At 63.9% G+C, this 111151-nt stretch carries 114 protein-coding genes and 1 tRNA gene (2 of these 115 only partly in view); 62 read left to right on the top strand and 53 right to left on the bottom strand.

All coding sequences use genetic code 11. From position 1 onward, the window contains the following. The 4 genes from ABFC66_RS16430 to ABFC66_RS16415 all read left to right on the top strand — a co-directional run. On the top strand, window positions 1-86 hold the final stretch of the coding sequence (locus tag ABFC66_RS16430) for a DsbA family protein (RefSeq protein WP_346742052.1). Its footprint begins 568 nt before the window's first position; the window shows 86 of its 654 coding nt (coding positions 569-654); its start codon lies beyond the left edge, outside the window; the stop codon is at window positions 84-86. A 70-nt stretch (window positions 87-156) separates the two neighbouring features. Continuing rightward, window positions 157-1902, top strand: a complete 1746-nt coding sequence (locus ABFC66_RS16425; protein ID WP_346742051.1) for a glycerol-3-phosphate dehydrogenase/oxidase — start codon at window positions 157-159, stop codon at window positions 1900-1902. Then, on the top strand, window positions 1902-2861 hold the full coding sequence (locus tag ABFC66_RS16420; protein ID WP_346742050.1) for a diacylglycerol kinase family protein: 960 nt from the start codon (window positions 1902-1904) through the stop codon (window positions 2859-2861). Before ABFC66_RS16425 ends, ABFC66_RS16420 begins: the two co-directional genes overlap by 1 nt. A gap of 21 nt (window positions 2862-2882) precedes the next feature. Continuing rightward, on the top strand, window positions 2883-4556 hold the full coding sequence (locus ABFC66_RS16415; protein ID WP_346742049.1) for an FAD-binding oxidoreductase: 1674 nt from the start codon (window positions 2883-2885) through the stop codon (window positions 4554-4556). A gap of 6 nt (window positions 4557-4562) precedes the next feature. Here the strand turns inward: ABFC66_RS16415 and ABFC66_RS16410 are convergent, their stop codons facing one another. The 4 genes from ABFC66_RS16410 to ABFC66_RS16395 all read right to left on the bottom strand — a co-directional run bounded on the left by ABFC66_RS16410 (window position 4563) and on the right by ABFC66_RS16395 (window position 9351). Beyond that, entirely contained in the window at window positions 4563-6269 is a 1707-nt protein-coding gene (locus ABFC66_RS16410) for a SulP family inorganic anion transporter (protein ID WP_346742048.1), read from the bottom strand. 42 nt (window positions 6270-6311) lie between these two features. Next, on the bottom strand, window positions 6312-7904 hold the full coding sequence (locus tag ABFC66_RS16405) for an AMP-binding protein (RefSeq protein WP_346742047.1): 1593 nt from the start codon (window positions 7902-7904) through the stop codon (window positions 6312-6314). Between the two features lie 174 nt (window positions 7905-8078). Then, window positions 8079-9017 carry an alpha/beta hydrolase gene (locus ABFC66_RS16400; RefSeq protein WP_346742046.1) on the bottom strand — a complete coding sequence of 313 codons (939 nt, stop codon included), beginning with the start codon at window positions 9015-9017 and terminating at the stop codon, window positions 8079-8081. 127 nt (window positions 9018-9144) lie between these two features. Next, a complete protein-coding gene (locus ABFC66_RS16395) occupies window positions 9145-9351 on the bottom strand; it encodes a hypothetical protein (RefSeq protein WP_346742045.1) in 207 nt (68 codons plus the stop codon). Window positions 9352-9626: 275 nt separating this feature from the next. Between ABFC66_RS16395 and ABFC66_RS16390 the strand changes: the two genes are divergently transcribed. Further along, entirely contained in the window at window positions 9627-11825 is a 2199-nt protein-coding gene (locus ABFC66_RS16390) for a methyl-accepting chemotaxis protein (protein ID WP_346742044.1), read from the top strand. A 65-nt stretch (window positions 11826-11890) separates the two neighbouring features. Here ABFC66_RS16390 and ABFC66_RS16385 read toward each other — a convergent pair whose 3' ends face one another. The 3 genes from ABFC66_RS16385 to ABFC66_RS16375 all read right to left on the bottom strand — a co-directional run bounded on the left by ABFC66_RS16385 (window position 11891) and on the right by ABFC66_RS16375 (window position 15982). Continuing rightward, window positions 11891-12439 carry a DUF924 family protein gene (locus ABFC66_RS16385; protein ID WP_346742043.1) on the bottom strand — a complete coding sequence of 183 codons (549 nt, stop codon included), beginning with the start codon at window positions 12437-12439 and terminating at the stop codon, window positions 11891-11893. A gap of 69 nt (window positions 12440-12508) precedes the next feature. Next, window positions 12509-14377 carry an AMP-binding protein gene (locus tag ABFC66_RS16380; RefSeq protein ID WP_346742042.1) on the bottom strand — a complete coding sequence of 623 codons (1869 nt, stop codon included), beginning with the start codon at window positions 14375-14377 and terminating at the stop codon, window positions 12509-12511. 36 nt (window positions 14378-14413) lie between these two features. After that, entirely contained in the window at window positions 14414-15982 is a 1569-nt protein-coding gene (locus ABFC66_RS16375) for a fatty acid--CoA ligase (RefSeq protein ID WP_346742041.1), read from the bottom strand. Window positions 15983-16177: 195 nt separating this feature from the next. On the opposite strand from ABFC66_RS16375, the gene ABFC66_RS16370 reads away from it, so the two are divergent. From ABFC66_RS16370 to ABFC66_RS16345, 6 genes are all read left to right on the top strand, one after another. After that, window positions 16178-16729, top strand: coding sequence for a carboxymuconolactone decarboxylase family protein (locus tag ABFC66_RS16370; RefSeq protein ID WP_346742040.1), 552 nt, complete (start codon window positions 16178-16180; stop codon window positions 16727-16729). 4 nt (window positions 16730-16733) lie between these two features. Further along, window positions 16734-17297 (top strand): carboxymuconolactone decarboxylase family protein, encoded by a 564-nt coding sequence (locus tag ABFC66_RS16365; protein ID WP_346742039.1) that lies wholly within the window; start codon window positions 16734-16736, stop codon window positions 17295-17297. Window positions 17298-17344: 47 nt separating this feature from the next. After that, the gene (locus tag ABFC66_RS16360) at window positions 17345-18319 is read left to right on the top strand and encodes an MBL fold metallo-hydrolase (RefSeq protein ID WP_346742038.1); all 975 of its coding nucleotides are present in this window, start codon (window positions 17345-17347) and stop codon (window positions 18317-18319) included. Window positions 18320-18421: 102 nt separating this feature from the next. Beyond that, complete coding sequence (locus ABFC66_RS16355; protein WP_346742037.1) at window positions 18422-19204, top strand: glutathione S-transferase family protein; 783 nt, start codon at window positions 18422-18424, stop codon at window positions 19202-19204. Between the two features lie 7 nt (window positions 19205-19211). Next, window positions 19212-20144 carry a glutathione S-transferase family protein gene (locus tag ABFC66_RS16350; protein WP_346742036.1) on the top strand — a complete coding sequence of 311 codons (933 nt, stop codon included), beginning with the start codon at window positions 19212-19214 and terminating at the stop codon, window positions 20142-20144. Between the two features lie 118 nt (window positions 20145-20262). Then, window positions 20263-20685 (top strand): hypothetical protein, encoded by a 423-nt coding sequence (locus ABFC66_RS16345; RefSeq protein WP_346742035.1) that lies wholly within the window; start codon window positions 20263-20265, stop codon window positions 20683-20685. An 83-nt stretch (window positions 20686-20768) separates the two neighbouring features. Here ABFC66_RS16345 and ABFC66_RS16340 read toward each other — a convergent pair whose 3' ends face one another. After that, window positions 20769-21572 carry an SDR family oxidoreductase gene (locus ABFC66_RS16340; protein WP_346742034.1) on the bottom strand — a complete coding sequence of 268 codons (804 nt, stop codon included), beginning with the start codon at window positions 21570-21572 and terminating at the stop codon, window positions 20769-20771. A 225-nt stretch (window positions 21573-21797) separates the two neighbouring features. Here ABFC66_RS16340 and ABFC66_RS16335 point away from each other — a divergent pair, with 225 nt between their 5' ends. Together ABFC66_RS16335 and ABFC66_RS16330 are read left to right on the top strand one after the other, a co-directional pair. Then, window positions 21798-22421 carry a TetR/AcrR family transcriptional regulator gene (locus ABFC66_RS16335; protein WP_346742069.1) on the top strand — a complete coding sequence of 208 codons (624 nt, stop codon included), beginning with the start codon at window positions 21798-21800 and terminating at the stop codon, window positions 22419-22421. 89 nt (window positions 22422-22510) lie between these two features. Next, window positions 22511-23728, top strand: coding sequence for an LLM class flavin-dependent oxidoreductase (locus ABFC66_RS16330; RefSeq protein WP_346742033.1), 1218 nt, complete (start codon window positions 22511-22513; stop codon window positions 23726-23728). A gap of 68 nt (window positions 23729-23796) precedes the next feature. Here the strand turns inward: ABFC66_RS16330 and ABFC66_RS16325 are convergent, their stop codons facing one another. After that, window positions 23797-25596 (bottom strand): long-chain-acyl-CoA synthetase, encoded by a 1800-nt coding sequence (locus tag ABFC66_RS16325; protein ID WP_346742032.1) that lies wholly within the window; start codon window positions 25594-25596, stop codon window positions 23797-23799. Between the two features lie 165 nt (window positions 25597-25761). On the opposite strand from ABFC66_RS16325, the gene ABFC66_RS16320 reads away from it, so the two are divergent. Then, window positions 25762-26046 carry a sulfurtransferase TusA family protein gene (locus tag ABFC66_RS16320; protein WP_346742031.1) on the top strand — a complete coding sequence of 95 codons (285 nt, stop codon included), beginning with the start codon at window positions 25762-25764 and terminating at the stop codon, window positions 26044-26046. Here ABFC66_RS16320 and ABFC66_RS16315 read toward each other — a convergent pair. The 3 genes from ABFC66_RS16315 to ABFC66_RS16305 form a co-directional block, all read right to left on the bottom strand. Then, on the bottom strand, window positions 26043-26612 hold the full coding sequence (locus ABFC66_RS16315; RefSeq protein WP_346742030.1) for a GNAT family protein: 570 nt from the start codon (window positions 26610-26612) through the stop codon (window positions 26043-26045). The genes ABFC66_RS16320 and ABFC66_RS16315 overlap by 4 nt on opposite strands. Beyond that, a complete protein-coding gene (locus ABFC66_RS16310) occupies window positions 26609-26962 on the bottom strand; it encodes a Spx/MgsR family RNA polymerase-binding regulatory protein (RefSeq protein ID WP_346742029.1) in 354 nt (117 codons plus the stop codon). The genes ABFC66_RS16315 and ABFC66_RS16310 overlap by 4 nt, the downstream gene beginning before the upstream one ends. Window positions 26963-27056: 94 nt before the next feature. Further along, the gene (locus ABFC66_RS16305) at window positions 27057-27842 is read right to left on the bottom strand and encodes a Coq4 family protein (protein WP_346742028.1); all 786 of its coding nucleotides are present in this window, start codon (window positions 27840-27842) and stop codon (window positions 27057-27059) included. 109 nt (window positions 27843-27951) lie between these two features. Between ABFC66_RS16305 and ABFC66_RS16300 the strand changes: the two genes are divergently transcribed. Both ABFC66_RS16300 and ABFC66_RS16295 read left to right on the top strand, forming a co-directional pair. Next, the gene (locus tag ABFC66_RS16300; protein WP_346742027.1) at window positions 27952-28647 is read left to right on the top strand and encodes a TetR/AcrR family transcriptional regulator; all 696 of its coding nucleotides are present in this window, start codon (window positions 27952-27954) and stop codon (window positions 28645-28647) included. Between the two features lie 7 nt (window positions 28648-28654). Further along, a complete protein-coding gene (locus ABFC66_RS16295; protein WP_346742026.1) occupies window positions 28655-29155 on the top strand; it encodes an N-acetyltransferase family protein in 501 nt (166 codons plus the stop codon). 6 nt (window positions 29156-29161) lie between these two features. Here ABFC66_RS16295 and ABFC66_RS16290 read toward each other — a convergent pair whose 3' ends face one another. The 8 genes from ABFC66_RS16290 to ABFC66_RS16255 all read right to left on the bottom strand — a co-directional run bounded on the left by ABFC66_RS16290 (window position 29162) and on the right by ABFC66_RS16255 (window position 36497). After that, complete coding sequence (locus ABFC66_RS16290; protein WP_346742025.1) at window positions 29162-29941, bottom strand: heme ABC transporter ATP-binding protein; 780 nt, start codon at window positions 29939-29941, stop codon at window positions 29162-29164. Continuing rightward, window positions 29938-30993, bottom strand: coding sequence for an iron ABC transporter permease (locus ABFC66_RS16285; RefSeq protein ID WP_346742024.1), 1056 nt, complete (start codon window positions 30991-30993; stop codon window positions 29938-29940). The genes ABFC66_RS16290 and ABFC66_RS16285 overlap by 4 nt, the downstream gene beginning before the upstream one ends. Next, window positions 30990-31886 carry an ABC transporter substrate-binding protein gene (locus tag ABFC66_RS16280; RefSeq protein ID WP_346742023.1) on the bottom strand — a complete coding sequence of 299 codons (897 nt, stop codon included), beginning with the start codon at window positions 31884-31886 and terminating at the stop codon, window positions 30990-30992. Before ABFC66_RS16280 ends, ABFC66_RS16285 begins: the two co-directional genes overlap by 4 nt. After that, entirely contained in the window at window positions 31886-32938 is a 1053-nt protein-coding gene (locus ABFC66_RS16275) for a ChuX/HutX family heme-like substrate-binding protein (RefSeq protein WP_346742022.1), read from the bottom strand. Before ABFC66_RS16275 ends, ABFC66_RS16280 begins: the two co-directional genes overlap by 1 nt. A gap of 22 nt (window positions 32939-32960) precedes the next feature. Then, window positions 32961-33734, bottom strand: a complete 774-nt coding sequence (locus ABFC66_RS16270) for a TonB family protein (protein WP_346742021.1) — start codon at window positions 33732-33734, stop codon at window positions 32961-32963. Window positions 33735-33744: 10 nt separating this feature from the next. Then, window positions 33745-35970, bottom strand: coding sequence for a TonB-dependent hemoglobin/transferrin/lactoferrin family receptor (locus ABFC66_RS16265; protein WP_346742020.1), 2226 nt, complete (start codon window positions 35968-35970; stop codon window positions 33745-33747). A 95-nt stretch (window positions 35971-36065) separates the two neighbouring features. Then, on the bottom strand, window positions 36066-36239 hold the full coding sequence (locus ABFC66_RS16260; protein ID WP_346742019.1) for a hemin uptake protein HemP: 174 nt from the start codon (window positions 36237-36239) through the stop codon (window positions 36066-36068). Between the two features lie 172 nt (window positions 36240-36411). Next, window positions 36412-36497, bottom strand: a tRNA-Leu gene (locus ABFC66_RS16255). A 147-nt stretch (window positions 36498-36644) separates the two neighbouring features. Here ABFC66_RS16255 and ABFC66_RS16250 point away from each other — a divergent pair. Next, complete coding sequence (locus ABFC66_RS16250; RefSeq protein WP_346742018.1) at window positions 36645-37226, top strand: YqaA family protein; 582 nt, start codon at window positions 36645-36647, stop codon at window positions 37224-37226. Window positions 37227-37230: 4 nt separating this feature from the next. On the opposite strand, the gene ABFC66_RS16245 is transcribed toward ABFC66_RS16250, so the two are convergent. Further along, window positions 37231-37941 (bottom strand): phosphatase PAP2 family protein, encoded by a 711-nt coding sequence (locus ABFC66_RS16245; protein WP_346742017.1) that lies wholly within the window; start codon window positions 37939-37941, stop codon window positions 37231-37233. Window positions 37942-38122: 181 nt separating this feature from the next. Between ABFC66_RS16245 and ybaL the strand changes: the two genes are divergently transcribed. The 3 genes from ybaL to ABFC66_RS16230 all read left to right on the top strand — a co-directional run bounded on the left by ybaL (window position 38123) and on the right by ABFC66_RS16230 (window position 41029). Then, window positions 38123-39841 (top strand): YbaL family putative K(+) efflux transporter, encoded by a 1719-nt coding sequence (gene ybaL, locus ABFC66_RS16240; RefSeq protein WP_346742016.1) that lies wholly within the window; start codon window positions 38123-38125, stop codon window positions 39839-39841. Between the two features lie 73 nt (window positions 39842-39914). Further along, the gene (locus ABFC66_RS16235) at window positions 39915-40436 is read left to right on the top strand and encodes a disulfide bond formation protein B (RefSeq protein ID WP_346742015.1); all 522 of its coding nucleotides are present in this window, start codon (window positions 39915-39917) and stop codon (window positions 40434-40436) included. Next, the gene (locus ABFC66_RS16230; RefSeq protein WP_346742014.1) at window positions 40433-41029 is read left to right on the top strand and encodes a demethoxyubiquinone hydroxylase family protein; all 597 of its coding nucleotides are present in this window, start codon (window positions 40433-40435) and stop codon (window positions 41027-41029) included. Before ABFC66_RS16235 ends, ABFC66_RS16230 begins: the two co-directional genes overlap by 4 nt. A gap of 5 nt (window positions 41030-41034) precedes the next feature. On the opposite strand, the gene ABFC66_RS16225 is transcribed toward ABFC66_RS16230, so the two are convergent. The 3 genes from ABFC66_RS16225 to ABFC66_RS16215 form a co-directional block, all read right to left on the bottom strand. After that, window positions 41035-41700, bottom strand: coding sequence for an O-methyltransferase (locus ABFC66_RS16225; protein ID WP_346742013.1), 666 nt, complete (start codon window positions 41698-41700; stop codon window positions 41035-41037). Next, on the bottom strand, window positions 41697-42278 hold the full coding sequence (locus tag ABFC66_RS16220) for an HNH endonuclease (protein ID WP_346742068.1): 582 nt from the start codon (window positions 42276-42278) through the stop codon (window positions 41697-41699). Before ABFC66_RS16220 ends, ABFC66_RS16225 begins: the two co-directional genes overlap by 4 nt. A gap of 94 nt (window positions 42279-42372) precedes the next feature. Next, the gene (locus ABFC66_RS16215; RefSeq protein ID WP_346742012.1) at window positions 42373-43029 is read right to left on the bottom strand and encodes a phospholipase; all 657 of its coding nucleotides are present in this window, start codon (window positions 43027-43029) and stop codon (window positions 42373-42375) included. Between the two features lie 72 nt (window positions 43030-43101). On the opposite strand from ABFC66_RS16215, the gene gluQRS reads away from it, so the two are divergent. Next, window positions 43102-44010 (top strand): tRNA glutamyl-Q(34) synthetase GluQRS, encoded by a 909-nt coding sequence (gene gluQRS / locus ABFC66_RS16210; protein ID WP_346742011.1) that lies wholly within the window; start codon window positions 43102-43104, stop codon window positions 44008-44010. An 86-nt stretch (window positions 44011-44096) separates the two neighbouring features. Continuing rightward, window positions 44097-45122 carry an acyltransferase family protein gene (locus tag ABFC66_RS16205; protein WP_346742010.1) on the top strand — a complete coding sequence of 342 codons (1026 nt, stop codon included), beginning with the start codon at window positions 44097-44099 and terminating at the stop codon, window positions 45120-45122. A gap of 3 nt (window positions 45123-45125) precedes the next feature. Here ABFC66_RS16205 and ABFC66_RS16200 read toward each other — a convergent pair whose 3' ends face one another. From ABFC66_RS16200 to ABFC66_RS16185, 4 genes are all read right to left on the bottom strand, one after another. Continuing rightward, a complete protein-coding gene (locus tag ABFC66_RS16200; protein WP_346742009.1) occupies window positions 45126-46070 on the bottom strand; it encodes an AEC family transporter in 945 nt (314 codons plus the stop codon). Between the two features lie 33 nt (window positions 46071-46103). After that, window positions 46104-48098: a protein meaA gene (locus ABFC66_RS16195; protein WP_346742008.1), complete on the bottom strand. Its 1995-nt coding sequence runs from the start codon at window positions 48096-48098 to the stop codon at window positions 46104-46106. A gap of 115 nt (window positions 48099-48213) precedes the next feature. Then, entirely contained in the window at window positions 48214-48723 is a 510-nt protein-coding gene (locus tag ABFC66_RS16190) for an RcnB family protein (RefSeq protein WP_346742007.1), read from the bottom strand. A 128-nt stretch (window positions 48724-48851) separates the two neighbouring features. Further along, window positions 48852-49931 (bottom strand): ferritin-like domain-containing protein, encoded by a 1080-nt coding sequence (locus ABFC66_RS16185; protein ID WP_346742006.1) that lies wholly within the window; start codon window positions 49929-49931, stop codon window positions 48852-48854. 296 nt (window positions 49932-50227) lie between these two features. On the opposite strand from ABFC66_RS16185, the gene ccrA reads away from it, so the two are divergent. Continuing rightward, complete coding sequence (gene ccrA / locus ABFC66_RS16180) at window positions 50228-51526, top strand: crotonyl-CoA carboxylase/reductase (protein ID WP_346742005.1); 1299 nt, start codon at window positions 50228-50230, stop codon at window positions 51524-51526. Here ccrA and ABFC66_RS16175 read toward each other — a convergent pair. Both ABFC66_RS16175 and ABFC66_RS16170 read right to left on the bottom strand, forming a co-directional pair. Beyond that, complete coding sequence (locus ABFC66_RS16175; protein WP_346742004.1) at window positions 51523-52311, bottom strand: sulfite exporter TauE/SafE family protein; 789 nt, start codon at window positions 52309-52311, stop codon at window positions 51523-51525. The genes ccrA and ABFC66_RS16175 overlap by 4 nt on opposite strands. 11 nt (window positions 52312-52322) lie before the next feature. Further along, complete coding sequence (locus tag ABFC66_RS16170) at window positions 52323-52784, bottom strand: rhodanese-like domain-containing protein (RefSeq protein WP_346742003.1); 462 nt, start codon at window positions 52782-52784, stop codon at window positions 52323-52325. Window positions 52785-52871: 87 nt separating this feature from the next. Here ABFC66_RS16170 and ABFC66_RS16165 point away from each other — a divergent pair, with 87 nt between their 5' ends. After that, entirely contained in the window at window positions 52872-53756 is an 885-nt protein-coding gene (locus tag ABFC66_RS16165) for an MBL fold metallo-hydrolase (RefSeq protein ID WP_346742002.1), read from the top strand. 21 nt (window positions 53757-53777) lie between these two features. On the opposite strand, the gene ABFC66_RS16160 is transcribed toward ABFC66_RS16165, so the two are convergent. Then, on the bottom strand, window positions 53778-54581 hold the full coding sequence (locus tag ABFC66_RS16160) for a hypothetical protein (RefSeq protein ID WP_346742001.1): 804 nt from the start codon (window positions 54579-54581) through the stop codon (window positions 53778-53780). A gap of 228 nt (window positions 54582-54809) precedes the next feature. Between ABFC66_RS16160 and ABFC66_RS16155 the strand changes: the two genes are divergently transcribed. The 10 genes from ABFC66_RS16155 (at window position 54810) to ABFC66_RS16110 (ending at window position 63309) form a co-directional block, all read left to right on the top strand. Next, window positions 54810-56495, top strand: coding sequence for an acyl-CoA dehydrogenase family protein (locus ABFC66_RS16155; RefSeq protein WP_346742000.1), 1686 nt, complete (start codon window positions 54810-54812; stop codon window positions 56493-56495). Between the two features lie 24 nt (window positions 56496-56519). Then, window positions 56520-56711 (top strand): twin transmembrane helix small protein, encoded by a 192-nt coding sequence (locus ABFC66_RS16150; protein ID WP_346741999.1) that lies wholly within the window; start codon window positions 56520-56522, stop codon window positions 56709-56711. Between the two features lie 157 nt (window positions 56712-56868). Beyond that, a complete protein-coding gene (locus ABFC66_RS16145; protein ID WP_346741998.1) occupies window positions 56869-57432 on the top strand; it encodes an acyloxyacyl hydrolase in 564 nt (187 codons plus the stop codon). Between the two features lie 135 nt (window positions 57433-57567). Continuing rightward, on the top strand, window positions 57568-58458 hold the full coding sequence (locus tag ABFC66_RS16140) for a haloalkane dehalogenase (RefSeq protein ID WP_346741997.1): 891 nt from the start codon (window positions 57568-57570) through the stop codon (window positions 58456-58458). A gap of 72 nt (window positions 58459-58530) precedes the next feature. Then, on the top strand, window positions 58531-59079 hold the full coding sequence (locus ABFC66_RS16135) for a cytochrome b (protein ID WP_346741996.1): 549 nt from the start codon (window positions 58531-58533) through the stop codon (window positions 59077-59079). A 7-nt stretch (window positions 59080-59086) separates the two neighbouring features. After that, the gene (locus tag ABFC66_RS16130; RefSeq protein WP_346741995.1) at window positions 59087-59680 is read left to right on the top strand and encodes a cob(I)yrinic acid a,c-diamide adenosyltransferase; all 594 of its coding nucleotides are present in this window, start codon (window positions 59087-59089) and stop codon (window positions 59678-59680) included. 306 nt (window positions 59681-59986) lie between these two features. After that, the gene (locus ABFC66_RS16125; RefSeq protein ID WP_346741994.1) at window positions 59987-60736 is read left to right on the top strand and encodes an electron transfer flavoprotein subunit beta/FixA family protein; all 750 of its coding nucleotides are present in this window, start codon (window positions 59987-59989) and stop codon (window positions 60734-60736) included. After that, complete coding sequence (locus ABFC66_RS16120; protein WP_346741993.1) at window positions 60733-61674, top strand: FAD-binding protein; 942 nt, start codon at window positions 60733-60735, stop codon at window positions 61672-61674. The genes ABFC66_RS16125 and ABFC66_RS16120 overlap by 4 nt, the downstream gene beginning before the upstream one ends. A gap of 129 nt (window positions 61675-61803) precedes the next feature. After that, window positions 61804-62688 carry a 3-hydroxybutyryl-CoA dehydrogenase gene (locus ABFC66_RS16115; protein WP_346741992.1) on the top strand — a complete coding sequence of 295 codons (885 nt, stop codon included), beginning with the start codon at window positions 61804-61806 and terminating at the stop codon, window positions 62686-62688. Between the two features lie 105 nt (window positions 62689-62793). After that, window positions 62794-63309, top strand: coding sequence for a PAS domain-containing protein (locus tag ABFC66_RS16110; RefSeq protein WP_346741991.1), 516 nt, complete (start codon window positions 62794-62796; stop codon window positions 63307-63309). Window positions 63310-63327: 18 nt separating this feature from the next. On the opposite strand, the gene ABFC66_RS16105 is transcribed toward ABFC66_RS16110, so the two are convergent. Then, window positions 63328-63960 (bottom strand): TlpA disulfide reductase family protein, encoded by a 633-nt coding sequence (locus ABFC66_RS16105; RefSeq protein ID WP_346741990.1) that lies wholly within the window; start codon window positions 63958-63960, stop codon window positions 63328-63330. A gap of 63 nt (window positions 63961-64023) precedes the next feature. Between ABFC66_RS16105 and argH the strand changes: the two genes are divergently transcribed. The 4 genes from argH to ABFC66_RS16085 are packed head-to-tail and all read left to right on the top strand — an operon-like array spanning window position 64024 to window position 69593. Beyond that, complete coding sequence (argH, locus tag ABFC66_RS16100) at window positions 64024-65415, top strand: argininosuccinate lyase (protein WP_346741989.1); 1392 nt, start codon at window positions 64024-64026, stop codon at window positions 65413-65415. 1 nt (window position 65416) lies between these two features. Next, complete coding sequence (locus ABFC66_RS16095; RefSeq protein ID WP_346741988.1) at window positions 65417-65659, top strand: lipoprotein; 243 nt, start codon at window positions 65417-65419, stop codon at window positions 65657-65659. A gap of 40 nt (window positions 65660-65699) precedes the next feature. Then, complete coding sequence (lysA, locus tag ABFC66_RS16090; protein ID WP_346741987.1) at window positions 65700-66977, top strand: diaminopimelate decarboxylase; 1278 nt, start codon at window positions 65700-65702, stop codon at window positions 66975-66977. Window positions 66978-67037: 60 nt separating this feature from the next. Further along, on the top strand, window positions 67038-69593 hold the full coding sequence (locus tag ABFC66_RS16085; protein WP_346741986.1) for a TIGR02302 family protein: 2556 nt from the start codon (window positions 67038-67040) through the stop codon (window positions 69591-69593). A 9-nt stretch (window positions 69594-69602) separates the two neighbouring features. Here the strand turns inward: ABFC66_RS16085 and ABFC66_RS16080 are convergent, their stop codons facing one another. The 3 genes from ABFC66_RS16080 to ABFC66_RS16070 form a co-directional block, all read right to left on the bottom strand. Further along, window positions 69603-69980, bottom strand: a complete 378-nt coding sequence (locus tag ABFC66_RS16080; protein ID WP_346741985.1) for a response regulator — start codon at window positions 69978-69980, stop codon at window positions 69603-69605. Window positions 69981-69986: 6 nt separating this feature from the next. Continuing rightward, on the bottom strand, window positions 69987-70532 hold the full coding sequence (gene hpt / locus ABFC66_RS16075) for a hypoxanthine phosphoribosyltransferase (RefSeq protein ID WP_346741984.1): 546 nt from the start codon (window positions 70530-70532) through the stop codon (window positions 69987-69989). A gap of 109 nt (window positions 70533-70641) precedes the next feature. Beyond that, on the bottom strand, window positions 70642-71505 hold the full coding sequence (locus ABFC66_RS16070; RefSeq protein WP_346741983.1) for a DUF3426 domain-containing protein: 864 nt from the start codon (window positions 71503-71505) through the stop codon (window positions 70642-70644). A 203-nt stretch (window positions 71506-71708) separates the two neighbouring features. Here ABFC66_RS16070 and ftsE point away from each other — a divergent pair, with 203 nt between their 5' ends. After that, the gene (gene ftsE, locus ABFC66_RS16065; RefSeq protein ID WP_346741982.1) at window positions 71709-72368 is read left to right on the top strand and encodes a cell division ATP-binding protein FtsE; all 660 of its coding nucleotides are present in this window, start codon (window positions 71709-71711) and stop codon (window positions 72366-72368) included. Further along, entirely contained in the window at window positions 72361-73332 is a 972-nt protein-coding gene (locus tag ABFC66_RS16060; protein WP_346741981.1) for an FtsX-like permease family protein, read from the top strand. The genes ftsE and ABFC66_RS16060 overlap by 8 nt, the downstream gene beginning before the upstream one ends. A gap of 24 nt (window positions 73333-73356) precedes the next feature. Here the strand turns inward: ABFC66_RS16060 and modA are convergent, their stop codons facing one another. Then, on the bottom strand, window positions 73357-74151 hold the full coding sequence (gene modA, locus ABFC66_RS16055; protein WP_346741980.1) for a molybdate ABC transporter substrate-binding protein: 795 nt from the start codon (window positions 74149-74151) through the stop codon (window positions 73357-73359). 250 nt (window positions 74152-74401) lie between these two features. Between modA and ABFC66_RS16050 the strand changes: the two genes are divergently transcribed. The 6 genes from ABFC66_RS16050 (at window position 74402) to ABFC66_RS16025 (ending at window position 80474) form a co-directional block, all read left to right on the top strand. Beyond that, on the top strand, window positions 74402-75034 hold the full coding sequence (locus ABFC66_RS16050; protein WP_346741979.1) for a YdcF family protein: 633 nt from the start codon (window positions 74402-74404) through the stop codon (window positions 75032-75034). A 19-nt stretch (window positions 75035-75053) separates the two neighbouring features. After that, the gene (locus ABFC66_RS16045; protein ID WP_346741978.1) at window positions 75054-75779 is read left to right on the top strand and encodes a lysophospholipid acyltransferase family protein; all 726 of its coding nucleotides are present in this window, start codon (window positions 75054-75056) and stop codon (window positions 75777-75779) included. A gap of 169 nt (window positions 75780-75948) precedes the next feature. Further along, a complete protein-coding gene (locus ABFC66_RS16040) occupies window positions 75949-78258 on the top strand; it encodes an adenosylcobalamin-dependent ribonucleoside-diphosphate reductase (RefSeq protein WP_346741977.1) in 2310 nt (769 codons plus the stop codon). A gap of 130 nt (window positions 78259-78388) precedes the next feature. After that, window positions 78389-78850, top strand: coding sequence for a CreA family protein (locus ABFC66_RS16035; RefSeq protein ID WP_346741976.1), 462 nt, complete (start codon window positions 78389-78391; stop codon window positions 78848-78850). Window positions 78851-78855: 5 nt separating this feature from the next. Further along, a complete protein-coding gene (locus ABFC66_RS16030; protein WP_346741975.1) occupies window positions 78856-79272 on the top strand; it encodes a VOC family protein in 417 nt (138 codons plus the stop codon). Beyond that, the gene (locus ABFC66_RS16025; protein ID WP_346741974.1) at window positions 79269-80474 is read left to right on the top strand and encodes a crosslink repair DNA glycosylase YcaQ family protein; all 1206 of its coding nucleotides are present in this window, start codon (window positions 79269-79271) and stop codon (window positions 80472-80474) included. The genes ABFC66_RS16030 and ABFC66_RS16025 overlap by 4 nt, the downstream gene beginning before the upstream one ends. Here the strand turns inward: ABFC66_RS16025 and ABFC66_RS16020 are convergent. Further along, complete coding sequence (locus tag ABFC66_RS16020) at window positions 80425-80964, bottom strand: gamma-glutamylcyclotransferase (RefSeq protein ID WP_346741973.1); 540 nt, start codon at window positions 80962-80964, stop codon at window positions 80425-80427. The genes ABFC66_RS16025 and ABFC66_RS16020 overlap by 50 nt on opposite strands. Window positions 80965-81003: 39 nt before the next feature. Here ABFC66_RS16020 and ABFC66_RS16015 point away from each other — a divergent pair, with 39 nt between their 5' ends. Next, on the top strand, window positions 81004-82110 hold the full coding sequence (locus ABFC66_RS16015; RefSeq protein ID WP_346741972.1) for a DUF2125 domain-containing protein: 1107 nt from the start codon (window positions 81004-81006) through the stop codon (window positions 82108-82110). A 6-nt stretch (window positions 82111-82116) separates the two neighbouring features. Here the strand turns inward: ABFC66_RS16015 and ABFC66_RS16010 are convergent, their stop codons facing one another. The 3 genes from ABFC66_RS16010 to ABFC66_RS16000 are packed head-to-tail and all read right to left on the bottom strand — an operon-like array spanning window position 82117 to window position 85053. Further along, entirely contained in the window at window positions 82117-83058 is a 942-nt protein-coding gene (locus ABFC66_RS16010; protein ID WP_346741971.1) for a prephenate/arogenate dehydrogenase family protein, read from the bottom strand. Next, entirely contained in the window at window positions 83055-84155 is a 1101-nt protein-coding gene (gene hisC, locus ABFC66_RS16005) for a histidinol-phosphate transaminase (protein WP_346741970.1), read from the bottom strand. The genes ABFC66_RS16010 and hisC overlap by 4 nt, the downstream gene beginning before the upstream one ends. A gap of 1 nt (window position 84156) precedes the next feature. After that, on the bottom strand, window positions 84157-85053 hold the full coding sequence (locus ABFC66_RS16000) for a chorismate mutase (RefSeq protein ID WP_346741969.1): 897 nt from the start codon (window positions 85051-85053) through the stop codon (window positions 84157-84159). Between the two features lie 268 nt (window positions 85054-85321). On the opposite strand from ABFC66_RS16000, the gene ABFC66_RS15995 reads away from it, so the two are divergent. After that, complete coding sequence (locus ABFC66_RS15995; protein ID WP_346741968.1) at window positions 85322-86503, top strand: homoserine O-acetyltransferase; 1182 nt, start codon at window positions 85322-85324, stop codon at window positions 86501-86503. Next, window positions 86500-87138: a methionine biosynthesis protein MetW gene (gene metW / locus ABFC66_RS15990; RefSeq protein ID WP_346741967.1), complete on the top strand. Its 639-nt coding sequence runs from the start codon at window positions 86500-86502 to the stop codon at window positions 87136-87138. The genes ABFC66_RS15995 and metW overlap by 4 nt, the downstream gene beginning before the upstream one ends. Here the strand turns inward: metW and ABFC66_RS15985 are convergent, their stop codons facing one another. Beyond that, on the bottom strand, window positions 87139-87891 hold the full coding sequence (locus ABFC66_RS15985; protein WP_346741966.1) for a methyltransferase domain-containing protein: 753 nt from the start codon (window positions 87889-87891) through the stop codon (window positions 87139-87141). Window positions 87892-88005: 114 nt separating this feature from the next. On the opposite strand from ABFC66_RS15985, the gene gloB reads away from it, so the two are divergent. The 4 genes from gloB to ABFC66_RS15965 all read left to right on the top strand — a co-directional run bounded on the left by gloB (window position 88006) and on the right by ABFC66_RS15965 (window position 90760). Then, on the top strand, window positions 88006-88776 hold the full coding sequence (gloB, locus tag ABFC66_RS15980; protein WP_346741965.1) for a hydroxyacylglutathione hydrolase: 771 nt from the start codon (window positions 88006-88008) through the stop codon (window positions 88774-88776). Window positions 88777-88778: 2 nt separating this feature from the next. Further along, window positions 88779-89210, top strand: a complete 432-nt coding sequence (locus ABFC66_RS15975) for a cupin domain-containing protein (RefSeq protein WP_346741964.1) — start codon at window positions 88779-88781, stop codon at window positions 89208-89210. A gap of 70 nt (window positions 89211-89280) precedes the next feature. After that, window positions 89281-90129 carry a polysaccharide deacetylase family protein gene (locus ABFC66_RS15970; protein ID WP_346741963.1) on the top strand — a complete coding sequence of 283 codons (849 nt, stop codon included), beginning with the start codon at window positions 89281-89283 and terminating at the stop codon, window positions 90127-90129. 10 nt (window positions 90130-90139) lie between these two features. After that, a complete protein-coding gene (locus tag ABFC66_RS15965; protein ID WP_346741962.1) occupies window positions 90140-90760 on the top strand; it encodes a DUF882 domain-containing protein in 621 nt (206 codons plus the stop codon). Between the two features lie 73 nt (window positions 90761-90833). On the opposite strand, the gene phbB is transcribed toward ABFC66_RS15965, so the two are convergent. Together phbB and ABFC66_RS15955 are read right to left on the bottom strand one after the other, a co-directional pair. Beyond that, complete coding sequence (gene phbB / locus ABFC66_RS15960) at window positions 90834-91559, bottom strand: acetoacetyl-CoA reductase (protein WP_346741961.1); 726 nt, start codon at window positions 91557-91559, stop codon at window positions 90834-90836. Window positions 91560-91671: 112 nt separating this feature from the next. Beyond that, window positions 91672-92862 (bottom strand): acetyl-CoA C-acetyltransferase, encoded by a 1191-nt coding sequence (locus ABFC66_RS15955; protein ID WP_346741960.1) that lies wholly within the window; start codon window positions 92860-92862, stop codon window positions 91672-91674. A gap of 266 nt (window positions 92863-93128) precedes the next feature. On the opposite strand from ABFC66_RS15955, the gene phaR reads away from it, so the two are divergent. Then, on the top strand, window positions 93129-93749 hold the full coding sequence (phaR, locus tag ABFC66_RS15950) for a polyhydroxyalkanoate synthesis repressor PhaR (protein WP_346741959.1): 621 nt from the start codon (window positions 93129-93131) through the stop codon (window positions 93747-93749). A 23-nt stretch (window positions 93750-93772) separates the two neighbouring features. Here the strand turns inward: phaR and ABFC66_RS15945 are convergent, their stop codons facing one another. Beyond that, window positions 93773-95485, bottom strand: coding sequence for an EAL domain-containing protein (locus tag ABFC66_RS15945; RefSeq protein WP_346741958.1), 1713 nt, complete (start codon window positions 95483-95485; stop codon window positions 93773-93775). 224 nt (window positions 95486-95709) lie between these two features. On the opposite strand from ABFC66_RS15945, the gene ABFC66_RS15940 reads away from it, so the two are divergent. Continuing rightward, window positions 95710-96033 carry a hypothetical protein gene (locus ABFC66_RS15940; RefSeq protein WP_346741957.1) on the top strand — a complete coding sequence of 108 codons (324 nt, stop codon included), beginning with the start codon at window positions 95710-95712 and terminating at the stop codon, window positions 96031-96033. An 8-nt stretch (window positions 96034-96041) separates the two neighbouring features. On the opposite strand, the gene ABFC66_RS15935 is transcribed toward ABFC66_RS15940, so the two are convergent. The 3 genes from ABFC66_RS15935 to ABFC66_RS15925 form a co-directional block, all read right to left on the bottom strand. Continuing rightward, complete coding sequence (locus ABFC66_RS15935; protein ID WP_346741956.1) at window positions 96042-96398, bottom strand: hypothetical protein; 357 nt, start codon at window positions 96396-96398, stop codon at window positions 96042-96044. A 6-nt stretch (window positions 96399-96404) separates the two neighbouring features. Further along, complete coding sequence (locus ABFC66_RS15930) at window positions 96405-97226, bottom strand: enoyl-CoA hydratase-related protein (RefSeq protein WP_346741955.1); 822 nt, start codon at window positions 97224-97226, stop codon at window positions 96405-96407. 98 nt (window positions 97227-97324) lie between these two features. Next, entirely contained in the window at window positions 97325-98128 is an 804-nt protein-coding gene (locus ABFC66_RS15925) for an SDR family oxidoreductase (RefSeq protein WP_346741954.1), read from the bottom strand. A 200-nt stretch (window positions 98129-98328) separates the two neighbouring features. Between ABFC66_RS15925 and ABFC66_RS15920 the strand changes: the two genes are divergently transcribed. The 5 genes from ABFC66_RS15920 (at window position 98329) to ABFC66_RS15900 (ending at window position 103774) form a co-directional block, all read left to right on the top strand. Beyond that, on the top strand, window positions 98329-99363 hold the full coding sequence (locus ABFC66_RS15920) for an alpha/beta fold hydrolase (RefSeq protein WP_346741953.1): 1035 nt from the start codon (window positions 98329-98331) through the stop codon (window positions 99361-99363). Window positions 99364-99406: 43 nt separating this feature from the next. Further along, entirely contained in the window at window positions 99407-100909 is a 1503-nt protein-coding gene (locus ABFC66_RS15915; protein WP_346741952.1) for a PQQ-dependent sugar dehydrogenase, read from the top strand. Window positions 100910-100971: 62 nt separating this feature from the next. Beyond that, window positions 100972-102339 carry an aminodeoxychorismate synthase component I gene (gene pabB / locus ABFC66_RS15910; protein ID WP_346741951.1) on the top strand — a complete coding sequence of 456 codons (1368 nt, stop codon included), beginning with the start codon at window positions 100972-100974 and terminating at the stop codon, window positions 102337-102339. Then, entirely contained in the window at window positions 102336-102920 is a 585-nt protein-coding gene (locus ABFC66_RS15905) for an aminodeoxychorismate/anthranilate synthase component II (RefSeq protein ID WP_346741950.1), read from the top strand. The genes pabB and ABFC66_RS15905 overlap by 4 nt, the downstream gene beginning before the upstream one ends. Next, entirely contained in the window at window positions 102917-103774 is an 858-nt protein-coding gene (locus tag ABFC66_RS15900; protein WP_346741949.1) for an aminotransferase class IV, read from the top strand. The genes ABFC66_RS15905 and ABFC66_RS15900 overlap by 4 nt, the downstream gene beginning before the upstream one ends. Here the strand turns inward: ABFC66_RS15900 and ABFC66_RS15895 are convergent, their stop codons facing one another. Beyond that, window positions 103775-104167 carry a hypothetical protein gene (locus ABFC66_RS15895; RefSeq protein ID WP_346741948.1) on the bottom strand — a complete coding sequence of 131 codons (393 nt, stop codon included), beginning with the start codon at window positions 104165-104167 and terminating at the stop codon, window positions 103775-103777. It lies immediately after the preceding gene. 162 nt (window positions 104168-104329) lie between these two features. On the opposite strand from ABFC66_RS15895, the gene ABFC66_RS15890 reads away from it, so the two are divergent. Next, window positions 104330-105424: a M14 family metallopeptidase gene (locus ABFC66_RS15890; RefSeq protein WP_346741947.1), complete on the top strand. Its 1095-nt coding sequence runs from the start codon at window positions 104330-104332 to the stop codon at window positions 105422-105424. Window positions 105425-105511: 87 nt separating this feature from the next. On the opposite strand, the gene rpmF is transcribed toward ABFC66_RS15890, so the two are convergent. The 3 genes from rpmF to ald all read right to left on the bottom strand — a co-directional run bounded on the left by rpmF (window position 105512) and on the right by ald (window position 107541). Then, window positions 105512-105697 (bottom strand): 50S ribosomal protein L32, encoded by a 186-nt coding sequence (gene rpmF, locus ABFC66_RS15885; RefSeq protein WP_152214493.1) that lies wholly within the window; start codon window positions 105695-105697, stop codon window positions 105512-105514. A 200-nt stretch (window positions 105698-105897) separates the two neighbouring features. Next, window positions 105898-106335 (bottom strand): SPOR domain-containing protein, encoded by a 438-nt coding sequence (locus tag ABFC66_RS15880; RefSeq protein WP_346741946.1) that lies wholly within the window; start codon window positions 106333-106335, stop codon window positions 105898-105900. A gap of 87 nt (window positions 106336-106422) precedes the next feature. Then, window positions 106423-107541, bottom strand: a complete 1119-nt coding sequence (ald, locus tag ABFC66_RS15875; protein ID WP_346741945.1) for an alanine dehydrogenase — start codon at window positions 107539-107541, stop codon at window positions 106423-106425. A gap of 222 nt (window positions 107542-107763) precedes the next feature. Between ald and ABFC66_RS15870 the strand changes: the two genes are divergently transcribed. Next, the gene (locus tag ABFC66_RS15870; RefSeq protein ID WP_346741944.1) at window positions 107764-108384 is read left to right on the top strand and encodes a CoA pyrophosphatase; all 621 of its coding nucleotides are present in this window, start codon (window positions 107764-107766) and stop codon (window positions 108382-108384) included. A gap of 6 nt (window positions 108385-108390) precedes the next feature. Here ABFC66_RS15870 and ABFC66_RS15865 read toward each other — a convergent pair whose 3' ends face one another. After that, a complete protein-coding gene (locus ABFC66_RS15865) occupies window positions 108391-108585 on the bottom strand; it encodes a DUF2061 domain-containing protein (protein ID WP_346741943.1) in 195 nt (64 codons plus the stop codon). 96 nt (window positions 108586-108681) lie between these two features. Continuing rightward, window positions 108682-111151, bottom strand: the 3' portion of a protein-coding gene (locus ABFC66_RS15860) for a cation-translocating P-type ATPase (protein ID WP_346741942.1). Its footprint extends 35 nt past the window's final position; the window shows 2470 of its 2505 coding nt (coding positions 36-2505); the start codon falls outside the window, past its right edge — the gene reads right to left on this strand; it ends in the stop codon at window positions 108682-108684.

The raw sequence follows: 111151 nt of genomic DNA, 5'->3' as shown, positions 1-111151 counted from the left end.
AGGGAGAGCCATTTTTCGGCCAGGACCGGGTGGACCACCTCGTCTGGCGGATGGAAAAGCACGGGCTGACGCGGCGCGGGGCCTAAACGCAGCCCCGCACTGGACCGCCCCGCGCTCTCCCGGTAGCTTCGCCGCACACCTGACGGGATGGAGCCCATGCAGCGCGACCTCGAAAAAATGAGCGCAACCGCCTATGACCTCATCGTCGTGGGCGGCGGCATTACCGGCGCCTCGACGGCCTGGGATGCGGCTCTGCGCGGCCTGAAGGTCGCGCTCCTCGAAAAGGACGACTTCGCCCATGCGACGACCTCGGGCTCGTCGAAGCTGGTGCATGGGGGCTTGCGCTATCTCGTCAATGGCGAGCTGAAGCTCGTGCGCGAGTCGCTCCGTGAGCGCCGCATCTGGGAGAACACCGCGCCGCATATGGTGCATCCCCTTCCCTTCATCCTGCCGACCTATGGGCACGGCATGAAGAGTGGCCCAGTTCTTTCCATCGGCCTCGCCTTCTACGATCTTCTTTCCTACGACCGCAATTTCGTCTCGGACGACGACAAGAAGATTCCGGGCTTCCGCTCAATCTCACGCGAGGAAGCGCTGAAGCTCATGCCCAGCCTGAAGCGCGAGGGGCTGACCGGCGCAAAGATCTATTACGACTGCCAGATGTTCGCGCCCGAGCGCCTCTGCATCGAATGCATCGAGGGCGCGGTCGAATATGGCGCCGACGCCGCAAACTACGCAGAAGTGACCGGCTTCGCGGTCGACAGCACGACGACGAGCGGCAGGCGCATTACGGGTGTGCAGGTGAAGGACCGCCACACCGGCAAGACGCATGAGATACGGGGCAAGGTCGTCGTCAACGCCGCCGGTCCCTGGGCGGACCTGCTGATGGGAATTGCCGAGGGCGGAAAGCCCGCGCGGCGGCTCATCCGCTCCAAGGGCATCCACATCATCACGCGCGAAATCTCCGGCAAGAACGCGCTGGCGATCCAGTCGGATATTGGCGGACATTTCTTCGTCATTCCCTGGCGCGGCCACACCATCATCGGCACGACCGACACCGTGTTCGACGACGATCCGGACAGGGTCGGCGTGACCGAGCAGGATCTGAAGGATTTCATCAGCGTCGTGAATGACGGTCTGCCCGGCCTGAACCTCACGCGCGAGGACATTGTCCACTTCTATGTCGGCATCCGCCCGCTGGTCGACACCGCGCCCGCGCAAGGCGAGGAAGGCTCGAAGGATTCCTACAATGCGAGCCGCGCGGCGGAAGTCTATGACCACGAGCCCATCGACGGCATCGCCGGTCTCATCTCGGCCATGGGCGGCAAGTGGACGACGTCGCGCCACCTCGCCGAACAGATCACCGACATGGTGCTGAAGAAGCTCGGCCGCCATGCGAAATGCGAGACGCATTGCACGCCGGTCTATGGCGGCGAGATCGGCAGGCTCAAGAGCTTCATCGCACGGGCGCAGAAGCGCCATGCGCATCTCGCGCCGGACGTCGTCGAGAACCTCGTCCTCTATTACGGCAGCCGCGTCGATGAAGTGCTGGCAACCGCAGACGAGCGACCCGGAGAGCGCGACGCGCTGCTGCGCCGCCTCGCGCCGAACTGGCCGGTGCTCACCGTGCAGGTGATCCATGCCATCCGCCACGAAATGGCCCGGCATCTTTCGGATGTTCTCTTCCGCCGCACAGGCCTCGGCACGCTTGGCTCGCCTGGTTTCCCGGCCATTCGCGCCGTCGTGGACGTGATGGCGGGTGAACTCGGCTGGGACGAAACGGCAATCGCCAACGAGATCGCGGAGGCGAACCGCTATTTCGAGACGCAGAGCGCCGGCCAACGCGAAAGTGACATGAGAGGCGCGTCGCTCGCGGAAGCGACCAGAGGAGCGCGGCCCTGATGGCAGATTTCACGCCGCATGTCGCCGCCATCGTGAACCCCCGCTCGGGCGGCGGGCGCACGGGACGCGGCTGGCGCGTGATCTCGGAAACACTCGAACGCGAACTCGGCCCCATCCGCGCCCATTTCACGACATCGCCCTCGACGCCGCGCTATCTGCCCGCGATGGAGCTTACGCGCAACGCGCTGAAGCAGGGCGCGCAGCTCGTCATCGCGGTCGGCGGCGACGGAACCATCAACGAGGTGGTAAACGGCTTCTTCGAAAATGGCGCGCCGATCAATCCTCACGCGCATCTTGCCGTGCTGAACACCGGCACGGGCGGCGACTTCCGCAAGACTTTCGACCTGCCGGAAGATCTCGAACCTTGCATCGCGCGCATTGCCGAGGGCACGACGCGAACGATCGACATCGGGCGCGTAACCTTCGTCGCAGACGACGGCAAGGAAGCGATGCGCTATTTCGACAATATCGCCAGCTTTGGCCTTTCAGGCGCCGTGGACCGCGCCGTCAACCGCGCGAATATCTCAAAGATGTTCGGCGGCAGCTTCGCCTTTCTCTGGGCGACGCTCACCACCGCACTCCTCTACAAATCCCAACCCGTTCGCCTCACCGCCGATAGCGGCTTCGACGAAATACTCAATATAGGCACTGCGGCGGTCGCCAATGGCCGCTTCTTCGGCGGCGGCATGATGATCGCACCCAAGGCCGAACCGGACAGCGGCTGCTTCGACATCGTGATCATGCGCGACACGAAATTGCGCGATCTCGTCTCCGGCTCGCGGGCGCTTTACGACGGCACGCATCTCGACGATCCGAAGATCATCCATTTCCGCGCGAAGACGCTCACTGCGACGCCGCTGGACGACAAGCCGGTGCTGCTCGACATCGACGGCGAGGCGCCGGGACGGCTGCCCGCGCGTTTCGACATTCTGCCATCCGTGTTGACGCTTCGCTGCTGACGAATTGAGTAGAGGGGACCCATGACGATCGACCGCACGACGCTTCGCTGGAACGGCTGGGGCCCTGTAACCCAGGAAAACGCACTGCCCGACGGCGCGCCGCAATGGGACTGGATACGCACGACGCTCGGCATGCCGCATCTGCCGAACACGCCGGCGAAAGCGCTCTCCGACATCAACATGCCCGTGTGCCGGGTCGGCGATCTCGTGCTCGCAAAGCTCCGCGCCATTGTCGGCGAGGGGCAAGTGAAGATCGACGATTACGAGCGCGCCTTCCATGCGCGCGGCAAGTCCTATCACGACCTTCTCTATCTCCGCGCCGGCAAGCTCGACATGGTGCCCGACGCCGTCATCTATCCGCGCAATCCGGATGAAGCGCTCGCGGTGGTGAAACTCGCGGCGGAAGAGGACATCACGCTCATTCCCTATGGCGGCGGATCATCGGTCGTCGGCGGCGTCAACGCGATGGCGAAATCGCTCGGCAGTCCCGTGCTCACGCTCGACACGACGCTGATGACGCGCGTGATCCAGATCGACAAGATCGCCATGACGGCGACCATCGAGGCGGGCCTTTACGGCCCCGCGCTCGAAGAGCAGTTGCAGAAACACGGCGTAACGCTCGCGCATTATCCGCAGAGCTTCCAGTTCTCGACGGTGGGCGGCTGGATCGCGGCGCGCGGCGCGGGCCAGCAGTCGAACCGCTATGGCAAGGCGGAGAAATGGCTCGTCTCGGCGAAGCTCGCGACGCCGAAGGGCTTCTGGACGACGGAGGCGACGCCCGCTTCCGCGGCAGGCCCGAATCTCAATCAGCTCGTCGCCGGCTCGGAAGGCACGATCGGCGTCATTTGCGAAGCGACGGTGAAGATCCATGAGATACCGGCGCGAAAGGATTATCGCGGCTATCTCTTCAGGAGCTTCGCGAACGGCGTCGAGGCGGCGCGGCGCATCAATCATGCGGATATTCCGGTCGCCATGGTGCGCCTCTCCGACGCGCCGGAGACGCATTTCTTTCAGGCCTTTTCCTCGACCCATTCGGAAACGGGACTGAAGGCGCGGCTGCAGCGCGCCTATCTGCGCCACAAGGGCTTCGACGCCGAACCCTGCCTCATGCTTATCGGACATGAAGGCGATGCCGAAACCGTGATCTGGGCGCAGGAGCGGACGGAAGCGATCTGCACAAAGCTCGGCGCCTTGAAGCTCGGCACAGGGCCGGGACAGAAGTGGTATCACGGCCGCTTCAACTCACCCTATGCCCGCGACCCGATGCTCGATCACGGCATCGGCATCGACACGCTGGAGACGGCGACGCGCTGGTCCAATGTCGGCAAGCTTCACAAAGCCGTCGTCGAGGCGATCGACGGGGCGATGAAGGCGAACATGCCGGAAGTGACGGGGCGCGGCATCGTCATGGCGCATCTGAGCCATTCCTATCCCGACGGCGCGAGCCTCTATTTCACGTTCGTCTTTCCGCGCCAGATCGACCGCGAGGTCGAGCAATGGCAGGCGATCAAGCGCGCGGCCTCGGACGCGATCATCGAGAACCGCGGCACGATCAGCCATCATCATGGCGTTGGCACGGATCACGCGCCCTGGCTCGCCGAGGAGAAGGGCCCCATCGGCTACAATCTGCTGAAGTCGCTGAAGCGCGAACTGGACCCCACCGGCGTACTCAATCCGGGGAAGCTGCTCGGCTGAACGAGATCACGCAGGAGTGCTGACGATTTCCCGCGCCCGGGCAAGGCCCACTTCGATATTCGGCACGAGAATGACGCGATTTTCGTCCAGGATGCCCATCTCGCCCAGCACCTGACGCGGCTGCGCCTGGATGCCGGTGATGATGAGCTTCGTTCCGTGCCGCGCACAGCGGTCGACAAGCGTCTGAATGGCGCTGGCGCCCGATCCATCGACCATAGGCACCGCGCGCATGCGCAGGATAAGCACACGCGGCGGCTTGCCGATGCGGTCGAGGGTTTCGCCGAGACGCATGGCGACACCAAAGAAGAACGGCCCGCGAATGACGCTGGCGACGACGCCGGGCGGCAGTTCGGCCTGCGTGACGGGGCGCATCTCATGCGGCGTGTCGTCGGCCACATCCTCGTCGAGGAGCTTCACATTGGCCTGAACCTGCACCGCCTCCGACATGCGATGCATGAAGAGAACGGCGGCGAGCACCACGCCGACTTCAATGGCCACCGTGAGATCGACCATCACGGTGAGCGCGAAGGTGATGAGCAGCACCGCGCGGTCGCCCACGGGCGCCTTCATCAGATGCGTGAACTTGTCGATCTCGCTCATGTTCCAGGCGACGACGACCAGCACCGCGGCGAGAGCGGCGAGCGGGATGTAATGCGTAAGCGGCCAGGCGACGAGCATGAAGATCAGCAGGAACCCCGCATGCAGCATGCCGGCGATCGGCCCCTTTGCGCCGGAGCGGATATTCGTCGCGGTGCGCGCGATGGCGCCCGTCGCGGGCAATCCGCCGATCGCCGCCGAAGCGCAATTCGCAATGCCCTGCGCCACCAGCTCACAATTGGAACGATGACGACGCCCCGTCATGCTGTCGGCGACCAGCGCCGAGAGCAGCGACTCGACGCCTGCCAGGAAGGCGATGGTGAAGGCGCTGGGGAAGAGTTCGCGCAGCCGCTCGAAGCTCACCTCCGGCAGCGTCGGCATTTCGAATTGCGGATTGAGCCCCGCGAAGCGCGACCCGATCGTGTCGGTCGGCAAGTGAAAGAAATATACGGCAGCGCCGGCGAGAACGACGGCGATGAGGAATTGCGGCCAGTTCGGACGATAGCGGCGCAGCAGCAGAATGACGGCGAGCGCGCCCGCCGCAACCGCGAGCGTCGCAACGCTCGTCTCGGGCAGCGCCTTGCCGAGCACAATCAGCTTCGGAATGAAATCGGCGGGCACCTTCTCGACGGCGAGGCCGAAGAAGTCCTTGATCTGGCTCGACGCGATGATGACCGCGATGCCCGCGGTGAAGCCGGTAACGACGGGTTGCGGAATATATTTGATATAGGTTCCGAGACGGAAAAGCCCGGCGGCGATCAGCATCAGGCCCGCCATCATGGTGGCGACGATGAGCCCGTCATAGCCATGCTGCGCGATGACGTTGAAGACGACGACCACGAAGGCGCCGGTCGGTCCGCCGATCTGGAAACGCGAACCGCCAAGCGCCGAAATGAGGAAACCGGCGACCACCGCCGTGATGATGCCCTTGTCCGGCGTCGTGCCGCTGGCGATCGCCAGCGCCATGGCCAGCGGCAGGGCGACGATGGCGACCGTCAGTCCTGCGATGAAGTCGTTTCGGAAATCCGCCGTGCCGTACCCCTCGCGGAGAACGGTAACGAGCTTCGGAATGAACAAGGCCCAGCGGGATTCCGCTGGTTGGGTCGTGAACGGCATGGCTTGACCTTCCCGGAACAGGGAAAAAGGCGCCTCGCGCGTTCAGTCGGCTTCGAGCTGGCGACGCAACTCGGCCTTGGCAATTTTTTCTAAAGTCGAGCGCGGCAAGGCATCGACAATGCGAATTTCGCGCGGCACCTTGAAATCCGCAAGCGATTTTCTGCAATGCGCCATGACCTTCTCCTTGAGGTCTTTTGCCGCACCGGCTTCCCCGCCGGGGACAAGAAGAAAGGCGACGGGCACCTCATCGAGCATCGGGTCCTTCCGTCCGACGACGGCACACTCCTGAACGCCGCCAACGGCCATGATGACCGTCTCAATCTCCGAGGCGGCGACATTCTCGCCGCCGACCTTCAGCATGTCCTTGTCGCGGTCGGCAAAGCGGATGAAGCCGTCCTGCATCAGCGTCACGCGGTCGCCGGTGATGAAGAAGCCCTGTTCGTCGAAGCTTTCGGCCGTCGCCTTGGGATTGTTCAGATATTCCTTGAAGAGCGAGAGGCCGGGAATGCCGCGAATGAGCAGCGCGCCCGTCTCGCCTACCTCGACGGGCGAGCCGTCGTCATGCGTGATCGCGATTTCATAGGCGGGCGAAGGCTTGCCGATGGACATGGGCGGCGCCGGCACGAAGGGATCGCTGACGATGCCATGCGTGATCGTCTCGGTCATGCCCCACCAGCCGATGGTCCTGACGCGGAAATGCGCATCGGTCGGCAGCGAGGCGACGCCATTGCCCCAGAGCCGATAATGATGCGCCGCCGGCACTTCATGGGCCGCGAGCGCACGCAGACAGAAAGGCACCATGGAAGTCCATGTGCAGCGATGCTTCAGCGAAACCTCCCAGAAGCGCGACGCGGAGAAGCGCGGCTGCACCACGACCGTGCCGCCGACCCAGAGCGTGGCCAGCACCGAGTAGGACTGCGCATTGGTGTGGAAGAGCGGCAGATAGACGAGATGCACATCGTCGGGCGTCAGCGTCTCGTTCATGGCGCAGAGCTTTGCGCCCCAGAGCGCGTTCGCATGCGTCCAGACGACGCCCTTGGGCCGCGAGGTCGTTCCCGACGTGTACTGAATGCCGACATTCGCCGCGGGATCGGCGGGGCGCAGCGGCACATCGGCGGGATTGCCATAGAGCGCGGCGAAGCTCTCGGACTTCTGCGGGCGATGTCCCGGAGCGGCAGGCGCGCCGTTGTCCGTCTCAGTGACGGCGAGCCATTTGATCGCCTTGCAGCTCTCGGCAACCAGGCCTGCGAATTTCGGCTGCGTGATCGCGCCGACGACGCCGGCATGTTCCGAGAAATAGGTGAGCTCGTCTGCGACGGAGCGTGCATTGGTGGTCACGGCAACGGCCCCCAGATGCGCGCAGGCATACCAGGCGATGATCGTTTCCGGGCAATTGTCGAGATGAACGAGAACCCTGTCGCCGAACTGGACGCCTCTGGCCTTCAGCCCTGCGGCGACGGCCTTCGTCTCTTCCGCGAATTCCGCATAGGTCCATGTCCGCGACGGCCCCTCGAAGGGCTCCCAGATGAGGAAAGGGTGCGCCGGCCGCGCGGCGGCATGAAGCGCAAGCAGATGAGGCACGTCGAAGCCCGAAAAGGGGTGCACGGCGGGCGTTCTCAGCAAGGGCGCGGTCATTCGTTCCTCCGGGTGTTTCTTCTTTTCTACGCCACGCTCAAATGACCATCCATCCAGTTCTGAACGGCCCAGATGGCAGCGGTGGCCGGATAGGCGGCGGCGGGCAAATGGCGAAGCAACCCGGTTCCGAAAGGAGTGGATTGCTTCGCCCTCAGGTCACAATGACGGAATCCGTCAGGCGAGCGCGATCTTGAGCGCCCGCGCCGCGGCCCGCACCGCTTCGCGGCCCGTATCGAGCACGCCCTGCAGGTTGAAGAAGCCGTGGATCATGCCTTCGTAATTGACATGTTCGACGGGCACGCCAGCCGCCTTCAGCGCCTCCGCATAGGCGCGGCCTTCGTCGCGCAGCACGTCATAGCCGCCGGTGACCACATAGGCTGGCGGCAACCCCTCATGGGAGGCCGCCTTGAGCGGCGCGACGCGCGGATCGTTGCGGTCGCCTTCGCCGAGATAATGATTGAAGAACCAGATCATGCCGTCACGTTCGAGGAAATGCCCCTCCGCGAACTCGCGATAGGAAATCGTGTCCGTATTCGTATCGGTGACGGGATAGATGAGCATCTGGAAGGAGATGCGCGGCCCCATGGCATCGCGTGCCATAAGGCTCACGACGGCGGCAAGATTGCCGCCCGCGCTGTCGCCCGCAACCGCGATGCGGTTCGCATCGACGCCGATCTCGGTGGCATGGGCCTCGACCCATTGCACGGCGGCATAGGCGTCTTCCGCGGCAGCCGGGAACTTGTGCTCCGGCGCAAGGCGGTAATCGACGGCGACGACCTTGCAACCGCTCTCATTGGCGAGGGTGCGGCAGAGCGCGTCGTGCGTTTCGAGATCGCCGATCACCCAGCCGCCGCCATGAAAATAGACGAGAACCGGGAGCGCCTCGCTACCGGCGGCAACCGGCGTGTACAGGCGAAGAGGAATCTCGCCGACCGGGCCGGGAATGGTGCGGTCCTCGACCTTGCCGATGGGCTGCCCCTGAAGATCGAGCTGCGACGCCATCGCGCGATACATTTCGCGCCCGCCCGCCGGCGGAAGATCGATGATGCGCGGCGCATCCGTATTGGCGGCCATGCCATCGAGAAGCGCTTTGACTTGCGGATCGAGTGCCATTTCATCCTCCCATTTTCATTTTATCGTTGAGAGAGTTTTACCGGTCCACGCGCCCGAGCGCAAAGCCGCAAAAGAAAAGACCCCACACCTCGCGGGGCATGGGGCCTTTTCCGGTGTTCACCAGACGTCAGTGAAGAATGTTGCCCTCGCGCGAGCGGCGGCCCTCAGCCATGTCGATGACGAAGCTCTTGAGCGCGCGCCAGGCATCGGCGCGCAGCAGCTCGCCGACCTGCTCCAGTTCCTCGACCGCCGTATCGGCATATTCGAGCGCCTTCAATCCATGTGTGTCGAACATGTAGGCGGCAAGCAGGCTGAGTTCGTGGTCGGTCATCATGGAAGAAATCTCTCTGGATTGGCTCGTAAACTGTATCCAGAGCATTGCAACCGCCGGGCCAGAGCCCGGCCCATGAAGAATCAACAGCTTAGTGGCTTCCCATGTGCCACATGGGCAAAGCCTGCCCGGCGGAATCCTGCCGCGGGACGGCGGATTTTTCCGCCCTGCCCGGATTAAGACCCCCTTTACGGACCCATGGCAAAATCCTGATTCACAGAGGTACCTCTTGGGGGAGAGGCACTGCATCCACCAGTCGTCACGAGGTGCAGAAAAAAATGTTGTCTACTACAAGTCAGCCCAAGGTCCCGCGCCTGTCGCGGATTCCCGCCCTGCGCATCGCGGCCAAATTGCAGCTCATCATCGCTTCGGCGGCGCTTCTGCTCGCGATCGGAATCGGTGTCTCGAGCTACATCGAGGCGGCGAAGAATACGAACGCCGAAATCACAGACCGCTTCGACGCTCTTCTTCATGGCCGCAAGGCCGCGCTCGAGGATTATCTGGCCTCGGTCGACCAGGATATTCGCTACATGGCGCAGAGCCCCTTCGTTCAGGACGCCATGTACGATTTCGCATCCTCCTGGCGTTCGGCGAAAAATCAGAGCGATCCGGTCGCGCGTTTCCGCGCCCTCTACAACAAGGGCAGCGAAGACGTAATGACGGATGGTTCGGAATATGCGGGCCTTCACGACGGCTATCACAACGGGTTCCGCAAGTTCATGCAGGAACGCGGGTATGAGGAAGTCTATCTCATCGATCCTGACGGCAACGTCGTCTACACGGTGAGCAAGGGCGCCGACTTTGCCTCGAACGTCTATCCGCCCTCGACTTCCTCCCACGACCGCACCGATCTCTCCAATGCCTTCGAGGTCGCGAGCGGCGAAACCGATCCGAACAAGGTCGTCTTCTTCGACTACGCGCCTTATGCGCCGATCGCCAACAAGCCCGCGAGCTTCATCGCCGCTCCCGTTTTCGATCGCGCCGGCGCACGCCTCGGCGTCATTGCCTTCCGCCTGCCGGTCAGCCGCTTCAACAGCATCATGAGCGTCACCGAAGGTCTCGGAAAGACGGGCGAGTTGATGCTCGTCGGCGAGGATTTCCTGATGCGCAACAATTCGCGCCTGGTCAAGGAGCCGACGATCCTGAGCCGCGAGATCGACGCGGCCGCGCTGAAGCAGGTCTTCGGCGCGAGCCCCGACGCGCCCAGCAATGACAAGAACACGTTCAGCATCGACAAGGGCCCGATGGGTTACGAGGTCGAGACCTTTGCGACGCCTATCAAGTTCAACGATGTACGCTGGGCGCTTGTCGCCCAGGTTGCGACGAGCGAAGCCAACGCGCCCCTCGTCTCCATGCGCAACACCATGCTCGGCGTTGCCCTTCTGCTCCTCGTCTGCGTCTCGGCGGGCGGCGTCTTCTTCGCACGCCAGATTTCGAAACCCATCACGGCGCTCACCGGAGCAATGCGCAAGCTCGCCGATGGCGACACGTCGATCGAACTTCCGGGCGCCGAACGCCGCGACGAAATCGGCGAAATGAAGGCGGCCGTTGAGGTCTTCCGCGCCAACGCCATCGAACGCCAGCAACTCGAAAAGCGCGAGACGATCGAGCGCGCCGAAAAGGAGAGGCGTACCGCGGCAATCGAAGTCATGATCGCCGACTTCGACGCTTCGATGAAGGAGATGCTTGCCGCCGTGAGCGCCGCCGCGGCCGAGATGGAGAAGACCTCCATCGACATGACCCAGACCGCGGAAGTCACGAACGAGCGGGCTTCCATCGTCGCCAGCGCATCCGAACAGACGACGGCGAACATCGAGACGGTCGCGAGCGCGACCGAGGAGATGGCAAGCTCGATCGAGGAGATCCGTCGGCAGACGGCGAAGTCGAATGAAATCGGCGCCCAGGCCAACGAAACCGCTGCCGAAACCAACAGCAAGGTCGAAGCTCTCACGGTCGCCGCACGCCAGATCGGCGAGATTGTGACGCTGATCCATCAGATCGCCGGCCAGACGAACCTTCTCGCGCTCAACGCCACGATCGAGGCGGCGCGCGCGGGCGAGGCGGGACGCGGTTTTGCGGTGGTGGCGACCGAAGTGAAGGCTCTGGCGGCGCAGACCGCGAAGGCGACCGACGAGATCGCCGCCCAGATCGCCGCGATCCAGGGTTCGACCGGCGAAACCGCCACGGCCATCCAGGAGATCAGCCGGATCATCGGCGAGATCAACGAGATCGGCCGCTCGATTTCGGAATCGGTCGAGCAGCAGAACGACACCACGCGCGAAATCTCGCGCAACGTCTCGGAAGTCGCCGGCGGTAGCCGGGAGGTCGCGAACAACATCCTCGACGTCACGGGAGCCGCGAACGAGTCGGCGAGCGCCGCCGCACATGTACGCGAAGCGGCGATGGCTCTATCGACGCAGGCCGCCAAGCTCAATGCCGAGGTCGACCGCTTCCTGAGCGAGGTTCGCGCCGCCTGATCGGACGGCAATTCAGCAATGCGCCGTGGCGATGCACCTTGCCACGGCGTTTGCGTTTCCGGGCGTCAGCCCGCGAAGCCGCCTTCCGCCAGAAAGCTCTCCTCTGCGGGAGTGGATACGCGGCCAAGCACCGCATTGCGATGCGGAAAGCGGCCGTACCGCTTTATGATATCGGCGTGAATTTCGGCAAAGCGCAAGGCTTCCGCATCGTCGAGGCGGGTGGAGTAATAGCGCAGGCTTTCCTCCTGAATCGCCATATCCTCGGCATGCATGAAGGGCAGATAGAACCACTGCCGCGCCGTCATCGGTACTTCGACATCCATGCGGCGAGAAATGGCGTCACGCGCAAGCGCCAGCGCCTTACTGTCATTGACGAAGGCGCGGTGATCGTCGCGATGGAGATTGCGCGAGAACTGATCGAGCACGATGAGGAGCGCAAGCGCGCCCTGCGCATCCTTCATCCAGTCGTCGAGCCCGCCTTCGGCTGCGGCGGCATGGGTCTCAGCAAAGCGCTTGCGGATTTCAGCGTCAAAAGACGCATCCTTCGCGAACCATTTCAACGGGCCCGCCGCAAACCAGAAATCAAGTATGTCGCGAGGACGCGCGATAGCCATGGGTTCCTGTCTTCTCTCCAGTCGTAGTGGCCGGGTCAAGCCCGGCCACTGTGAAGAAATGGAAAGACGTCAAACGACGATCACATCCTCCGGCGCCTCGTCGAGGTATAGCCTTTCGACGAGATGGGCGCGACGATCGAGCGTCGCGCGCTGGTTGACGTAGCCCTTGTCGGTGATCTCGTGGCCATCGATGGAAGGCGGTTCGATCATCAGGTGAATGCGCGAGATGCGCGTCGACGAACCGCCGCCCGCCTTGTTGTGGCGCTGAAGCGCCTCGCGGATATGCGCGACGACCTTCGGATGCGAAACGACTTCCTGCGGCGTGGCGCTGTCATGAAGTCCCGCCACGGCCTTCGCCGCTGCGATGTTCGGCCAGGCGAGAAGCGAGATGTAGGGCTTGTCGAGACCACAGACGACCGCGTCCTGAACGAGCGGCGAGCAGGCCGCCACGACATCGGCGCGCAGCGTGCCGGTCGACACCCAGGTGCCTGACGACAGCTTGAAGTCTTCCGTCACGCGGCCATCGAAAACGATGCCCTCTTCCGGGCGCTCCGCGTCGAGGAAACGCGCAGCGTCGCCCAGCGCGTAGTAGCCCTCCTCGTCAAAGGCCTCCGCCGTCTTTTTCGGATCGTTGAGGTAACCCGGCGTTATCGTCGGGCCCTTCACGCGCACTTCGAGCTTGGTGCCGTTCGGCACGAGCTTCAGCGTGATGCCCGGCAGCGGCAGACCGATGAGTCCGACGCGCTCGGTCACCCAATGGACGACCGTGATGCCCTGCGTCTCCGTGGCGCCATACATCGTTGTGAAGGGAATGCGATGACCCGTCTCCGCAATGGCGAGCGCCTGCATGCGGTCATAAAGATCGCTCGACAGGGTCGCGCCGCCATAGCTCATGAATTCGAGATTGCGGAAGAAGTTTTCGCGCAGCGTCGCATCCTTCTCCATCGCATCGGCGAGCATGGCGAAGGCGACGGGCGCCGAGCCGAAGACGCGCGGAGAGACGTCGCGCAGATTGCGGATCGTCTGTTCGAAAAGACCGGGGACCGGCTTGCCCGCATCGAGATGCACCGTGCCGCCCGCAGCAAGATTGCCGTTGAAGCTGATATTGCCCGCCGAGATGTGGTTCCACGGCATCCATTCGAGGCTCTGGGGAATCTCGTCGGGATTTGGCTCCTCGGTGCGCAACGCTTCCTGCGCGGCGATCAGCGCCATGATCATGCGATGGGTCTGGATCGCGCCTTTCGGCATGCCGGTCGAACCGGAGGTGAAGAGATATTTCGCCACCGTGTCATGGTCGATCCTGTCCATTGAGGCCTTGACGGCGGCAGCATCAACAGGCGTCGCGATCATCGCGTCGTAATGAAAACTCGCGGCGCCTTCCTCGACACCGTCGCAACTCACGACATCGACGCTCGAAAGATCGAGCGCCCTGAGTGCGCGCTCGAACATCGCGCCCTGCTGCGCGAAGATCATGCGCGGTCGCGTCAACTCGAACACATGGCGCAGCTTCGAGAAATCGGTGCTCATCAGCGAATAGGGAACGCTAACGGGCGCGACCGGCACGCGCGCCTTCATCGCGCCCAGCGCCATCACGGCATGCGGAATCGAATTGCCCGAAAGGATGAGCAGCGATGTCGACGGCCCCATGCCGCGCGCCAGAAGTGCTGTCGCAACGGCGTCCGCGGCGCGGTTCGCCTCGCCATAGGTGATGTAGGTCCAGGCGCCGGACGCATCGCGCTCGCCGATGAAGTTCCGGTCGGGATGCAGAGCCGCCTTCTCTTCGAGCAGGTGCACGGTCGAGCGCTTCATCTCGCCCAAGGGATATTCCGACGACACGTAGATCGTGCCATCGGGCTTCTTCTCGACCCTGATCTTTGGCGGCTTCTGCTTCAGCGGTTTGAAGGGCGGAAGCTCCGTCTTTTCAGCGGCAACGCTCATCGTTCTCTCTCCAGATTCAAACTTCGTATTCCGGCGTCAGTTGACCATCCGCTCGCGGCCTTCCCAGTAGGGAGCCCTGAGTTCGCGGCGCAGAATCTTGCCGGAAGGATTGCGCGGAAGGGCCTGCACGATGTCGATGGATTTCGGCACCTTGTAGCCGGCGATGCGCGTCTTGGCGAAAGCGATGATGTCGGCCACATCGGCACTCGCGCCGGGCTTCAGCACGACGCATGCCTTCACCGCCTCGCCCCAGCGCTCGTCCGGCACACCGATCACGGCGACATCGGCAATGGCGGGATGACCGAACAACGCATTCTCGACTTCAGCCGGATAGACATTCTCGCCGCCCGACACGATCATGTCCTTCACGCGATCGTGAATGTAGAGATAGCCGTCCGCATCGAAATACCCGGCATCGCCCGAATGGAACCAGCCGCCGCGCACAGCGTCCTCGGTCGCTTCGGGCCTGTTCCAGTAGCCCTTCATCACCATGCCGCCACGGATGACGATTTCGCCGACACCGCCTTGCGGCACCTCGGCGCCCTTTTCATCGACGACGCGGATTTCCATGTTGGGATAGGGAATGCCACATGAGCGCAGCTTGCCCTCTGCCGGGTCGTGCGCCGCCGGCGGCAGATAGGTCGCGCCGCCCGTCGTTTCGGTGAGACCGTAAAGCTGGACGAAGCCGGCATTGAATGTGGATTGCGCCTGCCGCAGCACATCTTCCGCGATGGGCGAGGCGCCATAGAGAATCTGGCGCAGCGAGGAAACATCGGTCGTCTTGATGCTCGGCTGCTGGAGCAGGAACAGAATGACCGCCGGCACCATGAAGGCGACGTTGATCCTCTCGCTCTCGATGAGCTTGAGGATCAGCTGCGGATCGACATCCTTCAGGATGATGTTCTTCGTACCATGCACATGGCCGATGAGCCCGATATTGACGCCCGCCACATGGAAAAGCGGCATGCAGACGAGGCAAACCTCGCGGCGCTTCCAGTCCGCCCAGCCCGACGCCTCGCCCGCCTCGAAAGTGGCGAGATAATTCCGGTTGGTGAGCTGCACGCCCTTGGGATGGCCGGTCGTGCCGCTCGTATAGAGCTGGATCACATCGTCATCGAGGTGAGCGGGCAGCATCGGGTCGCTGGCCGGAAATCCGTCGCGCCATTCGTCGAAGGAGATCCAGTCCGTGCGTCCGCCGTCGAACGCAATGACGCGCTTCACGCTCGGGCACTCGCTCAGCACCTGCTGGATGACGTCGTAGAATTCGGCACCGACAAAGACGATCTCCGTCCGTGCGTCGTTCAGCACATAGGCGACTTCCGGCGGCGCGAGGCGCCAGTTGACGCCGACGACAACGGCCTTCGCCTTCACCGCGCCATAGAGCATCTCATAATAGCGGTCGGAATTCTTGCCGATGAAGCCGACGCGGGCGCCGGGCTTGCAGCCCTCCGCAATGAGACCCTGCGCCACGCGGCTCGCCCGCAGATCAAGCTCGGCATAGGTGGTCACGCGGCCATCGAAGACCTGCGCGACATCGTTCGGCGCGGCCTTGGCCTGCGCGCGCGTAATGTCGGCAACCGAATGGATATGCTCGCGATCGAACATTGGCGCTCCTCCCAAAGCGGAAATGTCTGCCCGGTCTTTTCCGGCCGGTCTTTTCGTTGGACCAGAGTGTAGCGACGAATATGGTCAGGGCAAGCAGAGGACCGAGGCCCGCATAGCTTCCCGCTGGACGCTGCGTCACTTCACGCCCAAACTATCCCTAACAAAAACAAGGTCATTCGATCAGGGAGGTCAGACTTGGCTCGCATTCCGTATTTCGACCCGGCTCAGGCCGAGGGCCGCGCCAGGGACGCCTATGCGAAGCTGCCCGCGCTCAACATCTTCAGGATGATGGGCCATGCCGGCGACATGCTCGACGGCTTCGTGAAGCTCGGCAACCAGATCCTCATCTATGGCAAGCTCGACCCGATCCTGCGGGAGATCGCCATCGTCCGCGTGGGCGTGCTGTCGAAGGCGAAATACGAGGTCTATCAGCACGAGGAAATCTCGCGCCGCCTCGGCATGTCCGAAGAGAAGATCAGGGCTATCCATGAAGGACCGGACGCGAAGGTCTGGAACGAGATGGAACGTCTCGTCATGCGCTTCACCGACGATGTGGTGCTGAATGTCCGCGCCTCGGACGCAACCTTCAAGCCGCTGGAGGAGCGGCTCTCCTATCAGGAGCTTCAGGAACTCGTCATCGCCATCGGCTTCTACATGATGGCCTCTCGCTTCCTCGAGAATTTCGACGTCGACATTGAGGAGACGCCGCCCGCGAAGGGCGTCGAACTGCCCGGAATGAAGAGCTGAACACATGGCGCGACTGCCCTATCCCGATCCGAAAGACCTGCCGGAAGAAGCCCGCAAGCTTCTCGAGACCCTGCCGCCGCTCAACATCTTCCGCATGATCGCGGGAAGCGGCGCCTCCTTCGTGCCCTTCATGGCACTTATCAACGCATATCTGAACGAGGGCACGCTCGACGACGAACTGCGCGAACTCGTCATCCTGCGGGTCGGTCATCTTTGCGGCTCAGCTTACGAGCTGCATCACCATGTCCGCGTCTCGCGCAATGTCGGCATGTCCGAAGCGCGTATCGCGGCAACGGCGGGCGTACTTCCGAGCCCGCATTTCAGCGAGGCGGAAAATGCGGCGCTGGCCTTCGCCGACGATCTCGTCGCTCATGTGAAGGGCGACAAGGCGCTTTTCGATGCGGCGCGCAAGCATCTCGGCGATACAGGCATTCAGGAACTTGCCATCATCGTCGGCGTCTATCTGCTCGTCTGCCGCTATCTCGAAACATTCGAGATCGAACTCGAGGAAAAGGAAATCCAGGGCGACTCGCTCGAGGAGATCAAACGGAGTCTGGAGTCACAATAGCCGTCATGGCCCGGCTCGTCCGGGCCATGACGAAGGGAGGGAGAGGAATGAGTCTCGGCAATCCGCGCTTCCAGTACACGAAGGGCCTGCACGATCTCGGGAATGGCGGCTATGCCTGGCTTCAGCCGGATGGCGGCTGGGGCTGGTCGAACGCAGGCCTGATCGTCGATGGAGGCGAGTCTCTCATCGTCGACACTCTGTTCGACGTGCCGCTGACGCGCGAAATGCTCTCCGCCATGCGAAAGGCGGAGCCGAAGGCGGCGGCGCAGATCAAGACCGTCGTGAATACACATCACAATGGCGACCACTGCAACGGCAATGAATGCTGTCAGGGCGCGGAGATCATCGCGCACAAGCTCGCAAAAGAGGCGATGACGCATGAGCCCCCGCAACTGCTTGCGGGATTCCTCGATTTCGCGCCGCAGCTCGGCGATCTCGGCCTCTTCATCAAGAAGGCCTTTGGTCCGTTCGATTTCAAGGGCGTGACGCAGACGCTCCCGACGACGACCTTCGAGACCGAGATCACGCGGCATGTCGGCGGCAAGCTCGTCAGGATCATGCATGTCGGCCCCGCGCACACGCCGGGCGACGCGCTTGTTCACGTGCCCGCCGACAAGGTTGTCTTTACGGGCGACATCCTTTTCATCGAGGGCCATCCGATCATGTGGGAAGGTCCGGTGGAAAACTGGATTTCAGCCTGCGACCGCATCCTCGCCATGGATGTGGAAACGGTCGTGCCCGGCCACGGCCCCATCACGGACAAGCGCGGCGTGAAGGCCGTCCGCGACTATCTCGTCTATGTAAGGAACGAGGCGCGGCGGCGTTATGATGCCGGGCTCTCGGCTTTCGATGCGGCGCAGGATATCGACATGTCGGACTATGACAGCTGGGGCGACGGCGAGCGCATCGTCGTCAACGTCGCGACGCTCTACAAGGAGTTTTCCGGCGACAATACGCCCAATGACGCGGCGTCTCTCTTTGGCCAGATGGCGGCGATAGCAAAAGCGAAAGGTCGCCTCTGAACACGCTCACGAAGGCGTGAACCGCAAATCCCCGGAACGCGTAGACAGGCGCCGCGCAAGAACGGATGATCGCGGCCATTCGACATTCCGGGGGAGACGATCATGATCACGCTCTATGAGCATCCGCTTTCGCCCTATGCGCAGAAGGTGAAGATCGCGCTCAGGGAAAAGGGGCTCGGCTTCGAGTTGAAGGTGCCGGGCGGCATCGGTGCGGGCGGCGCGGCGGGCGAATTCGTCGAGGCCAATCCGCGCGCCGAAGTGCCGCTGCTGATCGATGGAAACGCGCACATCTTCGACTCGACCATCATCCTCGAATATATCGAGGACAAATGGCCGACGCCGCCGATGCTTCCGCAGACGCCGCTGGAACGCGCCCGCGTCCGCATGATCGAGGACGTCTGCGACACGCATTATGAGGCGATCAACTGGGGCCTCGGCGAAATCTCGTGGTTCCGTCGCGCGGAAGGCGCACTTGCCGAGACGCTGCGCGAGCGCGCGGCAGAGCAGACCGAAAAGCTGCAAGCCTGGCTCGAACGGCAGCTAGGCAAGAGCGACTGGTTCAACGGCTCGTCATTCGGCTGGGGCGATCTCTCGGTCGTGCCATATGTCAACGCGTCCATCGGCTTCGGCAATGGACCCGACGAAGGCTCGGCGCTGGGACGCTGGCTCGCGCGAACGCGGGCGCGCGAAAGCGTCGCGCTGACGGTGAAGGAGGCGGCAGCTTCCATCGCGGGCATGGAAGTCATCGCAGGCGTTCTCGATCAAGGCCTTTTCAAGCGCGAATATCGCGATCACCGCCTCGAATGGATGGTGAAGTCCGGCGGCATCGACGTCGTGCTGAAGGGCATCGAGAAGCAGAACATCCGCTTTACGGAATTCGAATAGGAACGCCATGACCGCCACAGCCAACTCGATCATCCTGCATCAATACGACATCTCGCCTTTCTCCGAGAAGGTGCGCATTGTGCTTGGGCTCAAGGGCCTCGAATGGTTCGCCTGCGACGAGCCGGTCATCATGCCGAAGCCTGAACTCGTGGCGCTGACGGGCGGCTATCGCAAGATCCCGGTGATGCAGATCGGCGCCGACATTTATTGCGACACGCAGATCATCATCCGCGAGCTCGAAAAGCGTTTTCCAACGCCCTCGCTTTTTGTCGGCGGCGACAGGGGCATCGGATGGGGCATCGGCATGTGGACCGACCGCGTTTTCTTTCAGGCGGCGGTGGCCATCATTTTCGGTGGCGGCGCGGCGCTCGCCGACGAGGCTTTCATCAAGGACCGCGAGAAACTGACGGGCCGCCCCTTCGACATCGAGGCAATGAAAGCGGCCGCTCCCATGATGGCGGAACAATTCCGCGCCCAGCTCGGCTGGCTCGAAGACCAGTTGGCCGATGGCCGCGCTTTCCTCATGGGCGACAAGCCCGGCATCGCCGAGGCCAATGCCTATTACAATCTCGCCTTCATCCGCTGGACGAGCCCCGCAGGCGCGAAACTCATCGAGGCGTTCCCGAAGCTCCTTGCCTGGGAAGCGCGCGTGAGGGCGATAGGCCACGGCACGCGGCACGAGATTTCACGCGAGGACGCGCTCGACATAGCGCAAGCCGCAAGCTCGACCGAGCAGGTATCGCGCGACGCGGGCGAGCCCAACGGCTTGGCGCCCGGCGATCGCGTGACGGTGATGGCCGACGATTACGGCCGCGACCCGGTTGTCGGCGAGGTCGTTTCCTCCTCCGCGCAGCACATTGCGATCAGGCGCAAGGACCCGCGCGTCGGCGAGGTGGTGGTGCATTTCCCGCGGACGGGCTTCCTCGTCATCAAGGGATAGGACGGAAATTTGCCCGTAATCCGCGGCCCGCGCCGATCAAATTTAATCTGGCGATGCCGACAGGAAGGCCTCTGACGGACGTATAATGCATGACCGTCTTTCATGCAGAGGAAGCGTCATGACAACCGTCGCCCGTAAGGCAAAGCTGGCACTGCTTGCCGCATCCGCGCTGGCAGCTGCAACTCTGGGCGCAGCGCCTGCTTCGGCGCATGGCCATGTGAGTGTCGGCATTGGCATCGGCTTTCCGATCGCCATTGGGCCGGCCTGGGGTTATTACCCGGGCTATTATCCCGGCTATTACGATCCCTATTATTACGCGCCGCCGCCCGTCGCCTATTACCCGCCGCCGGTGGCCTATGTGCCGCGCCCGGCCTATTACCGCGAGCCGGTTCAGGCGGAGCCGACATCGCCCGTCTATCGCGACTCTTATGGCCAATATTGCCGGGAATACCGGACGACCGTTCGCGTTGGCGGCCATTACGAAAACTCGTATGGCACCGCCTGCCAGCAACCAGACGGAAGCTGGCGCGTCGCGAACTGAACGCGCACGCCCCTTGTGAGGCAACAAAGGCGGAGACTGCGTAACAGTCTCCGCCTTCTTCATTTCTCAAGACGCGTTTTGGATCAGCGCGCGGTGATGCCGCCATCGATGACGAGTTCCGAACCCGTCATGTAACGCGACTCGTCGGAGGCGAGGAACACGATGCCCGCCGCGATGTCCGACGGCAGGCCCGCATATGCGAGCGGCGCCATCTGGGCGATTGCATTGGCGTCGACCGCATTCGCGCCTTCGGGGAGGATATCCGTCCCCAGCGCGCTGGTGCCGCCCTGCGGAATCTTCTGCCAGATCGCCGTGTCGATGATGCCGGGGTGAACCGAGTTCACGCGCACATTCATCTTGGCCTGCGCGCATTCGAGCGCGACGGCCTTGGTGAAGAGGCGCACCGCGCCCTTGGTCGCGCAATAGCCCGCAAGGCCCGGCGCGCCCTGAAGGCCAGCCACAGAAGAAATGTTGATGACCGAGCCGCCACCCGACGCCGCGATCAGCGGAATGCCGTGCTTTACGCCGAAAAAGACGCCATCGACGTTGATCGCCATCTGACGGCGCCAATCTTCATAGGCCATGGTGAAAATGTCGGCGCCGATGCCGATACCGGCATTGTTGACGAGGATATGGAGCGCGCCCTGCTCCTTCTTGACCGCCTCGACCACTTCGGCCCAGCGCGCCTCGCTCGTCACGTCCTGATGATGCGTGGCGATCTTGCCGCCCGCCGCCTTGACCTGATCCGCCGTCTCGGCGAGGCCCTTGTCGTCGATATCGGTCGCGACCACGAAGGCGCCTTCCGCCGCCAGCGCCAGGACGGCGCCCCGGCCAATGCCGCTGCCCGCACCCGTCACCAATGCCACTTTTCCGCTGACCCGTCCCATACCGCTCTCCCTTTTCATATGCCGGGGCTTATGCCCCTTTGCCTTTGTCTTAGGGTATAGCCCCTAGACCGGGCAACGCGATTTTACGCAGCGGCGTTCTTGCTGCAGTGCACCGATGGCTCGCGGATCAAACGGCCTTGGCAAAGAATGTACTTCGGTCTAGTTTCTCACGGCGCGGGAGAGAACCCATGAAGCGGGCCGTGCGCATGGCGGAGGGAGAGCCCCATTAGCAATCTTGAGGCACTGGAAGAGGCGCCCGCCGGCGGAACGCGGCGTGCCCGCAAAAAGGAGCGCACGCGGAGGGAAATCTACCGCACGGCGATGCAGCTCTTTAGCGAACGCGACTACGACAGCGTAACCATCGAGGATATTTGCAGCGGCGCGGGCGTCGCCAAGGCGACCTTCTTCCTCCATTTCGAGAACAAGGCCGCGCTCCTCCAGGAATTCAACGACGAAGTCACACAGTCGCTTGCCGATCAGCTGGCGGGACATGACGGCACGGCGGAGGAACAGCTCCGGTTCTTCCTCGACGCCTTTCTCGAAGCCTATGAACGCAATGCGCCGGTGATGCGGAAAATGCTGCGCGAATTCATCGATCAGCCGACCGCGCTCGCACGCGCCGCGACCGTGAACGACAGCGTCATCGACATCGTGACGGACATCGTGCGCCGCGGCCAGAACAGGTCTGAACTTCGCGAGGAGATGCCGCCGGAACTGGCCGCTGTCGCCATCGTCTCCACATGGAGCACCATCGCCGCCTTTTCAGCCGAACACCCGGAAACGGATGCCGGCCTCGCCAGCCGCCAGATCATCGACATCATGCTGAATGGCCTGAAGAAGAAGGCCTGAAAAGACCCGCAGTGGACAAAGCCGGAAAGCCGCGCTTTGATCCACGGCACAAGAAATCAAGAACCGGAAACGCTATCAGGGAGAGATACATGCTTGGACAGAAACTGCGCTTCGGCGCCTTCATCGCGCCGTTCCACCCGCTCGATGAAAACCCCACGCTCGCGCTGGAACGCGACATCGAACTCATCCAGTGGATGGACCAGCTCGGCTATGACGAAGCCTGGATCGGCGAGCACCACTCGGCGGGCTATGAGCTGATCGCCAGCCCCGAACTCTTCATCGCGACCGTTGCCGAGCGCACGCGCAACATCAAGCTCGGCACGGGCGTCTCGTCGCTGCCCTATCACCACCCGCTGATGCTCGCCGACCGCATCAACCAGCTCGACCACATCACGCGCGGCCGCGTCATGCTCGGCGTGGGCCCCGGCTCGCTGCCCTCCGACGCGATCATGATGGGCATCAACCCGCTGAAGCAGCGCGACATGATGGACGAAGCGCTCGACGCGATCGTTCCGCTGCTGCGCGGCGAAACCGTCAACATGAAGACGGACTGGTTCGAGCTGAACAATGCGCGCCTCCAGATGACGCCCTGGTCGCGGCCTTCGGTCGAGATCGCGGTGGCAAGCCAGGTCTCGCCGACCGGCGCGACGGCGGCGGGCCGTCACGGCCTCAGCCTTCTCTCCATCGGCGCAACCTCCGCCGGCGGCTTCAACGCGCTTTCGACCAACTGGGCGATCTGCGAGGACACCGCGAAGGACAACGGCAAGACGATCGACCGTTCCGGCTGGCGCCTCGTCGGCCCGGTGCACATCGCCGAGACGCGTGAAAAGGCCCGCGAGAACGTGCGCTTCGGCCTCGAGAAGTGGCTCTACTACTTCCGCGAAGTGGCGGCGCTGCCGCTCGCGCCGACCGATGGTACGGATCCGGTCGATGCGCTCATCGCCTCGGGCATGGCGGTCATCGGTACGCCGGACGACGCAATCGCCCAGATCGAGCGCCTGCAGCAGCAGTCGGGCGGCTTCGGCTGCTTCATGCAGCTCGCGCATAACTGGGCGAACTGGGAGAACACCAAGCGCTCCTACGAACTGATGGCGCGCTACGTCTTCCCGAAGTTCCAGAACCTCAACGAGAACCGCGAAGTCTCGCTCACCTGGGCGAAGGAAAACCGCGAGAGCTTCATGGGCCAGGCGATGATGGCAGTCGGCGCCCGCGTCGCGCAGCATGTCGAGAAGAAGGGCACGGAGAACATCCGCCCCGAAATCCTCGCCGCCATGGGCCTCGACAAGAAGACGGATGCAGCGCAGTAAGCGCAGCCTGCGGAAATGTAAAAGGGCGGCTCTCGCGAGCCGCCCTTTTCATTTGGAGCCGGTTGCGTTCAGAGCCTGATCTCGCCGCCGCAGAGGCGCTCGTAAAGCGCCGCATCGACCGGCACGAAATGGCCGTCCACGGGCGAGCGGAAATAGATCGCATCCCCGATCTCGCGCGGATCGAAGCCCTCCTTCACAAGCTCGACCTTCCGCTGCTTGAAAGTGCCCGTGATCTCCATGCCTTCGCTCATGCGGATGAAGAGCGGGCGCGCATACTCCGGCAACTCCTTGTCGATGTGCTTCTGGAACCTGTCGATATCGAAGCCGGTATCGGTGACGAGCGTCGCCATGCCCGCGCGGCCATCCGCACCCGGAACATGGACGCCATAGACATTGGCCTCCTGAACGCCCGGAAATACCGAGATCGCCTCCGAGACTTCGGCGGTCGAGACGTTCTCACCCTTCCAGCGAAACGTGTCGCCAATGCGGTCGACGAAGTAGAAATAGCCAAGCTCATCCTGCCGCAGAAGGTCGCCGGTGCGGAACCAGGCATCGCCCTTTTCGAAGACGTCGCGGAGAATCTTCTTCTCGGTTTCTTCCTTCTTCGCATAGCCGTCGAAACGACCGGTGGGCGTGTTCGGGTCGTTCGAAATCTTGCCGATCGCCTCGCCCGCCTCGCCCGGCGCGCATTTGATGCAGAAGCCGTCTGCTCCGCGCACCGGCACTTCGTTCTCGACATCGAAGCGCGCCAACTCCACGTTGAAACGCTTCTTCGCCCAGGCCGGGACGCGGCCCACCGAGCCCACCGTGCCGTCATAATTCATCAGCGCCACATTGCCTTCGGTCGCGCCGTAGAATTCGAGAATATGGGGCACCTTGAAGCGCTTCTGGAAGGCCGGCCAGATTTCAGGGCGCAGGCCGTTGCCGATGGCGAGGCGAATCTTGTGCCTGTTTTCCTTCGGCTGCTTTTCAGTATTGAGCAGGTAGCGGCAAAGCTCGCCGATATACTGGAACATCGTCGCGTCGTACTTGCGGCAGTCGGCGAAGAACTCACGCGCGGAAAACTTGCGGCGAATGATGATCGAGCCGCCGACCGTGAGCGTCGTGCCCACGGCGCAGACGCCGCCCGCCGAATGATAGAGCGGCATGGCGATATACATGCGGTCGCTTTCCTGCGCGTTCGCGCCCGCCGAGAAGCCGTTCATCATGGTCAGCACGCGCGCATGCGGAAGCCGCGCGGCCTTCGGGTTGCCAGTCGTGCCGCTCGTATAGATAAAGAGCCCATTGTCGTTGAGCGTGAGCCCCTTGCGCGTGCCGGCGGGCAGCGGTTCGCCGGATTGCTGCGCCAGCGCGGCATCGAGATTCTGCATGCCCGCATGCTGACCGCCCGTCGCCCAGACGGTGAAAGACCGCTCGAGCTGATCGACCGCCGTCGCATAGGCGTCCGCGAGTTCGGAGCCGAGCACGAGATGCGTCGCACCGGAAATGTTGAGGCTGTGCGCGAGCGGACCCTTCAGCAGATTGCTGTTGATGAGCGCCATCGCCGCGCCGGCCTTCATGACGCCGAGCCACGCGATGACATATTCGGCGCGGTTCTCCATCAGCAGCGCCACCACATCGCCGCGCCCGACGCCCTGCGCCATGGCCCAGCGCGCATAGCGGTTCGCGGCTTCGTCGAGCTCGCGGAAGGTGATCTTGCGGTCTTCGAAATAGATTGCGACGTTATTGGGCTTCGTCCGGGCAATCTCCTCGATCATGTCGGGGAAGGTCCGGTCGGGCGTCTTGTAGATATCGCCGACCCGCTTCAGGGTTCTGAGCGCCGCCCGGACATAGATGATCTCGTTCCTGATCCGCCTGAAAAAGCCCATTCCGCGCTCCAGTTTCCCCAACGTTTTTCGCGTTTGTTCGTCGCCGGCCAGTTATGCCCGCCAAGGCTCAGCAAGGTCAAGGAAAGCCCATAGATGTGGAAAAGGCCCCGTGACAGCTGCGGCTTTAGGGGCGATTATCCCGGCCTTCCCGAGGAGAGGATGCCGATGGGCGACGCCCCTGAAAATGCAATCGATGGAGAGTGCGGACCGGAAGTGCTGCTCGACGTGATGGGGCAGAAATGCCCGATCCCGGTCCTGCGGGCCAAGAAGCGACTGGAAAGGCTGGAGCCCGGAAGGCTCGTCCGCATATTCACGACCGATCCGGTCTCGCGCATCGATATCCCGCATTTCTGCGCGGAGGCCGGGCATGAACTCGTCGAGACCCGCGACCGGGGCACATGGGTCGAGTTCCTGATCCGGCGTGGATCGGAAATCAGGGAAGCCGATTAATCGAGGAATTCCTCGGCGAGGATGGCGTAGAGATACTCGTCGCGCCACTCGCCCTGAATGAGCCGCGACTGGCGGAAGGCGCCTTCGCGCCGCATCCCGAGCTTTTCCATGACGCGGGCGGATGCGCGGTTGCGCTGGTCGCAGCTTGCCACGATGCGGCGAAGGGCCAGTTCCATGAACCCCGCCTCCATGAGCGCGCGGGCCGCTTCTTCCGCGAGCCCATAGCCCCAGCAATCGGGACGCAGCACATAGCCGAGATCGCCCGTGCGGTTCACGCGGTCGACGAGATGAAGCCCCACCCCGCCGATGACCTGCCCCTTCGGCTTGAGCGTCATGGCAAGATCGAAATAGATGCGCGGACGCGCGGCCTGATCTTCCAGAAAGCCGTCCACCGCCTCGCGGCTCTGGGCGGGCGAATTCGGCCCCCAGATCATGAAGCGCGCAACCTCCGGAAGCGAGGCATAGGCGTGCACGGCCTCAACATCGGATTTGCGGAAATCGCGCAGCAGAAGGCGCGGCGTCTCGATCGGAAGCGAGAGCGGAGCCTGTGCGCGCGAGCGGATCATGCCTTTAGCGCCTTCACGGCGGCCTTCTCAGGCTCGCGAAAGCCCACGACGATGGTCTTTCCCACCTCGAAGACCGGCCGCTTGATGAGCGTGGGATTGGCCTCGAGAAGCGCGATGGCCTTCGCCTCGCTCGAAATATCCTTCTCGTCGTCGGCAAGGCCGCGCCATGTCGTGCTCGCCTTGTTGACGATCTTCTCGACCCCGACCGCCTTCACGAAGCGCGCGATGTCGCTCTTCGAAATGCCGTCTGCCCTGAGATCGACGAAACGATGCTCGATCTTTTCCTGCCCGAGCCAGGAAAGCGCCTTGCGGCAGGTGTCGCAATTCTTCAGACCGTAGACGATGACCAAGTGACCCTCACATGACGAAGCCCCGGAGCGGGTCCAGGGCTTGCCAACATATCAGGCCGCGAGGGCGTAAAAAACCCGCCGGGCGATTTCGGGTTCAGGCCGCCTTTCGCGTCGTCAGGCCCTGGTCCCTCTCCCTCGCCGTGGTAATGGGCTCGATCCGCTGGTAGGTCGCCGGGGGCAGGATTCCAAGTTCGCGGCGCACCTCATCGAGCGGCTTTTCGAGGAGCGATTCCCAATCAGCCATCGGCAGCCATTTGGCCGCCTTGCCGTTACGATAGCCCTCGCGGACGGCCTTCCAGATGCCGATGCCCGGCGACTTTTTCGACGTGACGCGCGCGCCCACCAGAACGATGAAGCCGACGCCGCGGTTGCGCATCTGCGCATAGGTGAAGGCGAGAAGGCAAAGCTCGCCGAGCCCGTCGCGGCCATAGCCCGACGTCACATGCCAGAGGTCATGCGCGTCGCGCAGGCGATCACGGAAGAGCCGCGCCTCGGCCGGCATGTCGCGGTAATGGCGCGGGGCCTCTTCGCTCGCGGCGACAAGACCATCCGCCGAGAGGTTTTCCTCCGCCATGAATTCATAATAGGCGCGGCCGAGCGTGCCCTTGGGCAGCTTCGCAAGCCGCTCGCGATCATTGAGCAGCGCGATCAGGTCGCGCCTTTCCGAGACGATGCGGCGACCCGCCTCGCTCGCCATGAAGCGGTTGAACATGTGTTCGTCGGAACCGCCCGAAAGCGCATCAATGATCTTGAAGACCTGACCGGTATCTTCCTTGTCGGCGATCAGGGCGCGGATCGCGCGAATGGCCTTCAAGGGCTCGATGCGCTTGCGGCGAGGCCGCTCGCGGGTCGTATTTGTCACGCTACCAGTCATCGTCATAGGCGAACGTTCCTTGATAAGATGGCGGAAATCGCGCTCTGATTGCTTAATGAGATAGGCGATACTGACATGATTGTCAATATTTGACAAAAAGGGAGACAATTTCACGGTGAGCACCGCAGAAAAGACGGAGATTCTCCCGGCCGGCATCGCGACCGAAACGCGGCAGGCGCCGAAGCGCGTCCGCCGCTCGGCCGAAGAAGCGCGGAGGCTGATCCTCGATGCCGCCGAGGAACGGCTGGCAACGCAAGGGCCGGAGGGCATCCGTCTTCAGGACATCGCGCGCGACGTCGGTATTTCCCATCCGGCGATTCTCCATCATTTCGAAAGCCGCGAAGGCCTCGTCCGGGCGCTGATCGCGCGCACCTCGGCGCAGTTCCGCGACAAGATGCTCGGCGCGCTTCAGGACAGGAACGGACACCAGCTCGAACCGGGCGAGTTGATCGAAAGCGTCTTCGAGGCGCTGAGCGACCGGGGCACGGCGCGCCTTCTTTCATGGATGATGCTGACCGACCGAATGACGGAAGCATCCAGTTCGCGCGCGCTCATGACGGAAATCTCGAGCGCGATTCACAGCCGCCGCGTCAAGGAAGCCGAGAAGAACCGCGCGCCCGCGCCCGACCGGGAAGACACGTTGTTCATGGCCATGCTGACGGCAAACGCCGCTTTCGGCGACGCCATCATCGGCCGCCATCTCGCCGAGGAGGCGGGGCTCGGCCATGACGGCATCATCCGGTTCCGCCGCTGGCTCGCGCAACTCCTCTCCGAGCATGCCGACCGACACGACAGGCCGGAGAGAGGCTGAGGCCGCGATGACCTGCATCATCCGGCCCGCAACGACCGACGATCTTCCCGGCATTCTTTTCATCCATAACGAGGCCGTGCGAAACACCGCCGCGATCTGGATGGACGCAGAGGCGGATCTGGCAGACCGGGCTCTCTGGCTCGCGGAACATCACGATCACGGCTTTCCAGTATTCGTCGCCGTCGAAGGCGACAGGGTGCTCGGATTCTCGGCCTACGGGCATTACCGGCCGCGCAGCGGCTATCGCCACACGGTCGAGAATTCCGTCTATATCCATCCCGATGCCCGCGGACGCGGACTTGGCTTCGCCTTGATGAAGCCGCTCATCGCGCATGCGAAGGAGAGCGGGCACCATGTCATGCTGGCCTGCATCGAGGCGCAGAATGCGGCCTCCATCGCGCTGCATGAACGCCTCGGATTTCGCGAAGTCGGCCGCCTGCCCGAGGTCGGCTACAAGTTCGGCCGCTGGCTCGATCTCGTTCTGATGCACCGGGCCCTGACGGACTGAGGCCGATCAGGCGAGAATGGCAATCGAGCCATCCGCCTTCCGCATGATCTCGACCGGCGTCATGAAGCAGGTCGAGAGATTCTCCTGCGTCAGCACGTCGTCCTTTCCACCCGCCACCCTCACCCGGCCATGATCGAGAAGAACGACATCATCCGCGTAATCGGCGGCGAGGTTGAGGTCGTGCAGCACGGCGAGAACGCCGACGCCCTCGTCGGCCAGGCGACGGGCCGATTCCAGCAATACGCGGCGATGCCGGAGATCGAGCGCCGAAGTCGGCTCGTCGAGCAGGAGATATCGCGAGGCATGCGTCTCGCTGCCGCGCCGCCATATCTGCGCGAGCGCGCGGGCGAACTGTACCCGCTGCCTCTCGCCGCCCGAAAGCGTGCGATAGAGCCGCGACCACAGGGCTTCGATCCCGCTTTGGCGGCCGGCGGTAAGGCAGGCCTCCTCATCGTCCAGCGCATCGCGCGTCGTGCCGAAAGGCAGGCGTCCGAGCGCCACCACTTCCGCAACCGTGAAGTCGAAATCGAGCGATGAATGTTGCAGGAGTACCGCGCGGCGCCGGGCCAGCGCCAGCGGATCGAAGCGCTCCATTTTCTCGCCGTCGATCTCGACGCCGCCGCCATCCGGCCGCCTTTCGCCGGAAAACAGCGAGATCATGGTCGACTTGCCCGCGCCGTTCGGCCCAAGCAGCGCGGTGACGCGCCCCGGACGGACGGTGAAGGATACGCCATCGATAATCTGCCTCGTGCCCATGCGCAGCACGATGTCTTTGGCTTCGATCATGCGCCGACACCTTTCCGTCGCAGGAGAAGCCAGAGAAAGAAGGGACTTCCGATGAGGCTCGTGACGAGGCCGATCGGCATTTCGGCGGGGGCGACGATGACGCGCGCGCCGCAATCGGCGATGAGGAGCAGCGCGGCACCAAGAAGCGCCGAGCCGGGCAGCACGATCCGGTGATCCGGCCCCGCCGCCATGCGAACGAGATGCGGCACCACGACGCCGACGAAAGCGATGATGCCCGAAACCGCCACCGAGGCGCCGACGGCAAGCGCCGCCGCAATCATCACGATCCGCTTCAGGCGCTCGACGCTCACGCCGAGATTGTGCGCCTCGCGCTCGCCGAGCAGCATCGCATTGAGCGGTGCTGCGCAGCGCATCAGCATGAGCACGGCGAAAATGACGAATGGCGCCGAGAGCGTGACGCCGGACCATCCGCCTTTTGCCAGACTGCCCATCGTCCAGAAGGTGATCTCGCGAAGCTGCGCATCGTCGCTGCTGTAGATCAGCACGCCCATGACCGCGCCAGCCATGGCGTTGATGGCGATACCCGCCAGAAGCAATATGCCCGTCGCCGTGATCCCGCGATGATGGGCAAGCCGCTCGGTCGCAAAGGTTGCCGCAAGTCCGCCGAGAAAAGCGGCCACAGGCAGGAGATGCTGATCGGCGGCGATCGGCAGAACGGCGATCAGCAGATGACCGAGCACGATGATCGAAACCGCGCCGAGCGCAGCCCCGCCCGAAATGCCGATAAGGCCGGGATCGGCGAGCGGATTGCGGAACAGGCCCTGAAGCGCGGCGCCCGAAATGCCGAGCCCCCCGCCCACGAGAACGGCGAGCGTGGCGCGCGGCAGACGCAGGCCGAGAATGATCGCCTCGGCCTGACTGTCGGTCGCAAATCCCAGAAGCACGCGCATGACCTCGCGCGCCGGAATGGGCATTGCGCCAATGCCCAGCGCCAACAGGAAGACGAGGCCGAGGAACGCGGCCAGCGCGCCCAGCAACGCTGCGCGCGGCAGACGCCGCAGAGACGGCAAGGCGGCGGTTGTGTCGGTCACTGCAGCCTCGTCCATTCGCGCTCGGGCAGAACCGGAAACTTCGCCTCGGGATGAAACGACGCCGCAAGATCGCGCAGCGCATGCGCGAGACGCGGGCCAAAGCTCAGGCTGTATGTGCCATCGACGACAACAAGACGCCTTTCCCGCGCGGCGGGCGTCTGCGCAATCTCCGGCATGGCATAGACGGCATTCTCACCGCCGATGGCGTCCACCGTGTCCTTCATCATCACGATGATGTTCGGCGCGGCGGCAGCCGCCGCCTCGGGCGAGAGGGGCTTGTAGCCCTTGATCTGCCCGACCGCACTGACGCCGCCCGCCAGACCGATCATCGCGTCGGCCGCTGTGCCCGCGCCTGCGGCCATCGGCGCGCCGCGCCCGGCCTGAAGAACGAAGAGCACGCGCGGATGCGTCTTCGCTGCCGCGACCGCCATCTTCACGGTCGCGAGATCGTCGGAAAGCGTATTCGCTACGCTTTCGGCCTGCGCCTCACGGCCGAGCGCCTTTCCGATCTCGCGAATGCGCGCCACCGCCTCCTCCGGCGTATAGCCCTCGTGAAGGCGGACGATATGAAGCCCCGCCGCTTCCGCCTGATCGAGCGCGGCAGGCGGCCCTGCCTCCGGCCCCGCGATCATGACATCGGCCTTGAGCGAGAGCAGGCCCTCCGCAGAGAGAGCCCGCACATAGCCCACATTCGGCAGCGCTTTCGTCTTTTCACGTGGGAAAACGCTCGACTGGTCGATCCCGACCAGCGCATCGCCGGCACCCAGGGCGAAGACCGTCTCCGTCGCCGCAACGCCCACAGAAAGAACGCGCTTCGGCGCCTCCGCAGCGGCGACCCCGGCGGCCCCGGCGACAAAGAAACTCAACATCGCGACGGCAAGGAACTTTCTCATCAGGCGGCAACCTTCTCGATCGCGTCGACGACGATCGCGCGCCATGCTTTGTCTTCCGGCTGTCCGGGCTTGCGCTTGCCGAACAGCGTCGCGATCGCCTCGCCCTCCGCATCGAAAAGCTCGAGCGAAGTCACCATGCCGTCATCAGTGGGTTTCCAGACGATCCATGCGCTGGCAACATGATCTTCGCGCAGATGCAGGTTGAACTTCTCGTCGAGCACGTTGAACCACGGACCCATCGGCTTGAGGTTCGAAACCGGGCCGGTGTGAATCTGGATCATGCCCGGATTGCCGACAAACACCATGATCGGCGTTTCCCGCGCGGCCGCATTTTCGAACACGCGCCGCAGGGTCAGCGCATCGACCGGCATGGCCCGGCTCATGCCCGCCAGCCGCAGGCCCTGCACGCGCTGAACCTTGAACTTGTTCAGAAGACCGTGGAACTCATGCGTATCCTTCAGCGCATCCCACGCCGCATGGAAGCCTGGGACGTCGATCTCGCTATCGGGCAGCGCGTCCTCACGCGCGGGCGCCGCCTCGACGGCGAGTGGCGCGCGCGGTTCGTCGTTCGCCCACTTCGCGACCAGACGGTCATATGCCGCGACATCGGACTGGTCGGTGAGATAGACCTTGTGAATGGCTTCGCCCGCCCCATCGAAGAACTGGAGGCTGCGGCGCTCGCCATGCTCGGTCGACTCGACGACGCCGAAGCCGAAACGCCAATGGCTGAGGAAGATGCGCAGATCGATGTCATCTCCGACGATCAGCGCAACATGAGCATTGCCGCCGAGCTTGCCATAAACGCCCTTGCGCTCATGCACGCAGGATTCATTGCGCGTCAGCGCCATGACATGGCCGAGCGAGGACACCTCCTCGATGATGGAGAACCACTCGGGCCGGAGCCGCGTCGCCTTCGCATCGTCGCGGCCCAGCGCAACCAGCTCGGCCTCGCTGATACCGAGCTTTGCGGCGAGATCGCGCGCGCGCAGGCGCGGCTCGGCGGCGAGAATGGCATCGCGGCGCGACTTGAGTTCGAGGAATGCTGCTGTCATTTCGTAATCTCCTTCATCGAAATCAGTTGAGTTGAAAGCGAACCGGAATTTCCACCCAGGCGACGGTCGCACGCCCGTTCGTCCGGGCGGGTTCGAATTGCCAATGGCGCACGGCCGCCAGCGCCGCATTGTCGAGAAGCGCGAAGCCCGAGCTTTTCCAGATCAGCACTTCCTCGGGGTCGCCATCCGGATCGAGCCGCGCATGGATCAGCGCCTCGCCCTGTTGCCCCAATTCGCGCGCCCGCTTCGGATAGGCGGCGGGCCTCGGCGGATGACGGAAGCGCGGATTGGTGATGAGGAGATCGGACGTCTCTCCACTCGCCGCGGCTGGAATCCTGGCGTCGTCCATCCCGGAGCCGCTCGCCGCGACAGCCGGCTGGAGCGCGGGCCCGGACGAGCCGGGCGACTCGCGCTCGGCAGGGCGCGGCGCGGCGTTGTCCGCCGGCTTTGGAAGCGTCATGGCGACCTGTGCGGGCTTCGGCGCCACCTTCCTCTCGACAGGCTTCACGATCCTTTCGGCAGACTTTGCCACCGGCGCCACCGGCGCGACCGGTTGCGCGCTCTTTCGCGGTTCCCTGACGAAGACGACCTCTATAGCGCTCGCCGGACCGGGCTCGGTCTTCGCGTTGCTGGCAGGGCCGATCGCCGATGTGGAGATCGCCGCCGCGACAGCGCCCGCATGAAGCGCAATCGCGGCGGCCAATCGCAGCACCGGGCCGCGCAGTCTCGCGACGCGGGGGGAGGAACGATTACCCGCTTCGTAAAAGCCTGCAGTGCCGGTTGCCGCGAATGCCACAGCCTGCTCCCTAGAACCTGAGCGTCGCGTTGACGCCGAAATTCCGGCCAACCTGTGCGTAGCGATCGATGACGGTGCTCGTCGAGGCGATGCTCTTCACATCCTGCGAGATGAAGTATTTCTCGTCGGTGAGGTTGAACACGCCGGCATTGACGGTGAAGGTCGGCATGACTTCGACATAGGCCGTGAGATCGAGCACCGTGTAGCTCGGCGCATTGAAATAGGTCGCCTCGCTGACCCGCGTATGCCGCCAGGCATGCGTGGCGGTGAATTCCGCGCCCCAGTTCTCGCTCTGATATTTCAGGCCGGTGACAAGCTTTACCGGATCGACGCTGTCGATCGACTGGTGCGTGTCCTGATCTTCGCCATAGGCATAGGCGATGCTGCCGACAAGCGCCCATTCGGGAAGGAAGCGATAATCGCCGCGCGCTTCCGCGCCGTAGATCACGACATTCGAAAGATTCTGGTACTGGAACGCGGTGAGGCCGCCCGGCAGCGTGCCTGCGGGGAGCGTCACGGTTTCGATGAAATCCTTGTACCTGTTATAAAAGACCGAGGTGCTGAAGCTCGAACCGCTCGCATATTTTCCGCGCAGGCCGAACTCGACACCGTCGCTCTGCTCCGGCTTCAGATCCGGATTGGAGATGATGCCGTAGAAGTGCGAGTAGTTGACGAATGACTGGTTCGCGCTGTCATAGGGCGGAATGCGGAAGCCATGCGCATATTGCGCGAAGCCGGTGTATTCCTCGGTGAGATCGTAGGTCAGGCCGAGCTTGGGCGAGGCATGCCACTTCGAGAATTCCTCGACCGCGACACCATTCGAATTCTCGAAGAGCTGATCGGGGTGCGGCGTCATCTTGTAGTAGTCGAGCCGCACGCCGGGCAGAACGGTGAACCTGCCGAGCGCGACCTTGTCCTGAACGTAAGTGCCGAACTTCAGCAGGCTATTGTCGGGGAACGTCTTGTTCGGGAAAAGCTCACACATGCCCGGCCCCGTGCAGATCAGCGAGGTCGAGACCAGCGTGGCCGTGTTCGTGTCGGTGCGGTCGCGAGGGCGCTCGGTATCCGAATGCTCGACATTGAGGCCATAGGTGAATTCATTGGCGAGACCAAGAAGCGTAGCCAGCGAATTGAACTGGGCTTCGGCGCCGAAAATCTCCTGACCGAAACCCAGATCCGTCACGCGGAAGGTCGCACCATTGCTGCGAAGCTGCTCCTGATGCTCGGTCCGGTCGAGATTGGTGTAGAAGACCTTGAACTCGCTGCGGTCGATGAAGCCGATCGGCGCATCGTGGATATAGTCGATGCTGACACGATTGCGCCTCGTGTCGTCCTTGGACGTCGAGGACTTCACGGAGCCGGTGACCTCGGTCAGGATATTCGTGAACTGGTGCTTCCTGGTGAACTCGCCCGTGAGCTTCAGCGTGTCCGCCATCGTCGGCGAGAAGACGAGCTTGCCGAGGAAATTGTCGGAAGAATAATCCTGCGGATTGTAGAGAGCGTCGCCGGAGACCGAGCCGTTCGGCTTTGCCTCATGACCGTCGCGCCGGGTGTAGAGACCCAGCACCTCGAAATCGCCAGCACGCACTGCGCCCGTTGCCGTTTCGGCGAAGCTGTCATCGGCGCTGCCATAGGCGCCCTTGATGCTCGCAAACCAGTCCTTGCCGACGAGATCGAGATAGTCGGACGGATCCTTGGTCACATAGGAAACGATGCCGCCCAGCGCGTCGCTGCCGTAAAGCGCCGATGCGGGACCGCGAACGATTTCGACGCGCTTCAGATTGTCGAGGTCGACGAAATCGCGCGTATAGCCGCCCGAGGCCGAATTCGATTCCGGCATGTCCTGAACGTCGAGGCCGTCGATCAGCAGAAGGACGCGATTGTCGCCGATGCCGCGGATCGTGTAGCTCGTCGCGCCGCCGCGGAGCGGCTGATTGCCCACCGAGACGCCGGGCTCGTAGCGGATCACGTCGCGCGGATTGCGTGCGTTCATCCGCTCGAGTTCTTCCGCATCGATCACCGAGACCGTCGCCGGAACGTCGTTGAGCGATTCCGCGTTGCGCGTCGCGGTGGTCGTCACCGCGTCGAGTTGAGTGGCCCTGGCCGGTTTCGCGGGTGCGGTGGCCTCGATGGCCTTTTCGGATTTGTCGGGGATGACATCCGCTGCCTGCGCCATCGAAGCGGCGGCGAGGGAGGTCGTTGCCAATAGAAATGCGGTCAGCCTGTAACGTGCCATGTCAGTTCCAAGATGCGTTTTGAAAAGCAATCCTGGCTGGCTGCACTCCGGCTGGAGCGAACTGGCTGGCTTGGTTGCCGCGAATGTCGCGTGGGCTATTTGATGAGAATGAGCTTGTTGCTTCCGGTGATGCGCAGTCTGTAACGCTCGCCACCGTGATCGATGATCACCTCGCGGCGATCTCCGAACAGTATGTGGCTGGCGACCGACCGTTCCGTCGGCTTTGCCTCGCCGGCACCGGCCGGTTGAACTCGAGGCTCACTCTTCATGTTGCTTCCCGATATTGCGAATGACTCTTAGTATCAAGTCATACCCCAAAGCGCAACAGAAACTTGCAAAAGGTCACGGTCCGGCCCCGGCCAATCACCCAAGCTGAAAAGTACATATATTTCAGTGTGTTAACAGCGCCGCGGCGAGCAGATGCTCCAGCCGCCGAAAGATTGGTGCCCCTGGCCGGACTCGAACCAGCACGCCCGTGAAGGCAACAGATTTTGAGTCTGCCGCGTCTACCATTCCGCCACAGGGGCCCCCGAAGCGCGGGCGCATGATAGTCAGCGGACGGGCGCGATCAAACAAAATGTATCGGGAGCCGCAAGAAAGCCCGCCGGCTTCGCGGCAATGGACAGCGCGCCGCGCCTGCTGCTACAGCAGGGCCTTCACAACGGGTGCTTCGGATGCTGCGCGGACTTTACAACTGGACGATCCGGCTTTCGGCTCACAAGAACGCGCATTGGGCGCTTGCGGCCGTCTCCTTTGCGGAGAGTTCCTTCTTCCCCGTGCCACCCGACGTCATGCTGGTGCCGTTGACCGTCGCCCGGCCCGACCGCGCCTGGTTTTACGCTGCCGTCTGCACCGTCTCTTCGGTCCTGGGCGCGCTGCTCGGCTATGCGATCGGCTACCTCCTCTACGACACGATCGGCCACTGGCTGATGAGCCTCTACGGCTATACCGACAAGGTGGAGGAATTCCGTCACCTTTATGCCAAATGGGGCGCCTGGATCATTCTGATCAAGGGCCTGACGCCGATCCCCTTCAAGATCGTTACCATCGCTTCGGGCTTTGCCGGCTACAACCTCTTCTGGTTCGTGGTTCTCTCCGTCATCACGCGAGGCGCGCGCTTCTTCATCGTCGCAGGCATTCTCAACCGCTATGGCGATCCGCTGAAGGAATTCATCGACGAGAATCTGGGCCTCGTGGCCGGCGCCTTCGTCGCGCTGATCGTCGCGGGCTTCCTCGTCGCCCGCTACGTGATCTGACCGTTCAGCGCGCAAGCGCGGGCGCATCGCCCTCGCGCAGCACGAGCGGCGCGATAAGCAATACCGCAGCAATGCCGATATAGGAGCCGACGACCACATCGCTCAGATAGTGGTTGGTCATGGTGATGCGCGTCGCGGCGATCATGGCGCCTGCGAGGCTGATGCTCCGCCAGCGCCGGGGCATGGCGAGCGCAAGGACGGTCGTCACGACGAAGATGGTCTGCGAGTGGCCGGACGGAAAGCTGTCCAGCGCATGGCGAAATTGGAATGGCTCGAAACCATATTCCGACTGGCCGAACAGATCGCGCGGGCGGTGGCGGCCTGCCAGAATCTTGATGAGATTGACGACGGCGCCGGACGCCGCAAGCGACAGCAGAAAAAGGAAGCTCAGCCGCTTCGCCTTGCCCAGCAGCGCTTCGAAGCGGGGCGCGACCTGCATGCGCCGCGCCGCAACGGCGCAACCGATCAGAAGTAGTGCGCTCACGACATAACCGGTGCCGATACCGAGATCGGTGAGCCCCCTCATGACGTCGGCAGTCAGGCCCTGCACATTGGCCTTCATGAACATCGCAAGCGCCTGATCGAGCGCGACGGTCGAAGCGGCAGCAAAAAGAAGAACCGGCGCCGCCGCCTGCACGATCACCGGCAGCGCGACAAGGCGCGACCCTTCGCGAGCGAGGCCAACGCCGCTCGCGGCAATGCTCTGACTATCCAAGTGCAACGCCCCCGCGTCTATCGAGGACCGAACCTGTCCCCGCCCCCGCTCATAGCAATCGCGGATGGCGAAAAGGACACAGGCATATGAAGGTTTTGATTTTCATCCGGCGGCTGGCCGCATTTTGGCCAACTTATGTGTATTCTTATGCGCCATCACATCCCGCAGGCTCTGGAGGCGCATGGAACACCAAACCCCGCTCATAGCTGCAATCGTCGGCGGTCTGGTGCTCGCCTTCATCTTCGGCGCAGTCGCCCACCGGTTCCGCCTTTCGCCTCTGGTCGGCTATCTGCTCGCGGGCGTCGTGGTCGGCCCCTTCACGCCGGGCTTCGTCGCGGATCAGGCGCTGACTCTGGAGCTTGCAGAGATCGGCGTCATCCTTCTGATGTTCGGCGTCGGCCTCCACTTCTCGTTCAAGGACCTTCTCTCCGTCAAAACCATTGCGATCCCCGGCGCCCTCGCGCAGATCGCCGTCGCCACGCTGCTCGGCATGGCGCTCGGATGGGCGCTCGGCTGGCCAATCGGCTCCGGCCTTGTCTTCGGCCTCGCGCTCTCGGTCGCCAGTACCGTCGTGCTGCTGCGCGCATTGCAGGACCGCCGCATCGTCGAGACGGAGCGCGGCCGCATCGCCGTCGGCTGGCTCATCGTGGAAGATCTCGCGATGGTGCTCACGCTCGTCCTGCTCCCCGCCCTTGCCGGTTTGCTGCAGGCCGCCGGGAAGGCCGACGGCGCGCTCGATTTCTACGAAGTCGGCAAGGCGATCGCCCTGACGCTCGGCAAGGTCGTCGCCTTCGTCGCATTGATGCTGGTGGTCGGCCGCCGCTTCATCCCGTGGCTTCTGCACATGATCGCGCATTCAGGTTCGCGCGAACTCTTCCGCCTCGCCGTTCTCGCCATCGCGCTCGGCGTCGCTTACGGCGCGGCCCTTCTCTTCGGCGTATCCTTCGCGCTCGGCGCTTTCTTCGCAGGCATGGTCCTCAGCGAATCGCCCTTGAGCCAGCGGGCGGCAGAGGAAACGCTGCCGCTGCGCGACGCATTCGCGGTGCTCTTCTTCGTCTCGGTGGGCATGCTCTTCGATCCGCGCATTCTGCTGAACGATCCCCTGCCCGTCATCGGTGCGCTTGCCATCATCATTCTCGGCAAGTCCGTCGCTTCCTTCTTCATCGTCCGCGCCTTCGGTCACCCGCTCTCGACCGCGCTCACCATTTCGGCGAGCCTCGCGCAGATCGGCGAATTCTCCTTCATCCTCGCGACGCTCGGCGTCGAACTGCACCTTCTGCCCGAACGTGGCCGCGATCTCATCCTCGCGGGCGCGATCCTCTCGATCATGCTCAATCCGCTCTTCTTCGTGGCGCTCGACCGTATGAAGCAGGTCATCGAAAGGTTCCGCCCCGGCGAGGCCGCAGATGAGCACGCGCCTGTAGCCGAAGAAGCACCCTCCGTCGCAGCGACAGATCTTCACGGTCATGCCGTGGTCGTCGGCTTCGGCCGGGTCGGCGCGCTGGTCGGCAGGCGGCTCCAGCAGGCGGGCATTCCCATACTCGTCATCGAGGACGATGTGGGCATCGCGGGCAAGCTGCGGCAGCAGGGCTACGAGGTGCTGGAGGGGAACGCCGCAAAGGGAGCCATCCTCAGCGCGGCGAACCTTCCCGCCGCACGATGGCTTTTCGTGGCCATACCCAACGCCTTCGAAGCGGGGCAGGCCATCGAACAGGCCCGCAAGGCGGCGCCCTCACTCGAAATCGTCGCCCGCGCCCATTCGGACGCCGAGATCGACTATCTGCGCCAGCGCGGCGCCAATCTCGTCATCATGGGCGAACGGGAAATCGCCCGCGGCATGATCGAGCATGTGCTGGGAACCGGGGACGACGCGCGGGGGACCGCGCCGCAGCCCGTCTGAGCCCTTCGCCGGCGGCGATCATGCGGCGGAAAGCCTCTCGTCCTCCGGGCCGAGGCATGATTGAATGCGCCCCATGCTTGACCGTATCCCGCCGCTCACCATTCCCTGGATCGTTCTTGCCGCCAGCGTCGCGACGCTCGGGGGGGCCTATTTCTTTCAATATGTGCTGGGCTACCTGCCCTGCCATCTTTGCCTGATCGAGCGCATTCCCTATGTGTTCGCCATCGGCGCGGCGCTCTGCGCGGGCATCCTTTCGCGCGAGGCAAATCTCGGCATTGGGCCCGTTGTGCTGCTCGGTCTCTGCGCGGCGGCCTTCGCGATTGGCGCGGGCATTTCGGGCTATCACGCGGGCGTCGAATACAAGTGGTGGCCGGGTCCCTCCGATTGCACGTCGAGCGGCCTCGTCGCCAATTCGCTGGCCGATCTGCAGGCGCAGATTCAGGGCGGCACCCGCGCCCCCCAATGCGACGAGGCGGCCTGGACACTCTTCGGCGTTTCGCTTGCCGGTTTCAATTTCCTGATCTCGCTGGCGCTCTTCGTGCTTTCCGCGCTCCCGGTGCTGCGCTATGAGCGCGAGGCGCATGGAGTGGAATGATGCCGAGACAGCCCGAGAGAAAACCGAAGCCCGCGCCCCGCAGCGCGCAGCCCGGCCGGTCGATAGGCAAAACGATTGAGGAAATCGTCCGCGTCGATCATGCGGGCGAATATGGCGCGGTGCGCATCTATTCGGGCCAGCTCGCCATCTTCAAATATCTGCCGGGCAAGCAGGAGACGGTCGAGTCCCTGACGCGCATGGCGAAGGAAGAGGAAGTCCACCTCGCCCGCTTCAACGACCTCATCAATGAGCGCGGCGTCAGGCCCACGGCCTTCGCGCCGATCTGGCATGTGGCGGGCTTCGCGCTTGGCGCTGCGACCGCGCTCCTCGGCGAGAAGGCGGCGCATGCCTGCACGGAAGCCGTCGAAACCGTGATCGATGAACACTACAAGAGCCAGATCGCGAAGCTCGAAGCCATGAATGCCGATGAGAAAGACCTCATCGATACGATCGAGCGTTTCCGTCTGGAAGAAGTGCAGCATCGCGACGAAGCGATCGAGAAAGGCGCGAAGGAAGCGCCGGCCTATCCGCTTCTCTCAGGCCTCATCGGCGCGGGCTGCCGCCTTGCCATCGCGCTCTCCGAAAAGGTCTGAGCCACTCAGACGACGAGCGCCATCGCAAATCCATCCCATCCCTTGGAACCCACTGTCTGCAGGGCGGTCGCGACGAGTCGCGGCTCCTCTGCGAGCAGATCCGTGAAGCGGCGCACACCCTGGACGCGTGGATCGGCGCTCTGCGCGTCGATCACGGCACCGTCGCGCACCACATTATCGCCGATGATCAGGCTTCCCGGACGCGTGAGCTTCAGCGCCCATACGAGATAGTCGGGATTGGACGGCTTGTCGGCATCGATGAAGACGAGATCGAAGGGTCGCTGCTTCTCGCCTTCGAGCGTGGGCAGGGTCGAAAGTGCCGGCCCCACGCGAAGGTCGATACGATCCGACAGGCCTGCGCGTTCGAAATTGGTGCGTGCCACCGTCGCATGCGCTTCATCCGCCTCCAGCGTGACGATGCGGCCATCGTCCGACAGCGCCCGCGCCATCCAGATCGTCGAATAGCCGCCCAGCGTCCCGATTTCGAGAACGCGGCTCGCACGCGTCAGACGAACGAGGAGTTCGAGGAAGCGCCCCTGCAGAGGGGAAACGTCATGCGGCGGAAGACCTGCCGCAGCATTCGCGGCGAGGACGCTTTCGAGGATATCGTCTGACGGCGCCAGCCTGTCGGCAAAATAGCGATCCACCGCCGACCAGTTCGATGAAATCACGGCTCCAGCTCGCTATCCCAGTAGAGATAGTCCTGCCAGCTCTCATGCAGATAGTTCGGCGGGAAATGCCTGCCGTTCTTGTGCAGATCGGTGACGCTCGGCCGATAGGGCTTCTGCATCGGGAACATCTCGGCCTGCGCGGGCATAAGCCCGCCCTTCCTGAGATTGCAGGGGGCGCAGGCGGCGACCACGTTTTCCCATGTCGTCTGCCCGCCGCGCGAACGCGGGATCACATGATCGAAGGTGAGATCATGGCGATGGCCGCAATATTGGCAGGAGAAGCGGTCGCGCAGAAAAAGATTGAAGCGCGTGAAGGCAGGGTAGCGCGCGGGCTTCACATAGGATTTGAGCGAAACCACGCTCGGCAGCTGCATCTCGAAGCTCGGCGAACGGACGAATGTCTCGTAGCTCGACACGATGTTCACACGGTCCATGAAGACCGCCTTGATCGTGTCCTGCCAGGACCAGAGCGAGAGAGGGTAATAGCTGAGCGGCCTGTAATCCGCATTCAGCACAAGGGCCGGACAACTATCCGGATTGGCAAACGAACCGTGCACGCTGCCCTCCTGGGATCGCATCGGTCCCAACAAGGACCGCGTCCCGAATTGTCACTAACCTTACTATATCTAGTGCAACGGCTTTGTGAAGCCACTTGAGCTATTCCCGGGATTCTCAAACCGCCGCCGCCGCAAAGGCGTCCATGAGAAACTGCCCGCCAAGGTCGAGCCCTTCCGGGTCGATGCCATGGCCGAGCCCCCGCGAGACATGCCAGCGCACGGCGAGCCCTGCCGCCCCCAGCGCCTCGGCGGCGTCATGCATCCGCGAGACGGGGAGCAAATCGTCCATGTCACCATGGATGAGGAAAACCGGCGGACGGCAGGTCATTTCCGCTTCGAGCCTCTCCCCGCCCGCAAGCGCGCCCGAATAGCCAAGAATCGCGACGGGCGCTTTCCGGCGCCGAAGCCCCACATGAAGCGACATCATGGTGCCCTGGCTGAAGCCCACCAGCGCAAGCCGCGATTCGTCGAGCCCGTGCCGCTCAAGCTCCTCGTCGATGAAACGGTCGAAGACCGGCGCCGCGCCCAGAATGCCGCGCATGATCTCGTCCGGGTCGAGCCGCGAGATCGGAAACCACTGATAACCGAAACCGACATCGCAGCGCTCCGGCGCATTGGGCGCGATGAAGGCGGCATTGGGCAGAAGCTTCTGCCAATAGGGCGCAAGGCTGATGAGGTCGTTGCCGTCTGCGCCATAACCATGGGCGAGGATCACAAGCTGTTCCGCCTTGCCGCTTGCCGCCGGCACTGAAGGCCCCGTCAATATCGCCATTACCGATCCTCGTTCGCGTCGCGCACTTCGTTTATAAGGGGGCCGAGTGTAGGCCGAGACACGGAGCTTTCAATGGCGCTCGACGGTGGTGAAAAAAAGCGCGACGTGATCCGCTTCGCGCCGAGCCCCAATGGCTGGCTGCATCTCGGCCATGCCTATTCGGCGATCTTCGCCCATGAGACGGCCAAGTCTCTCGGCGGGCGCTTCCTGCTCCGCATCGAGGACATAGATATCGGCCGCTGCCGGCCCGAATATGAGCAGGGCATCTATGAAGATCTCGCCTGGCTCGGCCTCGACTGGGAGCGCCCCGTGCGCCGCCAGTCGGAACATTTCGGCGATTACGAAGCGGCCTTGAAACGCCTGCGCGACATGAAAGTCGTCTATCCCTGCTTTGCGACGCGCAAGGAAATCCACGACGCCATCGAAGCCTCGGGCATCGGGCATGCGCGCTGGCCGGTCGATCCGGACGGCGCGCCCGTCTATCCGGGCCTCTACAAGGACCTCGCCCCCGCCGAACTCAATCGCCTGATGTGGGAGGGCCGCACCTATGCCTGGCGGCTCGACATGGAAAAGGCGTTGGCATTGGCCGAGGATAAGGCGGGCGGCCCCATCACCTTTCTCGAGGAGGCGGGCGGGCCCCGCGGCCAGCACGGAAGGCTCCCCATCGATCCCATGCTCTTCGGCGATGTCGTCATCGCGCGAAAGGACGTGCCGACGAGCTACCACCTCGCCGTCACCGTCGATGACGCCATTCAGGGCGTCACCTGCGTCACACGCGGACAGGATCTCTTTCCGGCCACCTATGTTCACCGTGTCCTGCAAGTGCTGCTCGGCCTGCCGGAACCGCGCTATCGCCACCATCCGCTGGTCCGCGACGAAACGGGCCGCCGTCTTTCCAAGAGCGCGAAGGACATGGGGCTGCGCGAATTGCGCGCGCAAGGAATGACGCCTGCCGAAGTGCGCCGTCTCGCGGGCATCTAGTCTCTCTGGCGCGGTTCCTGCTCCCGCGAAGCGGAAGCCGCAGCCCGCGTCCCATCCGGGGACGGGGAACACGGAGAGCATGGTAAATGACTGCCGCCAAACCACGTATTGACTGGGTCGACGCCGCCAAGGGTCTCACAATGACACTCGTGGTGATGAAGCACGCGACCTATAACGACGCGGTAGCGCTCGCCCACATGCCCTATCTCTTCAACATCCTGTGCGAATTCACCATTCCCTTCCGCATGCCGCTCTTCTTTCTCGTCGCGGGGCTTTTCGCCATGCGCGCGCTGCGGAGCGACCTCCGGAGCTTCATCGACGGCAAGGTGCTGCATTTCGTCTATTTCTACCTGCTCTGGTCCGTGATCCAGATCGGGCTCAAGATCGTGCTCCCGCATGACAGCGAATGGGCCGTCACCTACAGGGATCTGCTGCTCATCCCCTTCGAGCCCTTCGGCCTGCTCTGGTTCATCTATGAACTGAGCCTCTTCTTCGTGCTGATGCGCCTCCTGCGCGACGCGCCCAAGGCCCTCGTCATCGGCGCGGCGCTGGCTCTCTATTTCGCGAACGTCCAGACGGGGTGGACGATCCCCGACGAATTCGCGCACCGCTTCGTCTTCTTCTTCTCCGGCGTCTATGGTGCGCCCTATGTCTTCCAGTTGGCGGAATGGGCGCGGACGCATGTCGCGGCGGCGCTTGGCGCAAGCGCGGCGATGTTCATCGCAGTCGGGCTTATCGTCTTTTCGGGCGCGGTCGATATTCGCGCGATGGAATTGCTGACGGGTTATGTCGGCGGTGCGGCGACGCTGATGTGCGTCGCGATGCTCGTCGCGCAGGGCTGGGGCGCGCCGCTCACCTATATCGGCTCGCGCTCGCTCTATGTCTTCCTCGCCTTCTTCCTGCCCATGGCCTCGACGCGCATCGCCCTGCTGAAGCTCGGCGTGACGAATGGCGATCTGCTCACGCTCGCCTGCATCGTCACGGCGGTCGGCACGCCGCTTCTTGCCTATCGCATCGTGAAGGATACGCCACTCGCTTTCTTCTTCGTGCGCCCACAGGCCTTCCGCCTGAAAGCGCAGGCGACGGCCAGCGAGGCCACGGCGGCTGCCTGATCGTCAGGGCCTGAAGTAACTGAGCAGAAGCGTCAGCGTGATCGCGCTCATCGCCGTCGAGATCAGCACCGCGCTCGACGCCGTGGCGGGCGCCATGCGATAGCGGCCCGCAAGGATCGACGAATAGACGCCCGTAGGCATGCCCGCGAGTACGGTTGCCACCGCAACCCAGAGCGGCGGCAGGCCGAAGACGAAATTGGTCATCACGAAAACCAGCAGCGGATGCGCGACGAGCTTGAACGTCGCCGTCATGCTGGCGGTCGCGATGGCTGATCGCAGGTGATAGCGCGTGAGCATTCCGCCGAGTACGAAAAGCGCACAGGGAATACCGGTCTTGCTCATCATCTCGACCGTTGCGTCGACCGGGCCCGGCAATGGCACGCCGAAGCGGCCATAAATGAGGCCCAGACCAAGTCCGATGATGATCGGGTTCTTCAGCGATCCCATCAGCCCGTTCATCAGGATGCGCCGGATCGGCACCTGCTGCCCCTCGGGCAGTTGCGCCATCTCAAGCAGAAAGGTCGCCGTCGTGATGAGAATGAGGCCGTGAAAGGCAAGCAGAAGAAAGAGCGGCACGCCCGCCGCATCTCCGAAGCCGGTCAGGATGATCGGAATGCCGAGCATGACGACGTTGCCCTGCCCGCCGCCGAAACCGATGATGACCGCTTCTCCGAAATTCTTCTTCAGCGCAAACCGCGCGATGAGCGAGCCCACGAGCCAGACGCCGAGCATCGCGCCGTAATAGGAAAGCCACAGGCTCCAGGGCAGCGTGTCCGGCATCGCCGTCCGCGCGATGTTGCGGAACAGAAGAAATGGAATGCCGAAGGTAAAGACATAAGCGTCGAGCCCGTCGATCGCCGCATCCGAAAGAATGCGCAACCGCACAGCCAGATAGCCCAGACCGATCACACCGAAGATCGGCAGGACGAGACTCAACGCATATCCCATGGGAACTTTCCGGGCAGGAGGGGGGCGGCGGACCTATGCCGCGTCGGCGTCCGCGTCCACCAGATGCACGACATCGGCCATGATGTCGGTGATCTGGAAGTCCTTGGGCGTGTAAACGGCGGCGACGCCCGCAGCGCGGAGCTTTTCGGCGTCGTCTTGCGGAATGATACCGCCGACGACGACGGGGATCCTGATCCCCTCTTCCTTGAGCCGCGCCATGACTTCGGTGACGAGCGGAATGTGGCTGCCCGAAAGGATCGAAAGGCCGAGCACGTGGACGCGGCCGTCGCGCGCCGCCTCAACGATCTCCGCCGGCGTCAGGCGGATACCGTCGTAAACGACATCCATGCCGCAATCGCGGGCACGCACGGCGATCTGTTCGGCGCCGTTGGAATGACCGTCGAGGCCGGGCTTGCCGACAAGGAACTTGAGGCGGCGGCCCAGCTTCTTCGATACGGCATCGACCATGCCACGCACATGATCGAGTTCCGGCGCGTCGTTGCGCGCGGCGCGGGAAACGCCCGTCGGCGCGCGATATTCGCCGAAGACCGAACGGAGCGCGGTGCCCCATTCGCCGGTGGTGACGCCCACCTTCGCGCAAACGATCGACGGCTCCATGATATTGCGGCCTTCCTTCGCGGCGCGGCGAAGCTCGGCGAGCGCCGCTTCCACCGCGTCGTTATCGCGCGCGCGGCGCCACTCCTTGAGCCGGGCGATCTGGTGCTCTTCCACCTCGTGGGAAACGGTAAGGATCGAGCCTTCGCCGGTCGCGAGCGGCGAAGGCGCCGTTTCGACAAAGGCGTTGACGCCGATGACCTTCTGCTCGCCCGCCTCGATGCCGGCAAGCCGCGCTGAGTTCGAGGCGACGAGCTGCTCCTTCATATAGGCGGTTTCGATGGCCGCGACGGCGCCGCCCATGTCCTCGATGCGCTTCAGTTCCTCGCGGGCTTCCGCCTTCAGCGCCTCGACCTTGGCATCCATGACGTGGCTGCCGTCGAAAATGTCCTGATACTGAAGAAGGTCCGTCTCATAGGCGAGAATCTGCTGCGCGCGGAGCGACCATTGCTGGTCCCAGGGACGGGGCAGGCCAAGCGCCTCGTTCCAGGCGGGCAACTGCACGGCACGGGCGCGGGCCTTCTTCGACAGCGTGACGGCCAGCATCTCGATCAGGATGCGATAGACGTTGTTTTCCGGCTGCTGCTCGGTGAGGCCGAGCGAGTTCACCTGCACGCCATAGCGGAAGCGGCGAAGCTTCTCGTCGGTGACGCCATAGCGATCGCGGCAGATCTCATCCCAGAGATCGACGAAGGCGCGCATCTTGGCGATTTCGGTGATGAAGCGCACGCCCGCGTTTACGAAGAAGGAAATACGGCCGACGACCTGCGGAAATTCATGCTCCGGCACCTGCCCGCTCGCCTTCACATGGTCAAGCAGCGCGATGGCATTGGCGAGTGCGAAGGCAAGCTCCTGCACCGGCGTCGCGCCTGCTTCCTGCAGATGGTAGGAGCAGACGTTCGTGGGGTTCCACTTCGGTACCTGCGTATAGGTGTAGGAGACGATGTCCGTGATGAGGCGCATCGAGGGCTCGGGCGGGAACACATAGGTTCCGCGCGAGAGATATTCCTTGATGATGTCGTTCTGCACCGTGCCCTGGAGCTTCGCGCGGTCCGCGCCCTGCTCGTCGGCCACCGCGATGTAAAGCGCCAGCAGCCAGGCCGCCGTCGCGTTGATCGTCATCGAGGTGTTCATCTGGTCGAGCGGAAGATCGTGGAAGAGATCCCGCATGTCGCCGATATGGCTGATCGGCACACCGACCTTGCCAACCTCGCCCTTGGCCAGCACATGGTCGCTGTCATAACCCGTCTGGGTCGGCAGATCGAAGGCCACGGAAAGGCCCGTCTGCCCGCGCGCGAGATTGGTCCGGTAAAGCTCGTTCGAGGCCGCGGCGGTCGAATGGCCCGCATAGGTGCGGAAAATCCAGGGCTGGTCCTGCTTCGGGGCCGGCTTGCCGCCTTCGTCCTTTGCCATGTCTCTCGCCTTTACGCTGCGTTCTCTGTTCGAAACGCCTTATCACAGGCTTTGCTGCGGCGCAAAAGGAGGAGGCCCGGGATTGCTCCCGGGCCTCGAAAATGGCGCCTGCGCCTCAGTACCGGTTCACATTGTAGAGAATGTCCACAATGATGCCGGTCGCGATCGCCACGAGCACGATATCGTTGCCAACCATGTAGTAGTCATAGCCGGGGCGCGGGTGGAAATGGCCGCGAAGGCCGGGCGGCAGGGGGCGCCAGTAATTGCGCGGCAGCCGGTGTCCATAGCCATATCCGCGCGGCGGACGCGGCGCATCCCAACGATGGCCGGGATTGCGGTAATAGTCGCGTGCATAGCGTGACTCGTCATGCCGAAACTCAGGCCGGTCACGATCGCGCGATTGCCGACGCCACGTGTCACGATCCCGGTGCCTGTCCTGATCGCGCCGTTCCATGTCGCGAGGTTGGCGCCCGTCCCGGTCGCGCCGCTCCATGTCGCGATGCTGAGGCTGGCCCTGCCCCGGACCGGGCGGCGGGCGGTGATCCTCGGCAAAGGCGAGTGTCGGCATGACGACCGCAGCGGCGGCCAGCAACGCAACGAACCTTGTCGGAGATTTGGTGGTCATGAGCAGATCCTTCCCTGCGGGTGAGCGTTGAAGGAGCGTCCCGCCAATCTGTGGCCGGAACAAGGCAAATCTCGCGCCTCCCATGCCAAACGCTGGAACGGCCAAGCCGTTCCAGCGCGCAGACGAGCCTATTCGGCGGCGGAGGCGCGTGCCGCAACGCTTTCGATGTGCTTTCGACGCGCATCGAATTCGCGGGCGATGAAATCGTCATTCGCCTGCATCGCATCGACATCCTGCTTGGCGTAGTCGATGACGCCCATCTCCTCATAGCCCTTGCGGATACGCGTCCCCCAAAGGCCCACATCTTTCACGATGGGAACGATGCGCTGGAAGAGCGAGGAGCGGAACTTCGCCATGAAGCCCGAATGATACATGTGCTCGGCGCATTCGACGGGATCGAGGCCGAGATTCTGCCAGACCTCGACGGCGTCGAAACGGTCACGCATCAGATAGCTTGCTTCGAGCAGGAATTCCTCGCGCTCGTCGCGCTCCTTCTCCGAGAGCTGAGGATAATAGTCGCGCAGCGCCAGGCGTCCGAAGGCGACGTGGCGGGATTCATCCTGCATGACATAGGCGTTCACGGCAGCGGCAAGCGGATTCTGTGCATGGTCGCGGATCTGCGCGAAGGCGGCGAGCGCAAGTCCCTCGATCACCACCTGCATGCCGAGATAGGTCATGTCCCAGCGGCTGTCGCGCAGGGTCTGCTCGATCAGCGTCTGTAGCGGCTTCGTCATCGGATAGACGAGATTGAACTTCGAGAGCAGCATCTTGTAGCTCTCGACATGGCGGGCCTCGTCGATCACCTGCGTCGAGGCGTAGAACTTCGAGTCCATGTCCGGCACCTGCGTCACGATCTTCGCGGTGCAGATGAGCGCGCCCTGCTCGCCCTGCATGAACTGCGAGAGCTGCCACGCCTGGAAGTGCTTGCGGACGCTGGCCTTCTCCTTGCGCGACATCTTCTCGAAAGCGGCCATGCCGTTGATCGGCAGCATCTCGTCGGGCAGCTGCTCGGGATTGTCCTCGTCGAGCTCCTGGGACCAGTCGATGCGGGTCTTCGCGTCCCACTGCATCTCCTTGCCCTTCTGGTAGAGCCCCATCATCGCCGTGCGTTCGGGGTCGTAATTCCAGTTGAACATCGCGTCGTAATTTTGCGGCACGTCCCAATGGCTGCCATCGAGCGCGATCGCATACATGTCCTTGAAGCTCATTCGGTCCTCCTCCCAAAGGCCAAATACGGAGTTATACTCCGCATGAAGAAATGCTAGCCGAGAAGTTGACGCGACGGAAAGGGAGAAAGCGCCCGCCCGAGCTGGCGTCTAGCCGGGCAAAACGTCTTTGTTGCAGTGCAAAAACTCCTTGCATCCCCCGCGTCATCCGCCAATGATCCGGGCAAAACCGCTCCGCTGCCTCTCATTGCGGCAAACGGATGACGGATGGATCATGGGCCCGGCTTCAGGCATCAGCCTCCGGCAAAGGGCCCAGGGGGTATGAGCGAGGACAGAGTATGGCGAAGACCGACAGCACGGCGGCTGCCGCGGGCGACAATCCGCTTCCGAAGAAGGATCTCTACGAGATCGGCGAGATCCCGCCTCTCGGCCATGTTCCGGCGAAGATGTACGCATGGACCATCCGCCGCGAGCGCCACGGCCCGCCGGAGCATGCGATGCAGGTGGAAGTCGTGCCGACATGGGAACTCGACAGCCATGACGTGCTCGTCCTCGTGATGGCGGCGGGCGTCAACTACAACGGCGTCTGGGCCGCGCTCGGCACGCCCATTTCCGTCTTCGACGTGCACAAGGTGCCCTATCACATCGCCGGGTCCGACGCCTCGGGCATCGTCTATGCCGTCGGCTCCAAGGTCACGCGGTGGAAGGTCGGCGACGAGGTCGTCATCCATTGCAATCAGGACGACCATGACGACGAGGAATGCAACGGCGGCGACCCGATGCTCTCGCCCTCGCAGCGCATCTGGGGCTATGAGACGCCGGACGGTTCCTTCGCCCAGTTTGCCCGCGTGCAGTCGCAGCAGCTCATGCCGCGCCCCAAGCACCTCACCTGGGAAGAGAGCGCCTGCTACACGCTGACGCTGGCCACTGCCTACCGCATGCTTTTCGGACATCGTCCGCATACGCTCGAACCCGGCCAGAACGTGCTGGTCTGGGGTGCGTCCGGCGGTCTCGGCTCCTTCGCCGTGCAGCTCTGCGCCACGGCGGGCGCCCACGCGATCGGCGTCATCTCCGACGAGAGCAAGCGCGACTATGTGATGTCGCTCGGCGCCAAGGGCGTCATCAATCGCAAGGATTTCAACTGCTGGGGCCAGTTGCCCAAGGTCAATTCCGCCGAATTCAACGACTTCATGAAAGAGGCGCGCAAGTTCGGCAAGGCAATCTGGGACATCACCGGCAAGGGCATCGATCCGGACATCGTTTTCGAGCATCCGGGCGAAGCGACCTTCCCCGTCTCCTGCATGGTCGCGAAGCGCGGCGGCATGGTCGTTTTCTGCGCGGGCACGTCCGGCTTCAACATCACCTTCGACGCGCGTTTCGTCTGGATGCGGCAGAAGCGCATCCAGGGCTCGCATTTCGCGCATCTGAAGCAGGCCTCGGCCGCGAACCAGCTCGTCATCGAGCGCCGCATCGATCCGGGCCTTTCGGAGGTCTTCTCATGGGAAGACATTCCGAAGGCGCATATGAAGATGTGGAAGAACGAGCATCTGCCCGGCAACATGGCCGTGCTCGTCTCGGCCAAGCACCCCGGCCTTCGCACCTATGAAGATGCGATCGAGGCGGGCAACGTCGCTTAAAGGGCGGCGAGGCCTCGCGCGCTGACGTAAAGGCCAACCAGCATGACGATAACGGCGAAGATGCGCGCGAGCAGCGCCTTCTTCGCCGCAAGTTTTCGCGCGAGCGCCGTGCCGATGAGCGCGCCGACGACGCCGCCTGCGAGCAACAGCGCCGCCACATGCCAGTCGACGAGTCCCGCCAGCGCATAGCTCGACGCCGTGGCAAGGCCGAAGGCCGCGACGGAGACGAGCGACGATCCGACCGCGAAGAGGATCGGCATGTTGGTGGCGTTGATGAGGCCCGGCACGATCAGGAAGCCGCCGCCGATCCCGAAGAACCCCGACAGCAGGCCGACGCCGAGCCCATAACCGGTGAGCGAGGGAAGCAGCGCGGGCGCCGACGCCTGATCGAGATGAACATCCGGATTGCCGCCCTCGCCCTTGCGCAGCAGCATGGTGACGCCGACCGCGATCATGACAAGGCCAAAGAGGAAAAGCAGGAACTCGCCACCCACGGCCTTGCCCACCCGCGCGCCGAGAAAGGCGCCGACGATGCCGGAGCCCGCAAAGACCAGCGCGCAAGGCCATTTGACCGAGCGCGCCCGCGCATGAAGCGCCACGCCGACAAGCGCATTGGCGGCGACCGCAATGGCGCTGGTGCCGATGGCGACATGGGGCGAGGCGACGCCCACCACATAGACAAGGAGCGGCACGGCGAGGATCGAGCCGCCGCCGCCGATGAGCCCGAGCGTCAATCCGATCAGCGCGCCGGAGCCAAGCGTCAGAATGTCAGCCAGCGCGATCATTTCCACCTCCGTCAGCCGCGCCGGAAAAGGCTCAGGATGAGCCAGACGGCCGCCGCCGCAGCCAACGCATAGAACGCGGGATTGACGGACATGCCGAGCGCGACGCCGATGAAGACCACGCTCAGCCCGACGATCTGCATCTGGTGCGCCGCCTCGTCGCCGCTCCCCTTGACGACGGGAAGGCCCGTCGCCTTCCAGGCATCGATCCCGCCTTCGAGAATGAAGGCTTCGCAATTCGCGGCCTCTTCGAGCTTCTTCGCGCTTGCGCGCGTCCGCATGCCTGACTTGCAATGATAGATGATGACCGCGCCGGGGTCCGGCTGTTCGATGCGCCCCAGGCTGGACAGCGGCTCATTGCGCGCGCCTTCTATATGCTCGCGCGCGAACTCGCCGCGCTCGCGAACGTCGACGACAAGCGCGCCCCGGCCGATAAGCTTCCTGGCCTTCGAGGGCGAAATGGTCTTGAGCGCCATGGCGGCAACCTCTTGCGGTCAACAGACCTTGTTAAATTAGATAAAACTAATATATTGTCAAGGTACGAAGCCACGAAGGATCAGAACATGCCCGCAGAGCAGAGAGCCGACATCAGGGCCTTTTTCGACGAAACGACCTTCACCGTGACCTATCTCGTGCGCGATCCCGCGACGGGCGCGGCGGCAATCATCGACCCCGTGCTCGATTACGACCCGAAATCGGGCAAGGTCACGACCGCCAGCGCAGACAGGCTTCTCGCGGCCGTCGAGGAAACCGGCGCAAAGGTTGAATGGATTCTCGAGACCCATGCCCATGCGGACCATCTCTCTGCCGACGCTTATCTGAAGGCGAAGACGGGCGCGAAGACCGGTATCGGCGCCGATATCGGCAAGGTGCAGAAAGTCTTCGGGCAGCTCTTCGGCCAAATTGCGCCTTCGGACGGGCGCGAATTCGACGCGCTCTTCGCCGATGGCGACAAAATTCCGCTCGGCCAAAGCCATTTCGAAGTTCTGGCGACGCCGGGCCATACGCCGGCCTGCATCGCCTACCGGATCGGCGATGCGGTCTTCGTTGGCGACACGCTGTTCATGCCGGACTATGGCACCGCCCGGACCGACTTCCCCGGCGGCGATGCGCGCACTCTCTACCGCTCAATCAAAAGGCTGCTCTCGTTTCCGCCCGAGACGCGGCTCTTCATGTGCCATGACTACAAGGCGCCGGGCCGCGACACCTATGCGTGGGAGACCAGCGTCGCGGAGGAACGCGCGCGCAACATCCATATCCATGACGGCGTGAGCGAGGACGACTATGTCGCCATGCGCGAGACGCGCGACGCTGCGCTTGCCGCGCCGGTGCTGCTGCTTCCCGCCGTTCAGGTCAATATCCGCGCGGGCCAGTTGCCGCAGGCCGAAGCGAACGGGCAGCGCTACCTGAAGATCCCGCTCAGGATTCCGCCGGAGGCGAACCTCTAAAGGCTCGCCTCCCGCAATCCATCAATGCACCGTCGGCGCGGCAGCTTCGTGCTTCTGCGCCTCGACGGCGGCGAGTTCCTCGACCGAGGGGTCTTCAGGCGCCTGCTCCACAGCCAGAGGTTCGGCAATCGCGGGCGCTTCCTCGATCACCGGCTCCACATGCGTCGGTTCGGGAGCCGTCTCCACTTCCGCCACAGGCTCGGCGTGAACATCTTCGGAAGCGACAGCCTCCGCAACCGGCTCTTCGGCATGCACGGCCTCTTCCTGAACCGGCTCGTAAACCGGTTCCTCATGCACCGGCTCCTCATAGAGCGGCTCTTCGTAAACCGGCTCGTCATGCTCACCGACCTCTTCGGCCGCGGCAGCCGTCACTGCCGGAGCGGCCCGCTCGTCGCGCCCCAGCCGGCGCTCGGCCCAGGCCAGAAAGACATCGAGCGATAGAAGGTCATCCCCCTTGGCGAACAGCGGCGCGATGGCGGCGACGAGCAGAGCGAGATAGGGCGTGAGCGCCGTCGCCAGATCGATGCCGCTCGCGAGATCGACAGGTAGGGCACTGGCCTTCGCCAGCACGCCGACACCGAGCGCCAGGACCAATGCCTGAGCGAGATAGGTAAAGCCGCGCAGAAAGCCGAGAATGACGAAAAGCCCGAGCACGCCCCCCAGCGCGCCGAGCCCATGCTGCACGACCGGATTGCTGAACAGCCCCCAATAGAGCTTGTCCGAAATCCCGATTGCGCTCCCCGTATCGGTCAGCTTCAGCGCCGACCAGGCGAGCAGGTAAAGTCCGGTGACGAACCGGAGCAGGAAAAAAGCGACCGCCTTCATGAAATAGCCCCCACAGCCATGTTTCAGAAGAGGACAGTCTGACGGCAACCGCCGCCGCGCGCCAAGCATAGTTTTGTGACCTTGGGCGGCCTTCGCACATGCGCTGGCCGGGTCCGGTTCTTCGGGCTATATAGTCCCCTGGACGCACCGCCCGAGCCGATCCCCTTCCTTGCGCTCATCAAGGCGCCGTCCCCTGAGCCCGCCTGCCAGCCCTTGCGAGTACCGCCCATGAGCAACACCGCCAACGCCACCACCAAGACGCTTGTCCCTGGCAATCTCCTGTCCCTGACCGAGGGAGCGGCCACGAGCGCCGAAACCCTGCTTGCGAAGGCCAAGGCGGCTGTGGCGCTGAAGGTGAGCCATGACGGCAAGATTTCGGCGGCGCTGATCGAGCGCGAGCAGTTCGCGGCGCACGGCCTCTCCTGGATGGCGACCTATGTCGAGGGTCTGCGCCAGCTCGCCGCCTATGCCGCGCGCATGACGGAGGAAGGACGCTTCGGCGAGATCGAAGCGCTGATCGTTCAGGTCGCCTTCGGCGAATATCTCTCGCAGCTTTCCGGCGGCATTCCGATGAGCCAGGGCGAGATCGTCCGTCCGCAGGATCTCGGCATCTCCGAGGCCGATCATGCCGCCTTCCACACGGCCGATGTCCGCGCCCTGATCGCGGCCGGCAACACCGCGGAAGTGCGCGCGCGTCTCGCCGCCCTGATCGCCGGGAACGCGGGCGCCTCAAGCTTCGGCGATGCGGGCCTTGAAGATACCTATGAACAGATCCGCGACCAGATGCGGCGCTTCGCCGACGCAGAAGTCGTGCCTTACGCCCATGACTGGCATCTAAAGGACGAATACATCCCGCTCGACGTCATCGCGAAGATGGCGGAGCTTGGCGTCTTCGGCCTGACGATTCCGGAAGAATTCGGCGGCCTCGGCCTCGGCAAGGAATCGATGTGCGTCGTCTCGGAAGAGCTGTCGCGCGGCTATATCGGCGTGGGCTCGCTTGGCACGCGCTCCGAGATCGCGGCGGAACTGATCCTCGGCGGCGGCACCCCGGAGCAGAAGGCGAAGTGGCTGCCGAAGATCGCAAGCGGTGAAATCCTGCCGACCGCCGTCTTCACCGAACCCAATACCGGCTCGGACCTTGCGAGCCTCAGAACGCGCGGCCGCCGCGATGGCGATGTCTACCGCGTCACCGGCAACAAGACCTGGATCACGCATGCCGCCCGTGCCGACGTGATGACGCTTCTCTGCCGCACCAGCGACGCGCCGGGCTACAAGGGCCTGTCGATGCTGCTTGCGGAAAAACCGCGTGGCGACGACGCAAATCCCTTCCCGGCCGAGGGCATGACCGGCGGCGAGATCCGTGTGCTCGGCTATCGCGGCATGAAGGAATTCGAGATCGGCTTCGACGATTTCGAGGTGAAGGCCGAAAACCTGCTCGGCGGCGAAGAAGGTCAGGGCTTCAAGCAGCTGATGCAGACCTTCGAAAGCGCCCGCATCCAGACGGCCGCCCGCGCCATCGGCGTCGCACAGGCCGCCCTCGAACTCGGCCTCAAATACGCGCAGGAGCGCATCCAGTTCGGCAAGCCGATCTTCAGCTTCCCGCGCGTCTCGGGAAAGCTCGTGATGATGGCCGTCGAGATCCTCGTCGCCCGCCAGCTCACCTATCACGCCGCGCGCGAGAAGGATGGCGGACGGCGTTGCGACCTTGAAGCCGGCATGGCGAAGCTTCTCGGCGCCCGCGTTGCCTGGGCAGCAGCCGATAATGCGTTGCAGATTCACGGCGGCAACGGCTTCGCGCTCGAATATCCGGTCAGCCGCGTGCTCTGCGACGCGCGCATTCTCAACATCTTCGAGGGCGCGGCCGAAATCCAGGCCCAGGTCATCGCCCGCCGCCTTCTCGAAGGCGGCAACTAGGACAATCAAGCGAAGGAACGCATTGTGGAGCAGCTTTTCAGCTATCTCGGTCCGATCGCCATGGCCGCCGTGGCCCTGGTGCTCGCCCTCGGCCTCTTCAACATGATGCGCGGCGGGTCCCCATCCCAATCGCAGACGCTGATGCGCTGGCGCGTCATTCTGCAATTTGTGGCCATCGTCTTCCTGATGGGCGCCCTCTACTTCACGACGCGCTGACCCCCGAAATCGGGGTAACGCGCTGCGTCGGTTCCAGACATAACTAGCGACAAATCGGCAACAGTCCGGCTAGATTTTGTCTGGAGATATCTATCCGGTTTGAAACTGGGTTATTTTGCGGCAGGTCCGAGTTACGGGAAGCCGTCGAGAGACGGCGATGATGAAGGGGAATATCGTGCTGAAGAGCAAGCTTCTGACGGCCGCCATGGCGGCGACCGCCTTTATGGCTCTGTGTGCGCCGACGCAGGCGGCCGATTGGGTCGACGAATTGCGTGTGGGCGTCTACGACCACAATACCGACCTGTTCGCGACGCGCCACGAAACGAGCAATCCGGACATCAACGCCGAGGTTCTCTTCAAGACGCCGACCTTCCTCGAATGGGCATGGGCGCCGCGTCCGATCATCGGCGCGAACATCAACACCGGCAACGGCACCAGCATCGCCTATGCGGGCCTCGCCTGGGACTACGACTTCACGAAGTCGCTTTTCGTCGAAGGCACGTTCGGCGGCGCCATCCACAACGGCGAGACGGATCACGAGACGAGCACGAAGCTCAACCTCGGCTGCCGCGCCATGTTCCACGAGAGCGCGTCGATCGGCTACCGCTTCGACGAGCATTCGAGCCTGATGCTCACCGTCGACCACATGTCGAATGCGAGCCTCTGCGACGCCAATCCCGGCCTCACCGACATCGGTGTGCGCTACGGCTTCAAGTTCTGATTTCGGCGAAAGCCGCGGGAAAGGGCGCCTCCGGGCGCCCTTTTTTGTTGGCGCACATGTGCAGGTTTGATTGCGCGGTCATCTGGCGTCTATCCTTCGGGAAAAGGGCGCAGGGGAGCGAAGGAGAATCCGGCCATGACAGAGATTTCCGCCGCGGAGCTTCCCAAGAAGACGGTCAACATCGCGGGCCGGCATATGGCCTATTCCGAGATGGGTGCAGGCGATCCCATCGTCTTTCTGCACGGCAATCCGACATCCTCCTATCTCTGGCGCAATGTCATGCCGCATCTCGCGGATCAGGGGCGCTGCATCGCGCCGGATCTCATCGGCATGGGCGACAGTGACAAGCTCGAACCGTCGGGCCCCGAGCGCTACACGTTCCGCGAACATCGCAATTTTCTCGATGCCTTTCTCGAAACGGTCGGCATCCACGACAAGGTCACGCTCGTCATTCATGACTGGGGCTCGGCGCTCGGCTTCGACTGGGCGAACCGCCACCGCAATGCGGTGGAAGGCATCGCCTATATGGAAGGGATCGTGCGGCCGCTCGCATGGGACGAGTGGAACCCCGCCGCACGGCGCATCTTCGAGGGCTTCCGCTCCGACAAGGGCGAGGAGATGATCCTCGAAAAAAATCTCTTCATCGAAGCCGTATTGCCGGGCTCGATCCTCCGCAAGCTGACGCCGGAGGAAATGGAAGTCTATCGCCGCCCCTTCCGCACACCCGGAGAGGACCGCCGCCCGACGCTCACCTGGCCGCGCCAGATTCCGCTCGATGGCGAGCCCGCCTTTGTCGTCGACGTCGTGCAATCCTATGCGGATTGGCTCTCGACGACCGACATCCCGAAGCTTTTCGTGAATGCGGACCCAGGCGCGATCCTCATCGGCGCGCAGCGCGAATTCTGCCGTACATGGAAGAACCAGACGGAAGTCACGGTGAGGGGGAACCACTTCCTGCAGGAAGACAGCCCTCACGAGATCGGCGAAGCCATCGCCAGATGGCGCCGCTCATGGCGAAAGGCGTAATTCGACACGGCAGGGCTTGATCGCAGGCCCGTCTCGCGCGAGTCTGCCCTAACAGCAGGGAGGAAAGCACACATGTCCGAGGCCACCATGACGAATGTCCAACCCTATTCAGGCGTTGCAAAAGCATTCCACTGGACGCTCGTCGTCCTCGTCGCGCTGATGCTTTATGGCGGCTGGACGGTCGAAGACCTGCCGAAGGAGGAACGCCTGGGCGTCATGCAGATTCACGCCGGCATCGGCATCACCGTCCTGGTGCTCATGCTCGCGCGCCTCCTCTATCGCCTCCGCCACCCGGCGCCGGCGCTCCCGGCCGATCTGCCCCGCTGGCAGGTCATCGGCTCCAAGGCCGCGCATCGCGGGCTTTATTTCTTCGTCATCCTTCAGCCGCTGATCGGGCTCGCCATCGCAACGACGTCGAAGTTCAACCTTCAGGCCTTCGGCGTCCTCGGCCTCCAGATCGCGCCGAACGAGGCGATCCACGATCTCGCCGAAGAACTTCACGAGGTCAATGCCCTGATCATCGCGGCGCTGGTCGCGGTCCATGCGGGCGCCGCGCTCTACCATCACTTCATCCGTCACGACAGCGTGCTGAAGCGCATGTTGCCCTTCGCGAAAGTCTGAAGTCCCGATGGTCACGCTCAACAAGATCTACACGCGCACCGGCGACAAGGGCACGACGGCGCTCGCCACCGGCGAGCGCCTGCCCAAGCATGCGCTGCGGATCGAGAGCTACGGCACCGTGGACGAAACCAACTCCGCGATAGGCGTGGCCCGCCTCCAAACCGGCGGCATCCTCGCGCTCGATGCGATGCTGGCCCGCATCCAGAACGACCTTTTCGACCTCGGCGCCGATCTCGCGACGCCGGACAAGACCGCCGCCGAGCTCGGTTACGAGCCCCTGCGGATCGTCGAGGCGCAGGTGACCCGGCTCGAACAGGAAATCGACGCGTTGAACGGGCATCTTCAGCCGCTGCGCTCCTTCGTCCTGCCGGGGGGAACGGCGGCTGCCGCCCATCTTCACCTTGCCCGCACCATCTGCCGCCGCGCCGAGAGGCTCGTCGTCGCGCTGGCGGCCGAAGGGCCCGGCGGGGTGAACGAAGTGGCGATCAAATACCTCAATCGCCTGTCGGATTTCCTCTTCGTCGCGGCCCGTTATGCGAACTGGGCGCCGGAAGGTCGTGGGGCGGGCGACGTGCTGTGGACACCGGGCGCGCACCGCTGAACAGGCCGCCAGCCAACCCATTGGCGCCAAAGGGGTTTTCACCCCATTCCAATGCCTTGCCCGGCACTTTCCCTATTCGTTGACAGGGGCTTATGGCGGCTCTAGGTTGCCGCACCGCAACAACGGCCTTCTGTTTTTTTCGCGTGGCCGGACCTTCGTTCCCTTCATGGGTGACCGCTCGAAAGGCGCCTTTCCGAGACGCCGGAAAGCGGATTGAAGGCCCGGAAACCTCAACACCAAGTCCGTCGCCGCGGTGAGCCATTCTTGCTTCGCAAATCCAAGGCGACGCCCAGGGAGTCTATCTCGATGAAAGTCCTCGTGCCCGTGAAGCGCGTGGTCGACTACAACGTCAAGATCCGCGTGAAGTCGGATCAGACGGGCGTCGATCTCGCCAACGTGAAGATGTCCATGAATCCCTTCGACGAAATCGCCATCGAAGAGGCGGTCCGTCTGAAGGAAGCGGGCAAAGCGACGGAAGTCGTCGCGGTGTCGATCGGCGTCGCTCAGTCGACCGAGACGATCCGCACGGCGCTCGCCATGGGCGCCGACCGCGGCATCCTCGTGAAGTCGGATGAGACGGTTGAGCCGCTCAACGTCGCGAAGATCCTGAAGGGCATCGTCGAGGCCGAAAAGCCCGACCTCGTCATTCTTGGCAAGCAGGCGATCGACGACGATTCGAACCAGACGGGCCAGATGCTCGCCGCCCTTCTCGGCTGGGCGCAGGGCACCTTCGCCTCGAAGGTCGAGTTCGAGGGCGACAAGCTCATCCTCACTCGCGAAATCGACGGCGGCCTGCAGACGCTGAAGCTCAACATGCCGGCGATCGTGACCGCGGACCTCCGCCTCAACGAGCCGCGCTACGCGTCGCTGCCGAACATCATGAAGGCGAAGAAGAAGCCGATCGACGAAAAGACGCCTGCCGACTACGGCGTCGACGTCACGGCGCGCCTTCAGGTTCTCAAGGTGACCGAGCCGCCGCAGCGTCAGGCCGGCATCAAGGTTGAATCTGTCGAGCAGCTTGTTTCGAAGCTCAAGGAAGCGGGAGTGATCGGATGACCACGCTGGTTATTGCTGAACACAACAACGAAAATCTCAACGACGCGACCGCCAAGGCCGTGACCGCCGCGACGAAGCTCGGCGGCGACGTGCATGTGCTCGTCGCGGGCCAGGGCGTCGACGGCGTCGCCGCTGCCGCCGCGAAGCTCGCGGGCGTCTCCAAGGTGCTCGTCGCCGACGACGCGCAGTATGCGCATCGTACGGCCGAGCCGCTTGCCGCTCTCGTCGTGAGCCTCGCCGGCTCCTATGACGCGATCGTCACCCCCGCCACCGGCGTGGGCAAGAACTTCGCCCCGCGCGCGGCCGCGCTGCTCGACGTGCAGCAGATCTCGGAAATCATCGAGGTCGACAGCGCCGACACGTTCAAGCGTCCGATCTATGCCGGCAACGCGATCCAGACCGTGAAATCGACCGACGCGAAGAAGGTCATCACGGTCCGCACGACGGCCTTCCCGGCTGCCGCCCAGACCGGTTCCGCCTCGATCGAGAAGATCGGCGCCGCCGCCAATCCGGGCCTCTCGGAATGGGTCAGCGAGAACCTGACGAAGTCGGACCGTCCCGAACTCACCTCGGCCAAGATCATCGTCTCCGGCGGTCGCGGCATGCAGTCGGGCGACAACTTCCACATGCTCGACAAGATCGCCGACAAGCTCGGTGCCGCCGTGGGCGCCTCGCGCGCGGCCGTCGACGCGGGCTTCGTGCCGAACGATTACCAGGTCGGCCAGACCGGCAAGGTGGTCGCCCCCGACCTCTACATCGCGGTCGGCATCTCCGGCGCGATCCAGCATCTCGCCGGCATGAAGGACTCCAAGGTCATCGTCGCGATCAACAAGGACGAGGAGGCCCCGATCTTCCAGGTGGCCGATTACGGCCTCGTGGCGGACCTCTTCCAGGCCGTTCCGGCCCTTGAGCAGGAACTCGCCAAAATCGGTCTCTGATCGTCTGACGGTGAGAACCCATTGATGACAAACGGCGCTGCAGGCACTACCCGCAGCGCCGTTTTTGTCAGGCGGGTCTTCTGATAGGGTATTGTAGTTCCGGCGTGGGCCGCTCCGCGCCAGTTTTGGATGGACAGCATGAACATTCGCAAGGTCGGCGTAATCGGCGCGGGTCAAATGGGCAACGGCATCGCGCATGTCTGTGCGCTCGCAGGCTGTGAAGTCCTTCTCAACGACGTCAGCAAGGAGCGGATCGAGGCGGGGCTTGCCACGATCGACGGCAATCTGAGCCGCCAGGTTCATTCGGGCCGCATCACCGCCGCCGACCGCGACGCCGCCCTTGAGCGCATTTCACCCGCCGTCACCTACGACGCCTTCGAGACGGCGGATTTCGTCATCGAATCCGCCAGCGAGAACGAGACGGTGAAGCGCAAGATCTTCGCCGATCTCTGTCCGCATCTGCGCGAAGACGCAATCATCGCCACCAACACCTCGTCGATTTCGATCACGCGCCTCGCCGCCTCCACCGACCGTCCCGAACGATTCATCGGCATGCATTTCATGAACCCGGTTCCGGTCATGGAACTGGTGGAAGTGGTGCGCGGCATCGCGACCGATGACGAAACCTTCGACGCGGTTCGCGACCTCGCCGGCCGCCTCGGCAAGCAGACCGCGAATGCCGAGGATTTTCCGGCTTTCATCGTCAACCGCATCCTGCTGCCGATGATCAACGAAGCCGTATATGTGCTTTATGAAGGCGTCGGCTCCGTCGAAAGCATCGACAAGGCCATGCGCCTCGGCGCAAACCACCCCATGGGTCCGCTGCAGCTTGCCGACTTCATCGGCCTCGACACCTGCCTTTCGATCATGCAGGTGCTGCATGAGGGCCTGTCGGACTCGAAATATCGTCCCTGCCCTCTCCTGGTTAAATATGTCGAGGCCGGCTGGCTCGGACGCAAGACGCAGCGCGGTTTTTATGATTACCGCGGCGAAAAGCCCGTGCCGACGCGCTGACACTTCGTCCGTTCGAATCCTCCGATGACAGAATTTGTTAACACGTAGCTGCAAAGCTCAAGGCGCCATCTTTGGAAGGCGCGGCATTGCAGAGGCGAGACCCATATGGAGCGCGGCTCCAGTAGCACCGGTCGGCACGATGACGGACTGCAATACCCTTCTGCGCCGGACCATCCCGGCGTAGCAGCGCTCGCCGGCTATTGGCTGACGAAGCGCGGCCAGCGCCCCATGCCCGACCGCTCGGACATCGTGCCGGGGGAAATCGTCAAGCTCCTGCCCAACCTCATCATCTGCGACGTGCTCGGCGACGGCGAGGATTTCCGCACCCGGATATTCGGCACCGCCCTCGTCCTCATTGTCGGGGAGGAACGGACCGGCAAGTGCCTGTCGGAATTCGGCACGCACGCTTCCGTCCCCACCAGGCCCGAAGTCGTCCAGTTCCGCTGGCTCGACGTGACGCGCCGCGCCTACAGGCTGAGAGAGCCGGTCTTCATCAACAGCACCATGTCGAGCTCCGACAGGCCCTATCTGAGCCTTCATGCCGTTGCCATGCCCCTGACTGCGGGCGGCAGCGAGATCGCCCAGATGATCGGGGGCATGTTCGTCACGGACAGGCGCTGAGGCGCGAGCGCCTCCGCTTCAGCGCGCCGGATAGGCTTTGAGAGCGGCTTCGACGAGGGCCCGGGCCTCCGGTCCGTCCCAATGGGCAGGCCCGACGAGCCGGCCGACCTCTTTCCCTTCCGGCGAGAGCAATACCGTGGTCGGGAGGCCAAAGGCCTTCATGGCGAAGCTCGCCCGCGAGGTCGGGTCATTGTAAAGGGCGATATGGTCAGCCTTCACCTCCGCCAGAAACGCCTTGGCAAGGTCGTGGCCGTCCTTGTCCACGCTGAGGGCGAGAACCTGGAACCTGTCCGAGCCCATCGCCGCCTCAAGACGGTTCAGGGCCGGCATTTCCTCGCGGCAGGGCACGCACCAGGTCGCCCAGAGATTGAGCAGGACGAGCTTGCCCCGGAAGTCGGAGAGCCGGACATCCTTGCCGTCGCCATCCTTGAAGGCGAGGTCGGGGGCGGCTTTCGCAGGCACTTCCTGCTTGAAATTCTCCATGGCCCCGGTGGCATAGGGCGCGAGTACCGCCGCCTCGCCGCCCCCGGCGGGCGCCCCGCTCCGGTCCGTACCATTGCCTAAGGGGCCGACGATCAAGTATACCGCCGCAACGACGATAATGACGGCGGCGGCGATTATCAGGATAGTCTTGCTGCTGGAACGTAACATCGGGTCTCAGAACTCCGCGCCCCCGCGAATCCGGGCCGGGCTCGACGCCCGGGGAATCTCGCGATGAGCAACAAAATGTGGGGCGGCCGCTTCGGCGAAGGTCCCGACCGCATCATGGAGGAAATCAACGCCTCCATCGGCTTCGATCAGCGCTTCTTTGCCCAGGACATCCGGGGCTCGAAGGCACATTGCGCCATGTTGGCCGAAACCGGGATTATCTCAAGAGCCGACGCCGAGCAAATCATCGCCGGTCTCGACGCCGTGCTGGCCGAGATCGAGGGGGACCGCTTCGAGTTCAAGCGGTCGCTCGAAGACATCCACATGAACGTGGAATCGCGGCTCGCGGACCTCATCGGCGCGGCGGCGGGCAGGCTCCATACCGCCCGGTCGCGCAACGATCAGGTGGCGCTCGACTTCAAGCTCTATATCCGCGACACGATCGACCATCTGGACGAACAGCTCGCCGACTTCCAGAAGGCTCTGCTCGACAAGGCCGAGGCGAATGCCGACACGATCATGCCGGGCTTCACGCATCTGCAGACCGCGCAGCCCGTCACCTTCGGCCATCACTGTCTCGCCTATGTCGAGATGACGGCGCGCGACCGCGGCCGTTTCGCCGATGCGCGCCGCCGCCTCAATGAAAGCCCGCTCGGCAGCGCCGCGCTTGCCGGCACCTCATTCCCGATCGACCGCCACATGACGGCCAAGGCCCTCGGCTTCGACCGCCCGACCCGGAACTCGCTCGACAGCGTGTCTGATCGCGACTTCGTGCTTGAAACCATGTCGGCGGCGGCGATCGCCGCGACGCATCTCTCGCGCCTTGCCGAGGAAATCGTCATCTGGTCGACGCCGGGCTTCAACTTCGTGCGCCTGACCGACGGCTTCACCACCGGCTCGTCCATCATGCCGCAGAAGCGCAACCCGGACGCGGCGGAACTCGTGCGCGCGAAGTCGGGCCGCGTCATCGGCGATCTCACCTCGCTCCTCATCGTCATGAAGGGCCTGCCGCTGGCCTATTCCAAGGACATGCAGGAAGACAAGGAAGCGGCCTTCGACGCGCTCGACGCGCTGTCGCTCTCGCTTGCCGCCATGACCGGCATGGTTTCGACGCTGACCGTCAACGCGAAGGAAATGCGCGCGGCGGCCTCGCGGGGCTTCGCCACCGCGACCGACCTCGCCGATTGGCTGGTGAGGCGCCTCAACGTGCCCTTCCGCCAGGCGCATCACATCACCGGCGCACTTGTCGCCAAGGCCGAGAAGAAGGGCATCGATCTCGACGGCCTCTCGCTCGACGAAATGCGGGAAGTGGAACCCGGCATCACCGACGAGGTATATTCGGTGCTGGGCGTCGACAATTCGGTCCGCAGCCGGACAAGCTTCGGCGGCACGGCCCCGGAAAATGTGCGCGCATCTGTCGCCTGGTGGCGGGGCGAGCTTGGCAGCAGGGAGAAGTGAGATGAACCGGCGAATGACGATCACGGCCGCGCTCGGCCTTTCCGTTCTTCTCGCGCTCGGCGCCTGCGGCCGAAAGGGCGACCTCGAGCCGCCGCCCGGCATGAGCCCCGACATGGCGCAGAAAACGCCCTGCGGCAATGCAACGGAAGCTGTGCCGCAGGATGCGCCAATCGACGCGCAGAAGCGGCCCACATCGACCAGCGCGCCGAGCCAGATGCCCAATCAGAGCCTTCCGCCCTGCTGAGGCGCCCACAAGTTTCGTTTCTCCGTAAGGCGACCGCGCCATGAATCATTTCGAGTACAGGAACGGCGTTCTTCATGCCGAAGACGTCGCGATTGCCGACATCGCGGCGGCCGTCGGTACGCCTTTCTACTGCTATTCCACCGCGACGCTGACGCGCCACGCCCAGGTCTTCATCGACGCCTTCAAGGGGCAGCCGGCGCGGCTCTGTTATGCGGTAAAGGCAAATTCCAACCTCGCCGTCATCGCGACGCTGGCCAAGGTCGGCGCAGGGGCCGATGTCGTCTCGGAAGGCGAGCTGCGCCGCGCGCTTGCGGCGGGCATTCCGGCGTCGAAGATCGTCTTTTCCGGCGTCGGCAAGACCGTGCAGGAAATCTCCTTCGCGCTCGAGGCGGGCATCGACCAGTTCAACGTGGAATCGGAGCCCGAGCTTGAGCAGATCTCGGCGCTCGCCAGCGCGCGCGGCCTCACCGCGAAGATCGCCATTCGCGTGAACCCGGACGTCGACGCCAAGACGCATGAGAAGATCGCGACCGGCAAGGCCGAGAACAAGTTCGGTATTTCCTGGAAGCGCGCGCCCGCCGTCTATGCCCGCGCCGAAGAACTTCCCGGTATCGCCGCCATCGGCATCGACGTTCATATCGGCAGCCAGCTCACCTCGCTCGAACCCTTCGACGCCGCCTTCCGGCGCGTCGCGGGCATGGTCGAGGAATTGCGGCGTGAAGGCCATGCCATCAGCCGCATCGATCTCGGCGGGGGCCTGGGCATTCCCTATCGCGGCGACAACGATGTTCCTCCGCATCCGGATGAATATGCTGCGATGGTGAAGCGCGCCGTCGGCCATCTGGGTTGCGAACTCACCATTGAGCCGGGCCGCCTGATCGTCGGCAATGCGGGCATCCTCGTTTCAAGCGTCATCTATGAAAAGCAGGGCGACGACCGCAGGTTCCTCATCATCGACGCGGCGATGAACGACCTGATCCGCCCGACGCTTTACGATGCCTTCCACGAAATCAAGCCGGTGGCGGAACCCGCCCCTTCGGCCGAGCGCACCATCTACGACATCGTCGGCCCCGTTTGCGAGACGGGCGACTTCCTCGCCAAGGGCCGGGAAATGGCGCGGCTCGAGGCCGGCGATCTGGTCGCCATCATGTCGGCGGGCGCCTATGGCGCCGTGCAGGCCTCGGAATACAACACAAGGCCGCTCGTGCCGGAGGTTCTCGTCAACGGGAGCGACTATGCGGTCATCCGCGCGCGCCCAAGTTATGACGAAATCCTGAAGCACGATATGATCCCGGCATGGCTCGGAGGACCTCGCTAGACGCGAGTCGTTCACGGGCTGCGACAGGCTCCCGGAACGGCCCGACGAGAGGCGCGAGGATTGAACGGCCCACAGGCTCGCAAGACAGTGAAGGCGACGGAGACGCGGAGGGACAAAGCTCCCCGCGCCGAGGGCCCGCGCCTGCCGCCGCGCGTCGAGCGCCGCATTCGCGTTGCCCGCGCCATTCTCGTCTGGGAAGCGCTCTGGCCGGTTCTTTGGCCCCCGGCCGGCGTCGGCGGCATCTTCCTCGTGCTCGCGCTCTTCGGCGCCTTCAGCAACCTGCCCCTGGGCATCCATTGGGGCGTGCTGGTCTGCTTCGGCGGGCTCATGGCCTGGATGCTCTGGCGCGGCCTCATGGGCTTCCGCTGGCCGGACCGCGAGGCCGCTCTGCGGCATCTGGAGCAGGTTTCAGGCCTCACCCACCAGCCGCTTGGCGCCTATGAGGATGCCCCTGCACCAGGCACGGGCGACGCCGCGCTCTGGCGCGCGCACCAGCGCTGGGTGGCCGAACGCATCCGCAAGCTCAAGCTCGGTTTCGCCTCGCCCGGCCTTGCCTCGCAGGACCCCTATGCGCTCAGGGCCGCCGTCGTCCTTCTTCTGGTGATCGCCTTTCTGGGCACCGGCGGCGGACAGATGAAGCGTATCGCCGCGTCGCTGCTTCCCGGCCTCGGCGTGGCCAAGTCCTTTTCGGTCGAGGCCTGGATTACACCGCCAGCCTATACCGGCATGGCGCCGATCTATCTCGAAGACCAGCGGCCGACGGAAGGCGCGGCCACCACGGAGCGAAAGCTCGTGGTGCCGGAAAACAGCGTGCTGTCGCTCCGCGTCCATGGCCTCAAGAACCCGCCCTCGCTCGAAGCCGGACTGGGCGACCGCGGCCGCCCCGAGCCGCTGAAGCACATGGGCGGGACGAACTACGCCACCGACACGAAGATCACGGCCTCGACCGAATTCGCGCTGACGCAGGGCGGACGCATGATGCGCGGCTGGGAGGTCGATGTCGTTGCGGACCGCAAGCCCCGGATCGCGCTCACCAAGCCCATCGAAAGGACGGCCACGGGATCATTGCGCTTCGCCTACAAGGTCGACGACGATTATGGCGTCACCGCCGCCGAGGCACGCATCGCTCTCGTCATGCCGGCTGAGGCTTCACCTCAGCCCACGGGCAAGGCCGGCGCCAGACCCGCCGCACGGCCGCAATCCCGCGTGACGCCGCCCGCGATCAACCTGCCGCTGCCGACGCTTCGGCCACGCGACGCGAACGGCGAAACCTATATCGACCTCACGCCGCACCCATGGGCGGGTCTGCCTGTGACCATCACCCTGGTCGCCAAGGACGATGCGGGACAGGAAGGCGCGGCGCTGCCCGTGGCACTCGTTCTCCCCGCCCGCGAATTCAAGAAGCCGCTTGCCGCCGCCATCGTCGAGCAGCGCCGCGCCCTGGCGCTCGAGCCGCAGGCGACGGAGCGCGTAGCCCGCGTTCTCAACGACCTCACGACCGATGCCGATCGCTATATTGGCGACTTCAGAACCTATCTCCCGCTCCGCGCGGCCTATTGGCGCCTCGCCAATGCCCAGCACGACAGCGACCTTACCGGCATTTACGATCTCCTCTGGGCCACCGCCCTCCACATCGAGGATGGCGAGTTGTCGCTGGCGGAAAACGACGTGCGCCGCGCACGCGACGCTCTGGCGGATGCGCTGGCCAAGGGCGCATCGGGGGAAGAAATCAACCGCCTGCTCGCCGAACTCAAGGAGACGTTCAACCGCTACATGGAAATGCTGGCGGCCAACGGCCAGATGCCCGGCGCGAACGACGCGAACCGCTTCGCGCCGCAGGACGGACAGACCATCGACCGCGCTGATCTCGAAAGGATGCTGAGTTCGATCGAGGAAATGGCGAAGACCGGCGCGCGCGATCAGGCGAAGGCCATGCTGCAGCAGCTCCAGGCCATCATGGAGAACATGCGGACGCCGCAGAAGAGCCCCGGCATGACGCCGCAAGAGCAGGCGATGCAGCAGGGCGTCGACAAGATCAGCAAGCTCATCGACAAGCAGCGCGAGTTGATGGACCAGACCTTCCGGCAGGGCGCGCAAGCGGGAGCCGGCGGCGAAGCGCAGGTCGGCCCCAAGGGCGGCAAACCCTCCATGCACGACCTCAAGAAGGCGCAAGCGGCGTTGCGCGAGGAGCTTGCCAAGGCTCTGCGCGAACTTCAGCAGACCGGGGCAAAAACCCCTGCCGCATTGGGCGAGGCTGGCAATTCGATGAAGAGCGCCGAGGAACGGCTGAACGATCAACGCGCCGACCGCGCCGCCGCCGCGCAGGGCAAGGCCATCGCGCAGATGCGCGAAGGCGCGCAGGGGCTGGCCGACCAGATGATGCAGAGCATGGCCGGCCGCGGCAAGGCGGGGCGCGGCCAGAACAGCTCGTCCGATCCCTTCGGCCGCTCGATCCCCAATGCCGGCCAGAATATTTCCGGCGACGTCGCTGTACCTGACAAGATCAACATCCAGCGCGCCCGTCAGATCATTCAGGAACTGCGCCGCCGCGCCGGCGAACTGGGCCGCCCCAAGATCGAGCTCGATTATCTCGATCGGCTGCTGAAGCGCTTCTGAGCCCCTGCTCTACCCTTTGTCGAGAACCGTCTGCACACGCGTGACCAGCTCGTCCAGCGTGAAGGGCTTCAGCAGAATGTCGTCGATGATCGCATCGAGGCCGTAGGCGCGTTCGCGCTGATCGGAATATCCGGTCATCAGCATGATGGGCATGCCGGGCGCATCGCGGGAAGCGGCGAGAGCCAGCGAGATCCCGTCCATCACAGGCATCAGAATATCGGTGAGCAGGAGATCGTGCGGCCTGGCTGCATCCCTCGCCCGCGCAAGCGCAGTCAGAGCCTCGCTGCCATCGCCAACCGCCTCGACCTCATGGCCGACGCCCGACAGCGCGCGTGTGATGAAGGCGCGCACGCTCGGCTCATCCTCCGCGATCAGGATGCGCGCCATGGGCCACTATCCCTCGACGACGCCGACAAACGGCAATTGCCGGTAGGCATGCGCCACGTCCATGCCATAGCCGACAACGAAACGATCGGCGCATTTGAAGCCCGTGAAATCGGCCTTCATGTGGACGGCGAGCTTGCCGGGCTTGTCGAGGAGCACGCAGGTCTTGACCGAACGGGCGCGGCGCGCCGTCATCAGATCCTTGGCGTAGGCCAGCGTTCGCCCCGACTCCAGAATGTCGTCGACGATCAGCACATCGCGGCCTTCGATGGCGGCCTCGGTATCGCGGATGATCTTCACCTCGCCCAGCGACTGCGTTCCCTTGCCGTAGCTCGACAGGCTGATGAAATCCATGTCCGGCTCCGCGCCCTCTTCATGAAGCGCGCGCAAGAGATCGGCCGCAAAGATGAAGCTGCCTTTGAGGATCGGAATGACGAGCGGCTCCGTGCCCATCACGGCGACGATTTCCTTCGCCAGTTCCCGAACGCGGACAGCGATTTCATCCGCCGTGAACATTACCGATATCTGCGCGCCCTGCGCGACGAGCTTGCTCATGATCCCTGATCGCCTGTGCCTGATGGTCTTGGCCCCGAGGCCAAGGGCACAAATTGACGGCGCGACGGCCGGAAGTCCAGCCCGTTCGCAATTCCGATTGACCGGATGATCAGGGATTGGGCGTCGTCGGCGGGCTCGCGGGCTCCGCCTCTTCGCCCTTCTGCACGAAGCGCAGCTCGAGGTCGCGCACCTCGACCGGCGGGCTCGAAAGCCGCGTCACGAACGGCACGGCCTGTTTCGGCGCGAGGTCCGCCTCGCTCAGCGCGAAGGTCCAGTGATAGAGCTCGTGCTGCTTGCCATCGAGAAGGCCGACGCGAAGGCGCGGCACGGCGCGGCGCTCGTCGCTGATGTTCACGACTTCGCCCTTGACGGCCAGAACCGGCAGACCGTTTTCCGTCTGGCGTTCGTAGCCAACCCCCCGGAACTCGAGACCCCGCAGATTCATCGGCTTGTCGACGGCGCTGTAGATCTTTGTCGTCGCGGGCCAGAGCGCGGCAATGTCCTTGCGGTAGTGCCAGCCGCCAAAGAGCGTCGACCCGACAAATGCGATGAGCAGAACCCAACCGATGGCGGAAAACACGCGTCCCCGCCGCGACGAGGCGGCGCGGTTGACGAAGTGGCGCAGCTTGCCGCCGTTGCCGAGCTGCGACTCCCCGGTTTCGGCAAAGCCGATGTCGTCTTCCGGGGCCGAGGGTTCGGCCTCTGCCGGCGCCGGCTTCTTGAAAATGGGCGTCGCCGGTGCCTCGAAGGGAATGACGGGTTCCGGGGCCGAAACAATTTCGCGGGCGGGTTCGGGCTCGGGCTGCGGCGCGGGGGCCGCCGCCGGCTCCTCGCCCTTCCGGGGCAGGTCCGTCGGCGGGGCCTGATGCCAGCTATGGCCGCATTTGGCGCAGCGCACCTTCCGCCCGGACGGCGCGAAAGCAGCCGCATCCACCGGATAGCGGGCTGAACATGCTGGACAGGTAATGATCATCAGGTTGATTGCCGAAACCGATATGCCCAAGCGGGCGGACAGGAGGACGGGGCGCTTTTCGCGACGCCTGCTCGCCACAGCCTATTGAAAGCCGGACCATGGTTAAAGTCCGGTTAAGTGCCATAACGAAAGCCTGTCGCATCACGGTACATTTTTGCCCGGGGCGGGCCGCGCCCGGCCGCTTCCATGTTACCTTTCGAGCCATGATTCGCTTCGAGAATGTGGGCATGCGCTACGGCATGGGGCCGGAGATCCTGCGCGATGTGAGTTTTCACCTCGCGCCGGGCTCGCTCCACTTTTTGACCGGCCCCTCGGGCGCGGGCAAGACCTCGCTTCTGAAGCTCATGTTTCTCGCCTCACGGCCCTCGCGGGGCCTCATCACCATGTTCGGGCGCGACATCGCGACCCTGCCCCGCGCCGAACTGCCGGACCTGCGGCGGCGCGTCGGCGTCGTCTTTCAGGAGTTCCGCCTCCTCGACCATCTGACGACCTATGAAAACGTCGCCCTGCCGCTCAAGATTCAGGGAAAGGCCGAGGAGAGCTACCGCGCCGATGTGAAGGAACTGCTCGCCTGGGTGGGCCTTGGCGAGCGCATGATGGCCAAGCCGCCGACGCTTTCCGGCGGCGAGAAGCAGCGCGCCGCCATCGCCCGCGCCGTAGTCGCGCAGCCGGACGTGCTGCTCGCCGACGAGCCGACGGGCAATGTCGATCCGGACATGGGCAAACGTCTGCTGCGCCTTTTCATCGAGCTCAACCGGCTCGGCACCTCCGTGCTCATAGCGACCCACGACCACGCCCTGGTGGAGGCGGCGGGCGCGCCGGAACTCATGCTCAACAGCGGGAGGTTGACCATCCGTGGCTGAACCCCGCGCCAAGATCCGCCCGGCCGCCAGAGAGAAGGACGTGCCGCTTCACGAGCCGCGAAGCTTCGGCGGCAGGCTCAAGGCCATCATGGTCGAGACGCGCAGCGTCATGCCTGCGGCAGACGGCGCGGGCCTTTCGCTGATCCTCGTCATCGCGGCCATGTGCTTTCTCGCAAGCCTGTCGCTCGGCGCCGCGCTCACCGTCGGGCGAACCTCCGCCGACTGGGCGCGCGATCTTTCGGGCGCGCTCACTGTGGAGGTGAAGCCCTCGGACGCGATGCCGCAGGATGCGCAGGTCGAGGCGGTGATGAAACTGCTCACCGAAACGCAGGGCGTCCTAGGCGCAGATGCGCTGAGCAAGGCCGATACCGAAGCGCTGCTCGAACCCTGGCTCGGCAAAGGCAATGTGACCGAAGACCTGCCGCTGCCGCGCCTTGTCGATGTGCGCATCAACCCGAACGCGCCGCCGGATGTGGAGGCCCTTGCCCAGCGCCTCGCCGAGGTTGCGCCCGGCGCGATCCTCGACACGCACCGCCAATGGCAGACCGAGCTTGTGCGCGCCGCGCGTTCAGCGCAATGGCTCGCCTATGCGGTTCTCGCCGTCGTCGCCGCCACAACCATCGCCATCGTCACCTTCGCCACGCGCTCCGGGCTTTCGGCCAATCGTGAGGTGGTGGAAGTTCTGCACATGATCGGCGCGCGCGACAAGTTCATCGCTTCCGAGGTGCAGCGCCATTTCCTGCATCTCGGCCTGCGCGGCGGCATCATCGGCCTCGCGCTCTCGGTCGCGACCTTTATCGGCCTTGCCTGGTATGGGAAGTCCGCGAACTCGTTCCTCGTGCCGGTTTCAAGCCTCCGGATCGAGTTCTATCCGGCGCTGGCGGCCGTGCCGATCGTCGCCGCGCTGGTCGCCATGATCACGGCGCGGATTACCGTGCTGCGGACGCTGCACCGCCTGTTGTAACCGGTCGGCGAAAAAAGCGAGACCTCACTGCTGCGCTCCCTGCGAAAGAGCCGTGAACCCTGCCTTGAGGAAGGCGGCCTTCGCCTTGTCGCCATGCAGGAATTCGAGGAAGCGGGCGGCCTCGGGCGTCGCACCCTTGGTCAGCGCGGCCGGATAGATGATCGGCAGATGCGTGTCTTCCGGAAAATAGCCGACGATACGAACCTTCGGCTCCTGCTTCGCGTCGGTCTCATAGACGATGCCGAGCGGCGTCTCGCCCCGCGCGACATAGGCAAGCGCGACGCGCACATTCTCCGCCGACGCGGTGTGGTCGACGACATCGCCCCATACGCCGAGCGATGTGAGCGCGGCGCGGGCATATTTTCCGGCGGGCACGGATTCCGGATCGGCGATTGCCAGCCGTCCGTCGCCCAGCGCGGCGCGCAGCGGAAAGTTCCGGCCAATGGTGATCGCAACCTTCGAATCCGCAGGCGCAATCAGCACCAGACGATTGCCGAGCAGATCGGAACGGCTCTGCCCGTCGATGAGACCGCGCTTGGCGAGATAATCCATCCAGTCCGTATCGGCGGAGATGAAGATATCGGCCTTTGCGCCCGCCTCGATCTGCCGGGCGAGAACCGAGCTTCCCGCATAAGACGCGACGACCTTGCCGCCGCCTGTTTCCGCATAGGCTTTGATGATGTCGTCCAGCACGTTCTTGAGGCTCGCCGCCGCAAAGACCAGCGGTTCACCTGCGCGCGCAGGCGCGGCACCGGCGGATACTGTGCCCACAAGCACGGCGCAACCCAACAGGGCCGACATGAACAGACGCCGGCCCATGCCGGCAGGTTTTCCCGATAAGCGCAGCACGATGATGACCCCCGCCGTTCAAAAGCGATCCGCGCCGGCATTTCCGCCGGCGCTATATTCATGTGAACATAACGCATATCAAAATATCGACCTTGTCAAACCGAAAGCCGCGCGCAATTCCGGCCTATGCGCCGCCCTTGCCCCTTATGCTAAAGTCCAGCCGCCGCCGAACCCCCATCAGGGTCCACGGGGCTTATGGAACTGGAACTGGCGAGACGGAATGGCGGCCGGAGAGAGCGAACGGGATGGATTGGGCCAGCGCTTCGGCCGGCGGCTGCTGACCGTGCTGGGCATGGTCGTGCTCGCCTGGGTTGTCGGCTTCTTCATCTTCGTCGCGGAACTCGACCGCAGGCCGCCTGCCGACATGCCGGTGGCAGACGGGATCGTCGCGCTGACGGGCGGCGAAGGCCGACTCAACGAAGCGATGAAGCTGCTCCAGGACGGCAAGGGCGCGCGCCTGCTCATCACCGGCGTCCATCCGGAGGTGAAGCGCGCCGCCGTGAAGGCCGCTGTCGGCGGATCGGGCGCCAAGTTCGATTGCTGCGTCGACATAGGGCGCCAAGCCGAAAACACCATCGGCAATGCCAACGAAACCGCCGATTGGGTGCGCGCGCATAAATACCGCTCGATCATCCTCGTGACCTCGACCTATCACATGCCGCGCGCGACGCTGGAGCTTCGCCGCGCCATGCCGGGCGTCTCCATTACGCCCTTCCCTGTCGTGCAGGGCACGCTGCATCTCGACGGCTGGTGGGACTTTCCCGGCACGACGAAGCTGCTGGCTTCGGAATATTCGAAATATCTGCTGACGCTCGCCCATGCGCGGGCGCTCATCCGCCCGGAAACCTACTAAGGCCAAAGGATCGCCGACCGTGCTGCTCTGGCTCCGCTCGATCGTCTACAACCTCGCGCTCTATCTGACCGCCATCGTGGTCGGCCTTGCCGCCACGCCCGCGCTCCTCATGCCGCGCGGCGCTGCGGTCTTCGTCATCCACAACCTCTCGGCGCTTGCGATCTGGCTCCTCAGGGTCATCGCGGGAACGCGCTATGAGGTGCGCGGCAAGCTGCCCGAGGGTGGCGTCCTCGTCGCCGCCAAGCACCAGTCGATGTGGGACACGATCGCCATGCCGGTAATCCTGAAGGACCCCGCCATCGTGCTGAAGGCGGAACTCCTCTGGATTCCCTATTACGGCTGGTTCTCGAAAAAGGCCGACATGATCGGCATCGACCGTGGCGCGGGCGCCAAGGCGGTCCGCCACCTGATCCAGCAGGGCAAGGCGGCGCTCGCCCTCAAGCGGCCCATCGTCATCTTCCCGGAAGGCACCCGTGCGGCCCCCGGCGCGAAGCTCGACTACAAGCCCGGCGTGGCCGCGCTTTACCGCCAGCTCGGCGTCCCCTGCGTGCCCGTGGCCGTCAATTCCGGCCTCTTCTGGCCGCGCCGCAAATTCCTGCGGCGGCCCGGCACCATCGTCGTCGAATTCCTCGATCCGATCCCGCCGGGGCTCGACCGTGAGACCTTCATGGAGATGCTCTCGGAACGCATCGAAGTCGCCACCGAGCGCCTGCTTTCCGAAGCCGGGCATCCTGTGGATAAGTGAGACGGTGTTATCCTGTGGATAATGTTGATAGCCGAAATTATATTTCCTTATCAGTGTATTAGATGAGCTTGTCCTGTGTTCTCATTGGGTACAGAATGAGAACACTCAACGTCCGGTTCCGTGCTAGACTGTCGGCCCTTTCAACGCCGAACGACTTGAGCGAGACCCGATGCATCCGATCGCCGAACAGATCTGGGACATGAAATACCGCCTTCACGGCGAGGACGGCACGCCTGTCGACCTCACCGTCGAGGACACATGGACCCGCGTGGCGACGGCGCTGGCCGAGGCAGAGGCGCCGGAGGCGCGCGAGCTATGGCTCAAGCGTTTCCATGACGCGATGTCGGGCTACCGCTTCCTGCCCGCGGGCCGCATTCTCGCAGGCTCAGGCACGGGCCGCGACGTGACCCTCTTCAACTGCTTCGTCATGGGCGAAGTCCCGGACACGATGGCAGGCATCTTCGACAGCCTGAAGGAAGCGGCCCTGACCATGCAGCAGGGCGGCGGCATCGGCTACGACTTCTCGACGCTGCGCCCCAAGGGCGCGCCGGTGAAGGGCGTGGGCGCGGACGCATCTGGCCCCCTCTCCTTCATGGATGTCTGGGACGCCATGTGCCGCACCATCATGTCGGCGGGCTCGCGCCGCGGCGCCATGATGGCCGTGATGCGCTGCGATCACCCGGACATCGAAGCCTTCATCGACGCCAAGCGCACGCCCGGCCGCCTCACCATGTTCAACCTGTCGGTGCTCGTCACCGACGCCTTCATGGCCGCGGTCAAGGCGGATGCCGACTGGCACCTCGTTTTCAACGGCACGACCTTCAGGACGCTGAAGGCCCGCGCGCTCTGGGACAAGATCATCGCCGCGACCTATGCCTATGCGGAACCGGGCGTCATCTTCATCGACCGCATCAATGCGCGGAACAATCTCCGTTACTGCGAGACGATCAACGCGACGAATCCTTGCGGCGAGCAACCCCTGCCGCCCTATGGCGCCTGCCTTCTCGGCTCGATCAATCTCGCGGCGCTCGTGAAAGACGCCTTCAGCGACACGGCGCATATCGACGAGAAGGCACTCTCGGAACTCGTCTCCGTCGCCGTCCGCGCCATGGACAATGTGGTCGATGTCTCGCGCTTCCCGCTGCCGCAGCAGGCGCACGAAGCGCATGCAAAGCGCCGCATCGGCCTTGGCGTCACAGGCCTCGCCGACGCCCTCATCATGTGCCGCTCGCGCTATGGCTCGGCGCAGTCGATCGAGCTCATCCGCCGCTGGATGCATGCGCTGACCCGCGCGGCCTATCTCGCCTCGGTCGAGATCGCCAAGGAGAAGGGCGCCTTCCCGCTTTTCGACCGCGACGCCTATCTCGCGAGCGAAACCATCAAGACGCTCGACGAGGATGTGCGCGAGGCGATTGCGCAGCATGGCATCCGCAATGCGCTCGTGACCTCCATCGCGCCGACCGGCACCATCTCGCTCTTCGCGGGCAATGTGTCCTCCGGCATCGAGCCCGTCTTCGCCTATTCCTATACGCGCAAGGTGCTGATGCCGGATGGCACGCGCCGCGAGGAAAAGGTCGTCGACTATGCGGTCGCGAAGTTCCACGAGGCCTTCGGCGAGACGGCGGCCCTGCCCGACTATTTCGTCAATGCGCAGGAACTGACGCCCGGCGAGCATCTCGCCGTGCAGTCCGCCGCGCAGGATTATATCGACAGCTCGATCTCCAAGACGATCAACGTGCCGGAGGATATTTCCTTCGACGACTTCAAGGACATCTACACTCACGCCTATGAGATGGGCCTGAAGGGCTGCACCACCTATCGCCCGAGCGATGTGCGCGGCTCCGTTCTTTCCGTCGAGGCTCCGAAGCCCGAGGAGACGCAAGCTGCCCTCGCGCTCAATGCGCCGAAGCAGACGCCCTACGAGAAGGATGGCGTCGTCTACATGTCGAAGCCGCTCGAACGCGAGACGGTGCTGCCGGGCTTCACCTACAAGCTGCAATGGCCGGAATCGGACCACGCGATCTACATCACCATCAACGACATCCTGCAGGACGGCAGGCGGCGCCCCTTCGAGATCTTCATCAACTCGAAGAACATGGAGCACTATGCCTGGACAGTGGCGCTGACGCGCATGATTTCGGCGGTGTTCCGCCGCGGCGGCGACGTCACTTTCGTCGTGGAAGAGCTGAAGGCCGTCTTCGATCCGCGCGGCGGCTCATGGATGAAGGGCCGCTATGTGCCGAGCCTGCTCGCCGCCATCGGCGAAATCATCGAGCAGCACATGATCGATACGGGCTTCATTGCCAAGGAAGACGGTCACCCGCTGAAGGAAGCCGTCCGCGCCGTCGTCGGCGAGCCCGTGGAGCCGAACGCCGGTGCGGTAAAGCTCAAGGGTTGCCCGCGCTGCGGCGAGCGCGCCATGATCCGGCAGGAGGGCTGTGAGACCTGCACCTCCTGCGGCTTCTCGAAATGCGGTTGAGTTAGACTTTCCATTCCATCCCGTCATGCCCCGCTTCATGCGGGGCATCCACGTCTTCCTATCCCGGTGGCAAGACGTGGATGGCCCGGTCAAGCCGGGCCATGACGAAAAAGGGGCAAAGGAAACAGACGTGAAGCCAATCCTCGCAACTGCACTCCTCGCACTCTTCGCCACACCGGCACTCGCCGACGACATCGACTGCGTCTCGACGACCTTCCGCGTCATGGGCACGAACGACAAGGTTTGCGTCTCCGCCTTCGACGATACGGCAGTGGGCGGCGTCACCTGCTATATCGCGCAGGCGCGCACCGGCGGCATGTCGGGCATGGTGGGCCTTGCGGAAGACCCGTCGCGCTTCTCGCTCTCCTGCATCCAGACCGGGCCGATCACGGCGGACCTCGCAAAGCTCCGGGACCGCGAGAAGGTCTATTCCGAAAAGACCTCCGTCTTCTTCAAGCATACCAAGGTCTATCGCATCGTCGATGCGAAGCGGAAAACGCTCGTCTATCTCGCCATCAGCGACAAGATCATCGACGGCTCGCCCTTCAACGCCGTCGCGAGCGTGCCCGTCACACCCTGGAGCGGCCACTGAGTCACATGCGCGGATTTCTTCATCATCTCGATCTCACCGTTTCCAAAGTCTCGCAATCGGCGCCCTTCTACGACGCGGTGCTGGGTTTCATGGGTTATCGCCGCTGGTCGGAAGACGAGCGCGGCATAGACTGGGAACATGCGACCTCGCGCGACAGCCTGCCGACCATTGGCATTGTGGAAGCAACCGAACTCGGGCGCTCGCGCCGCCATGACCGCTATTCGCCGGGGCTCCACCATTTTGCACTGCAGGCGGAGAGCCGCGCCGATGTGGATGCGCTCTACAAGCTCCTGCTCGACATCAAGGCGACGATCCTCGACGCGCCCGCCGACTATCCCCAATATGGCGAGGGCTATTACGCGGTGATGTTCGCCGATCCGGACGGGCTCAAGCTCGAATTCGTCTTCGAGCCGCGGGGATGACCGCGCTCGACATTTCCAACGACGCGGCGCGACGTCTCTTCCTCGAGCGCCACGCGCTTGGAACCCGCCACGACGACGCTCTCGGTCATGATGATCTTCTCGGGCTCGTGCGGCGCATCGGTTTCGTACAGCTCGACTCCGTCAATACGGTCGAACGCGCGCATCACATGATCCTTTTCTCGCGGGCTGCGCAGTATGAACGTGAACGCCTGAACGCGTTGCACCACGACCACCGCGCTCTGTTCGAACACTGGACGCATGACGCGTCGCTGATCCCGATGGAGTTCTATCCGCACTGGCATCACCGCTTTCGAGCGGCGAAGGCCCGGATCGATCATCCGCGCTGGCGCGAACGCTTTGGCCCGGAGCCCGAGAAAACGATCCGCAAGGTTCGCTCGCGCATACGCCGCGATGGCGAAGTCTCGACACGCGATTTCGAGGACAAGGGAGCAGGCGGCTGGTGGGGATGGGGTCCATCGAAAACGGCGCTCGAATATCTCTGGCGCACGGGCGAACTCGCCATCTCGCGCCGCGACGGCTTCGAGAAAATCTACGATCTCTCGGAGCGCGTGATCCCTGCCGATCTCCGCGCCGCACGTCCGACACGCAAGCAGACCGTCGACTGGGCCTGCCGCGAAGCGCTCGCCCGGCTCGGGCTCGCCACGCCGACGGAGCTTGCGAGCTTCTTCGACCTCATCGAAATCGCCGAAGCCAGGGACTGGACGAAAGCGGCGATACGGCGAAAGGAGATTATCGAGGTGAATGTCGAAGGCGCTGATGGGAGCCATCGCCACGCCTTCGCGCCCGCCTCCATCGAGGCCGACATCGCGGCCCTTCCCGACCCGGACGAGAGCACGCGGCTCCTCTCGCCATTCGACCCTGCGATCCGCGACCGCAAGCGCACCCAACGGCTTTTCGGCTTCGACTACACGATCGAAATCTTCGTGCCGGAAGCGAAGCGCCGCTATGGCTATTACGTGCTGCCGATCCTTGAAGGCACACGCTTCACCGCCCGCGCGGACCTCAAGGTGCACCGCGCCGAGGACCGGCTGGAGGTGAAAGGCTTCTGGCTCGAGCCCGGCGTGAAGCTCGACCGCGCCCGCAAAGCAGCCGTCGAAGCCACACTCGAAGACCTCGCCCGCTTCACCGGCGTCACGCGGATTGACGCAGCCGCTCTTCGACGGCCTGCCAAAGCCGGGTGAGATCCTTGTCGGCGATGCCCGCCTCTTCGAGATGGCGGACCGTACTTTCGAGATAGTCCGGGTTCCTGCCCGAGCTGCCCTCGCCCGCCGCAATCAGCGCCACCTGCCTCTCGAAGGAAAGCTCGCCCGCATATTGCGGATGCGTCGGATCGACCAGATAGCAGAGCGCTTCCACATGGCTGCCATCGTCGACCAGCTTCACCTGCTTCATCGCCTCGACATAAACAGAGGTTACCTGTTCGCGCGCTTCGAGGTAGCGGCGCGTCTCGGCCGCCCGCGTTGCCTCGACACGGAAGGCGACACCGCGGCACTCGCCGCCTGTATCAAGACCGAACACAAGACCGGGCCGCTCGGGCGTGCCCCGGTGGACATGGCTATAAACGCAAAAGCCGCGATGGTAGCCTTTGAGCAGGGCCGGCCGGCGCTCCTCGAACTCGAAGCCGGGCCGCCACATCAGCGAACCATATCCAAAGACCCATAAATCCTGCATGCTGCGCCTCGAAAAATGACAGGCCACTTTAGCGACCCAATGACCAGCACACCATCGGAAGCCCCGCTGCGGAAGCCCGCCACGCGCGCACGCATCTTCCTGCCGGCCATTGCGCTTGCCGTCCTCGCGGCCATCTATTCCATCTACTGGTACGTGATGGCCGGCAAGGCACGGGACTTCCTCGAAAGCTTCGCGGCCCAGCATCAATCGGGCGACGTCGCGGTCAACTGGAGCGGCCTCGCGATCTCGGGCTATCCCTATCGCGTCGAGGCGAACTTCACCGCGCCAGCCGTCTCCGCGCCCAATGCCCCCGAAGCCTGGCGGTGGTCTGCGGACAGTCTCGCTGCCGACTTCCTGCCCTATAGCCTCAATCATGTCGTGCTCAAGGTCGGCGGCGAACAGCTGCTGCAATATCGCGATCCCGCCAGGAATGGCGGAAAGCGCCATGCCGTTCGCATCTCCGCGGAAGGCACATGGGCGAGCTATGTGAATGTGAAGGATGCCCCCTTCGGCCGGCTCGCCATCGACATCAACAATCTCGTCGCGCTGAAGGACGGAAAGGCGCCGAGCGCTGGCCAGCGCTTTGCGGCCGGACGGCTTCAGTTCCACACAAGGCCTGCGGACGCAGCGGGCGGACCGCCCACCGCCGATGTGAGCTACGACGTCGCCATTCAGGGCGACAACATGGCGCTCGATGACAGCGATGCGCCGCGCGTCCTCGGCCCGCGCATCGATGTGATTGCCGCACAGGCGCGGATCAGGAACCTGCCGCGCAACACCAATGCAAGCCCTGTCGATTTCGGTCGCGCCTGGGCGCAGGGCGGCGGCGTCCTGACGATTTCCGACATGCAGGTCAAATGGGGGCCGCTCGACCTCTGGGCGCAGGGCGAGCTTTCACTCGACGCGCAAGCGCGACCGCAAGGCCGCCTCGAGGCCTCCGTGGCCGACTATGCGGGACTTCTGAAAGCTCTCGTCAAAGGCAAGGTCATCAGCGCAAAGGACGAGCGTATCGCGACGGTCGGTCTCGGCATCGTCGCGGAATTGCAGGGCGATCAGGCAGGCCGCGTGCGCGTGCCCGTCACCATCACAGAAGGGAAGATCTTTCTCGGTCCGGTGCTGGTCGCGAGGCTCGAACCGCTGTTCTGACGAGCGCTATTTCTTCTGCGCAGGCGTGCGTCCGAAATTCGGCGCGGCTGTGTCCTGACCCGCTTCGATGATCGAACGACGCACGGCGCGGGTGCGCGTGAAGAGATTGAACAATCCCTCGCCATCGCCCCAGCGGATCATGCGCTGCATGGCCGACAGATCCTCGGAGAAGCGTCCCAGCATTTCCAGGATCGCGTCCTTGTTGTTGAGGCAGATGTCGCGCCACATGGTCGGGTCGGACGAGGCAAGACGCGTGAAGTCGCGGAAGCCGCCCGCCGAATATTTGATGACTTCCGATTCCGTGACCGTCTCCAGATCGTCCGCCGTGCCGACGATGTTATAGGCGATGAGATGCGGAAGATGGCTGACGATGGCAAGCACCAGATCGTGATGCTTCGGCTCCATGTAATCGACCTTCGAGCCGCATGCCTGCCAGAAGGCGGCGAGCCGGGCCACGGCATCGCGGTCCGCACCCGGACCCGGCGTGAGAATGCACCAGCGCCCGTCGAAGAGTTCGGCAAAGCCCGCATCGGGGCCCGATTGTTCGGTGCCCGCGATCGGATGGCCGGGGATGAAATGCACGCCCTCCGGCACATAGGGGCCGATGTCGCGCACCACCGCCATCTTGACGGAGCCCACATCGGTAAGGATCGCGCCGCGCTTCAGATGCGGTTCGATTTCAGCCGCGACGGGACCGAGCGCACCTACCGGCGTACAGATGACGACGAGATCGGCATCCTTCACCGCTTCCGCCGCCGTCTCATGGGCACTGTCGATGAAGCCGATTTCCAGCGCACGGGCCCGCGTCTCCGCCGAGCGCGCATAGCCCGCCACATGGCCAGCAAGCCCGGCCCGTTTGATAGCATGGCCGAGCGAGCCGCCGATCAGGCCGAGGCCGATGATGGCGACGCGCTCGAAACGCGGATCGACTGCCCTTTCGGCGCTCATGGCTTCCGTCCCAAAAATTCCGCCAGCGCCGCGACGACGGCCCTGTTCGCCTCTTCGATGCCGACCGAGAGGCGAAGATAATCGGGCAGGCCGTAGGACGCGACCTGACGCAGGATGAGGCCCCGCTTCATCAGGAACTCGTCGGCATCCTTCGCCGTGCGGCCAGGCTCGCTCGGAAAGCGGATGAGCAGGAAGTTCGCGACGCTCGGCGCCACATCGAGGCCAAGCTTCGAGATCTCGACCGACAGCCATTCGAGCCATTCGGCATTGTGCGCCCGCGCCTTTTCGAAGTGGTCGATATCGCGGATGGAAGCAATGCCCGCCTGAAGCGCCGGAATCGAGACGTTGAAAGGCCCGCGAATGCGGTTGATGACGTCGACCAGATGAGCAGGCGCATACATCCAGCCGAGACGGATGGCTGCCAGGCCGTGAATCTTCGAGAAGGTGCGCGTCATCACCACGTTCTGGGACGTGGCGACCAGTTCGATACCGCTCTCATAGTCGTTCTTCGCGACATATTCGCTATAGGCCGCGTCGATCACGAAGAGGATGTCGGGACGAAGCCCGGCGTGAAGCCGCTTCACCTCTTCGACCGACAGATAGCTTCCCGTCGGGTTGTTCGGATTGGCGAGGAAGACGATCTTCGTCTTCGGCGTCACCGCGGCGAGGATCGCATCGACATCGGCGCGAAGCCCCTTCTCCTTCACCTGAACGATCTTCGCGCCGGCCGCGCGGGTCACGATCGGATAAACGAGAAAGCCGTGCTCCGTCGCAATCGCCTCATCGCCCTCGCCGAGATAGGCCTGGGCAAGCAGGTGCAACAGCTCGTCCGAGCCCGAACCGCAAACGATATTGTCCGGATTGAGGCCATAGCGTTCGGCAATCGCCGCGCGCAATTCGGCGGCCGAGCCTTCCGGGTAGAATTCGAGCTGGTCGGCCGAGCGGACGAAGGCCTCGCGCGCGAGCGGCGAAGGCCCGAGCGGCGTTTCGTTGGCCGAGAGCTTGAAGACCTTGGCCACGCCATGTGCGTGGGCACGACCGCCGACATAGGGAGCGATCTCGAGAATGCCCTTCTGGGGAACTGGTTTCTTCGTCATTTCATTCGCCGTCTTTCGCGCGTTGAACCGGGTTCGCATAGCCGCCAATGATGTGCGCGCTTTCGACAGTCCCATCCGAGGTGATGGCGTCGAGCCGCGCGTCATCGGCGGTGATATGGCCCGCGATGGCGAAAAGATTATGGCGGAGCGCTTGCCCGTCCTTCGTTTCGGCAACGGCGATGCGCGTGGCGTCGAAGCCCGCCGCTTTCACACGGGCGGTCATCATGGCCTCGCTCACATTGCTCTCGACGGTAATGGCGAGAAGGCTCGTATCGTCTTCGGTCGCCTCGAACTCGGCCCGCGTCACGACGAGCGCGCTCACCGCATCGCTCTCGGTCCCGATCTCGAGGAATGGTATGCGCGCGACGACGCGGGGCCCATCCTTTGCGCCATTCACAAGCGCCGACCACCAGTCGCCGCCCTCGAAATTGCCGGGAAGCGGCAGGATGCCGACTGCCGAGCGGTCATGGGTCACGCGGCGCAACACCTCGCGCGCCGTGTCGTGAAGCTCCATCTCCGTCGACGAGCCGTAATAGCTCCGCGCGAGATCCCAATAGGCAAGCGCGTTGTCCGGCCCGAAAACCTCGATGCGGAAGGGGCCCTGAATGCGCGTCATGGTCGAAATGACTTCGCGGAAGATGCGGAACACGACCTTGAGCGGCATACGCCCCTTCTGCCGGGAAGCGAGACGGCGCAACACCGAGGCCTCGCGGCCTGGCCGGAAGGCGATGAAACTGCCCTCCCCGTTCGCGCTCGCGGCGCGCGCCTTCGCATTCGCGACCTCGACCACGAGTTCCGTGCGCTTCATCAGCAGATCCTGGATCGCGTCGTCGATCGTATCGATCTCGCGGCGGACCTCGCTGAGCGCCTTGGCTGGTTCTTTGCTGGTGGTCGACATGGGCATCTGGAGACTGAAGGGGCGGGCTTTCCGGAAGCTCGGGAAACGGGCCGAAAGGCCCCCCGTGCCCCCACCCGCAAGAGCGGTATTCATAAGCGGCCAACCCGCCAAAATCAAAGAAAACATTGACATTTAGGGGGGTGCGTCCCTAGCTATGCACCCTGCCGCCGGGGGTCCGGCAAGGCCCGGCAAGCACCCGGAAAGGTCCCCGACCGCCCGCGGCCCAAGCCGGACTTGAGGCCGGGACTTGAGGAAAGATCGCCGGGCGATGAGCCAGACCGTGGAATTTCAGAAAGAGCCGGACGACGCGGCCGCAAGGGTGAGGGCCGTCAGCGCCGTCACGACCTTCGGGCCGGAGGCGCCGCTTCAGCTCGACTGCGGGGTCAGCCTCTCGCCCTTCACCATTGCCTACGAGACCTATGGCACGCTCAATGCCGACAAGTCGAATGTCGTGCTTATCTGCCATGCGCTGACCGGCGACCAGCATGTCGCGAGCCGCCACCCCATCACCGGCAAGCCCGGTGGCTGGTGGCCGATGATGGTGGGCCCAGGCCTCCCCATCGACACGGACCGCTATTTTGTCATCTGCCAGAACGTCATCGGCGGCTGCATGGGCACGACCGGGCCGAAGGACATCGACCCGAAGACGGGCAAGCCCTACGGCCTGTCCTTCCCGGTCATCACCATCGGCGACATGGTGCGGGCGCAGGCGATGCTGCTCGACCGGCTCGGCATCAAGGACATTTTCTGCGCCATCGGCGGCTCCATGGGCGGCATGCAGGTGCTGCAATGGGCGACGGCCTATCCTGAGCGCGTCTTCTCCGCGATCCCCATCGCCACGGCGGCGCGCCACTCGGCCCAGAACATCGCCTTCCACGAGGTCGGGCGGCAGTCGATCATGGCCGATCCGGAATGGCGGGGCGGCGCCTATCTCGACGAGGGAACGAGCCCCGCGAAGGGCCTCGCCGTCGCGCGCATGGCGGCGCACATCACCTATCTTTCGGAAGCGGCGCTGCATCGCAAGTTCGGACGCAATCTCCAGAACCGCGACAAGGTGACCTACGGCTTCGACGCGGACTTCCAGATCGAGTCCTATCTGCGCTATCAGGGCTCGACCTTCGTCGATCGCTTCGACGCGAACTCCTATCTCTACATCACCCGCGCGATGGATTATTTCGACCTCGCGGCGGATTGCGGCGGCGTGCTTGCCAACGCCTTCAAGGACACAAAGACGCGCTTCTGCGTCGTCTCCTTCACGAGCGACTGGCTCTTTCCGACCTCGGACAATCGCCAGATCGTGCATGCGCTGAACGCGGCCGCCGCCAATGTGAGTTTCGTCGAGATCGAGACGGACAAGGGCCATGACGCTTTCCTGCTCGACGAGCCCGAAATGTTCGCGACGCTCAAGGGCTTCATCGGCGCCGCCGCCGAACGGCGAGGGCTTAAATGACGTCGACTGAAATCGCCCCGGCCCATGGTTACGTGCAGAACCGCATCGACCTTGCGCTCATCGCCGAGATGATCGAGCCCAATGTGCGCGTGCTCGATGTCGGCTGCGGCGACGGGGCGCTGCTCGCGCTCCTCGCGCGCACGAAGAATGTCGATGGGCGCGGCATCGAACTGAGCCAGGAAGGCGTCAATGCCTGCGTCTCGCGCGGCCTTTCGGTCATACAGGGCGATGCGGATTCCGATCTCAGCGACTATCCGCAGGATGCGTTCGACTATGTGATCCTGAGCAAGACCATTCAGGCGACGCGCAATCCGCGCGAAGTGCTGCGCCAGATGCAGCGCATCGGGAAGCATTGCATCGTCTCCTTCCCGAACTTCGGCAACTGGCGCGTGCGTCTCCAGCTTCTCTGGACCGGCCGCATGCCGGTGACGAGGACGCTTGGACATGACTGGTACGACACGCCGAATATTCACCTCTGCACGGTGCGCGATTTCGTGGCTCTCTGCGAGGAAGTCGGCTTCCGCATCGACGACGCGGTGAGCGTCTCCGGCAACCGCGCCCGCCGCGTCGGCCGCCCCGGCACGCTCGACAATCTCATGGCCGAAGACGCCGTGCTGCTGATGTCGCGGAAGTAACTAGCTCTCTTTTCTCGGCCAGCCCTGCGACACAGGCGCGATGGCCCGCACGCGCTGGCGGATCGCCTCGATGCGCTTTGTCTCGCGGATTGGCGTTGCCGCGTAAATCTGCTTCGTCGCCTCGACAATGATGACGCCGGAGAAGCGCGGCCAGAGAAGCGAGCCGACGCGCTCCCATGCGCGGGCCGAACGCATGAGCGGGCGCCAGTCGAAGGGCGGCACGAAAAGCGACGTCTCCCAGTTCGCCGGGCTGAACATCGACTCGCGCAACGCCTGGGTGATCTGGCTGCGCGAGAAGGGCTGACCCTGACCGAAGGGCGTCACCTCGCGCCGCGCCCAGAGGCCGCGCCGGTTCGGCACCACAATGATGACCCTCCCGCCCGGCGCCAGCACGCGCCAGACCTGGCGCAGCATGGCGCGCATGGCCTCGCTCGCTTCGAGCCCATGCACGACGAGCACCCGGTCCATGCTCTCATCCTCGAGCGGCAATTCCTTTTCGTCGGTGAGGCCCGTGAGAGAGCGCCCCTCCGATGGCCAGCGCAGCACGCCCTGCTGCGCTGGCATGAGCCCGATGACGCGTTCCGCCTCGCCAAGAAACATGCCGAGATAGGGCGTCGCGAAACCAAGGCCGAGGACCGAAAGCCCCTTCGCATCGGGCCAAAGCGCTCTGATGCGCTGCCCGATCAACGAACGCGCGACGCGGCCCAGCGGCCGCCCGTAAAAATCCCTGAGATCGATGACATCCATCGGCATGGAGAAAGCCTAGCAGATTTTTCCTAATGGTTTATCGCAGCCGTTTCGGGGTTCAACTCGTAAGGCTCGCGCATTAGGTTGGAAGGAGCAAACCCTCAAGGAAAGCCGATCCTCATGGCCAAGCTTCAGATTTATCAATTCCCCGCGCTGAAGGACAATTACGGCTATCTGGTCCATGACTCCGCGAATGGCGCCACGGCGGCGATCGACACGCCCGAGGTGGCCGCGATCCTCAATGCGCTGGAGACGACCGGCTGGAAGCTCACGCATATCCTCAACACGCATCATCATTTCGATCATGCGGGCGGGAATGCGGAACTCAAGGCGAAAACCGGCTGCACGATCGTCGGCCCGAAGGGCGAGAAGGATCTCATCCCCGGTATCGACCGCGCCGTCGGCGAAGGCGATATCGTGGAAGTCGGATCGGCACGCGCCCGCGTCATTGATGTGCCGGGACATACGCGAGGCCATGTCGCCTATCACTTCGCTGACGACCACGTGGTCTTCGTCGGCGACACGCTTTTCGCGCTTGGCTGCGGGCGTCTTTTCGAGGGCACTCCGGCGCAGATGTGGACCTCGCTCGGCAAGCTCATGGCGCTGCCGGACGACACGACCGTCTATTGCGCCCATGAATATACGCAGTCCAATGCCCGCTTCGCGCTGACCGTCGAGCCGCATAACGCGGCGCTCGTTGCCCGCGCGAAGGAAATCGACGACAAGCGCGCGCGGGGCGAATGGACCGTGCCGACCACCATCGCGCTCGAAAAGGCGACGAACCCGTTTCTCCGCGCCGCGAGCGCCGATCTTCGCGCGACCATCGGCCTGCCGAACGCCGCCGATGTCGATGTCTTCGCGGAAACGCGCGCCCGCAAGGACAAGTTCTGAACATGGAAATCGCCGCGCTCGACGCCGACGAGATCATCCGCCTGCTCGACCTCGCGCCCCATCCCGAAGGCGGCTGGTTTCGCGAAACCTTTCGGGACCATGCGGGCGACCGCGCCCATTCGACGGCAATCTATTACCTGCTGAAGGCGGGCGAGCGCTCTCATTGGCACCAGGTCGATGCGGCGGAGGTCTGGCACTGGTATGCGGGCGGGCCGCTCGCCCTTTCCGTCTCGCCGGACAGCCAGTTCGCCGCCCGCCTCGTTCTCGGCCCCGACCTTGCCCAGGGCCACAGGCCGCAGCTCGTGGTGCCTGCGCGGCACTGGCAGGCGGCGGAGCCTCTCGGGGCCTTCACGCTGGTCGGCTGCACCGTCGCCCCCGGTTTCGATTTCGCGGGCTTCGAGATGGCGCAAAAAGACTGGCGGCCGGGCGCCTGAGCGACGGAAGTTTCACTTTTCCCGTTTTGGGACAATGTTAAGCTCCCCGTACCAGACCGGGGGCGCAACCTTGAGATATCTCTCGCTGACCGCTGCTTTCCTGCTGGCCGGGCTCTCGTCCGGCCTTTGCGGCACTGCACGCGCGGAAGGCATCGCCTGCCCGACCGATCCCCGCGCCCCGGCGCACACGCCCACCGTCGAACTGCCGACGCGGGGCGGCGCGGCCTATGGGACGATGCAATATGCCAAGGGCCAGATGCTCGGGCCCAAGGAAATCGCCCTCACCTTCGATGACGGGCCCGACCCAAAAACGACCGAGCGCGTCCTCGACATTCTGGACCGCCACTGCATCAAGGCGACGTTCTTCATGGTCGGCTGGTACGCACATGCGCGGCCCGATCTCGTGCGTGAGGTCGCGGCGCGGGGCCACACCATCGGCACACATAGCTGGTTCCATCCCAACAATCTGCGCCACCTGTCGAAGCCCGAGGCGAAACAGGAAATCTCCAAGGGCTTCGCCGCGGTCGAAGCCGCATTGGCAAGCGCCCCACCCGCATCTCAAGCCCGCCTCGCGCCCTTCTTTCGGTTTCCCGGTCTCAACGATGAGAAGGCCCTTAGAAGCTGGCTCGGCGCGCGCAACATCGCGACCGTCTCCTGCGATTTCGGCGCCGATGACTGGCTGAAGATTTCGAGCGCGCAGGTCTACAAACGCGCACTCGTCAATATCGATCAGATCGGGCGCGGCATTCTCATCCTGCATGACACGAAGCCGCATACCGCGGACATGCTCTCTGACCTCATCGTGACGCTGGAAAAGCGCGGCTATCGCTTTGTGCAGCTCATGCCCGAGAAGAACGGGCGAACGCTCGCGGCGCACGCACCCGACGCGCTGATCGGCCATCTGCATTCGGTGCAGTGAGGAGAGCGGCATGAAGAAGCGATCCGGCCTTACAAGACGCACGGCGCTTGCGCTGACTGCCGGCGCGGTCGGTATCATTGCCGCCCCCGCCATCGTCAAGGCATCGGCACCCTATAAGCGCATGCTCAACATGCAGAACCTCAATTCCGGCGAGAAGCTGAAGATCACCTATTGGGCGGACGGCGAATATATCGACGGCGCGCTGAAGGAGATCGACCGTTTCATGCGCGACCTGCGCACCGCCGAAACGACGCGGATGCATACCGACCTGCTCGATCTTCTCTGGGAGATCGACAGCCTGACGCCGTCGAACGAGCCGCTCTACACAATGTCTGGCTACCGCTCGGCAAGCACCAATGCCTGGCTTTCCGCACATTCGGATGGCGTCGATCCGTCGAGCTTTCACATGCGCGGCATGGCAATGGATCTCACGCAGGATTTTTCCGACCCGGAGATGATCTATCGCGTGGCGAAAAAGCTGAACAAGGGCGGCGCCGGCTTCTATCCGGTGAAGCATCCCTTTGTGCATGTCGATGTCGGCCCGCCGGACACCTGGGTCTATCCGGCGCATGGCCGCCTCGACCGCGCGGAACAATATGACCGCGAGCAGGCGACGAGGAAAAACGGGTAGCGGCCCCACAGAATCCAGCGGCATGCCCCGCATCAAGCGGGGCATGCCGTGCAAGACGAGGCGGAGCGGAATCTCAGCCCGCGATATACTGCGCGCCATTGGCGGTGAAGGTCGCGCCGGTGATGAAGGCGGCCTTCTCGTCGGCAAGGAAGACGACGCAATGCGCGATCTCTTCCGCCTTGCCGAGACGTCCGACCGGGATCGTCGCGATGATGCTTTCGAGCACCTTGGGCGGCACGGCGGCGACCATCTCGGTGTCGATATAGCCCGGCGCGATCACATTGACGGTGATGCCCTTCTTCGCGACTTCCTGCGCCAGCGCCTTGGTGAAGCCGATGACGCCCGCCTTGGCCGCCGAATAATTCGTCTGGCCCATCTGGCCCTTCTGGCCGTTGATGGACGAGATGTTGATGATGCGCCCGTAACCGCGCTCGCGCATGCCCTCGATGAGCGGCTGGCACATGTTGAACATCGAATCGAGATCGACGCGCATGACATCGCGCCACTGCTGCGGCGTCATCTTGTGAAGCGTCGCATCGCGCGTGATGCCCGCATTGTTGACGACCACATCGATGGGTCCGAGTTCTGTCTCGACCTGGGCCAGACCCTTCACGCAGGCGTCGTAGTCGCCGACATCCCACTTGTAAGTCTTGATGCCCGTCTCTTTCGAGAAGGCCTCCGCCGCAGCGTCGTTACCGGCGTAATTGGCGGCAACCGTGTAACCCGCCGCCTTCAGTTCAACCGAAATCGCATGGCCGATGCCACGCGTGCCGCCAGTCACAATTGCAACTCTCGCCATATATTCGAAACCTCTTCCTCGCTACCCGTGACGCCCGCGACCCCCGTCGCAGCTCACGACCCATCTCCACCCTGCGGCAACTCCGCTTACGGATTATTGCCGCAAATTACGTTCAGGCACGCTCGACGCAGAGGGCGATGCCCATGCCGCCGCCGATGCAGAGCGTCGCAAGACCCTTCTTCGCGTCGCGCTTTTCCATCTCGTGAAGCAGCGTCACGAGAACGCGCGCGCCGGATGCGCCGATCGGGTGTCCGAGAGCGATCGCGCCGCCATTGACGTTCACCTTCGACACATCCCAGCCGAGATCCTTGTTGACCGCGAGCGCCTGCGCCGCAAAAGCCTCGTTCGCCTCGACGAGATCGAGATCGGAGACCGACCAGCCCGCCTTCTTGAGCGCGGCGCGCGCGGCAGGGATCGGACCCGAACCCATCAGGGCGGGCTCGACGCCGGCCTGCGCCCAGGAAACGATCTTCGCCAGAACCTTGCGGCCTTCCTTCTTCGCGCGCTCTTCGCTCATCAGCACAAGAGCCGCCGCGCCGTCGTTGATGCCGCTGGCATTGGCCGCCGTCACCGTGCCGCCTTCCTTCTGGAAGGCCGGCTTCAGGCCCTTGATGCCTTCGAGCGTCGTGCCCGGCTTGATATATTCGTCATCAGCGACGACCGTATCGCCCTTGCGTGTCTTGATCGTGACAGGAACGATCTCGTCCTTGAAGCGGCCGGATTTCTGCGCGGCCTCGGCCTTGTTCTGTGAGGCAACCGCGAAAGCATCCTGCTCCTCGCGCGTGATCTGCCAGCGGGCGGCAACATTCTCGGCCGTCTGCCCCATGTGGTAGCCGTGGAACGCGTCCCACAGCCCGTCCTTGAGCATCGTATCCACGAACTGAATGTCGCCCATCTTCTGGCCCGAACGCAGATAGGCCGCATGCTGCGCCTGGCTCATGCTCTCCTGGCCGCCCGCAACCACGACCTCGCTGTCGCCATTGACGATCGCCTGGTAGCCGAGCGCGACGGCGCGGAGCCCGGAGCCGCAAAGCTGGTTGATGGCCCATGCAGGCACTTCGACGGGAAGCCCCGCATTGATCGAGGCCTGACGCGCCGGGTTCTGCCCCTGACCCGCCTGCAGGATCTGCCCCATGATGACTTCGGAAACTTGCGACTTGTCGACGCCCGCGCGCTCCAGCGCCGCGCCGATGGCAATGCGGCCAAGCTCATGCGCAGGCAGGCTCGACAGAGCGCCATTGAATGAACCGACGGGCGTGCGAGCCGCGCCAACGATGACTACACCGGTGTCGGATTTGCTCATGGCGTTCCTCAGAGGTTTCGGCCCCGCCTACACAACACGGGAGCCTTGCGGGAGATTTGCGAAGAATGCCCGAGCAGGGAGGCCCGGTAAACGGATTTCTGTGCAATGCAACGTAGGGACTTGCGCGTTGCAACAATACCGCGTCAGAATGAACCCTAATAATAGGGGGACCGGGAGCACCACCGCCGAAAACGGCGGCAGCATGATGTTCTCGATCGCGCGGCTCACGCTCGGCGCGAGCTGCTTTCAGTGGAGAGACACAAACCGTGGCAAAGAAAACCGCCTCCACGGAAGGTGACATCATTGTCATCAAGAAATATGCGAACCGGCGTCTCTACAACACCGCGACGTCGAGCTACGTGACCCTCGATCATCTCTGCGAGATGGTGAAGAAGGGTCAGGATTTCGTCGTGCATGATGCGAAGACGAACGAAGACATCACGCGCTCCGTTCTCGCGCAGATCATCTTCGAAGAAGAAGGCAAGAGCGGCCAGAACCTCCTGCCGATCAAGTTCCTGCGCCAGATCATCCGCTTCTACGGCGACAGTCTTCAGGGCTTCATCCCCTCATATCTCGAACTGAGCATGGACGCCTTCTCGCGCGAGCAGGAAAAGCTTCGTTCGAAGATCACCAGCGCTTTCACCGGCAATCCGCGCCTCGGCCAGTTCGAAGACCAGATCCGCCAGAACTTCGCGATGTTCGACAGCGCCATGCGCATGTTCTCGCCCTTCGCACCGCGCACGAAATCGTCGCGCCCCGAAGATGAGCACGCCCCGGAAGCCGCCGGAAGCGAAGCGGAGCCGAATCCGAGAGAACGCGAGATCGAGGAACTGAAGCGGCAGATGGCCGCCATGCAGGCGCAGCTCGAGTCGCTCGTCAAGAAATAGCGCCGCCACCGGATCGGGCAGGATCAACCCAGCGCGGCGGATTGCGCCTCCGCTTCGGGCAGGTCGAGCGAGGGCTCGCCCAGATAGAAGCCCTGCAGATACTCGACGCCGAGATCGCGCAACATCGCAACCTCGTCTTCATTGCTGACCCACTCGGCAACGATGGGCAGATTGAAGTTATGCGCAAGCTCGACCAGCGTCCTCACGAAGAACTGGTTGTCCCGGTTCTCGATGAGGTTCTGGACAAACGAGCCGTCGATCTTGACCAGATCGACGTCGAGTGCGCGCAGGTTGCGGAACGACGTATAGCCGGCGCCGAAATCGTCGATGGCAATCTGGCAGCCGAGATCGCGAAGCTGCGAAATGAAGCCTGCCGCTTCCGCCATGTCATGAATGGCGACCGTCTCCGTGATCTCCACGGTGAGGCGTGTCGCAAGCCCCGGGTCCGAGCGCAACTGCGCCACCAGCGCGTCAAGCCACATGCGGTCGCTCGTCGTGCCGCCCGACACATTGAGCGCGAGCTTCACATCAGGCCGCGCGCGCAATGTTTCAATGGCAAGCTCCATCACACGATAGTCAAGGAGCCCGATGAGACCGAGCTTCTCCGCAATCGGGATGAAGCTGCCCGCGGCGATGATCCTCCCATCTTCATGCACGAGACGGATCAGGCATTCGTAGAATTCCGGCTCACCCGAGCGCGACGAAAAGATCGGCTGGTAGGCAAGTCGAATTCGGCGGTCATTCAGCGCGGAGATCAGTTCATCCGCGAGATGGATATTGCGCTGCCTCATTTTCTCCCGCTCGCGCGACGGCGCATAGACGACATAGCTGTCGCGATGCATCTGCTTGGCGGACATGAGCGCTTCTTCGGCATGTGCAAGCGCCGCTTCGACCGTTTGCGCGTGAAAGGGAAGCGATATGCAGCCGGCCGACATGGTGATCGCGACGGGCCCGCGCGATGTCTGTATGGCCTGATCGCGCACCGACCCGAGCAGTCGCTCCGCAACGTCTCCCAGGCGGTCGTGGGTGCAATTTCGAAGCACCACGCCGAACTTGTTGCCGGAATATCGGCCCAGCGCATCGGCCCGGCGGGACATTCCTCCGAGCCGTTCTGCAACGCCGACAATGACTTCGTCACCGACATCGAAGCCATAGGACTCGTTGATCCGCGCGAGATTGTCGACGGCAAGCAGGAGAAACGCCGAGGGCGTCCGCGCCTGCGTCAGGACGTCGGAAAGTTCACCCTTCAGGCGAACGCGATTGAGCAGGCCCGTAAGTTCGTCGAAAGTCGACAGGCGGACGAGCTGGTCGTCGCGCACCCTGCGCTGATCGATGGCACGAAGAACGCCCACCGCGATTTCCGGATTTCCGTCCGCATCGGCGAACCAGCGGCCGCGATCCTCGACCCAGCGCTTGCCGCCATAATCGTCGACAAGCTGATATTCGATCTCGTAACGGACGCCGCCGCCATTGTCGCTCTCGCGCGAATACATCACCGTTTCATAACGGCTCGCGCCTTTTTGGGACAATGACCGCGCACCAAAGGCCCGGCCTGTCTTCACGCATTCGGGGTTGGTCACGCCGAGGAGCGGTTCCGCGCCCTCGCCCCATTCGATCAGGTCTTCCTTGATGGACCAGCGATAGGAGACATCGCCGACCGCGCTGACGACGTCGGCAGAACGCCGCGCCAGCAGCTTTTCAGGCTTCTGCCCCGCCCTGAAGGTATCACTATCCACGTCTTGGCCTCACCTGCTCGAATGATCCGGCGTTCCGGTGCCATCGCGCCCTTCTGGGCGATCCGTTGAGCAGGTTGCAGTTTCGCGCCGAGGTCTTAAGATTCCGCCAAGCGACGTGGCGACTAAAGTTTTAACAAACCTGGTTAACGACGCCGCATCACGTCGTGGCAGACTTCTTGCTCACTTGCCGCATCGGGCGACACGCGAGCGGAACAAACGAAGACATGGAAGTCAGGCGCATCGGCACATCGGCGCAGTCGCGTTCAACGGGAACGAAGGAGGCGTCGCGCGCTCAGTCACAGCAGGGCGTCGAAGCGCCGGCTGCGCCGTCGCGAGCCTCCATGTCCGGCACACGCGCACCGCAGAGCTTCCGCCCTGTCGCGGCTTTCCTCGCCCAATATGTCGATCAGAGTTTTCCCTGGGCTCGCTCGCCGCAACGCAAGGACCGCAAACGTCGGCGCGCGACCAGCGCCTATATCACGGCGGACATGCTGCCCGACCTTCTGGCTGAAACGCTCCGCTTGCGGACGGTGGACCGGAAGCTCTGAGGCCTTTCTCAACCGAGCGGACGCGTCGCGAGGATAAGCGACTGCAGGTCCGCTATCGCCCGTTCCATGCGGACAAGGCGTTGCTCCATCTCGTCGAGCTTGGCGAGCACCGCCGCGCTGTCGCCCGGCGCCTTGGGCGCGGGCGCAGGCGTGGCGATGCCGGCGCGGGAAACGACTTCGGTAATGGGCTCCTCGATGAGGCGCGCCAGCATGGTCACATGGTTGGGCGAGAGTTCACGCTGGTCCTTGAAGACCTCGTCGACCTGCTCGCGCGAAAGCCGGAGCGCGGCGGCGACATCGTCCCGCGTCCGGTCCTTCGCCTTCAGCTTCGCGTCGAACCATTCCTGATCGAAGAAAAGAGCCATAGGTCCTCAACGTCCCTTGAACACGGGCGGCCGCTTTTCGATGAAGCTTGCAACGCCCTCGCGATGGTCCTCTGTCTGGAAGAGGCGGCCCAGCGTACCGCTGACCCAGCTTCCGATCTCGCGTAAATCGCCATAGGCGGTCCGGCGCAGTCCCTCCTTCATGTAGCGAAGGGCAAGCGGCGGATTGACGGCGATGCGGTCCGCCATCGCCATGGCCCGCTCCATCAATTGCGCATGTGGCGTCACCTCGGTCACGAGGCCGATGCGCAGGGCCTCCTGCGCGTCGATGATATCGCCGGTAAAGAGCAGTTCCGCCGCCTTCGCGGGGCCGACAATGGCCGGCAGGCGCCAGAGCCCGCCCACATCGGAGATGAGCCCGCGCTTGATGAAGAGTTCGCCGAACTTCGCCTGTTCGGAGGCAATGCGTATGTCGGCGAAAAGGGAGAGCTCCATGCCCCAGCCGACCGCCGAGCCATTGACCGCGGCGATCACCGGCCTGTCGCATTCGAGCGCCGCAACGGCGGCAGGCGTCGGCTCCGGCCTTATGCGCGTCAGGCTCGCGACGCTTGCGTCATGCTGCGCGCCGGTCATCATCTCCTTCACGTCTTCGCCGGAGCAGAAGGCCGGATCGACGCCGGTGATGACAACGCAGCGTACTTCGGGATCGGCGGCAGCCGCGCGGAAGCCGCATTCGACTTCGTCATAGGCGCGGCGGTTGAGCGCGTTGCGGCGCTCGGGCCGGTTGATCGTGATCACCGCGATGTGATCGCGAACCTCGTAGCGCAGACATTCGAATTCGGATGTCGGTATCGGCGCCCTCGCATACATGTCCTCTCCTCCCCATGGTTTTTATGAGGCAAGCCTAGCCTCATGGAGCGGGAGGGCAAGAGCCTCGCAAGGGCGCCGACCAAAATCGCTTCAGACGATCAGCTGAACGCAGCCAGCGCGTTCGCGCCCGCATCGCCGAGCTTCGTTCCGCCATCGACGTCGATGATCGTGCCGGTGATGTATTTGGCATTGTCGGTCGACAGGAAGAGCGCCATGTCGGCGATGTCGGTCTTGGTGCCGTAGTCGCGAAGCGCGAGGCGCGCCTTCACATGCGCTTCGGCTTCCGGCGTCGGCGCGAGACGGACCATGCCTTCCGTGTCGGCGATCGGTCCGGGCGAAATCGCATTGACGCGCACGCCTGCAGGACCCCACTCCATCGCGAGGCATTTCGTCAGCATGTTGATGCCTGCCTTGGCGGCGCAGACATGGGCCTGGAACATCGACGGGTTGATCGCCTGCGGCGCCGTGATCGAGATGAGCGACGCGCCCGGACGGTTCAGATACTGGAATGAAGCGCGCAGCACGTGGAACGTGCCGATCAGGTCGATGTCGACGACCGTCTTGAAACCGTTGGACGACATGCCCAGCGCCGGGGCGACGAAGTTGCCGGCCGCGCCCGAAATCACGATATCGATCTTGCCGAACCTGTCATGCGTCGCCTTGAGCGCCTTGTCGACCGACTCGAAATCGCGCACGTCGGCGGCCATGCCGATGGCGTCGAAGCCTTCGTCGGTCATCGTCTTCGCGGCCGCCGTAATCTTGTCATGGCTGCGGCTTATGATGGCAACCTTGGCGCCCGCCCGCGCGAAATGCTGCGCAATGCCGAGATTGATGCCGCTCGAAGCGCCCGCCACGAAGGCGACCTTGCCTGCAAGCACCTTGTCCTTGAATGCGTTTGTCATAGTGTCCTTCCCGTTTCGATTCGGGCGCCGGATCAGATCGCCAGCGCGTTTCCTCTTGCTGGTCTGCATCAAGCCTTCACTCCGAGGCCCCTGCAAGGCCCGAAGACGAACATGACCTGTCCGCATTTGTGGCGGCAGGCAGGACTCTCTAGAATGCCTAGCCTGCCGCTACGTCGCGGTAGAGGCGGAGACAAAAAAGAATGGCGATCCTCAAAGGCGTGGCCGCGACCGTGGCTGCGATCTTCCTGATTCTGCTGGTGTTCTATTGGGCTGCGGGCCGCGCCAAACCCGTGCTCGACGCCGACTCACGCGCCGCTCTGCGGAAGCAGGGCCTCGCCCATGCCTTCATGGACCTGCCCGACGGCACCGTGCATTACCGGCTCGAGGGCCCGTCGAACGGGCCGCTTGTCGTCCTTGTCCACGGATTTTCGCTCCCGTCCTTTGTCTTCGACGACTATGTGAAACCGCTGACCGATGCGGGCTACCGTGTCCTCGCCTTCGACAATTACGGGCGCGGCCTCTCCGACCGGCCAGCCGTCGAGTACGACGCCAACCTCACCGACCGCCTGATCCTCAACCTGACGGACAAGCTCGGTCTCACCGCGCCCGCGCATTTCGTCGGCTATTCGATGGGCGGCGCGGCGGCCGTCATCTTCGCGGCGAGGCACCCCGAGCGCGTCCGCTCGCTGACGCTGATCGCGCCTGCGGGGCTCGGCATCGCACCGAAGCTCAAGGAGGGCGTTCTGGCCCGTCCGGTCATCGGCGAGTGGATCGCGCGGATGTTCGGCCTACGAATTTTCCATGACATCGCCGCCAAGGACGCTCAGGCCGCGCCGGACCCGGTTCGTTTCCTCGCCGATTTCGACCGTCAGATGGATTATCGCGGCTATGGCGATGCGCTGGTGTCGACGATCCGTCATTATCCGCTCGACAGCGCGCAGGTGGATTACGCCGAAGCCGGGCGGTCGGAGCGGCCTGTCCTGGTCATCTGGGGTGAAGCGGACGAAACCGTGCCCTTCAGCGCCTCGCAGAAGCTGATGGCGCTGATGCCGCGTGCCCGGCTTCATTCCTATCCCGGCCTTGGGCACAATATCGCGTTTTCGCGGGCGCCTCTGGTGACTGGCCTCATCCTCGATTTTCTTGCCGGGCAGCAGGACGTAACAATGGGCGCAAAGACGCCCATGCGCATCGAGGCCAGACCCGCGGGCAACGGAGCCGCGCCGGAACAGCGATAGGGCACGTGAGACCTCAAGGCGCGTGGGAACAAGGGGGACCCGGATGCTGCGAAAAGTATTCTTCAGTCTTCTCATCCTGATCGGCCTGCCCGCCGCAACCGCATACCAGTTCTGGCCGGCGGCCTGGACCATCAACGCGCCGATGCCCAACGATCTTCTCAACTGGGGCACGGACGCGGCGCCGGACAGGACGCTGCGCGAAAGACTGCAACTGCCCGAAGGCTTTCAGGTGAACCGTTATGCGGTCGGGCTCGGACAGCCGCGCATCATGCGCTGGACGAGCGGCGGCGACCTTCTGGTGTCGATCCCACGCAAGGGCGAGATCGCCCTGATCGGCCGCGACACCAGGAAGACGGGGCGCGGCGGGCCGATCCGCGCGCTGCTCACCGGCCTCAACCGGCCGCATGGCATCGAGCTTCATGGGGGCTATCTCTATGTCGCCGAAACGGATGCGATCCTGCGCGTGCCCTTCGACGAAGCGACGGGCAAGCTCACCGGCGCCATCGAGCGCATGATCACCGGCCTCCCCGCGGACGGGAACCATTGGTCGCGCACGCTGCGCATGGGGCCCGATGGCTGGATGTATGTGAGCGTCGGATCGTCCTGCAATGTCTGCATCGAAAAGGACAACCGCCGCGCGGCCATCCTGCGCTTCCGCCCGGACGACAAGGTGGTTGAAATCTATGCCGAAGGCCTTCGCAACACGGTCGGCTTCGACTGGGATGCGCAGGGACGCATGTGGGGCGTCGACAATGGACGCGACCTTCTGGGCGACGACCTTCCACCGGAAGACCTGAATCTCATCGAACAGGGCAGGTTCTACGGCTGGCCCTTCCGCTATGGGAACAACGTGGCCGATCCCGACTTCGGCCAGACGCCGGATCCACGCATCGCGGGCGCCGTGCCCCCTGCCTATGGCTTCCCCGCGCATATGGCGCCTCTCTCGATCAAGTTCGTCCATGGTCCGGTGCCCGGCCTTCAGAACGCCGCCTTGGTGACGCTACACGGCTCATGGAACCGGGCGGAAAAACAGGGCTACCAGATCATGTCGGTCCATTGGGGAGCGAGTGGCGACATTACAGCCGCACCCTTCATGACCGGCTTTCTGAAGGATGGGGAAGTGCTCGGCCGCCCCGTCGACACCACGGAGGGCCCCGACGGCGCGATCTACGTGTCGGACGATTACGCAGGCGCCATCTACCGCGTGAGCTATGGCAACGCGGCTCCCGTCCCCGCCGAACCCGCCGCTCCCGCGCCTCCCGCAGCAGCACAACCCAAGGCCGAAGAAGCGCCCGAAAATGCCGGTGAAACGGCAACCGCCAGCGAGGTGCTGCGGGGAGAAGCTCTCTTCGAAACCACGGGCTGCGCGGCCTGCCATGGCGGCGAGAGACCGGCAGCCCCCTTGAAGGACATCGGCGCCCGTTACGGTCGGGACGACCTTTCCCGGCTGCTGGCGACGCCACCGGCAAACATGCCCTCCTTCGCCCGGTTGAAAGAGGATGAACGCCTGGCCATTGCAGCCTATGTTCTCGCCACATACGAGTGAGGGGGCTAGACTGGGCTTCCGGTTGGTCTTGCTTCAAGCGAGGTCCGGCGCCTTTGTCCGACATGCATATCGAAGAATTTCCATGGGCCGCGCCGCATGAGCTGTTTCATGCGTTCGCCGACGAGGCTTTCGCCCTGTTGCTCGACAGCGCAACGGCGGCGCCGGGCCGCGACCCGGCGCTGCATGGGCGCTGGAGCTTCATAGCGCTCGACCCTTTCGAAACCATGGTCTGGCGCGAGGGGGGCGAAGAAGCGCCCTTCACGCTGCTCAAGGAACGGATGGCCGCGCTTGCCGCGCCGTCGAGCCCGGGCCTGCCGCCCTTCTCCGGCGGTGCCGCAGGCTATTTCGGCTATGGGCTCGGCCGCACGCTCGAGCGTCAGCGCGCGATGTCTCGCGCCGCAGACGATCAACACCTTCCCGACATGGCTCTCGGCCTCTACGACACCGTCCTCGCCTTCGATCATGCGGAAAGGCGCGCATGGATCGTCGCGCCGAACGCCGAACGCGCAGGCGCGCTACGGCTGCGCGTCTCAGAGGCGAGGTTGCGGACGGCACGGTCCGCACGAAAGGTTCTGGCGCTCCGATCGAACTTCACACGCGACGCATATGAACGCGCCGTCGCGAAGGTCGTCGACTACATCCATGCGGGCGATATCTTTCAGGCAAACCTCTCGCAGCGTTTCGAGACGAGCCTCGCCAAGGGCGACACACCATACGAGCTCTACCTGCGCCTGCGCGACGAAAGCCCGGCGCCCTTCGCTTCCTTCTTCAACTTCGGCGAAGGCGCGATCGTCTCATCATCGCCCGAGCGCTTTCTCCTGACCCGCAACGGCAAGGTCGAAACCAAACCGATCAAGGGAACGCGCCCGCGCGGGGCAACCGTTGAGGAAGACGCCGAACGCGCCGCCGAGCTTCTCTCGTCCGAGAAGGATCGCGCCGAAAACGTGATGATCGTCGATCTCCTTCGCAACGACATAAGCCGCGTCTGCGAGGATGGCAGCGTGAGCGTCGAGAAGCTCTGCGCGCTGGAAAGCTTCGCACAGGTGCATCACCTCGTCTCGACGGTGCGGGGAAAACTTCGCGCGGACAAAGCCCATGTCGATCTGCTTGCCGCCTGCTTCCCCGGCGGCTCCATCACCGGCGCGCCAAAGCTGCGCGCAATGGAGATCATCGACGAACTCGAACCGACAATGCGCGGACCTTATTGCGGCGCGATCGGATATCTCGGCTTCGACGGCGCGATGGATACGTCCATTGCCATTCGCACCATGGTGGTGAAAGGAGACCGCGTCACGTTCCAGGCGGGCGGCGGCATCACGGCGGATAGCATCCCCGCAACCGAATACGAGGAAACACTGACCAAGGCGCGCGGCATGGCACGCGCCCTCGGAGTCGAAATCGCGGCGGAGCCTGCGGAGGTCGAGGCATGATCCTCCTCATCGACAACTACGACAGCTTCGTTCACAACCTCGCCCGTTATGTCGGTGAACTGGGCTTTGCGCGCGAGGTCGTGCGCAATGACGATATCACGGTCGAGGATGCGCTCGCCCGCGAACCGGAAGCGATCATTCTGTCGCCCGGCCCATGCGGCCCCGACGAGGCGGGCATCTCCGTGGCGCTGGCCCGCGCGGCCGCCTCCGCCCGCGTGCCGCTGCTCGGCGTCTGCCTCGGCCATCAATGCATCGCCACGGCATTCGGCGGCACGGTGCGCCGCGCTTTCCCCGTACACGGCAAGCCCGCAGAGATCCATCACGGTGGCACAGGCATCTTTCGCAACCTTCCGAACCCGTTCGTCGCTGCGCGCTATCACTCGCTGGTGGCGGATCTTTCCGAAAATGGGCCCCTCCGCGCCACCGCGCATTGCGACGATGGAACGCTGATGGCGCTCGCACACGCGCAGGCGCCGATCTACGGCGTACAGTTCCACCCCGAGTCCGTGCTCACCGAACATGGCCATCTGCTGCTTTCGAATTTCCTGAATGCAGAAGCGGCGGCCAGGAGACGCGCATGATTGTCTGGCTCAACGGCGAACTTCTCGACGAAAGCGACGCGCGGATCGACATTCGCGACCGCGGCTTCCTTCTCGGTGACGCGCTCTTCGAAACCTTGCTGGCGAGGCGCGGCCGTATCGCCTTTCTCGATGCCCATGTCGTGCGGCTGGCGGCAGGTGCGAATATTCTAGGCATACCGATGCCCATGTCGACAGGCCTGCTCGCGGTCGCCTGCGAGATGCTGCTCGACGCGAACGGACTGAACGAGGCGCCGCGCGTGGCGCTCCGCATCACGCTGTCGCGCGGGCCGGGACCGCGCGGGCTGTTGCCGCCAGAGAGCCCGCAACCAACATTGGTCATTACCGCGGTGGAAAGCCCGCCGCCCGCGACGTCGCTGACCGCCATCGTGGCGACGCCGCGCCGCAACGCGCTTTCGCCCGTCTCGCGTCTCAAGGCCGCGCCCTATCTCGACAATGTGCTCGCCCGCGAGGAGGCGCGCGCGCGCGGCGCCGACGAGGCGCTCATGCTCGACACGTCGGGCTATCTCTCCTGCGCCAGCGTCGCCAATGTCTTTCTCTGGGAGGGGGGCAGGCTCGCCACGCCCGCGGAAGATTGCGGCATCCTGCCGGGCGTAACGCGGGCGGCGGTGATCGAACTCGCGACCCGCCTCGGCATCGAGGTCGTCGAGGACATGATCATGCCGCAGCGGCTTGCCCGCGCGGATGGCATCTTCCTCACCAACAGCCTGATGGGCCTCGTGCCGCTCTCGCGCATCGAGACACACGAGCTTCCGCCTCACCGCATGACGGGGCGTCTGCAGGCTGCCTATGAGCTTCTCCTCGAAGCCGAGGAAGAAGAGGCGGATGAGTTTTGACTACTCGTTGACCGAGAAGTCGCGCCGCGCCGATGTAATGGTCACGGTGAATCCCGCGATCACGTCGAGCAGCGTCAGCATTACGATCAGGAAGAAGTCCGATGTGCCGAACTGCGGCAGCACGATGAATTCCACCACCGCGATCAGCAGCACCAGCATCGACAGCGCGTGGTTGACGATGGTGAGCGTGCCCGTCCGCGTCGCGTTGATGATCTCGATGAACAGAAGCAAGAGACCGAGAACGAGAATGATGTCGCCAACATTGACGGTCCAGATGGCGCCCGAGATCAGCGCGATGGAGAACACCTCGGTCTCCAGCGTGAAACCGGTGATGAACACGACGACGTTATAGGCGATGACCACGAGCGCCATCAGCGGCAGCGATCCGAACATTGTCGAAAATCCCCCAGTTTTAAGACCGGGCGCCCCCCGCCCGGCCGAAATACGTGCCAATATAGCACAAGCGCGGAAAATCGCCTCCTCGCGCCCTCGCTTGGCCGGACGAAGGCCTCATGCTTGGATGCAGGCAGAAAAGAACACGGGGGAGAGTTCGGGATGACGGCGACGACGGGGCCTTTTGCCAGGAGCTATGCCGAGGCGCGCGCCCGGTTCCTTGCCGCTGCCGGCTTGGCTGGCGCCCGGGTGACCAGCGAAATGCACCCCTTGCGCGGCCCCGACGGCGAGGAACTGGCCATCGACGCCGCCCTGATCGGCCCCGCAGGTGCCTCGAAGCTTCTCGCCATGACCTCGGGAACGCACGGGATCGAGGGCTATACGGGGTCGGCCATCCAGTCGAAGCTGCTTGAGGAGGGGCTCGGCGAACGTCTGCCGCAGGATACGGCGCTTCTGTTCATTCATGCGGTCAACCCCTGGGGCTTTGCGCATGGTCGGCGCGTCAACGAGGACAATATCGACCTCAATCGCAATTTCACCACGCCGCCCTTCCCCGAAAACACGGGCTATGCGCTTCTCCACGATGCGCTTGTCCCCCGCGAATGGACCGAGGAGACGCGCGCAAAATCGCGCGCCGCACAAGGCGCCTTCATCAAGGAGCATGGGATCGGAGCCTTTGTCGCAGCACTCAGCGCCGGCCAATACACGCACCCCACGGGGCTCTTCTATGGCGGTCAGGGACCGAGCTGGTCCAATCGCATCATGCGCGAGATCTTCGAACGTGAGTTCCTGCCGCGAAGGACACTCGCCTTCATCGACATCCATACCGGTCTCGGCGAACGCGGCGCAGGCGAATTGCTCTGCACCGAGCGGCCGGGCCATCCGGTCTTCGAGCTTGCGCGCCAATGGCTCGGCTCCGATGTGCGCTCGACCAGCGCCGGCACCTCGGTCTCGGCAGATGTCCGCGGCTCGATGAAAAGCGCGCTGATCGACCTTCTCGCCTCGGATGGCCGCCCGCGCCAGACCATGGCGATCTCGATCGAATACGGAACCGTGCCGCAGGATCGCGTCGGCGCGGCGCTGCAGGCGGACAACTGGCTCTATCAGCATGGCGATCCGGCAAGTCCGCAGGGCCGCGAGATCGCGCGGGAGATGCGCGCGGTCTTTCTGGTCGAGGAAGCAGACTGGGCCGAGACGATCCACGAACAGGCCGCCCGCCATGTCGGCAACGCCCTCAAGGGGCTCGCAGGCGCCTGAAGACAAAGACGCCTGAAACGACAAAGGCGCCGGCGGTTTCCCGCTGGCGCCCTGAACGTTGATCAGCCCCGAAGGGAAGAAGCTAAATCAGATGTCCGATTTGGGCTTCAGAATCTGCTTGCCGCGATACATGCCGCTCTTCAGATCGACATGGTGCGGACGGTGAAGCTCGCCCGAATCCGGGTTCTCGACATAGGTGGGCTGCTTCAGCGCATCGGCCGAACGGCGCATGCCGCGCTTCGACGGCGAGGTTTTTCTCTTGGGGACGGCCATTTCTCGGGTCTCCGGTCTGGCAACGCCTGGACCCCGGGGCTCGCGACCCGCTTGGGACCGGCTCTTGGGCAAGGCTTGTGAAATTGTGTCGGTCCGCTCGCCCGATGGGGCAACGGCCATTGGCGGGCCTTATACAGGCAAAGCGACCCGCAAGTCTACGGGCTTTGGCAAGGGATTTTACCCCTGCTGTGCGGAGCCCGCTAGCGGAGAGCCACCACCGGGCATCGGGCGGCCGAGAGGCCAGCCTCGCTGCAAGCGACCCGCGCCTCGCGCTCGGTGACGAAATTCCCCATGCGTACCCTGTGGAATGTGCCGTCCCCCTTCACCTTGACCGTGTTGATCTTGAGCTTGTGGTCACGCTCAAGCGCGGGATAGCGCTCCGCGACGTCCAGATACCGCCGCGTGGCCTGGGCTATCGAGCCATAAGAGCCGAGCGGTACGTAATACCGGCCCGCCGCCGCGGGCTTCCGGGCAGGCGTGATCGAGCCGGTGACGATGTCCGCGTTCGGGTCCTGAGCGGCGGTGGCGACGCGATCATGATGGATCCGGCCCCGCTGCTCGCGCTGATAGGCAAACAGTGCAACACAGGCAGCAATCAGAAGAAGCCAGAACAACTCACTCCTGCGCGTACGTCCCATGGGTCATCCCCCCCGCTGTCGAAATCAGCAGGGAGAGTGACGCCCATAGGGTTAATTTGCGTTTAATTATGGCACAAGAGATCCGGCCTAGCTGGCCAGAACCTGCGCCGCGGGCGTGTAGGGAACGCCGATCGCATCCGAAACGGCCTGATAGGTGATCTTGCCCTTGTAGACGTTCAGGCCGGCCAGCAGATGCGGATTGCCGGCGAGCGCCTTGGCGTGTCCCTTGTCTGCGAGCGCCAGCGTGAATGGCAAGGTCGCGTTGTTGAGCGCGAAGGTCGAGGTCCGCGCCACGGCGCCCGGCATGTTCGCCACGCAGTAATGCACCACGTCATGCAGGATATAGGTCGGCTCGGCATGGGTGGTCGGGCGCGAGGTGGCGAAGCAGCCGCCCTGATCGATGGCGATGTCGACGAGCACGGAGCCCTTCTTCATCTTCTTCACCATGTCTTCCGACACGAGCTTGGGTGCCGCAGCGCCAGGCACCAGCACCGCGCCGATGACGAGATCGGCCCCGAGCACATGCTCTTCGATGGCGTCGACGGTCGAATAGATCGTGTTGAGGCTCGGTCCGAACCGCGTGTCGAGCTCGTAGAGCCGGTGCAGGTTGAGGTCGATGACGGTGACATGCGCCTCAAGGCCCATGGCCATGCGCGCCGCATTGGTGCCGGAAACGCCGCCGCCCAGAATGACGACCTTCGCTGCGGGAACGCCCGGCACGCCGCCGAGAAGCTGGCCGCGCCCGCCCTGCGCGATCTCAAGGCAATGCGCACCCGCCTGGATCGACATGCGGCCCGCGACTTCCGACATCGGCGCAAGCAGCGGCAAGCCGCCCCGCGCATCCGTCACCGTTTCATAGGCAATCGCGACGACGCCCGATTCCATCAGGCCGCGCGCCTGTTCCGGATCCGGCGCAAGGTGGAGATAGGTAAAGAGCACCTGACCTTCGCGGAGCTGCTTCCACTCCGATTCCTGCGGCTCCTTCACTTTCACGATCATGTCGGCGCTGGCGAAGATTTCTTCCGCCGTATCGATGAGCTTCGCACCCGCTGCCGCATATTGTTCGTCGAGAAGACCGATGGCGAAACCGGCGCCCTTCTGCACCAGAACTTCATGCCCGTGATGCACCGCCTCGCGCACGGAGGAAGGCGTCATGCCGACGCGATACTCGTGAACCTTGATTTCCTTGGGAACACCGATGCGCATGAGAGTCTCTCATCTGTTCGAGGCGGCGGGAAGCCGCCCTTTCGTCTCGAATCTACCGCCGCGCCCACGGCCTTCCAATATCCTCGTCAGATTAAATCGCGCGTGAGTGTTTAATATACTAGTCAGCGCTTCGTGGTATGACGGCGCTGACGCACATTTTCATGACATCGATTGCCCATATATTAAACATCTGGGCGCCGATCCTGCGTGCTAGAAAAAGACATGACACATGTTTTCGACGAGGCGCTTCGCGAGAAAATCGGGGCGCGGCTTTCAGCCTTCGAGCGCAAGGCGCATGAGGGGCAGGGCCTCAAGCGCGCCGCGGTCACTATCGCCATAGCTCCCCATGAGGGGAGGGCAAGCTTCCTGCTGACGCGCCGCGCACCGCGCCTCAACGCGCATGCCGGCCAATGGGCGCTACCCGGCGGGCGGCTCGACGCGAGCGAGACGGAAATAGATGCGGCGCTTCGCGAACTCGACGAGGAAATATCGCTCCGCATAGGGATCGATGCCGTTCTGGGCATGCTTGACGATTATCCGACGCGGTCCGGCTATGTCATCACGCCGGTCGTCGTGTGGGTGGAAAATACGGAGGCGATGAAGCCCAATCCCGGCGAGGTCGCGTCGATCCACCACTTTCACCTCGCCGAACTCGAACGGCCGGATTCGCCGGTCTTCCTCACGATCCCCGAAAGCGAACGGTCGGTGATCCGGCTGCTCCTCGGCGAAAGCCATGTGCATGCGCCGACCGCCGCCCTGCTCCATCAGTTTGCGGAGGTGGCGCTTGCCGGCCGGCCGACCCGCGTTGCCCATTACGAGCAGCCGGTCTGGGCCTGGAAGTAACGTCGTTCAGGCCGCGTGCAGCGACCCGTCATGGCGGTCGTGCCAGCTCTCATAGAGGAAGTGGATGAGCGCGTTCACGGCGGGCTCCACCACGGCGACACTTGCCGCAATCGCCGCCTGGCCGGTCAGCACATAGGCAACCGTCAGTCCCACGAAGAAGTGGACGACTGAGAAGGCGACGGCTTTTCTGGCGGCACGCATGACGAAACTCCCTTGCTCGCTCTTGTTGCGAACGATTATCATTTAAAACTGACAGCGGGAGTTGTCAAGGGCCGCGCTCTCCAAGCGGGGGGCAATTCAGGCGGTCAACCGGTGCCGCCAGAAAGGCTTCAGAAGCTCGAGAATGACGAGCGTCACGACACATGCGATGGCCGCGAAGCCCAGATCGTCGGCATGAAGCGGACCGAAGCGGAAAAGTTCACGGGCGGGCAACCAGAAGAGGATCACCGCAAGAACGGCGATGACCGCCGCTATTTCCAGCCACAGAGCCCTGTTGTGAGCGCGGAGCGCGTCGAGCAGCGAGGTGCTGAAAGAACGGTTGGCGAAGATCAGCGAGATATTGGTGAGCACCAGCGTGACGAAGGTAATCGCGCGCACCTCCGGCTCGCTCATGCCGCGGCTCATGGCAAGCCAATAGCTCGCGATGATCACCCCGAGCGCCAGGAAGCCCTGAACGAGGCTCCAGACGATGAGCCCGCCGGAAAAGAGCGGGCTCATCCGATCGCGCGGCTTGCGCTGCATCACATTGGGTTCTTCTTCCTCGGCTTCGAAGACCACCGAACAAACCGGGTCGATCACCATTTCGAGGAAGGCGATATGGATCGGCGTAAGGATGAGCGGCCCGCCGAAAAGCAGCGGCACGATGGCGACGCCCGCGATGGGAACATGGACGGCAAGGATATAGCCCATGGCCTTGCGCAGATTGTCATAGATGCGCCGGCCGAGACGCACCGTCTTCACCATCGAGGCGAAATCGTCGTCGAGCAGCACGATCGCCGCCGCCTCGCGCGCCACGTCTGTGCCGCGACCGCCCATGGCGATGCCGATATGCGCGGCCTTGAGCGCCGGCGCATCGTTCACGCCGTCGCCCGTCATGGCGACGATTTCGTCATTGGCCTTGAAGGCCTGAACGATGCGAAGCTTCTGTTCGGGCAGGATGCGCGCAAAGACCGTCGCGCGACGCACATGCTCGCTCAGCGCCTTGTCGTCGAGCTGGTCGATCTCGGCGCCCGTCAGCACATCGCCGACCTCGAGCCCCGCCTCCACCGCAATGCTGCGCGCCGTGGCCGGATAGTCGCCGGTGATCATGGCGACGCGAATGCCCGCCGCGCGGCACTCGCGGACGGCCTGCTTCACCTCGGGCCGCAGGGGGTCCGCAAGACCAACGAGACCCGCAAAACGCATCGAGAGATCGAAAGGCGTGGACGGCATCGGCCCCGCATGATCCCCCTCGGCAAGCGCGAGAATGCGCATGCCCTTCTCCGCCATGTCGTCGACGGAGCGGCGGATCGCGGCGATCTCCTCCTCCGGCAATTTGCAGAGCTTGGCAATGGCTTCGGGCGCGCCCTTGGCTGCGACGATGTAGCCGGGCCTGTCCGGCGCCTTCCAGATCTGCGTGACGGCCAGAAGCTCCGACGAGAGGCCGAAACCGCGCTCGAGCGTCAGGTCGCCATCCGGCGTCGCAAGCGCGTGAAACGCCTTTTCCATCGGATCGAACGGTTCCTGGGCGCTTGCAAGCACGCCGAGATCGAGCAGGCGCTTCAGCGGCGCGGGCACCTCTTCGCCATCCATGTGATAGACGAAATCGCCGACGCGCAATTCGGCCACCGTCATGCGGTTCTGCGTCAGCGTGCCGGTCTTGTCGGTACAGAGAACCGTCGTCGCGCCCAGCGTTTCGATGGCGGCCGCGCGGCGCGTCAGCACGCGCGCGCGCGAAATGCGCCACGATCCCATCACCATGAAAACGGTGAGGACGAGTGGAATTTCCTCCGGCAGCATCGACATGCTGATCGCGATACCGGCGAGAAGGCCGCCGAGCCAGTCATGCCGCGTCAATGAGAAGAGAATGACGACGGCCGAGGCGAGAACGGCGCCGACGATCGCAAAGCCGCGCACCAGGGCGCCGGTCTGCGCGCGAAGCGGCGGCTCCTCAGCCTCGATGCCGCCGAGCGCCGTCCCGATCTTGCCGATCTCGCTCGATGGGCCTGTGGCGACGACCTCGCCGATCCCCTGCCCATGCACGAGAAGTGTGCCGGAGAAGACGAAGGGCAGATCCTCGCCCCCCGGGCGCATGGCAGCAACTTCCCCGCTCGCCGCAGTCTTGCGCACCGGCGCCGACTCGCCCGTCAACAGCGACTCGTCGACCAATACCTCATTAGCCGAAATCATCCGCGCATCGGCCGGGACACGGTCACCCTCCGCCAGCATGATGATGTCGCCACGCACCACGTCGCGCCCGGCGATGCGCCTCGCATGGCCGTCGCGAATGACGAGCGCACGCGGGCTCGTGAGGTCCCGCAACGCCTCGATCACACGCTCGCTGCGCGTCTCCTGAATGACGGCGATGGAAATGGAAAGAGTGGCGAAGCCGAGCAGGATCAGCGCCTCCCGCTGATCGCCGAGGATCATGTAGATGACGCCGGCGCCCAGAAGCAGGCCGAACATCGGCTCGCGAACCACGCCGAGGACGATGCGGAGAACGGTACGCTTCTCGGGTTGCGGCAGCAGGTTCGGACCTTCCGCCTTGAGCCGCGCGGCGGCCTCAGCC

Source organism: Parvibaculum sp., assembly GCF_039680535.1.
Classification (GTDB): Bacteria; Pseudomonadota; Alphaproteobacteria; order Parvibaculales; family Parvibaculaceae; genus Parvibaculum.
This window is presented reverse-complemented; position numbering and strand designations above follow the sequence as displayed.

Bases quoted from the DNA above. Each gene is read 5' to 3' on its own strand.
- ABFC66_RS16250 (WP_346742018.1), top strand. From the start codon at position 36,645: ATGCTGCGCGGACTTTACAACTGGACGATCCGGCTTTCGGCTCACAAG.
- ABFC66_RS16185 (WP_346742006.1), bottom strand. From the start codon at position 49,931: ATGAGCTTCAAGGACATGTATGCGATCGCGCTCGATGGCAGCCATTGG.
- ABFC66_RS16145 (WP_346741998.1), top strand. From the start codon at position 56,869: ATGATGAAGGGGAATATCGTGCTGAAGAGCAAGCTTCTGACGGCCGCC.
- ABFC66_RS16320 (WP_346742031.1), top strand. From the start codon at position 25,762: ATGGGCGACGCCCCTGAAAATGCAATCGATGGAGAGTGCGGACCGGAA.
- ABFC66_RS15900 (WP_346741949.1), top strand. From the start codon at position 102,917: ATGATTGTCTGGCTCAACGGCGAACTTCTCGACGAAAGCGACGCGCGG.
- ABFC66_RS16160 (WP_346742001.1), bottom strand. From the start codon at position 54,581: ATGAAGGCGGTCGCTTTTTTCCTGCTCCGGTTCGTCACCGGACTTTAC.
- ABFC66_RS16115 (WP_346741992.1), top strand. From the start codon at position 61,804: ATGGACAGCATGAACATTCGCAAGGTCGGCGTAATCGGCGCGGGTCAA.
- ABFC66_RS16155 (WP_346742000.1), top strand. From the start codon at position 54,810: ATGAGCAACACCGCCAACGCCACCACCAAGACGCTTGTCCCTGGCAAT.
- rpmF (WP_152214493.1), bottom strand. From the start codon at position 105,697: ATGGCCGTCCCCAAGAGAAAAACCTCGCCGTCGAAGCGCGGCATGCGC.
- ABFC66_RS16095 (WP_346741988.1), top strand. From the start codon at position 65,417: ATGAACCGGCGAATGACGATCACGGCCGCGCTCGGCCTTTCCGTTCTT.
- ABFC66_RS16405 (WP_346742047.1), bottom strand. From the start codon at position 7,904: ATGACCGCGCCCTTGCTGAGAACGCCCGCCGTGCACCCCTTTTCGGGC.
- ABFC66_RS16110 (WP_346741991.1), top strand. From the start codon at position 62,794: ATGGAGCGCGGCTCCAGTAGCACCGGTCGGCACGATGACGGACTGCAA.
- ABFC66_RS15985 (WP_346741966.1), bottom strand. From the start codon at position 87,891: ATGCCGATGGATGTCATCGATCTCAGGGATTTTTACGGGCGGCCGCTG.
- ABFC66_RS16135 (WP_346741996.1), top strand. From the start codon at position 58,531: ATGTCCGAGGCCACCATGACGAATGTCCAACCCTATTCAGGCGTTGCA.
- ccrA (WP_346742005.1), top strand. From the start codon at position 50,228: ATGGCGAAGACCGACAGCACGGCGGCTGCCGCGGGCGACAATCCGCTT.
- ABFC66_RS16175 (WP_346742004.1), bottom strand. From the start codon at position 52,311: ATGATCGCGCTGGCTGACATTCTGACGCTTGGCTCCGGCGCGCTGATC.
- ABFC66_RS16375 (WP_346742041.1), bottom strand. From the start codon at position 15,982: ATGTTCGATCGCGAGCATATCCATTCGGTTGCCGACATTACGCGCGCG.
- ABFC66_RS15905 (WP_346741950.1), top strand. From the start codon at position 102,336: ATGATCCTCCTCATCGACAACTACGACAGCTTCGTTCACAACCTCGCC.
- ABFC66_RS15915 (WP_346741952.1), top strand. From the start codon at position 99,407: ATGCTGCGAAAAGTATTCTTCAGTCTTCTCATCCTGATCGGCCTGCCC.
- ABFC66_RS16265 (WP_346742020.1), bottom strand. From the start codon at position 35,970: ATGGCACGTTACAGGCTGACCGCATTTCTATTGGCAACGACCTCCCTC.
- ABFC66_RS15995 (WP_346741968.1), top strand. From the start codon at position 85,322: ATGAGCCAGACCGTGGAATTTCAGAAAGAGCCGGACGACGCGGCCGCA.
- ABFC66_RS16330 (WP_346742033.1), top strand. From the start codon at position 22,511: ATGCTTGGACAGAAACTGCGCTTCGGCGCCTTCATCGCGCCGTTCCAC.
- ABFC66_RS16275 (WP_346742022.1), bottom strand. From the start codon at position 32,938: ATGACAGCAGCATTCCTCGAACTCAAGTCGCGCCGCGATGCCATTCTC.
- ybaL (WP_346742016.1), top strand. From the start codon at position 38,123: ATGGAACACCAAACCCCGCTCATAGCTGCAATCGTCGGCGGTCTGGTG.
- ABFC66_RS16355 (WP_346742037.1), top strand. From the start codon at position 18,422: ATGATCACGCTCTATGAGCATCCGCTTTCGCCCTATGCGCAGAAGGTG.
- ABFC66_RS16360 (WP_346742038.1), top strand. From the start codon at position 17,345: ATGAGTCTCGGCAATCCGCGCTTCCAGTACACGAAGGGCCTGCACGAT.
- ABFC66_RS16200 (WP_346742009.1), bottom strand. From the start codon at position 46,070: ATGGGATATGCGTTGAGTCTCGTCCTGCCGATCTTCGGTGTGATCGGT.
- gluQRS (WP_346742011.1), top strand. From the start codon at position 43,102: ATGGCGCTCGACGGTGGTGAAAAAAAGCGCGACGTGATCCGCTTCGCG.
- ABFC66_RS16125 (WP_346741994.1), top strand. From the start codon at position 59,987: ATGAAAGTCCTCGTGCCCGTGAAGCGCGTGGTCGACTACAACGTCAAG.
- ABFC66_RS16325 (WP_346742032.1), bottom strand. From the start codon at position 25,596: ATGGGCTTTTTCAGGCGGATCAGGAACGAGATCATCTATGTCCGGGCG.
- metW (WP_346741967.1), top strand. From the start codon at position 86,500: ATGACGTCGACTGAAATCGCCCCGGCCCATGGTTACGTGCAGAACCGC.
- ABFC66_RS16280 (WP_346742023.1), bottom strand. From the start codon at position 31,886: ATGAGAAAGTTCCTTGCCGTCGCGATGTTGAGTTTCTTTGTCGCCGGG.
- ABFC66_RS16190 (WP_346742007.1), bottom strand. From the start codon at position 48,723: ATGACCACCAAATCTCCGACAAGGTTCGTTGCGTTGCTGGCCGCCGCT.
- ABFC66_RS16340 (WP_346742034.1), bottom strand. From the start codon at position 21,572: ATGGGACGGGTCAGCGGAAAAGTGGCATTGGTGACGGGTGCGGGCAGC.
- ABFC66_RS16295 (WP_346742026.1), top strand. From the start codon at position 28,655: ATGACCTGCATCATCCGGCCCGCAACGACCGACGATCTTCCCGGCATT.
- phbB (WP_346741961.1), bottom strand. From the start codon at position 91,559: ATGGCGAGAGTTGCAATTGTGACTGGCGGCACGCGTGGCATCGGCCAT.
- ABFC66_RS16305 (WP_346742028.1), bottom strand. From the start codon at position 27,842: ATGACGATGACTGGTAGCGTGACAAATACGACCCGCGAGCGGCCTCGC.
- ABFC66_RS16105 (WP_346741990.1), bottom strand. From the start codon at position 63,960: ATGTTACGTTCCAGCAGCAAGACTATCCTGATAATCGCCGCCGCCGTC.
- ABFC66_RS16220 (WP_346742068.1), bottom strand. From the start codon at position 42,278: ATGCGATCCCAGGAGGGCAGCGTGCACGGTTCGTTTGCCAATCCGGAT.
- ABFC66_RS15925 (WP_346741954.1), bottom strand. From the start codon at position 98,128: ATGACAAACGCATTCAAGGACAAGGTGCTTGCAGGCAAGGTCGCCTTC.
- argH (WP_346741989.1), top strand. From the start codon at position 64,024: ATGAGCAACAAAATGTGGGGCGGCCGCTTCGGCGAAGGTCCCGACCGC.
- ABFC66_RS16345 (WP_346742035.1), top strand. From the start codon at position 20,263: ATGACAACCGTCGCCCGTAAGGCAAAGCTGGCACTGCTTGCCGCATCC.
- pabB (WP_346741951.1), top strand. From the start codon at position 100,972: ATGCATATCGAAGAATTTCCATGGGCCGCGCCGCATGAGCTGTTTCAT.
- ABFC66_RS16195 (WP_346742008.1), bottom strand. From the start codon at position 48,098: ATGGCAAAGGACGAAGGCGGCAAGCCGGCCCCGAAGCAGGACCAGCCC.
- ABFC66_RS16020 (WP_346741973.1), bottom strand. From the start codon at position 80,964: ATGCAGGATTTATGGGTCTTTGGATATGGTTCGCTGATGTGGCGGCCC.
- ABFC66_RS16425 (WP_346742051.1), top strand. From the start codon at position 157: ATGCAGCGCGACCTCGAAAAAATGAGCGCAACCGCCTATGACCTCATC.
- ABFC66_RS15930 (WP_346741955.1), bottom strand. From the start codon at position 97,226: ATGTATGCGAGGGCGCCGATACCGACATCCGAATTCGAATGTCTGCGC.
- ABFC66_RS15920 (WP_346741953.1), top strand. From the start codon at position 98,329: ATGGCGATCCTCAAAGGCGTGGCCGCGACCGTGGCTGCGATCTTCCTG.
- ABFC66_RS15890 (WP_346741947.1), top strand. From the start codon at position 104,330: ATGACGGCGACGACGGGGCCTTTTGCCAGGAGCTATGCCGAGGCGCGC.
- gloB (WP_346741965.1), top strand. From the start codon at position 88,006: ATGGCCAAGCTTCAGATTTATCAATTCCCCGCGCTGAAGGACAATTAC.
- ABFC66_RS16380 (WP_346742042.1), bottom strand. From the start codon at position 14,377: ATGAGCGTTGCCGCTGAAAAGACGGAGCTTCCGCCCTTCAAACCGCTG.
- ABFC66_RS16350 (WP_346742036.1), top strand. From the start codon at position 19,212: ATGACCGCCACAGCCAACTCGATCATCCTGCATCAATACGACATCTCG.
- ABFC66_RS16315 (WP_346742030.1), bottom strand. From the start codon at position 26,612: ATGATCCGCTCGCGCGCACAGGCTCCGCTCTCGCTTCCGATCGAGACG.
- ABFC66_RS15965 (WP_346741962.1), top strand. From the start codon at position 90,140: ATGAAGAAGCGATCCGGCCTTACAAGACGCACGGCGCTTGCGCTGACT.
- ABFC66_RS16130 (WP_346741995.1), top strand. From the start codon at position 59,087: ATGGTCACGCTCAACAAGATCTACACGCGCACCGGCGACAAGGGCACG.
- ABFC66_RS15895 (WP_346741948.1), bottom strand. From the start codon at position 104,167: ATGTTCGGATCGCTGCCGCTGATGGCGCTCGTGGTCATCGCCTATAAC.
- hisC (WP_346741970.1), bottom strand. From the start codon at position 84,155: ATGACGAAGAAACCAGTTCCCCAGAAGGGCATTCTCGAGATCGCTCCC.
- ABFC66_RS16170 (WP_346742003.1), bottom strand. From the start codon at position 52,784: ATGGCGCTCAAGACCATTTCGCCCTCGAAGGCCAGGAAGCTTATCGGC.
- ABFC66_RS16420 (WP_346742050.1), top strand. From the start codon at position 1,902: ATGGCAGATTTCACGCCGCATGTCGCCGCCATCGTGAACCCCCGCTCG.
- lysA (WP_346741987.1), top strand. From the start codon at position 65,700: ATGAATCATTTCGAGTACAGGAACGGCGTTCTTCATGCCGAAGACGTC.
- ABFC66_RS16015 (WP_346741972.1), top strand. From the start codon at position 81,004: ATGACCAGCACACCATCGGAAGCCCCGCTGCGGAAGCCCGCCACGCGC.
- ABFC66_RS16260 (WP_346742019.1), bottom strand. From the start codon at position 36,239: ATGAAGAGTGAGCCTCGAGTTCAACCGGCCGGTGCCGGCGAGGCAAAG.
- ABFC66_RS15865 (WP_346741943.1), bottom strand. From the start codon at position 108,585: ATGCGTGCCGCCAGAAAAGCCGTCGCCTTCTCAGTCGTCCACTTCTTC.
- ABFC66_RS16230 (WP_346742014.1), top strand. From the start codon at position 40,433: ATGATGCCGAGACAGCCCGAGAGAAAACCGAAGCCCGCGCCCCGCAGC.
- ABFC66_RS16000 (WP_346741969.1), bottom strand. From the start codon at position 85,053: ATGTCGACCACCAGCAAAGAACCAGCCAAGGCGCTCAGCGAGGTCCGC.
- ABFC66_RS16410 (WP_346742048.1), bottom strand. From the start codon at position 6,269: ATGCCGTTCACGACCCAACCAGCGGAATCCCGCTGGGCCTTGTTCATT.
- ABFC66_RS16235 (WP_346742015.1), top strand. From the start codon at position 39,915: ATGCTTGACCGTATCCCGCCGCTCACCATTCCCTGGATCGTTCTTGCC.
- ABFC66_RS16400 (WP_346742046.1), bottom strand. From the start codon at position 9,017: ATGGCACTCGATCCGCAAGTCAAAGCGCTTCTCGATGGCATGGCCGCC.
- ABFC66_RS16290 (WP_346742025.1), bottom strand. From the start codon at position 29,941: ATGATCGAAGCCAAAGACATCGTGCTGCGCATGGGCACGAGGCAGATT.
- ABFC66_RS16365 (WP_346742039.1), top strand. From the start codon at position 16,734: ATGGCGCGACTGCCCTATCCCGATCCGAAAGACCTGCCGGAAGAAGCC.
- ABFC66_RS15940 (WP_346741957.1), top strand. From the start codon at position 95,710: ATGGAAGTCAGGCGCATCGGCACATCGGCGCAGTCGCGTTCAACGGGA.
- ABFC66_RS15870 (WP_346741944.1), top strand. From the start codon at position 107,764: ATGACACATGTTTTCGACGAGGCGCTTCGCGAGAAAATCGGGGCGCGG.
- ABFC66_RS16010 (WP_346741971.1), bottom strand. From the start codon at position 83,058: ATGAGCGCCGAAAGGGCAGTCGATCCGCGTTTCGAGCGCGTCGCCATC.
- ftsE (WP_346741982.1), top strand. From the start codon at position 71,709: ATGATTCGCTTCGAGAATGTGGGCATGCGCTACGGCATGGGGCCGGAG.
- ABFC66_RS15955 (WP_346741960.1), bottom strand. From the start codon at position 92,862: ATGAGCAAATCCGACACCGGTGTAGTCATCGTTGGCGCGGCTCGCACG.
- ald (WP_346741945.1), bottom strand. From the start codon at position 107,541: ATGCGCATCGGTGTTCCCAAGGAAATCAAGGTTCACGAGTATCGCGTC.
- hpt (WP_346741984.1), bottom strand. From the start codon at position 70,532: ATGAGCAAGCTCGTCGCGCAGGGCGCGCAGATATCGGTAATGTTCACG.
- ABFC66_RS16165 (WP_346742002.1), top strand. From the start codon at position 52,872: ATGCCCGCAGAGCAGAGAGCCGACATCAGGGCCTTTTTCGACGAAACG.
- ABFC66_RS16120 (WP_346741993.1), top strand. From the start codon at position 60,733: ATGACCACGCTGGTTATTGCTGAACACAACAACGAAAATCTCAACGAC.
- ABFC66_RS16080 (WP_346741985.1), bottom strand. From the start codon at position 69,980: ATGGCGCGCATCCTGATCGCGGAGGATGAGCCGAGCGTGCGCGCCTTC.
- ABFC66_RS16415 (WP_346742049.1), top strand. From the start codon at position 2,883: ATGACGATCGACCGCACGACGCTTCGCTGGAACGGCTGGGGCCCTGTA.
- modA (WP_346741980.1), bottom strand. From the start codon at position 74,151: ATGGGCCGGCGTCTGTTCATGTCGGCCCTGTTGGGTTGCGCCGTGCTT.
- ABFC66_RS16390 (WP_346742044.1), top strand. From the start codon at position 9,627: ATGTTGTCTACTACAAGTCAGCCCAAGGTCCCGCGCCTGTCGCGGATT.
- ABFC66_RS16140 (WP_346741997.1), top strand. From the start codon at position 57,568: ATGACAGAGATTTCCGCCGCGGAGCTTCCCAAGAAGACGGTCAACATC.
- ABFC66_RS15880 (WP_346741946.1), bottom strand. From the start codon at position 106,335: ATGGGACGTACGCGCAGGAGTGAGTTGTTCTGGCTTCTTCTGATTGCT.
- ABFC66_RS16215 (WP_346742012.1), bottom strand. From the start codon at position 43,029: ATGGCGATATTGACGGGGCCTTCAGTGCCGGCGGCAAGCGGCAAGGCG.
- ABFC66_RS16050 (WP_346741979.1), top strand. From the start codon at position 74,402: ATGGCGGCCGGAGAGAGCGAACGGGATGGATTGGGCCAGCGCTTCGGC.
- ABFC66_RS16040 (WP_346741977.1), top strand. From the start codon at position 75,949: ATGCATCCGATCGCCGAACAGATCTGGGACATGAAATACCGCCTTCAC.
- ABFC66_RS16030 (WP_346741975.1), top strand. From the start codon at position 78,856: ATGCGCGGATTTCTTCATCATCTCGATCTCACCGTTTCCAAAGTCTCG.
- ABFC66_RS16070 (WP_346741983.1), bottom strand. From the start codon at position 71,505: ATGATCATTACCTGTCCAGCATGTTCAGCCCGCTATCCGGTGGATGCG.
- ABFC66_RS16205 (WP_346742010.1), top strand. From the start codon at position 44,097: ATGACTGCCGCCAAACCACGTATTGACTGGGTCGACGCCGCCAAGGGT.
- ABFC66_RS16385 (WP_346742043.1), bottom strand. From the start codon at position 12,439: ATGGCTATCGCGCGTCCTCGCGACATACTTGATTTCTGGTTTGCGGCG.
- ABFC66_RS16395 (WP_346742045.1), bottom strand. From the start codon at position 9,351: ATGATGACCGACCACGAACTCAGCCTGCTTGCCGCCTACATGTTCGAC.
- ABFC66_RS15935 (WP_346741956.1), bottom strand. From the start codon at position 96,398: ATGGCTCTTTTCTTCGATCAGGAATGGTTCGACGCGAAGCTGAAGGCG.
- ABFC66_RS16025 (WP_346741974.1), top strand. From the start codon at position 79,269: ATGACCGCGCTCGACATTTCCAACGACGCGGCGCGACGTCTCTTCCTC.
- ABFC66_RS15975 (WP_346741964.1), top strand. From the start codon at position 88,779: ATGGAAATCGCCGCGCTCGACGCCGACGAGATCATCCGCCTGCTCGAC.